The sequence below is a fragment of the Bacillus sp. S71 genome, assembly GCF_016625265.1.
GTDB lineage: Bacteria > Bacillota > Bacilli > Bacillales > Bacillaceae_G > Bacillus_A > Bacillus_A cereus.
The window spans coordinates 1-115,343 of the sequence record NZ_JACVUW010000012.1; the positions used below are offsets into that span (position 1 = coordinate 1).

Below are 115,343 nucleotides of genomic sequence, written 5' to 3' on the forward strand. Positions count from 1 at the left end.
GACACCGCCCTTTCACGGCGGTAACACGGGTTCGAATCCCGTACGGGTCATACAAAAAAGAGTCAGCATTATGCTGGCTCTTTTTTATTTTGTTGATCCTTTTTATCATTTTACTTTCCAGAAATAAATAAAGGAATTTTGGAAAAGCTATGGTATGTATAAAAAGGAGGAAATAAATAATGACACGAGTTAGAGACTTAATGAGTACCCATATTGTACATTGTACACCGCTAGACAATGTATATGAGGCAGCTGTAAAAATGAAGGAAGAATCGGTTGGGTTAATTCCTGTTGTTGAAAATGAGCAGGTTGTTGGGCTTGTTACTGATCGAGATTTAGTTGTGCGAGGGATTGCTGAAAAACATCCTGGATCTAATAAAATTACAAATGTAATGACAACAAATATTATCTCAGTTTCTCCAAATGATTCTATTGAAAAAGCTACAGAGCTAATGGCACAGTATCAAATTAGACGGTTACCAGTAGTTGATAGTGGTCAGCTTATTGGCATGTTAGCACTAGGAGATTTAGCTATAAGGGAATCGGCAGATGATCAAGCTGGATTTGCCTTGAGCGAAATCTCAGAGCGTACAGAGTAAATTGAAACTTTAATTAACCGAGATTTTAATGGTCACTCATAAAGAGCTAAATTATATATAAAGTTCAGATGCATTATTCTAGTATATATGGATTAAACTAATATGTTAGCGTGATGTATCTGAGACATTATATAATAAGGATATGGTTAATAATTTCCACAGTTTATTTAAATTTGTTATTCTTCATTTTTAATAAGAGAAAAGATGATATACTGATAGATATAAGTATTATGAGAGATTTTGAATATAACAATATTAATTTTTAGTGGTACGATAATAAATTAATATTTCCTACATAGATGAAAAGGGAAGGGGAATTATATGAAGGCTGTACAGGGCGATCCAAATTGGAATTTGGTTACAGATACATATATAGAACCAAATAATTTTGCTGAATTATTTTCTTTGCTTGTACCTTGTCACCCAAAAGGCGAGGGGAAAGAACGAACTATATTAGTATGGAAAGAGAAAGAATTTTATAAAGAAGAAAATTTAGCGGCATTTATCGTATATGGCATGAATAAAGTAAAGAATTTACCGCAGTTTCATAAAGATGAAATTCCAACTTTAGTGCGTATTCTTCGCTTATGCCAAGAGATTGGTTGGTATGAAGAGGCAAATGCTTTTATGATAGCACAAGGATTAGCTGAGTTTGTTCATACTTCATTGGAATATGAAACATGGGATCTTTTGACGCAATCAGTTGCTTTAAACTATTTAATTATTAAATATCGTATAGGTGAATTGACAGATAGGGATATTGAAATTTGGGATAGAGTTAAATTTAATGAGAAATGTATAACCGATTGTAAACATTTATTATCTCATAAAGAAGTATTGGAATTTACATTCTTTTATATGTGCAAGAGAGCGAAATCATTATCAAAAGAGCAATTAAATAGTGATATGATGAGTTTAGCAATGTATTGTAATACTTTCGTATATGATTTATATACACATGATTTATTACGGAAATATCGTAAGTGTACAGATTTCCTATCATATTATGGACCTAGTCAGGCAGTTTTAGCATGTCAAAGAGCTGTATTATCTCAAATTTCCGATCGCTTAGACCCATTAAAGACAACACATGTAGATGATTATTTATATGTAATGAAAGAAATGATGGAGCATATGACGATAGGAGTAATGGATCGATACGGTCATTTTATTGGAAAGCTACTATCTTATGTGCCATTTTTCGAGATGATACAAGTTCCACAGCATGCATATTATTGTGAAGAATTACTGTATATTTGTAAGGGCATTGAATATAAAGAAGAAACACTACGCAATTATATATTTATACAATTACATGATTGTTTACCATCATTCTTTAGGCTATTTCTTAAAAATAAGCGTTACGCAACGATTCATGATATTCTTTTCTATTGGTGCGATGACGAACAACGAATGAGCTTAGAGAAAAAATATAATCTGAGCTTTATTTATGAAAAATATGCTTGTGGATAAACAATATTTTCGATATGAAAAATTAATATAAATTAAAAAGGATCTCCAGTTTATGTGAGATCCTTTTTTGTTAGTAAAACAAGGAGAAAGTGATTAAAACAAGAAACAACATTCCATATAGGAGAAGTTGTGCAGTATAACTTCCTTGTATACCAAAAAAAGTATTGGCTTTCTTATACAAATGCAATATGTATTTTATTGGAGCATCTTTGAAAGATTGGTACACAGTGTCTCCTCTTTCTAAGCTTCTTGTTCTTGTTTTTGTTTTTGGTTATAAGGGACATTAATATATCTAGCTACAAATAATAAAACAGCCATAAAGAATACTGGAAATACAGTAGATAAATAAAAGCCATTACTAATTATATTTGTTATGAGAGCACTCAAAAGAAATATAGCGTTATAAATATGGGCAATTTTTTGTTTTAGTTGCACTTGAAATGATTCCATCATAATTTCTAATGCAACAAAAGCAATAATAATAGATAAAAATACAATGTTTGTATTGTAAATGATTAAACAACAGATTAAACCTAAAAAGGCTGCGTATTCAATTATAAGAGGTATATTGCGTGGCATACAATTTACCTAACTAAATATGGCAGTGGATTTACTGCATTTGTTTTTTCAAAATTCCATTCTCCATTATGTAATTCAAAATGAAGATGTTGCCCGTATGAATGACCTGTGTTGCCCATATGACCTACTAATTGTCCAGCTTGTACTTGATCACCAGTTTGTACAGTGCGATCCTTCATATGAGCATAAACAGTTGTATATAATTTCCCATTGATTTGATGCGCAATGAACACAACATTGCCATAGCTAGCTGAATAATAAGATTTCACAACTTTACCTGCAGCAGCAGCTTGGATAGAGACGTTCCCTGGAGCAGCAATATCTATACCATAATGCATTTGTTCCCAGCGTATATCAAAGGTTGAGCTAATTCTTCCTTGAGCAGGGAATTTGAAAGCAGCTGGAATAGATGAAGGCTGATCTGTTTTAGTCTGTGGTTGATTTTGTACTACATAGTGTTTTGCTACATATCCATATCCTGTGCCAAAACGAATTTTATACCAAGTTCCTACAGTTTCTACTACTTGTACTTGTGTACCGTTTTGTAATGAACCGAGTAGAGCGCTACTTGTACTAGTGTTGCTACGTACATTCAGATTAGGTGTTGCGACAGTATATTTTGTATTATTTTGAACGGTGATTCCTTTTACTAAGGGTTGTGAACCATTAGAGATGAATGCTTTTTGTACGTAACCCGTTTGGCCATTATGTGATATTTTATACCATTCGCCTTGATCTTCTTGAACGGTAATAAACTTGCCATTTGGTAATACATCTAAAATGGAAGATTCTAGATTAGGTTCAGAGCGAACGTTTAATGCATTAGCATTGACGATGTATTGATCATTAGATTGAAGTTTGTTTTTTAGTAAAATAGCATCTTTTTGTACATAACCTACTTTATTATGAACAGATACTTTATACCAACCATTAGTTGTTTCAAGGATGTTCACTTTTGTATTAAAGCGAATTGTATCAATTGATGTGCTCTTTACGTTATCTTCTGTATGTAATGCTACTTGATCGACTTTGACATACCCAGTTTTAACATTAGATAATTGTTCAGCGTTTGCTTTTTGTACATTTGTTTCACCCATAGAAGGAAGTAAAGAAGCAATCGCTACAGTAGTTGCTGTTAAAGCAGTAGCTTTCATATTCATGGAATAGAGACCTCCTCTAGTTGTATAGTTGTAATTTTATTATAGTATAAAGATATAATATAGTGGGTGTATTCACATAAATGTAATATGAAATCAATATAAAAATAAATTTTTTGAGGATAATGATTCCTTTTTAAACAATTAATTGGAGTTTTATTTTCTAAAATAGAATGTATATATTGTATAACTTTAATTTTTTGTTGATAATTAAGAAAATTAAAATAGTTGATGATGTCTTATTAGGGTGTTATACTGACAGTGATAATTTTATAGTTTGCTAGGAGAGCTGGTGTTGCCAGCTGAGAGTAGGCCGTAAGCCTTTGATCCTTTTTATTACCTGATCTAGATTATGCTAGCGTAGGGAAGCAATTCGGACACTAACAATGAGTCCCCGTTTCTTTGCGTATAGAAACGGGGCTTTTTTATTTGAAAATTTCATATTGAAACCACTAGGGGTGCTTGATTTGCTGAGAGAGGAATAATCCTTAACCCTTATAACACCTGATCTAGGTAATACTAGCGAAGGGAAGTGGAACATCGAATAAATGTATAATTTTATTTGCTGTAACCACTTCTTATATATAGAAGTGGTTTTTTATTTAGATACATATATTGAAAGGGGATAGAGAAATGAAATTTTGCGATAGATTATTAGAAACTGTGCAACCGGTTTGGGAGATGAGTCATAATCATCCGTTTGTAGTGGGTATGGGAGATGGCACGTTAGAAAAAGATAAATTTCAGTATTATATTATTCAAGATTATTTATATCTGCTAGATTATGCAAAATTATATGCGATTGGTGTTGTAAAAGCAACGAATCCACAAGTAATGGGAAAGTTCGCTGAACAAATTGATGGAATATTAAATGGCGAAATGACAATCCATAAACAATATGCAAAAAGACTTGGAATTTCTATAGAGGAGATAGAGTCTGCAAAACCATCTGCTAAAAATTTAGCTTATACAAATTACATGATGTCTGTATCTCAAAATGGCACACTTGCAGAATTAATAGCAGCGCTTCTTCCATGTATGTGGAGCTACTGGGAAATTGGAAAGCGTTTAAATGATATTCCTGGAGCAAGAGATCATGAGTTTTTTGGTGAGTGGATTCAAGGATATAGTTCGGAAGAATACGGTAATCTTTGTATTTGGTTAATAGATTTATTAAATGAAATGGCAGTTGGAAAGTCTGAGAAAGAACTAGATAGATTAGAGGAGATTTTCTTATATTCCAGTCGATTTGAATATTTATTCTGGGATATGTCCTATCGTAAGGAGATGTGGGGATTTGAGGAGCAAGAACATACTACAGTTTCATAATGTTTCTTTTCATTACGATGAGAAACCAATCATCCATGAATTAAATGCTTCTATACATGAGAAAGAGTTTGTCAGTATTATCGGACCGAGTGGATGTGGGAAAAGTACTTTATTTCGCCTTATTACAGGCCTAGAGAAGGTAAGTACTGGAAAGATAGAACTGACAGAAACAAAGCACCATCCTGTAGGATATATGCCGCAAAAAGATATGCTTTTGCCGTGGAGAACAATTATTGAGAATGCTGCTCTGCCGCTAGAGTGCCAAGGTGTACAGAAGAAAGAAGCACAAGTAAAGGCAAAGGAACTGTTATATAAATTTGGTTTACAAGGATATGAGACAAAACATCCGAAAGATTTATCTGGTGGTATGAGGCAACGCGTATCTTTTATCCGAACTTTGTTAACGGGCGGGGAGATATTGTTATTAGATGAACCGTTTAGCGCGTTAGATGCTTTAACGAAGGCCTCTTTGCAAGAATGGCTGTTTGAACAATGGCAAGAGTGGGAAAAAACAATTTTATTCATTACTCATGATGTTGAAGAAGCGTTATTTCTTTCGAACCGAGTTTTAGTAGTGGAACAGCAGCCGATAACGACTTTGACTGAGCGGATTGTACCACTTGATCATAACAGAACACGAAAAGATTTATATAAACCGGAAGTATTAGCGCTGAAAGATGAGCTTCTTAGTATGTTACAAAGGCAGGTACTTGTGTGATGAACCGATTGAAAGAATTAGTTCCTGCTATTACACTTTCTAGTATTTTACTAGCTGTGTGGGAAATAGGAGCAAGAATTGTAGATGAGATGTACATTTTACCGTCACCGTCTGCGATTGTAATGAAGATATGGAAACTAAAAGACATATTATTTACGGTTCATTTACCTGCAACGTTATACGTCGTTTTAATAGGTGTTGTTATTTCTATCGTATTAGGTGTAGGGCTAGCGATGTTAATGAATGCGAGTACATGGATGGAAAGAGCATTTTATCCATTATTAGTTGCTTCACAAACGATTCCGATTACTGCGCTTGCTCCGCTATTTGTTTTATGGTTTGGATACACAATTTGGAGTAAGGTTGTTGTCACAGTTTTAATTACGTTTTTCCCGATTGCGGTCAATACGTATGATGGACTGCGTAGTACAAAAAAAGAATGGGAGGAGCTCTTAGTTACATATGGAGCAACGAAAAGAGATATTTTTCTTAAATTAAAGTTGCCGTCTGCTCTTCCTTATTTTTTCTCAGCTTTAAAAATTGCAGTTCCGCTTAGTGTTATCGGAGCAGCAATTGGAGAATGGCTCGGTGCACAAGCTGGACTTGGATATTTCAGTAAGAGAATGATGACGCAGTTAGATGGAGCTGGCGTATTTGCACCCATTGTATTGTTATCATTATTAGCTATTTTCTTCGTCGTACTTATTTCCATATTAGAAAAGAAATTCATTAGTTGGAGGAAGCATTCATGAAATTTTTAAAGCGCATCTTTGTGTTTACATTATTAATTGCAATGATTACAGGATGTTCAAGTAATTCAGCATCAGAAAAAAGTAAAAAAGAGAAAGAAATAACAGTCATGTTAGATTGGTATCCAAATGCGGTACATAGCTTTATTTATGCAGCAATTGAAAAAGGATACTTTAAAGAAGAAGGTGTAAAGGTAAATATTAAATTCCCTTCTAATCCGACTGATCCATTAACATTGGCAGCAGCAGGGAAGGTGACAGTTGGCTTGTATTATCAGCCAGATGTTGTTATGGCAAGAGCAAATGAGCAAATTCCAGTGAAATCAATTGGGGCTGTCGTACGTTCACCATTAAATCATGTCGTATCGCTGAAATCAGCGGGTATTCAATCACCGAAAGATTTAGAAGGAAAAACAGTAGGATATTCTGGAACACCTTTAAGTGAGATGTATTTAAAAACGATGGTAAAAGAAGCTGGTGGTAATCCTGATACAGTGAAAGTAGTTGATGTTGGATTTGATTTAGTACCAGCCTTAATTACGAAAAAAGTGGATGCGGTAACAGGGGCATACATTAATCATGAAGTACCGGTTATGCGTCATGAAGGCCATGAACCAGCTTACTTTAATCCAGCTGATTACGGAGTACCGAACTATCATGAACTTGTGTTTGTAACAGGTGATAAAACGTTGAAAAAAGATAAAGAAGCGTTGCAAGCTTTCTTACGTGGTACGAAAAAAGGCTATGATTTCATGAAGAAAAACCCAGATGAAGCATTGAATATTTTATTAAATCATCAAGAAAAAGAAAACTTCCCACTTGTGCCAGAAGTTGAAAAGGAAAGTATGAAAATTTTATTAGAGAAGATGGAAACAAAAGATGAGCCATTTTTATCAGATTCAAAAGAATCTTGGGAGAAACAAAATAAATGGCTGAAGGACAAAGGAATGACGAAAGAAACCGTTCCAGCCGATGAACTATTCGAAAATATTTTAAAGTAGGCGAATGAATATGAAAAATGAGCTCCACGTAATCTCAAATGGCCATATGCCATTCGAAGAGTTAGTGAATGTAGCGGTGCAAATTGAGAGTGAGATTGATTATTTGCATATTCGTGAGCGTGAGAAGAGTACGAAGGAGTTATATGAAGGTGTGGAAAGTCTTTTAATGGAAGGCTTTCCGGCTTCTAAAATTGTCATAAATGATCGAATTGATATTGCCATTTTATTAAATATTCCTCGTGTTCAACTAGGGTATCGAAGCACAGATGTAAAGTCAGTGAAAGAAAAGTTTTCGTATTTGCATGTCGGTTATTCTGTGCATTCGCTAGATGAAGCGATAGTAGCATTTAAAAATGGAGCGGATTCACTCGTTTATGGTCATGTATTTCCGACAGATTGTAAAAAAGGTGTGCCAGCGAGAGGGCTTGAAGAAATTTCTGACATTGCAAGGTGTTTATCTATACCGATTACAGCAATTGGAGGAATTACTCCAGAAAACGCAGTGGATGTCCTTACTAACGGTGTAAGCGGTATAGCAGTTATGTCCGGAATTGTAAGTAGTAGTGACCCGTATAGCAAAGCGAAATCTTATAAGGAATCAATAAGAAAGTGGGCGGAAAAACATGTGTGAGAAGTATGATGTAGCGATTATTGGTGGTGGTGTAATTGGTAGTTCAGTTGCACATTTTCTAGCAGAAAGAGGACATAAAGTAGCGATTGTAGAGAAGCAAAGAATTGCATCGGAAGCTTCAAAAGCAGCTGCTGGTCTACTTGGTGTTCAGGCAGAATGGGATGCGTATGATCCGCTATTTGAACTTGCTAGAGAAAGCCGAGCTATATTTCCACAACTTGCAGCAGTTTTACGTGAAAAGACGGGTATTGATATTGGATATGAAGAAAAAGGAATTTATCGTATTGCTCAAAATGAAGATGAGAAGGAAAGAATTCTTCACATTATGGATTGGCAGCAAAAAACAGGTGAAGATTCCTATTTTCTAACGGGAGACCATGTGCGGGAAAAAGAGCCGTATCTATCCGAATCTATTATAGGAGCAGTATATTATCCGAAAGACGGTCATGTTATTGCACCAGAGCTTACGAAAGCATTCGCACATTCTGCGGCAATGTCAGGTGCTGATATATATGAACAGACAGAAGTGTTTGATATTCGTATTGAAAATAATAAAGTGACTGGAGTTATTACAAGTGAAGGTATTGTCACATGTGAGAAAGTCGTTATTGCAGGAGGTTCATGGAGCACGAAGTTACTCAGTTATTTTCACCGCGATTGGGGTACATATCCAGTTAAAGGAGAAGTGGTTGCGGTAAAAAGTAGAAAACAACTTTTAAAAGCACCTATTTTTCAAGAAAGATTTTACATTGCTCCAAAGCGCGGTGGACGTTACGTAATTGGGGCAACAATGAAGCCCCATACGTTCAATAAAACTGTGCAGCCAGAAAGTATAACTTCTATATTGGAGCGTGCTTATACAATATTGCCAGCTTTAAAAGAAGCAGAATGGGAAAGCACGTGGGCAGGATTAAGACCACAATCGAATCATGAAGCTCCTTATATGGGAGAGCATGAAGAAATAAAAGGTTTATATGCTTGCACGGGCCATTATCGGAACGGTATTTTATTAAGTCCTATTTCTGGCCAATATATGGCTGATTTAATAGAAGGAAAGCAAGAGAATCATTTGCTAGATTCATTGCTTTCTAGAAGAGTTTAGAAAGGGGATGGAAGTTTGAGATTAAAAATTAATGGTAACCAAATTGAAGTGCCAGCGAGTGTAAAAACAGTAGCTGAGCTACTTACACATTTAGAGCTAGATAACAGAATTGTTGTAGTAGAGCGTAATAAAGATATTTTACAAAAAGATGATCATACAGATACATCTGTTTTTGATGGAGATCAAATTGAGATTGTAACTTTCGTAGGAGGCGGTTGATTATGTTGAACATTGGACCATTTTCATTTCATTCTAGACTTTTATTAGGTACAGGTAAATTCCCTGATTTTGACGTACAGCAAAAGGCAATTGACGTTTCTGAAGCTGAAATTTTAACGTTTGCAGTACGTCGTATGGATATCTTTGATGCAAAGCAACCTAATTTATTAGAGAAACTTGATGTGAAAAAATATACGTTATTACCAAATACAGCAGGGGCAAAAAATGCTGAAGAGGCTGTTCGCATTGCAAAATTAGCAAAAGCGTCTGGGCTTTGTGACATGATAAAGGTAGAAGTTATTGGTGATGATAGAACGTTATTACCGGATCCGGTAGAAACGTTAAAGGCATCTGAAATGTTACTGGAAGAAGGATTTATCGTACTTCCGTACACATCTGATGATGTTGTATTAGCACGTAAATTACAAGAGCTTGGCGTGCATGCGATTATGCCAGGAGCATCTCCAATCGGATCAGGACTTGGTATTGTAAATCCATTAAATTTGGGCTTCATTATTGAACAAGCGACAGTACCAGTTATCGTTGATGCTGGTATTGGTAGCCCAGCTGATGCGGCATTTGCAATGGAATTAGGAGCAGATGGCGTGTTATTAAATACAGCTGTATCAGGAGCAAAAGATCCTATTAAAATGGCACAGGCAATGAAACTAAGTATTGAAGCAGGACGTTTAGGATTTGAAGCAGGTCGTATTGCACGTAAGCGCTGTGCAACTGCAAGTAGTCCTTTAGAAGGAATGAGCGTAGTTGAATAATCGATATTCTCGCCAAGAACTATTTTCTCCAATTGGAGCAGAAGGGCAGCAAAAGATAAGAGAAAAGCATGTACTTATTATCGGTGCAGGTGCATTAGGTAGTGCAAATGCAGAGATGTTTGTAAGAGCAGGTGTTGGCAAGATAACAATTGTTGACCGTGATTATGTAGATTGGAGTAATTTACAAAGACAACAATTGTATGCAGAGAGCGACGTAAAGAATAATCTTCCGAAAGCTATAGCGGCTAAAAAACGTTTAGAAGAGATTAATAGCGATGTAACAATAGAAGCTCTCGTTCAAGACGTAACAGCTGAAGAGCTAGAAGAACTTGTTACAAACGTTGATGTAATGATTGATGCGACTGATAATTTTGAAACACGCTTTATTGTGAATGATATAGCACAAAAATATTCTATTCCATGGATTTACGGTGCATGTGTAGGTAGTTACGGTCTTTCTTATACAATCATTCCTAGTAAAACACCATGTTTATCATGTTTATTGCAGTCGATTCCGCTTGGCGGGGCAACATGTGATACAGCGGGTATTATATCACCTGCTGTATCTCTTGTCGTTTCTCATCAAGTAACAGAAGCTCTTAAACTGTTAGTAGAAGATTACGAATCACTTCGAGATGGGCTTGTATCGTTTGATATGTGGAAGAATGAGTATTCATGTATGAATGTGCAAAAGCTTCGCCAGCATAATTGTTCTTCATGCGGAGAGAATGCATTATATCCGTATTTAAATAAAGAGAACACATCAAAAACAGCAGTTTTATGCGGGCGAAATACAGTTCAAATTAGACCACCTCATAAAGAGGAAATGAATTTTGAACAATATAAAGAGTTGCTGGAAGGTCGCGTGAATGATTTAAATGTAAATCCATATTTACTATCATTTTCTGTTGAAGACAAGAGGTTAGTCGCCTTTAAAGATGGCCGTGTGCTCGTACATGGAACGAAAGATATAAGCGAAGCAAAAACGATTTATCATCGCTATTTTGGATAGAAAAGGATGAGTGGGATGAAAGTGAATAAAGTTTTAACAATTGCAGGGTCTGATAGCGGCGGCGGTGCTGGAATTCAGGCAGATTTAAAAACATTCCAAGAGCTTGGAGTATACGGAATGACGGCTATTACGGCAATTACTGCTCAAAACACGCTTGGCGTTCAAGGGGTATATCCTGTTCCGTTAGAAGGTATTACAGAACAGCTGAATTCAATTGGTACGGATTTAACACCAGATGCAGTGAAACTAGGAATGTTATTTAGTAGTGAAATAATTCAAATTGTTGCAGAACAAATTAAAAAATTTGGCTGGAATAATATTGTGCTAGATCCCGTTATGATCGCAAAAGGCGGTGCATCATTATTACAGCAAGAAGCAGTTCATGCATTAAAAGAATATTTATTACCAGTAGCAACCGTTATAACACCGAATGTTCCAGAAGCAGAAGTGTTAACTGGGATGGAGATTCATAATGTTGAAGATAGTAAGGAAGCTGCAAAAGTATTGCACGAATTAGGTGCTAAATATGTGCTTATGAAGGGCGGACATGCAGAATATCAAGGTAATGAAGTAATTGATTTCCTCTTTGATGGAGAAGAATTTATTGAGTTTAGAAGCGAGCGAATTCCTTCAAAGCAAACGCACGGAAGTGGGTGCACATTTGCTTCAGCGGTTACAGCAGGACTTGCGAAAGGATACTCAATTGAAGATGCTGTTCAAGAAGCAAAACGATTTATTAGTATAGCAATTGAAGAGCCATTGAATATTGGTAGTGGTCATGGACCGACGAATCATTTTGCGTATAAAGTGAATAGAACGCGTGTATAGATAAGTGAAAAGCCAGTTTTATAACTGGCTTTTTTTCTGTTTACTTTTTCAAAATACAGGAGTAATATATCAGCCAGAATATATTTTTTTGTAAACGCTGAGTCCAATTATATGGAGCGGAGGAACCAATTTGTGCAGTGTCACTAGGGGTGAATCTTTCAAATTTGAAAGTAGGGCTACTCTCAAAGCCCGAATCCGACAGCTAACTTCGTAAGCGTCTTGAGAGAGGACGGTGCCATGATGGATACATCACTTCATCGATCTGATTAGTATAGGGGAATATCAATCTATGTTTGATTTCTTTTATACTAAGGAGGATGAGGTACATGGAACTAACACTTATTTGTGTTGGAGAAGAAAGTAAGGTAAATAGTTTAAGAGATCTAGTTGCATTTCAACATGAGTTAGTTATTTTTACAGCAAATGAAGAGGTAGCGGCTGAAGTTAGGAATTGTGGGTTTGATTGGACTTATAGTTGTAGTAAGGAGCAGGATTTTACTAGTATTTGTGAGTGTATTAAGAAGGTCATTTTACTAGGGGATGAGCTTCCAATCGTTAGTTTCTTCACAGAACACATTCGTTTTTCTTTTCAAGCACCTATTACTGTTGTTACAAGGAATAAACGATATCCAGCGAGGCTCTATGAAACAATTGGAGCTAAGTTTGTCGTGTTTACAAATTGTGATAATATTTCTTTTTTATTTTTTGAATAGGGCGGGGGAAGAAATGATGAAGGTACTATTACTTGGAGATATAGCAAATCGTTGGGCAGTATCGGTAGAGCGAGTTCAAGAATTGGTCCAGATTGATCCCCTTTTTCCAGGGCCATATATTATATTACCATCAAAAGATGCTTTGTATTTAGAGATGGATATTACCGAGTATGAGCAGCTACATGCAGAATTGACACAAGTTTATATTCGTGGGAGAAATTTACGTGCATTTTTACGAGGAGAATAAAGGTTGAATAAAAAAGAGCGAATGCTGAGTGCAACAAGCTATGCACTTCATGTCATTCGCTCTTTTTATTTCATATTTAAAAGGCCATTTTTAAGAAAAGAAAAGAGAAATAAAGAAAATAGATGAAATAACAGTAATAATCTTCAATGTAAGCGTTTAAATGAATGTAAATATTATTATTTTCAGTAATTTACCCCTTTACAAGTGAAATATAGAGGAGTATATTTACTCTCATAAATCATTCATAAAATTTCCAAAAAAACCTAAAATCGCTGAGTTCCAGAAATGGAGCGGGGGAACCAATTTTGTGCATCGTCACTTGGGGTGAATCTTTCAGTTTTGAAAGTAGGGCTACTCTTTAGGCCCGAATCCGACAGCTAACCTCGTAAGCGTTTAGAGAGGAGGTTTACTTTTTGTTGTTCATTTTTTGAACACTGAGTAGAGCTCAGTGTTCTTTTTTAATATTTAAATGGTAAATTTTAACAAAAGAAGAGAGGGATAGTTATGTTAGATGTTGTAATGGTCGGGATTTTTATTTTATTAGTTGCATCGATGGCAAGTCTTGCAAGTTGGTCAGATAAAGTTGTGAAAGAAGGAAAGCAATCATGATGATTGTCTTATCGGTTATTGTCGCTGCAATTACAGTGTATTTAGTGTATGCATTATTAAATCCAGAGAAGTTTTAATTAGGGGGAATTATTCATTATGATTTGGGTTGCAGTCATTATTACAATGCTCTTGTTTATTTTAGTAGCAAAGCCAACGGGGATTTATTTAGAAAAAGCTTTTCAAGGTAGCAAAACGTTAGATAAAGTATTCGGGCCTTTTGAAAAACTTATTTTTAAAATTACGGGTGTAAAAGCATACAATCAAACGTGGAAACAGTACGCATTATCATTAGTTTTATTAAATGGATTTATGATCGTTGTCGTATACTTCATTTTCAGATTACAAGGTGTGCTGCCACTAAATCCAGCGCATATTGAAGGGATGGAGCCTACGCTCGCTTTTAATACAGCAATTAGTTTTATGGCTGATACAAACTTACAGCATTATAGCGGTGAAAATGGTTTATCTTATTTATCACAATTAATCGGAATTACATTTTTAATGTTTGCGGCACCAGCAACGACATTAGCGCTCGTTATGGCTTTTATAAGAGGACTTGCTGGAAAAGAACTTGGTAACTTTTTCGTTGATTTTACGAGAGCGTTAACGAGAGTGTTTCTTCCTATCGCATTTATTGCGGCACTAGTTTTTGTCGCACTTGGCGTACCACAAACGTTAGATGGGGCGGTTACAGCACAAACGATTGAAGGTGCAAAGCAAAGTATTTTACGCGGACCTGTTGCATCATTCGTTTCCATTAAGGAACTTGGAAATAACGGCGGTGGATTTTTCGGAGCAAACTCTACGCATCCTTTCGAAAATCCAGGACAAATGAGTAATATTTTGCAAATGATGCTTATGATGTTATTACCAACAGCACTTCCATTTACGTACGGACGAATGGTCGGAAATAAAAAACAAGGCCGCATTCTTTTCGTGTCACTATTTATGGTATTTTTACTAGGGTTTATAACGATTACGACATCTGAACTAAACGGGAACCCGGCATTAAATGGAATGGGTATCGAACATGTACAAGGAAGTACAGAAGGGAAAGAAGTACGATTTGGAACAGTATTTTCTTCACTATACGCAACAGTAACGACAGCTGCTGAAACAGGCGCTGTTAATACGATGCATGATACGTTAACACCAATTGGTGGTCTAGTTCCCCTCGTAAATATGATGTTAAATACAGTGTATGGCGGAGTTGGAGCAGGCTTTGTAAACATTATTATGTATGCAATTATCGCGGTGTTTATATCTGGGTTAATGGTTGGACGGACACCAGAGTTTTTAGGTAAAAAGATTGAAGGTAAGGAAATGAAATTAATCGCAGTCACGATTTTATTTCATCCATTGCTCATTTTAGGATTTTCGGCATTAGCTCTTTCAACAAATTTAGGAACGGATGCTATTTCTCATTCCGGTTTCCACGGTTTAACACAAGTTGTATATGAATATACATCGTCAGCTGCGAATAACGGATCTGGATTTGAAGGATTAGGAGATAATACACCGTTTTGGAATATTACGACTGGTTTAGTTATGTTTTTAGGACGCTACTTCAGTTTAATTACGATGCTAGCTGTGGCAGCTTCGTTGAAAGAAAAAACGGTAGTGCCAGAAACAGTTGGAACGTTCCGTACAGATAATAGTTTATTTGGTGGCATCTTCATCGGAACAATTGTAATTGTCGGTGCATTAACATTCTTCCCGATGTTAGTACTCGGACCAATTGCAGAATTTCTTACATTGAAGTAATGGAGGGTAAATGATGAGACCGGTAGTAGTAAAAGAAAAACAAGTAAATGAGACACAAATACATGCTGTAGAAGATGAGGTTAGACAAGCGAAAACGATGGATCGTGATATCGTAACACATGCGATGAAACAATCCGTTGCGAAATTGAATCCGAAAGTCATGATAAAGAATCCGATTATGTTCGTTGTGGAAATTGGGTTTATCATTACGTTCATTTTATCTTTTCTTCCAAGCAGTTCTAGTAGTATACCAGGATGGTTTAATATAACAGTTTCTCTTATTCTATTATTTACAGTTTTATTTGCGAATTTTGCAGAAGCATTAGCAGAAGGCCGTGGTAAAGCACAAGCCGATTCTTTAAAGCAGTCGAAGAAAGATGTGTTTGCAAATGTTGTAAAAGAAAATGGAGACATTGTCCAAGTTTCAGCAACTGATCTTAGAAAAGGTGACGTTGTTATCGTAAAACAAGGAGAAATGATTCCGAATGATGGCGAAGTAATCAAAGGATTAGCATCTGTAGATGAATCTGCAATTACAGGGGAATCAGCTCCTGTTATAAAAGAAGCAGGCGGTGATTTTTGTTCCGTAACAGGTGGAACGATGGTCGTAAGTGATGAAATTACAATTGTCATTACGAGTAATCCTGGTGAATCATTTATCGACAAAATGATTTCTTTAGTAGAAGGAGCTGCTCGTCAAAAAACGCCGAATGAGATTGCTTTAAATACAGTATTAACGAGCTTAACTCTTATTTTCTTGATCGTCGTTGTGACGTTGCCGATTTTTACAAATTATTTAGGTTTTCAAATTGATACAGCTGTACTCGTAGCATTGTTAGTATGTTTAATTCCAACGACAATTGGTGGTTTGCTATCAGCGATTGGTATTGCTGGGATGGACCGGGTGACAAAATTTAACGTGCTAGCGATGTCAGGGAAAGCAGTAGAAGCTGCGGGCGATATTAATACAATTATTTTAGATAAAACAGGTACAATTACTTTTGGAAACCGGATGGCTCATACATTATTGCCTGTAGGAAATGAAACGATTGAGCAAGTTGGAAAGTGGGCCGCTATTAGTTCTGTTTTAGATGAAACGCCAGAAGGTCGATCTGTTATTGAGTATGTGCAGGGAAAATCTATATCATATAATAGAGAACTTGCAGAACAAGGGGAGTTTGTTCCGTTTAAAGCAGAAACGAGAATGAGTGGTGTTGATTTACAAGACGGAACGAAAGTGAGAAAAGGTGCTGTCGGTGCCGTTATTGAATGGGTTGGGGCACAAGGTGGAACAATTCCGAAAGATGTAAATCAAAAAGCAGACTTAATTTCAAAAGAGGGCGGAACACCACTTGTAGTTGCAGTAGATAATCGTATTTACGGTTTAATTTATTTAAAGGATACAGTAAAACCAGGTATGCGTGAGCGTTTTGAACAGTTGCGCCAAATGGGGATTAAAACGGTTATGTGTACAGGTGATAATCCGTTAACAGCAGCAACGATTGCAAAAGAAGCAGGGGTAGATGAATTCGTTGCCGAGTGTAAACCAGAAGATAAAATTGCGGTTATTAAAGCAGAGCAAGATAAAGGGAAACTTGTAGCGATGACAGGTGATGGTACAAATGATGCTCCGGCATTAGCACAGGCTGACGTTGGATTAGCGATGAATAGTGGTACGACAGCTGCGAAAGAAGCAGCAAATATGATTGATTTAGACTCGAATCCAACGAAAATTATTGAGGTTGTAGGAATTGGTAAGCAATTGTTAATGACACGTGGTGCATTGACGACATTTAGTATTGCGAATGATATAGCGAAATATTTTGCAATTATTCCAGCAATGTTTACACTTGCGATTCCGCAAATGGAAGCACTAAACATAATGAAGTTAACATCACCACTGTCAGCGATTTTATCAGCATTAATATTTAACGCTGTTATTATTCCACTACTCATTCCGTTAGCGATGAAAGGTATCGCATATAAACCGATGAGTTCTAATGCATTACTTAGCCGAAACCTACTTATTTATGGGCTTGGCGGAGTTATCGTTCCGTTCATTGGAATTAAAGTAATTGATATAATTGTCGGCTTGTTCATATAAGGAAGAGGGGAAAAAGATGGAAAAGAAACAAAGTATACTATCACCAATTATCCGTATTACTTTTACATTTCTAGTGTTGTGTGGACTTGTATATCCACTTATTGTTACTGGTATTGCACAAGCCGTGATGAAGGATAATGCGGATGGAAGTCTAATATATAATGATAAAAATGAAGTGATTGGTTCTAAATTAATCGGGCAAAACTTCACGGATCCACGTTATTTTCAAGGGCGTGTTTCTAGTATTGAATATAAGGCTGAAGCATCTGGTTCAAATAACTATGCACCATCTAATCCAGATTTAGAGAAACGAGTAGAGAAAAGTATTGAAGAGTGGAAGAAACAAAATCCGAGCGTTCCAGTAACAGAAGTACCGATAGATTTAGTGACAAATTCAGGTTCAGGGCTTGATCCTGATATTAGTCCAAAGGCGGCCTCGGTGCAGGTGGATCGCATTTCAAAATTAACGAATATTTCGAAAGAAAAACTTAATCAATTGATTAAAGATCAAACAGAAGGTGCTGCACTTGGTTTATTTGGAGAAGATCGAGTGAATGTCTTAAAGCTAAATTTAGCATTACAAAAATTAATGAAATAGTAACAGTGCTACCTCAATCTAACGGATTGAGGTAGCGTTGTTTCGAATGAAAGGTGGTGTTTATTTTGTATGCAGATGATTATGAACCGAAGTTTCAAAGGCGAACGCCAGAGGAATATTTAGAATATATTCGTCAGCAAAATCGCGGAAAGTTAAAGCTATATGTAGGAGCAGCTCCAGGCGTAGGAAAAAGTTATAAAATGCTCTTTGATGCAAGGGAAATGAAAAAAGATGGAATTGATATTGTAATTGGTTTAATTGAAACGCATGGAAGAAAAGAGACGGAAGAAGCAATTGCTGATTTAGAAAAAGTTCCTTTGAAAGAAATACAGTATAAAGGAAAGGTATTTTATGAGCTTGATGTGGAAGGAATAAAAAAACGCGCGCCGCAAGTAGTCGTAGTGGATGAACTTGCGCATAGTAATGTTCCTGGTTCTAAGCATAAAAAACGTTATATGGATGTGCAGGAATTGTTAGAGGCTGGTATATCGGTATTATCAGCTTTTAATATTCAACATTTAGAAAGTGTTCATGATATTGTAGCTCAAATTACGAATGTAAAAGTAAGAGAACGAATTCCAGATTTTATTTTACAAAAAGCAAATGAAATTCAGCTCGTTGATGCAACGCCCGAGGTATTAAGGAAGAGACTAATAGACGGAAAGATATATAAAGAAGAAAAAATTCAGCAAAGTTTACAAAATTTCTTTACGCTTAATAATTTAGGGGCACTTAGGGAATTATCACTTCGCGAGGTTGCCGATGATATGGACGAGAAAATTAGCCAAACAGTAATAGAACCAATTGGCGTAAAAGAAAAAATTCTTGTTTGTGTACAATACAGTTCAACAGCGGAGAAATTAATAAGACGGGGATGGCGCATGGCTGATCGGTTAAACGCTGAATTGTACGTATTAAACGTTGAGAGGGAAAATATAGATTCTATTTCAGCTGGAAAAAAGCAGACGATTGAAGAGTGGAAGTTGCTAACGAATCAATTTGATGCAAGTTTTGTATTAGAAGAAGCAAAGGGAAGAAAGCCAGCAGATGTTATTATTGAAGTGGCAAAAAGATTACAGGTGACGCAAATTTTACTTGGACAATCGGCTAGAACAAGGTGGGAAGAAATACGAAAAGGCTCTATTGTAAATGAAATTATGAGACAAACAAAGTATATTGATATTCATATTGTTGCGGATCAAAGAGGATAAATAGAGCCGACCTTTTTGGGGGCTCTATTTTGCTTTTTGTACAGAATGAAAACTTAGCATTTTCATTGCATATAAGATTACAAGTAAAAACATAATTGCGCCTAGGAAGAAAATCCAAAAGTAATTTTGGTTAAATAAAAGAAATCCACCTATAAGTGGCCCTGTGCCCATACCAAGATAGCGGATGAAGTTGTACATACCGATAGCTGTTGCACGTTCTTGCACGAATTCTTCTGTTAATAAAGTAGTGTGAGTTGGCATAGAAAGTCCCATACTAAAACCGTACAAAGATGTAACGATAATGATGAATGGGATATTGATGTTATATATGAAAGAGAATAAAAAGACACATATAATATTGAAGTAACTCGTAATAAATAAAGTTTGCTTTGTTGTGAGGCGTTTTTGCAAAAACTTGCAGCAAAAACTTCCTAGCATGATAGAAAGAGACATTGGTACAAACATAAGACCAATTTCACTTGCAGCTAGATGAAATGAATTTGCTAAAATGCTCGGTAAAAAAACGAGAAAGCAAAAGTAAATACAAAATTGAATGAAGCCAATAAGAGTAATAGAAAATCCAGTTTTATTTTTTAAGATAAGAGAGTAGTTCTTTTGTGCTTTAGACTGCTTAATTACATTTGGCTTTGTTTCTGGAAGTAGTGAAATGTTTATAATTAATAAGATAATGCCAAGTGTAGATAAAAAGAGAAATACAGATAAGTGACCATTTATACTGCCAAGAAATCCACCTATGAGAGGAGCCATTGTAGGTGCGAGGGCAAGTAACATTTGGTATAGGCTCATCGCTTCTCCGCGTTCTTTTCCTTCAAATAAATCGCCGATAATCGTTGCTGAAACTACAGGTATAGCCGCTATTCCTATAGCTTGAACAGCTCTAAAAAAGAGAAATAAATAAATGTTTGCCGAAAAAGCACATCCGATTGAACCAATTGTACTAATGACTAAACTAGGGATAAGGACAGATTTTCTCCCTTTTGTATCAATTAAAGGTCCATATACGAGCTGCATAATTGCAAGAATGAATGTGAAAAGTGAAACTGTTACATTTACAAGATAAAGAGAAGTGTGAAAAGAATTTTGAATCATCGGTAAGATAGGTGTGTAAATATTTTGAGCGAAGGAACCGAGTAAGGCACTAATACAGACAACATATAAAATGAAAGTTAGTTTAGATTTTTTCATCTTGTTAACCTCCTTGTATTTTAGTTTCCTTAGAAACTAAATTTATTTTAACATGATTTTCTCACTTGTAAAGATGAAAAAATAATTTTAAAATGGTATATAGTTAAATTGTTTCTTCGGAAACTTAGGAGGCGAACGGATTGAAGCATACAACGAAGCAAATGGAAATACTGTCGGACATTCGTACACTTTTGCATAAAAAAGAAGAACATTTAAAACGACAAAACGAGAAGTTTCTTTATGAGACAGGTGTAAGTAGTATGTCTTTATCTGAGTTACATGTAATCGAATGTATCGGAAAAAATGGTTTGATGAATGTAACGGCAATTACGACAGAAATGGGCATGACGAAGGGAGCAATCTCTAAAATTTGTACGAAGTTGTTTCAAAAGCAATTCGTTGAGAAGATGCAAATGTTAGATAATCAAAAAGAAATCTTCTTTCGCTTAAAGGAAAGCGGCAATGAAATATATAAAGCTCATGAAAAATTGCATAAGCAAGCTGAAGAAAAGTGGTTGTTACTTTTAGATGGATATACGAAAGAAGAGCAAGACTTTATTCAAAGGTTTATAAAGGATGTCTCCGATCATTTGGAAATATAATCGGAAGAAAAAACTCCTTTTTCTCAAGTCTTTTAAATATAATTTCTGAAAGAACTCATATATAATAGAAAAAGATACTTAACATGGTGAATAATTAAAGAGTCAATATATATAGAGGAGAGAGTAACATGCTTGAAAATACGGGGTTAGTATTAGAAGGCGGCGGTATGCGTGGTGTATATACGGGTGGGATATTAGAATACTTTATGGAACAAGATTTATATTTTCCATATGTAATCGGTGTATCAGCTGGTGCTTGTCATGCAGCGTCGTATCTTTCCAGACAAAGAAATAGAAATAAAACGGTCAATATTGATTATGCATCACATCCGAAATATTTGTCGTATAAAAACTTATGGAGAAAACGTCAGCTATTTGATATGGATTTCATTTTTCATGAAATTCCAGAAAAGCATGTTCCGTTTGATTTTGAAACATACTTTAATAGCCCAGAACGTTTCCTTGTAGGAACGACGGATTGTGAAACAGGACAATCTGTTTATTTTGAGAAAGAAGGAACGAATGATGATGCACTAAATTTATTACAAGCGTCTAGTTCATTGCCTTTCATTGCACCAGTAGTAAATTATCGTGGTAAGCAGTTATTAGATGGCGGGATTTCTGATCCAATTCCAGTTCGTAAGGCACAGGAAGATGGATTTAAAAAATCAGTCGTTATTTTAACGAGAAATCATGGTTACGCGAAGAAAAAATCAAAATTCGGATGGATTGCAGGAAAAGCTTATAAAAAATATCCGAATCTTGTTAACACGATGTTGAATCGTTATGAAGTGTATAATAAAACACTTCACTATATTGAAAAAGAAGAGCAAGCTGGTAATTTATTTGTTATTCGCCCAGAAGTGCCGCTTCAAGTAGATCGTATGGAAAAAGATACAGCAAAACTACAAAATTTATACGAGCAAGGCTATGAAGATGCAAAGAGACAGTTTGCAGATTTGCAGGCGTTTTTGCAAAAATAAATATTAGGCTGTGGAGAAGAATTTCTCTGCAGCCTTTTTATATTGCTACTTATACGTTACTTTTTAAAAATGTATGAATGTTTAAGTGTTTAAAGAGTTTGTAAAACATTGGGGTGTCTTATTGAGGAGAATTTACTTGAGAGGTATTATGACGATGTAGCGCTACAAAACTATTTAATTTACGAGGTGATTGTTAATGAAGGGAAAGGTTTTTTCGATTGCGACTTTAATATTATTAGCAACATCAATCTCAACAAGTGCATTCTATCCAACTCTAAGCGGTCACAAAAGCGGTAACCTACTATCTTACAGAGCTCAAACTACTACGAATCAAAATGCATCTCGTTGTTCAGTAGCAATTTCTTTTATTAAATCAAATGGAAATAATTCATATATTGAAAGCGCTTCAGACAAATTAGGGTCCCATGAATCTGGAAGAGCATTAAACGCAACTGTGAGTAATGGTGCATATAACGCCTTTGGGGCAAAAGGACTATACTCGGAGCATTATGCAAATGAGAATAATGACTATCAAGAAGATACACACAAAGGTACTTTTGATAGTAACGGTAACTTACGATTACAGTGGTAAAAAGCATTAAACAGTTGTCTTTATAAATACTTGGATAAGGAGAAGGGGATGTTCATCATCTCCTTCTTATTTAAAAGGAGCACAGACATGTACCTAGCTTTTAAAAATATAAAAAGCAATAAACTGTTTTCAGTCATTCTTCTTATGTCATTTTTTATTTCTTTTCTTTCTATATCAATAGCCGCACTTTTAACAGAGTCTAAACGAAACTTTATATCTGCTTTTCAAATCGGTTTTCCAGAGAAGAATCAAATTTTAACTGTTCCGATAGCGAATGCAACTGAATTGGAAGAGATAATTCCTTTCATACAAGATATTTTTGTTAAAAGTGATATTTATGTAGAGCATTTAAAAGCATTAAATAGTTCAGGGGCAACAAAGATTATAGCTGTGAACTTAAAAGATGATTATTATTGGAAGCCATATATTTCTGAAGGACAATATTTTCATCGTGAAAATGTAAACAATATGGTTGTTGGCGATCAAACGAATGTAGAGGAGTTATATGAATTTGATGATACATATAAAAAAATAGGAACTATATCAAGAAAAGACAGTGACGTCGGTGTAGCAGGTATATACGTTCCACTTCAAAACTTACCTACTATATCTAAAAAAGGTATTATCGCGAGTAAACAATTACAATTAACAGTTGTTAATCCTACATCATCTATTCATAACGAAATAAAAAAGTTTATGGATAGGAGTAAAGAAGTGCTTTCGGGAGATGTTCAAATACTGAATGAACGAGATCTTCAGGAACTACATGTGACACATATAGATCCAGCAAATAAGTATTATTATAAATTCATTCTTGTTGCAATTGTTTCTGGCATTTCTGCGGTTTTATTTTGGATTTATAAAAAAGAAAGAGAGATTTCATTAAAAAAAGCAGTAGGTGCTTCTAATATATCTATTTACTGCGAACTATATATTCAAATTTTGTTTATTTCTCTAGTGGCGATGCTGTTGGTTTTTCTGGTGTTAGAAATGTTTTCTGGAACAATTCATACGTATTTTCAGACATACTTATTAAAACCGTTAACACCATATGTATTGGTATGTAATATTGTTTTTATAATTTTTCTTACAATGTTTGTTACTGTAATTCCAATCAAGCACATTATAAATATATATCCCGGAAAACATTTAAGAACGTAGGAGGTCTTCATGTTTTTTATATTTGATTCTATACGGTCTGTGAAAAAACGGTTGTTACCAAGTTTGATTATAGTAATTTCTTTAATTATTGCATTTTCTTCAGCAATAGAATTTGTTAGTAATCTTTCGGGATATCGAAAAATGATGACGGTAGCAAATAATTTATCGACTCATAAAAATTTCTATGAACTTTATGCGACGCAAGATATAACATTGTTTAGCGAAGAAAAAGCAAAAAGTGATTATCAACATTTCATGCAAGGGTTATCTAATACGATACCAATAACAAATAAAACAAATTATTTGTTCCGTAACTATTCACTTAGTTTAAAAAAAGAAAATGGAACGATAAAGACTCTTATTGTTGATAAAGATATTAATAAGTACTTTCATATACGAATTTCACAAGGAAGATATTTTGAGGAATCGGAATTTCATAAATCAGTATTTGATATTAGACCTGTTATATTAGGGGCTAATTATATAGAAAAGGTATCTATTGGTGATGTTATACTATCTGGAAAAATGAAGCTAAAAGTAATTGGCTTTTTAGAAAAAAATTCACCATTTACATATCCTCGAAGTGGTGAAATATCGGATAATCGTATTACATTATTAGATGACATGGCGATTTTACCAATTGGAACAGAAGAAATAGAGTTCTATAGTGTAGAACTTTTATACAATGGGTTAATTATAGAAACAAATGAGAAGATAAATATAAATGAATTTCAAAAGAAAGTATTAAAGGTAACAGAAGGTAAGGGTTATTCGTATTATGTTACAAATCCGAATAAATTGTTAGAAAATGAAAAACAAGGTATTGATAATATGTCATACCCCTTATTATTAAGCGGTACAGTCTTATTTTTTTCATTTCTATCTATTGTATTAACATCAATGGCAGCACTTTATATGGAGCGTAAAAATATTTCTATTAAATCAGCGTTAGGTGCAAGTACTTTTCAAATATGTCTTCCATTTATTATTGAGTATATGTTGTTATTCATTTTATCGATATGTATAGGAATTACGTATTTCCAATGGGAGAATAGCGGAGTAATTGAAATTCAGAAAGGGCTAGAAAATAGTATAGTATCTTTCTTTGGAACGTTAAAAGTCTCTATAGAATCATTGGTTGTTATAGGTGCTTTATCACTTGTAATGATCCTCGTTATATATGCAATCATTTATTTCAATGTACTAAAAATAAAAAATACATATATGAAAGAGGTGTTATAGATGATTCAGCTCGCAAATGTGGCTAAGGGCTTTGGAAAGAATAATTTTAGTGCTTTAAAAGATATTAATCTTACAATAGAAAAAGGCGAAATGATAGCCATTATGGGCCCCTCTGGTTCGGGGAAGTCTACTCTCCTTAACATTATTGGCTTAATCGATAGCCCCTCTGCTGGAAAGTATTTTTTAGATGGAATGGATACGAGTACATTAAAGCAAAACTATCATAAGTATAGAAACACGGAAGTTGGATTTGTGTTTCAAAACTTTTCGCTACTCGATGATTATACGATTATTGAAAATGTAATGCTTCCACTTGTATATAGAAGAATTTCTCATAAGAAACGTATGCAAATATCAAAAGAAATGCTGAAAATGGTAGAGCTTGAGAGGCATATTAACAAATATCCTTACGAGTTATCAGGAGGAGAACAGCAAAGAACAGCAATAGCAAGGGCTTTAGCACAAGATACAAAAATTATACTTGCTGATGAACCGACTGGTGCTCTTGATCAAGAAAATGGGGAAAAAATTATGAGTATTTTACAAGAGATTAATAAAGAAGGAAAAACAGTGCTAGTTGTTACACATGATCAAAAGGTAGCTGCATATTGTCAGAGGACGATACGGTTACTTGATGGTTGTATGGTATAATATGGATAATATTATGTGAAGAGGTGATACATATGGAAAATGTATATAAAGGACTGAGGCATACCGGATTTACTGCAATGCTTATTTTTGGAGGGGTATTTCTACTTCGCTGGCTCATACATGATGAGATGCTACTGGATCAGCTTATTGGATTTAGTGTAGGAATGGTAATGGTTGTTTCGTCAGTTTCCATTCAAAAGTATAGTAAAGAATTACAGATGAATGAGAAATATTAATAATTTTTAATTGCTGTTATCTTTTTCATAGTTTAGGAATAGTGGAGGCTTTCGTGTGATTGTTGCAAAGGGAAAAGAGAGCATCGAATTCGATGCTCTACTTTTTATTTACGCTTCTTTTTAATAAATGAAAAGGCTAAAGCTGTAATTAAAATGCTGCCTTTAATGATATCTTGTGCATAATAAGGGACGTTCATCATTGTGAGTCCATTTAATATAATTCCAATTAATACCGAGCCGAGGAATGTTCCGACTATATTTGGTTTCTTGGCACCGAACATTGCGTAACCGATATAGGCAGCTGCGACTGCATCCATTAATAATGGAGCACCAGCTGAAACTTGTCCTGTTCCAACGCGGCTGCATAGAATAATGCCGCCAATAGAAGCTAGTAAACCACTAATCATATAAGCATATACACGGTAACGATCAGTAGGAATACCGGCTAATCTAGCAGCTTCTCGATTCCCACCAGTCATATAAAAGAAACGACCGTACGTTGTTTTTTCTAAAAATAGATGTGCAATTAAAACGACAGTAAGCATGATAATGACAGGGACTGGAATTCCTAAGACGGAACCTTGACCGATAAATAAAAAAGATGGAATAAAATGTCCTGTTGCACCGGACATTCCTTCATAAATTGAAGATCCTTTTGAAAATGTTAAGTGTAGTCCATTGACGATATACATGATACTTAATGTAGCTAGTAAATCGGGTAGTTTAATTCGGATAACGAGTAGTGCATTTAATAATCCAACTAATAACCCGCAAAGAATAGGAACAAGGAGTGTGACTAATAGTTCTTGTCGATATAAAACGAGACAAGAAGCAGCTGCAATTGTTGCTAAACTAGCGGTGGAGCCGACTGATAAATCAAACCCATCTACAATCAATGTAAAGGTAACGCCGATTGCAAGTAACGTTACGATGGAAATAGAACGTAAAATATCACTAATATTGTTATATGTTAAAAAAGAATCATTGACGATAGAGAAAAAAATTGTAACACCTATAATAATAGCAATTGTACTAAATTGATAAAAAAGATGAGTAGGTAAATATAGTTTCTTAGTTTTCGTTTTATGAACGAGATTCAATGGAATAGCTCCCTTCAGATAAATGTAAAAGCTGTTCAGGAGATAGTTCGCTTGGTAAGTATTCACCTACAAATTCTCCGTTTGCCAGTATAAGAATGCGATCAGCGATATGCAACGCTTCATCTTGTTCTCCTGTGAAATAAATTACGGAACTTCCGTTTTCTGTAATGTTGCGAATGAATTGAAAAATGTCTTGTTTCGCAGCGATGTCTACACCTTTAGTTGGCTCGTCTAAAAGAAATAGATTAGGTTTGAATCCACTCCACTTTGCAATTGAGACTTTTTGTTGGTTTCCACCGCTAAGTGAATGAATAAGTGCCTTTGGGTCATTTGGTGAAATACCGAAAGAAGAAATTGCTGTAGTAGCATCATTTAATTCGGTTTGTTTTCGTTTCCAACCTGATTGATGTAAATTTGTGTGACTTATAATATCTTCCGAAAGAAATACGCCTTGTTTTCTTCTTTCTTCTGGTACAAGTGCGATTTTCGCTTTAATCGCATCTCGTGGTGTTTTAATCGTTAGTTTTTGACCGTCTATTTCTGCGTGATAAGTATGAAGAGCACCAAATAACGTTTCAGCAAGTGTTGTTTTTCCACTTCCAATTAATCCGTATATCACAACAGTTTCTCCTTTTCGTATTGTAAGAGAAAGGGGAGAATGACCTTCGTGTAATAGAAGCTCTTGTACTTTAAATAGTTCCTCGCTCCCGGTTTTTGGTGCGGTATTAATAGGAAGTGTAAGTTGTTTTCCAGTCATCGCTTCCACAATTTGTTGATCTGTAATCGTTGTAATGGTTTCAGAAAGGGCAACTTGACCGTTATGTAATACAGTTACATCATCCGCGAAATTTCGAATCTCTGATAAACGATGAGAAACTAAAAGGATGCCAATTCCTTTTGATGTTAAATCTTTTAATAGTTTCCCAAAGGTTTCAACTTCTTTTGGTCCAAGAGAAGAAGTAGGTTCATCTAATAAAAGGTAATTTGTATTGTTAGATAAAGCTCTTGCGATAAGAAGTAATTGTTTTTCATGTAATGAACAGTTTGAAACATCTTCCGAAACATTTAAATTTACCTGTACAGTTTGCAAATGTTGTTTAGCAAGTGCGACTAATTTGGACTTTGAAAATAGTACTTTATTTTGCATTGCTAAATGATCGATTAGTACATTTTCTAATACAGATAATCCGGGAATAAGTCCGTGATCTACTTCTTGTGTTACGAAAGAAATGCCATGCTTTTTTGCATCGCGCGGTGAAGTAAAGGAAACAGACTGAGTATCAATTTTTATATCGCCAACAACTGGTTGAATTTCACCAGTTGCTATTTTTAGTAAAGTACTTTTTCCTGCACCGTTCATGCCTAGTAAAGCGTGTACTTTTCCTTTTTGAATATGAATAGAAACATCTTCTAGAACAGGTGTAGCGACATGATAAGAATGTGTAATGTTTTGAAGAGAGAACGTCATCATTTTTTCTCCTTCTCTAATTTTTTCATCCAAGGGGAATATGCATCTTTTGAGTCTCCCCAACCGTTTATATATTTTGATAACTGATCCATTGTTATATTTTCTTTTGGTAAACTATTTTTCTTTACTAAATAAGGTTCTAGTGAATAAATATCTGGCGTTTGTTCACCAGCAATTTTTTTGTATAAAAATCGTACTTGAACCTTACCTACTTCAGCTGGATCAGTTGCAGCTGTAGCAGTCCAAGGTGAGTTTTCTTTTTGCATGAGTTGTAAATCCTCATTACTTAAGTCAATGCCATATACTTTTATATCTGTACGACCAGCTTGTTCAAGTGCTTTAACAGTCCCTTTAGCAAACTCATCCCACGAAGCGAAAATAGCTTGTAAATCGCCTTTTTTCGGATATTTCTTTAGTAAAGCTTCTACTTGTGTTTGTGTATCGAGTGGCGTGTTATTACTAGCAGTACCGAATCTTGCGACTTCTTTTATATTTGGATACCGTTTATAAAAAGCATCAATGATAACATTGCGACGTTCCATTGGAGCAAATCCGCCGACCCATACAACTGCGATATTTCCTTGTCCATTCAAATCTTCCGCTAACGTTTTTAATGATTTCCATGCAAGACTATAGTCATCTTGATCAATAATTGTCACACCTGGCAAGCGTAGATCGTTATCGAACGCAACTACGGGAATGTTCGCTTGTAACGCTTTTTCTACTCCAGGTTTTAGTGCTTCAGAACGGCCATGATCAATTAAAATACCATCCACTTTTGAATTAATAGCAGTATCTAAATTTGCAGCCATTTTTGCTAAATCGTTATCAGAATTGTAGACTTGTACACTGCCGCCAAATAGCTCAACTTGTTTTTTGACACCCTCAATATATTGAGAGGAAAAAGTTCCGATGGACATTTGCATAATTAATGCGATTTTTAATGGCTTCTTCATTTGGCTTGGAATTTCTGTTTGTAATTGATTTTCTACCGTTGTAGTCGCCTTTCTCACAGTTTGTTGCTTTTGTGAAGAGATAGTATCTTGTTCATTTGTACAAGCTGCTAATGTAAATAAGAGAAAAATAAGTACGATGGAACATAATTTTTTCATAAAAAAATCCCTCCTAAACTAAAAAGAGAGAGGAGGGAGTGAAAATAAAAAACGCCTTTTCATATAGAAAAGACGCCTTATCATATTACTCTTATCTTTCAACACAATGTGTTGTAAGAATTAGCACCGTGCCCATAAATGGGTCGGTTGCCGGGCTTCGTAGGGCTCATCCCTCCACCTGCTCTTGATAAGACATCTGATATTTAACTATTTTGAATTATTCCACAAACGAATGGTATTGTCAAACAGTATTTATAAAAAAATCCCTCAGGAAGAGGGATTTTAATGTGGTAAGAATATCAATTGATAAGCAAACAAAATTCCAAATACATATACAAGTGGGTGAACAGCACGGAATTTACCTTTTGCTACTTTCATAAGTGGGTATGAAATAAATCCAAGTGCGATACCTGTTGCGATACTTGATGTAAGTGGCATGCTTAAGATTACTAAGAATGCTGGGAATGCTTCATCAAATGCGTCCCAATCGATGTGGCGAACTGAACCCATCATAAGACTACCAACGATAATTAATGATGGTGCAGTAATAGCTGATACACCAGAAACAGCACTTACTAATGGGCCGAAGAATGCTGCTAGTGCGAATAGAACCGCTACTGTAACAGTTGTTAAACCAGTACGACCACCAGCTGCAACACCAGCAGATGATTCAATGTAAGCTGTTGATGGTGTCGTTCCGAACATAGAACCAATAGTTGCTGAGAATGAGTCAGATAGAAGAGCTCGTCCTGCTTTTGGAAGCTTTCCGTCTTTCATAAATCCACCTTGTTGTGCAACGCCAAGTAATGTACCTGTTGTATCGAATAGTGTAACAAGGAAGAATGAGAATACAACGCCGTATAATCCGTAGTTAATTACGTCAGATACAGCAGTAATTGGATTTGAAACGATAATTCCTTCTGGTAAACCAGGCATTGATGTAACACCGTTTGAGAATGATAATTGTCCCGTGAAGAAAGCGATAATACCAGTTAATAGCATCCCGATAAATAGTGCGCCATTTACATTTAAAGACATAAGGACAATTGTAATTCCAAGTCCAGCTAATGCTAGTAGTACTGGAGCAGAGTGAAGATCACCAAGTCCAACTAAGTTTGCATCATTTTTTGTAACGATACCTGTTAAACGTAAACCGATAAAGGCGATGAAAAGACCGATACCAGCAGTAATTGCATGTTTTAAGTTTTCAGGAATTGCTTCCATTAATTTTGTACGGAAAGATGTGAATGATAACAAAATTAAAATCATACCTGCTACGAATACAGCAGAGAATGCAATTGCGAAAGTCATGCCTTCATGAGCTTTTACAACAGAGTAAGAGAAGTAAGCATTTAATCCCATACCTGGCGCGATTGCGATTGGTAAGTTTGTAAAGATTGCCATAAATAATGTTCCGACAACAGCAGCGATAATTGTTGCTGTAAATGCTTGTTCAAATGGAACACCTGCATCCCCAAGGATGACTGGGTTTACGACAATGATATATGCCATTGTTAAGAAGGTAATAATACCTGCCATAATTTCAGTTTTAATAGAAGTTTTATGTTTTGAAAGGTTAAACATATAAACATCCTTTCTGTTTACGAATAATTTTCACAACAGTTATATATAATATTCGTTTTTTAACTATTTTGCAATAGTTTTGTATAAAAAGTTTACAACAATTCATATTTTGTGTCTTAAATTCGAATATTAATCGTAACTTGATGTGTGAATTTCAGTTTTTATTATGCACATTATAAGGAAAAGGAGTTGAAAGAAGCTATGCCACAGCAAAAAAACTTTGTAACAATGCCAGCGCAACATCAAAATAAACAGCCTGGTATTGAATCATTAATGAATCCACTTCCGCAGTTTGAAGATTCAAATTATAAAGGTAGCGAAAAGTTAAAAGGAAAGAATGTATTAATTACAGGGGGAGATAGTGGGATTGGACGAGCTGTTTCCATCGCTTTTGCGAAAGAGGGAGCAAATATTGCGATTGCTTATTTAGATGAGGAAGAAGATGCTAATGAGACGAAGCAATATGTTGAGAAAGAAGGTGTAAAGTGTGTATTGTTGCCGGGTGATTTAAGTGATGAACAGCATTGTAAAGATGTTGTTCAAGAGACCGTCCAGCAGCTAGGTAGTTTACAGGTTTTAGTAAATAATGTCGCGCAGCAATATCCGCAGCAAGGACTAGAGTATATTACAGCAGAACAGCTAGAAAAGACTTTTCGTATTAATATTTTTTCTTATTTTCACGTTGCGAAAGCCGCACTTTCTCATTTAAAGCAAGGGGATGTCATTATAAATACCGCGTCTATCGTTGCATACGAAGGAAATGAAACTTTAATTGATTATTCCGCAACGAAAGGAGCAATTGTAGCGTTTACAAGATCACTTTCTCAATCATTAGTGCAAAAAGGGATTCGTGTAAATGGTGTTGCACCGGGACCGATTTGGACACCGCTTATTCCATCGAGCTTTGATGAGAAGAAAGTCTCTCAGTTTGGAAGCAATGTCCCGATGCAACGGCCTGGTCAACCATATGAGTTAGCGCCGGCATACGTATATTTAGCGTCTGGTGATTCTTCTTATGTTACCGGACAAATGATACATGTAAATGGGGGCGTTATTGTAAATGGATAGTTTTCATTTATAAGAGCAAAGTAAAGCTAATTACAATTATTATGGTGAGCGCTAGGGGGGATATAGGTGAAAAGGGTATGTTTCGTCTTACTATTATTTTTCTTCCTACCGGTTAGTGCTTTTGCTGATACAGATCATTTAATACTAGTTAATCTTACGACAAACCAGTTGTCTTTTTTTGAGAATGGAAATTACACAAAAACATTTCCAGTAACGACTGGAAGAGATCGTACACCTACGCCTGAAGGTAATTTTTGTATTATAACGAAATTTAAAAATAAAGAATACCATCGAAAAAAAATAGCTGGGGGTGCACCGAATAACCCTCTTGGTACGAGATGGCTTGGGCTAGATAAGAATGAATATGCGATTCATGGGACAAACCGGGAATGGACGATTGGAAGTAGGGAATCAAATGGCTGTATTCGCATGCATGACAGGGATATACAATGGTTATATGACCGAGTACAATTACAAACAAAAGTAATCATTTCTCGTTTTCATACGAGCCCTGAATATGAAGCGAATAAGCTTGGTTATCGCGTTGTGAGCTGGAATGGTCGAAAAATAGAAAAAGAACAAATTGGAGTACTTACGTTAGTAGACCGCGCGGATATATATTGGCAAGAACCAAATGGACAGTTAACGAAGGTAAAAACTGTATTGCCAAATGAAAGATATCCGGTGTACTCAAAACGAAAAGATGGAATATATTATATAGGAAACAATTCGTATATTATAGATGAAACAGGAGAGAAAATTCGTTACGAGCAAATTCCTTCTTCGATTTTAAGTAATATATATAAACGGAAATACAATGTTCCGTAATGGCTACCGTATTATAGACGGTAGCTTATTTATACTTGGAGTTTAACTGCAACTATTGTATTTTGCTGAATATAATACAGTACAGATAGGGGGCGGTTATATTATGAAAAGTGAATTTGCGTTTAAAGTTTTCTTAGTAACGACCTGTTTATTTATCGTGTATTTATATGCGTTTCTCGTCTTTTCTTTTTATGTTCCATATGTTGATTTAATATTGTTCTTCGGATTTATTTGGGCGTTTGTGAAAGCGAGGGAAGGAGAGAAGAGTATATATCGGCGCATTACCCTATGCGGGACGGCCGTTCTCGTTATTTTGTACTTTTTTATTATGCATGATTTTTGGAGAGGGATGTAAAAAAGCATACGATTAATCGTATGCTTTTTATGTTTAATATTTAGGCTTAAATGTATGACAACAAGTCTCTACACTCGTTGCTACAGAACTTTCTAGCGTCTCGTTTGTTAAAACAGCAGCTGTATATGAATCATTTTCAGTTTGACCAGTTTCATCTGCATCAGGCTGAACGATGATCGCACTTGCTTGACAAAAGTTACCTTGTCCCCAAAAAGAACAGTTGGAAACAGAACATCTTACTTCTGGCATAAAACCCCCTCCTTATACATTAGTGTGGGATTTTACGCCCATTTCATGTGTAGAAGGAGTTTCCTTTTCTCGTTACTTTTTCGTTTGCTCAAGCCATTCTTTTAATTTGTCTTTCGGCTGTTCACCACTAATACGGCTCACTTCTTTGCCATCTTTAAAATGAATGATTGTTGGTGTACCTTGAATTTTATATTCATCCCAAGGAGCATCTAATTTTTCAATATCCATAACTTTCATATCAACGTTCAAGTCTTTAGCCATTGGCACTACGACAGGAGATAATTTTTGGCAATGAACGCAAGATGTTTGATAAAAGTATACTGTTTCTTCTTTTTTCTCTTTTAAATTCTTTTGAAGATCTGAAAGAGAGATTTTATTTGTGTAGTAGTCAGGACCATCTGTTTGACTACCAGTAGCATTATCAATTTTTTGGCTAGTTGAAGCTTTTTTTTCTTCCATTTGTGTTACAGCGAAAATTGCCGCAAACAAGGCGATAATAATACCACCAAATATAAGCATTTTTTTCATTCTTTCATCTCCTTATTTGTTTTTGATGACAATAAAGCTACAAACAGCGATTGTAATAAAGCCGATAAGTGCTAAAAACGGGATTGTCACAAAGCCGAACCAGTTTATGTATTCTCCCGTACATGGTACACGTCCACAAGCTGCCCCAGCAGCTGAAAATGCTGCGACTTTTTGAATTGCATAGTGATATAAAGAAATACAAGCACCAATAGTTGCGATTGGTAAAGAATAATTTGCGATGCGATAGTCTTTCTTTGCCACAGCGATACCGAGCCATAAAACGAATGGATACATAAAAATACGTTGATACCAACAAAGAACACAAGGCTCAAATTTCATGATTTCGGAAAAGTACAGACTTCCTAGTGTAGCGATAAAAGAAGCTCCCCATGCGGTAAGTAAAGCATATTCTTGCTTTTTTTCTCGTCCCATATTTTATACCTCTCTTATAATAGTTACATACTAAATTATAGTATGAAGTGGTATGGAAAAGAAAGAAAAAATATGTTTATCAATAAAAGTTTTATAAGGAGAAACTTTTATTGATATAAATATTTTAAAAAAGCGCCATTCTCCGGAAGAGAATAGCGCTATAGTTTACATTTGAATTTGTTCTACTTCTTCTACATGCGACTTTTGGGATGCGTGGTCAATATATTGAAATAGGAGCTGCAATTGTTTATCAACTTCTGGGAGTTCTTTACTGTATTGATAAGCGTGTAAAAAATGCTCAATACGCTTAGAAAATAATTGATCGTTCGTTTGAACCATGAGAACGAGTAATTTATCCCAATTACAGCAATACGTGTAATAGAGAGCTTTATCATAGTCGTTATATGTTTGCACTGTGTACCCTCCTTACCGAGAGTTATATATAGTGTGTGATAAGTAAGGAGAAATACACTTGAAAGAATTTGTTAAGAAAAAAAGTGAATGAAAAGAAAAAACGAGGAGTTTCCTCGTTTTTTAAGCTTTTGGCATTGGCGTAGGTGTTGGTTTACCATAGCCTTCTTTGTATTTATTATCGATATAGTTACGAATTTCAAGCGTTGATTTTCCTTTTTGTTTCATGGAAGCAGATTCAACTGCGATTTCTAGGCAATTGACGCAAGTCGTTGCATGGGAGTCCCAAACAACTTCACCATTCTTTTTAATTTCACGAATAAAGCAGTTTTTATTATTTTTATGTCCTACACTTTCACCGCAACCACAATAGCATGGAATCCAATCTAATAGCTCTGCATTTTGTCCAGCGACGGTGTAGATATCTTTCATTTGTGGATCAAGCTTATCTAGGAAGGTCGGAAGTGTGTCGACTCCTTTTGTTTTCTCTTGAATGTCAGCTTGCTGAGTGTGCGATGCGTGGTCATGTTCTTCTTTTTTTGATTCAGAAGATTTTTGGTCATTTGTACCAGTACTTCCGCATCCAGCAAGAATTAAGCTTAGTACTGCAAGTAAAGAAAATACATACTTTTTCATTCGCTTGTCCCCTTTACAAATGTATTAATCAAATTGTATCAGAGATTACGGTGTATCGGTTGAAGATTTTTTCGACTGATTTTTGAAGCGCCATCTTAGCGAATGGAATAGAAATAAAAGTGGGATATAAGCGTATACAATATATAAACCCGCTTGAGATAGTACGGTATTTAATGTGTTGATACTTTCACGGTTTGTGAAAAATAAGGATGAAATAAAAATAGCTGCGACAAAAAATGGAAGTGTGATTTTAAACGGTATGTGAAAAGATCTTTTACTAATGCAACAAGAAGACCAAATGGTTAAACAAAGATTAGGTAAAATAATAAGATACCATATGAAAATAATGATGTACTCAAACCTTTGGATGAAAGGAACCTTTATAATTTTTAGCATCGTTAATGTTGGCCAAATTGTATGATGTAGTTGCCCTTGGCTATAGTACATGAGGGAAACGATGGCCAGTATTACGTATAGAATCGTTGTAAAGGCAATACCACCATGCGCCCATTTATTTAATGATTTTCCTTTTTTAATAAATGGATAAAAAACAAGAATTGCTTCAAATCCAAGAAATTCTAATGCAGATGCTTTCGCTGCAGTTAGAATATCTAAAGGTGAATGAGTGAGAATTGGGAAAATGTTACGGACATGTGCATATTTCATTGGGAAAACTAAGAAAAATAGGACGAAAATCGGTATGATAACGCCCCAAAAACATATTCCTGTTACAGAACGAAAACCGCCTCTAATTATGTAATAAGCTACAAGTAAAAATAGTAAAGTCAATTTCCACGGTTTAATTGTAGGAAAGACCCAAACTTGAATAACTTCAATATATGTACGAAGAACAGTAAGGCAAAATAATAAAAGGTATGCGGCAAAGCATACTGAAAAAAATGTTCCAATCCACTTTCCGAAGCATGTCGTATGGATATTCATTAAATCATTATCCTTTTCTAACATTTTCAGCATGCAAAATAACACGATATGAGTTGCAATACCAGCGATAATAAGAGAAATCCAAGCATCATAACCGGCAAATTGCGCAATAATCCTTTGGTATCCTAGTACACCGACTCCAATTTGAAGAGAGTGTAATAGAAGGAATGTGAAATAGGGGGAAACTGTATGTGTTTTATCTTGTCCAGTCATGATAGCACCTCACTATTCTCCAATACCAGATTGTACGACATTAATCTTTACGTTGACAGCAACGTCTACGTTAGGATACATGTCCTGAATTTGTTTCATGCTCCATTTTCTTGAGTGACTACGAATTTCTTCACGTATCCCAATTGGATCGATTTTTTTTTCTTGGAATGTTTGTATTAATTCGTTTAAATCCTTCTCAAGTTTTTTTTCTACATGTCTTTTTACGTAAGTTACATTTTCGCTCTTTGATAAATCAAGCCAACTGGGAGCATTTTTTATTAGTCCATTTAAATTCAGGTGAATGTAAACTTTCGGAATGTCACCGGCGTCGGAAAGGGAACAAACACTATTTCCAGATAAGTTTTGGGTCGCGATTAAGCCTTTATGTTTACCTTGACGTATCGGAACTTCGTAACGCCCATTTTTAGTTGGATTAATGAGTAATTTAAATAAAAAAGACCTTTTCTTATCTGTATACATAACCACTTTATCCTTTTTTAAAAATGCGAGCCCTTTAATGGAAGCAGATTTGTCTTCTGATAATTGAATGTAAGGCAGAAATGGATCGTATCCAGATGAATAGAAGTTATATAAAAAAATATTTAAAGCTGTCCGAGGGATTGTCTCGTTTTTTATGTTTTGTTCCAGTAATTCAGATAGATATAGCGATCCGTTTGTTTTGACATGTTTAAGTAATTCTTCTGCCGAACCATCCACAAGTGCTAGTTGCACATCTCGGCCAATGTTAGGATCACGTTGTAAGTTGTTAATAACATCTCCAATTCCACGTTCACCAAATGCCTTTCCAAATAGAACCACACGCATTTGACCTACAGCGATTGTATGTGGCGATTTGGCGTTTAGAAGGGAAGATATTGTTTCAATTGTACCTGCATGAGTTGATTGAGTTTCTGGTTTAGATTGTACTCCTTTTGTGTAATCTGGATATAAAATTGTCCCGCGAAATTTTTTATCTTTCATTATATCGAATCCACCTACGTGAATTATTCGCTGTGTATCGACTATATTTGCTTCTGTACAACCAGATTGGAAAATTAAAATGATAATGAAAAAGCATAATAAAATATTTTTCATTTTTCCTCACCATCGCGTTTTTCTTTCGCCTTGTTTGGATCATAGCGCCATTTCTTTTTCGGTCTTAGAAAAGAAGCTCGTCCTGCAGTTTGACTAAATGGAAGGCGAAGAAGTCCTTCAGCTGTACCTAATCCGCGAAATGGGTATAAAGGTAATAAATAAGGTGATCCAAGTGATTTTAAGCGAATTAAATGAGCCAATATGAATACAAATCCGACGATAAGACCTACACCACCAAATGCTCCAGCTAAAATGATGAGAGGGAATCGTAATATCCGGATAGTAGAAGACATTTTTACTGTTGGTGTTGTAAAAGAAGCTAGTGCTGATAAAGCAACTGCAATTAATAAAATGTTACTCGTTAAAGCAGCTTGAACAGATGCTTGGCCAATTACAATCCCGCCAACGATGCCGATTGTTTGTCCAACTTTTGTAGGTAATCGTGCTCCAGCTTCACGGAGCAATTCGATTGTGATTTCTAAAAAAAGTGCTTCTAAAATGGGCGGAAAGGGTACATTAGCTCTTGAAAAAATAATCGGACCTAGTAAATCCACAGGAATCATTTGATAGTGATACGTTAATACAGCTGTATAAATAGCTGATGAAAATAGCGAGAATGCTGCTCCGAAAAAGCGAACTAATCTAAGAAATGAGCCAGCTATCCATGGTAAATAATAATCTTCTGGAGAGACGAAGAAATCGAGTAATGTTGCTGGTCCAGCTAATGCATATGGTGAACCGTCGGTTAAAATGACAACCCCCCCATTAAGTAATGCATAAACGGAGCGATCTAAACGCTCTGTAGGGAGTAAAACAGGGAAGGGAGAGTTACTATTATCACTAATAAACTGTTCAATCATAGTTGCATCGAAAGGGTAATCAAAATCAATATCTTGTAGCCGTTGCATTGCGGTGTTAATATGCTGTTCATTTGTAATTCCTTCGATGTAAGCAACTACGATTTTGGTTTTTGACATAGAACCAACGCTAACTTCTTTGAAGATTAATTGCTCGGTTACGATATTTCGGCGTAATAAATGTATATTTATATCAACATTTTCAACAAAACCAACTTTAGGGCCAATAACACTATATTCATTTTCCGTGTCATTTACTAAACGAGTTCCTAAAACGGTACTTTCAGCGCGTAGAAGTGCATAAGCTTCTTGCTCTGAACCTTTTTTTAGCTGTAATAATACGTATCCACCTAATAATTTTTCACGAATATCATCAATGGAAGGAGAGATGATGATGTCTTCAATAGATACAATATTTAAGATATCATCAATATGTTGGATCTCGTCCAATTTATCTTTTATAGGTGCTAAAATGAATCGTTTAATAATAAGTGATTCTACTGTCGATTTATAATAAAACAAACATAATGTCCCATCTTCTATAACGTTAGAAGAAGAAAAGTCGCTGGATTCTTTCATAGCATGAATAAACTCTGGGACAGAACAGACGGTTTGTTTTTTCTTTTTTGATGTTAAACGAAACATTTTTGCACCCCCTAATATATCATTTACTTGTGTTAGTTTTTGGGAAAGACGGGAATTTATACTTAAAAATTAAAAGTTTATAAAGAAAAGGAAGAGTAGTGAATACCTCTTCCTTTTTGGCGTGTTAATTTGTTTTCGTCTCTTTAATAGACTTCACTAATTTCATCATTTCCGCTCGTATATCTTCTCTTTTTACATTTAATTTTTCGGCAATTTGTTTAATGTCCATTCCGTCTTTTTTCATTTTTAATACATCATCAAGAGGGGTATTGCTTTTTTGAGAGATGATTGTTAACACAGTAAGATGACGCAATTTGATGTTATATTCTTTCATTTTTTGCTTTAACTGATCCGGTGTGGATTTTTGCATAGTTGCCAACTGTTGTAGTAGTGCTTGTTTTGTTTCTTTATTCATATGATGTTTTTTCAGCTTACTTGGATCTACACCGAAATGCTCGGCTGTTTTCTCCCAAGATTTATTTTGCTTATAGTAAGCTAAAACGTCTTTTATTTCTTTATTACTAATTCTTGCAATATGAGCAGCTTTCCAAATTTCATGTTTGTTATAACCGAGCTTTTTTAGCGACTGCATTTCTTCTTCTAAAATTGGTTTATGGTGATGCATTGTTACTTCTTTCGGTGTGGCAGCAGAAGCGGGGAAGATAATTGCTCCGCATAATAATGCTGCCATAGTCATACTTACCGCGATTTTTTTGTACATGTAAACTCCTCCTAGATGGATAGTGTGGAAAACTGTACACATATCATTTCCATAAAATGTGAAATACTTGTGAACAAGTTAAGTTTTTTTATTCACAGCATGGAATGATGTTTTTAGAAGTTTTCCAACATAAAACATTGATTAATAGTAAAAAACTAAGGTATAATCGAAATTGAAAATCAATATCAATACTGAAGATAAACTTATACATATAGATAAAAATAAGGGAGAGATAAATATGACTACATATACTTCCATCGCTAATGTGATTAAAGAAAGGCGCTCTGTTCGTACATTTACAGACAAAGCAGTAGAAAAAGATTTATTAATTGAACTATTAAACGATGCAACATGGGCACCAAATCATAAGCACCGTGAACCATGGAATTGTAAACTATACATCGGAGAAGGCCGCAAGAAATTAGTAGATGCAGTATTAAACTCTTTCACAGAAGAAGAAAGAGCGAAACGCGGTAAAATTTTATCAGATCGTTTCTTAAGCACGCCTGCACAAATCGTTGTATATATAAATGAAGATCCGCGTCAAATTCAACGTGATGAAGATTACGCTGCAACATGTGCATTTATGCAAAACTTCCAACTTCTTGCTTGGGAACGCGGATTAGGTTGCGTTTGGAAATCAGGCGGATTAAACTACAATCCATTATTTATAGAAGGAATCGGTTTAACAAGAGGACAACGTATCGTTGGAATTCTTCATATCGGCTATTTCGATAAAGCGCCAGAAGGAAAAGCTCGTACTCCGATTACGGAGAAGATGGAGATTATTGAAGGTTAATAGATGAGACATTCTCGTTTTTGCGGGGGTGTCTTTTTATTATGCAATCAATCCTCATGAAAGCTTGTTTTTCATCATACACTTTCTTAAGGGAAAGTGTAAGGAGGGAAAATAATGAGAGCGAGTGACGATAAAGCACTGCAATATGCGATTGCGGAAATTACGGAAATTGCGACTGGATTTGGGCTTGATTTTTATCCGATGCGTTATGAAATATGTCCAGCGGAAATTATTTATACATTTGGTGCATATGGGATGCCGACAAGGTTTTCACATTGGAGTTTTGGAAAACAATTTTTCAGAATGAAATTACAATACGATTTGGGACTTAGTAAAATATACGAACTCGTTATTAACTCTGATCCATGTTACGCCTTTTTATTAGATACGAACTCTTTAATTCAAAACAAATTAATTGTCGCGCACGTTTTAGCACACTGTGATTTCTTCAAAAATAATATTCGTTTTTCAAATACGAAGCGAGATATGGTAGAGAGTATGGCGGCAACAGCGGACCGTGTGAAAGCGTATGAGCATAAGTACGGAAAAGCAGAGGTAGAAACATTTTTAGATGCCGTACTTGCCATTCAAGAGCATATTGATCCGTCGCTTATGCGTCCGAAGCTCGCATGGAGTATTGATGATTTAGAAGAGGACGAAGTAGAAAAGAAAAAGGTTTCGCAATACGATGATTTATGGAATTTAGATAATCGCAATAAAAAGCAGGAACGTTCTAATGTGCGTAAAAAGAAGAAAATCCCACCACAACCAGAGAAAGATTTACTTCTCTTTATTGAAGAATATAGCCGTGAGTTAGAAGATTGGCAGCGTGATATATTAACGATGATGCGCGAAGAAATGTTATATTTTTGGCCGCAGCTTGAAACGAAAATCATGAACGAAGGCTGGGCGTCCTACTGGCATCAACGCATACTTCGTGAAATGGACTTAACATCTGATGAAGCAATTGAATTTGCGAAATTAAATGCAGGTGTTGTACAGCCATCAAAAACAAGTATTAATCCATACTACCTCGGTATTAAAATGTTTGAAGATATTGAAGAACGGTACAACAATCCGACTGAAGAAATGAAGCGACGAGGCGTAAAACCAGGATCTGGCCGTGATAAAATGTTTGAAGTACGCGAAATTGAATGGGACGTATCGTTCCTAAGAAACTACTTAAATAAAGATCTTGTTATGCGAGAAGATATGTACTTATTCCAGCGCCAAGGAAAAGAATATAAAGTAATAGATAAAGAATGGGAAAATGTGCGTGATCAACTCGTAAATATGCGGACAAATGGTGGGTTCCCGTACTTAGTAGTAGAAGATGGAGACTACTTAAAGAACGGAGAATTATACATTAAACATAGTTATGAAGGAATCGAGCTCGATTTAAAATACTTAGAAAAGGTATTACCATATCTTCATCAACTATGGGGAAGAACGGTGCATATGGAGTCCATTGTGGAGAGTAAGGGCGTTGTGTTTTCTTATGATGGGAAGATGGTGCATCGGAAGTATGTGTGAGGGGAAGAACGGACATAGGATACTGTGTCCGTTCTTTTTTATTTAAAATAGGAAAAATATGCTATTCTTGAAAAAAGGGAGTTACATAGAGAAATGGAGAGGTTCAAATGAGCAAAGTAGGGGTATGTAAGGTGGATATTACGCCGCCTATAGGTATTGATTTTGTCGGATATCATAGAGAGACAGGCATAAATAATGTTGAAGAACGTATTTATGGAACGGTTTTTGTATTTGAAAAAGATGAAATGAAAACTGTGTTTATAAGTATTGATAATATTGGAATGTTAGTAGAAGATACGAATATGATTCGTGAGCGAGTAGCAAGTAGGCTTCATGTGCCATTTGAGCGAATAACTGTTGTTTATACACATACACACTCTGGGCCGGAAACAGTCGGTGATCATCCTTTAGTAAAGTCGTATAAAACGATTTTAGTAAATAATGTAGTGCATGGTGCTGTTACTGCTAATAAAAACTTGAAGCGATGTGAAGTTGGCTGGAGTGTTACGACAAGTGATATTGGGGTCAATCGAAGAGAGAGAACATCTGATGGAAAAGCGAAGATGGGAACAAATATAGATGGTGTTGTAGATAAACGAATTGGTATGTTAGCAATAAGAGATGCTGAAACGAAGGAGTTATCTGGGGTTTTAGTATTTTGTACTGCGCATCCGAATGTTTTAAAAGGTGATAGTGATGAATTATCAGCGGATTATCCTGGAATGACGAGAGAGATTCTAGAGCGGATAGTGAACTGCCCTGTTATTATCGTTCAAGGTGCCGCTGGAAATGTGAATGCGAAATATCGCGGTTCAAGGGAAGCGTTAAAACAAATGGCTTACATACTTAGTGGACATGTATTAACGATGTTACCAACAGTTACATATAGTCCAATTGTAAAACTAAGGACAGTTTCAAGTACGATGCAAATGAAGTTGAAGGATATTCCTGAATTTGATGAGATACGAAGCATGGCTCGATTAGCCGAGAAGCAGTGGGGTGTGAATACGGACGAATGGCTTACTATCGTATTAGAGAAATATAGGCAAGGTATTCGGCGGTTAAGTATTGATTTAGAAGTGCAACTGTTTCAAGTTAATGATGGGATTTTCTCTGGCATACCGATGGAACCATTTTCAGAAACGACCCTAGAAATGAAAGAAATCCTTCAAAATGAATTAGTTTTCTTTGGTGGATATATGAACGGATATCTTGGTTATTTACCCACAAAAGACGAATATGCATATGGCGGATATGAAGTAGAATTAAGTCCTATTGTGTATGGAACAGTTACAAATTTGTTGATGCCACCGGGAGAGAATACTGCGGATCTGATTGTGAAGAAGGTTACGGGTTTATGTAATAAAGTGAACCTTTAATGAGACAAATTTTTGAACGCAGAGTAAAGAATATGACTAATTGTGTGATTTTGTTAAGTCAACGTAATTAATAATGATTATCATTATTAATTACGTTGACTTTTAAAAAAAGAAAAACTAGAATTTATAAAGGGATCTTCAATTGTTCGCTATCATTTGTATAGGAGGTAAGTTATGGTGTATAGCTTTATTTCTATAAGATGTAGGTTGGCTCTTTATAGTTTTGGTGTTCTTTTTATCTTTTTTTGTATAGTATTTTTGGTGAATCAAAAGGTGTATGCAGAAGATGTACCGTGGACATCAGTTTCAAATGAGGGAGAACGTGTACTTTTTCAAGAACAATCTTTGTATAGTAATGATCGAAGGGGAGAAGATCTTGTTTCGCCTTCATTTGAAGGGCGTAAACATGGTAGGGAAGATTGGGGAGCCTTCTTAGAAAATACGAAGTTAAATTATTCACTTAACATTCTTACCTATTCTGTTATAGGAATAGATGATCGAATACGGGTTAATGATACAACTTCATATCCGTATAGTGCCGTAGTCCATATAGCAACTCAGTATAATAGTGGAGAAATTTATGGATGTACAGGAGCACTAATTAGTAAAGATACAGTGCTGACAGCTGGACATTGTATTTACAATAAAGAAATTGGTGGATGGGCAACAAATGTTATTGTAACTCCAGGACGTAATGGAGGACAAGCACCGTATTTACCTTATAAAGGAACAAAACTTTACTCGGTAAGTGGATGGACTGATAACGAAAATTCAAATTATGATTATGGAACGATTAAATTAAATGGGTCTCCAGGAGATTATACAGGTTGGTTTGGATATAGAACTACCTATGTAGAATCACCAAAAGGTTTACTTGCGGTGATTCCTGGATATCCAGCTGATAAAATAGGAAATGAACGTTACACAATGTGGAGAGATTATGGTCCAATTGAAGATGTTAATCCTAGCAGACTAACATACAAGATTGATACTTATGAAGGGCAAAGTGGATCACCTGTATATCATTATTTTGATACAGGTATCAAAATAATAGCCATTCATACAAGAGGGAATAAAAATATGAATTTTGGAAATCGGATAACAGACAATGTATTTAATAATATTAAAAGATGGTCTGAATAAATATAGTAAATCCATTTGGATTCATTTTCTTAGACTTTGGTATTTAAGAAATTTAAGCGAAATATATTTAACTTCAAGTGAAACTATTGAGTTTGGAAATTTAAATGTAGGTGTAGTTCAGTTATCTAAAACAAGTATGCCCTCATACTACACCATCTTTAGGTATTGATGTAATAGTAAAGAAAGTTATAGAACAGAGCTATATGAAAAAGAACTTGGAAATATCTAAGTTCTTTTTTGTTTCAAATTTGTGAAAGAAAGACATATTGATTGAAATTAAATTTTTTATAATTTATCATATACCCGTACAGGTATAGGTTTTATATGTGTGATATATGAGGGAATTAAATAATAAATAGTATGGAGGTTTGACATATGTCCAGAAAAATAGTTGTAGTAGGCGGAGTTGCCGGCGGGGCATCAGTAGCTGCAAGGCTTCGTCGTTTAAGTGAAGAAGATGAAATTATTATGGTTGAGCGCGGTGAATATATTTCATTTGCAAATTGTGGATTGCCATATTATATTGGCGGTGTTATTACAGAAAGACAAAAGTTATTAGTACAAACTGTTGAAAGAATGTCGAAGCGTTTTAATTTAGATATACGTGTATTGAGTGAAGTAGTAAAGATTAATAAAGAAGAGAAAACAATTACGATAAAGAATGTAACGACAAATGAAACATATAACGAGGGATATGATGTGTTAATTCTTTCACCAGGGGCGAAACCAATTGTTCCATCTATCCCGGGTATTGAAGAAGCGAAGTCGTTGTTTACGTTACGGAATTTACCTGATACAGATCGTATTAAAGCGTATATTGATGAGAAGAAACCACGTCACGCGACGGTTATTGGTGGCGGATTTATTGGAGTGGAAATGGTTGAGAATTTAAGAGAACGCGGGATTGAGGTTACTCTTGTAGAGATGGCAAATCAAGTAATGCCACCAATCGATTATGAAATGGCAGCATATGTGCATGAGCATATGAACAAGCACAATGTTGAGCTTGTTTTTGAAGATGGTGTAGATGCATTAGAAAAGGGCGGGACTGTTGTACGTTTAAAAAGTGGTTCAATTATAGAGACAGATATGATTATTTTAGCAATTGGTGTACAACCAGAGAGTAGTTTAGCGAAAGATGCAGGATTAGCATTAGGAGTTAGAGGAACGATAAAGGTAAATGAGAAATTTCAAACATCTGACCCATATGTATATGCAATTGGTGATGCGATTGAAGTGAAAGATTTTGTTACAGAAACAGAAACGATGATTCCTTTAGCGTGGCCAGCTAATCGTCAAGGTCGCATGTTAGCAGATATTATTCATGGTCATACGGAGTCTTTATATAAAGGTACGATGGGAACTTCTGTGGCTAAAGTTTTTGATTTAACAGTTGCTTCGACTGGAGTAAATGAGAAAATATTAAAACGATTAAATATACCCTATGAGGTAGTACATGTACAGGCAAATTCTCATGCGGGATACTATCCGAATGCTACGCCAGTGCTAATAAAATTAATCTTTAATAAAGAAAGCGGAAAAATTTACGGAGCACAGGCTTTAGGGCGTGATGGAGTAGATAAGCGTATCGATGTTATTGCAACGGCAATGAAGGCAAATTTAACTGTAATCGATTTACCAGATTTAGAATTATCATATGCCCCGCCGTATTCTTCTGCAAAAGATCCAGTAAACATGGTGGGGTATGCTGCAAGTAATATAGTAGATGGTTTTGTGGACACAGTGCAATGGCATGAAATAGATCACATTGTTGAAAATGGTGGGTACCTTATTGATGTTCGAGAACCTAATGAACTAAAACAGGGAATGATTAAAGGCTCTATTAATATTCCGTTAGATGAATTACGTGATCGATTGGATGAAGTACCAATGGACAAAGAAATATATATCACTTGCCAACTTGGTATGAGAGGGTATGTTGCAGCGCGTATGTTAATGGAAAAGGGATATAAGGTGAAGAATGTAGATGGTGGTTTTAAGTTGTATGGGACAGTATTGCCAGAACGTGTTGTATATTGATATTTTTCATCTTCTACTTCAAGATTTAGTGAAAGATGAAAACCTATAGATTAAGGTTTTAATTTTTGTTTCGCGAACATATAAGACAAAAATTAAAAATAGGGGTTTACAAAATACCCTATAGGGTATAATATATTGTCATAGGTTAGAAATGGTGACATAATGGTAATGAGGTGATTATAGAATGGAATATAATCAAGATATGAAAAATAGATTGAAACGTATTGAAGGTCAAGTTCGTGGTGTGCTTCGTATGATGGAAGAAGGAAAAGATTGCCGAGAGGTTATTACACAGTTAACGGCATCTCGTTCTGCCCTTGATCGTACAATTGGACTCGTTGTTGGAACGAATTTAGAGCAATGTTTGCGTGAACAGTTTGAAAGTGGTAATGGTTCAAATGAAGAGTTAATTAAAGAAGCTGTTCAATTACTTGTAAAAAGCCGATAATCTGTCAAACATAAGTGTTGACAGATTTTCAAAAACGTTTTAATATACCCCTACAGGTATATGTATATGAATTGTGGAGGAATCGATTATGAGTATAAAAGTGGATATGAGTTTAGATTGTAAAGGTTTGGCTTGTCCGATGCCTATTGTGAAAACGAAGAAGGCGATAGAAGGGTTAGCACCAGGGCAGGTGATTGAAGTTAAGGCAACAGATAAAGGATCTACGGTAGATATAAAAAGTTGGGCGGGTAAAGTAGGACATCAATATATCGGGACGAAACACGAGGGTGATGTATTGGTGCATTATGTTAGGAAAGCAAACGAGCATGAAGTGAATGAAGTTGTGAAATATCCACATACAATTACGAATGGAGAATTACAGTCTATATTGTCTCATGGGGAAGAGAGCATTGTATTAGATGTTCGCGAAGCAGCGGAATTTGCTTTTGGCCATATTCCATTCGCCATTTCGGTGCCATTAGGTGAATTAGACAGCGCAGTGTTAGATGAGACGAAGCAAATTTATGTTATTTGTCGAACTGGTAACCGCAGTGATATAGCTTGCCAAATGTTGAATGAGAAAGGTTATTTAAATGTGAAAAATGTCATTCCAGGTATGGTAGAGTGGCAAGGGAATATAGAGAAGTAAATTTTTTTGAACGAAAATATACCTATGGGGGTAATTAAATGAATGTTAAACCGTTACAAGCAAAAGATGTGGCAGAGAAAGTGTTATTCGGAGAGTTATTTATTTTAGATGTTCGCAATGAGACGGATTATGAAGATTGGAAAATTGAAGGGAAACAAGTTTCTTCTATTAATAAACCTTATTTTGACTTATTAGATGGTGTAGATCATATTGTAAGTGAATTACCTAAAGATAAAGATGTTTTAGTAGTATGTGCAAAAGAAGGGTCTTCTATATTTGTGGCAGAGCAATTAACAGAGGTTGGATTACAAAATATTTATTATTTAGCTGGTGGCATGAAAGCTTGGAGTGAATATGTGAAGCCGTTAAAAGTAGGGGATGTACAGGGGGGAGGAAGTATATATCAATTTAATCGTCTTGGAAAAGGCTGTTTATCTTATATGGTTGTTTCTAATGGTGAAGCAGCAGTTATTGATGCAGTAAGAACGGTTGAAGCATATGAGGAGTTTGCGAAAGAGCATGGCGTTACGATTACGAATGTAATGGATACACATTTACATGCAGACCATATTTCCGGAGGACGTAAGTTAGCGGAAAAGGTAGGTGGTACGTATTGGTTACCACCAAAAGATGCAGAGGAAGTTGTTTTCTCATACGAACCGCTTGTTGAAGGATCTGTTATTACGGTGGGGGGTACTAAAATTGTAATTGACGCATTATACTCACCAGGGCATACGATTGGAAGTACGTCATTCATTGTAGATGATTCTTATTTATTATCAGGCGATATTTTATTTGTAGATTCAATTGGGCGTCCTGATCTTGCTGGTAAGGCTGAAGATTGGGTGAGTGATTTAAGAAATACGTTATATACACTTTATAAGGAACTGTCTCAAGATTTAATTGTTTTACCAGCTCATTATTCAAAAATAAGTGAAATGGATGAAAGAGGCGTTGTGAGTGCGAGCTTACAAGATCTATTTAAAGAGAATGTAGGATTAAATATTGCTGATGAAGTGGAGTTTCGTAAAACTGTGACAGAGAATTTACCACCTCAGCCAAATGCATATGAAGAAATTCGTCAAACGAATATGGGGAAAATTCATCCGAGTGTGGAAGAAGAGCGTGAAATGGAGATTGGCCCAAATCGTTGTGCAGTGCATGAGTCATTATAAAAATAACAAATTGGAGGAATTAATGATGAATATAAAACAAGTATTAGATGCGAAGGATTTAGCATGTCCGATGCCGATTGTAAGAACGAAAAGAGCGATGGATACTTTACAATCGGGCGAAGTGTTAGAAGTACATGTAACGGATAAAGGGTCAATTAAGGATATTCCAGCGTGGGCAAACAAAACTGGTCATGAAATCGTAAAGCATGTAGAAGAAGCTGATGTGCTGAAATTTTGGATTAAGAAGGCGTAGGAAAAAATGTTGTTATAAATGCAGAGAGGGTGGTTATATGAACACAATAGTAAGTACGCTTTTCATTGTACTTGCTGCATGGTTTGTTATTTCACGATTTTTACCAGTGAAAGGTGTGCAAAATATCAGTGGAAAAGAATTAAAGAATATAGTGGAAAAAAAGGGGAAACAACTTATCGATGTTCGTACAGTAGGTGAATATAGAGGAAATCATATGAAAGGATTTCAGAATATCCCGTTAAATGAGTTAGCTAGTAGAGCAGGTCAGTTAGATAAAAATATGGAAGTAATCGTTATTTGCCAAAGTGGAATGAGAAGTAAGCAAGCTGCAAAGATGTTGAAAAAACTAGGGTTTCAGCAAGTAATAAACGTTTCAGGTGGTATGAATGCTTTGTGAGGAGGGACTTTAAAATGAAAGAAATGACAGCAAAAGAATTAGAAGAAAAATTGTTACGTAAAGAAGTAGTAAATATCGTAGATGTCCGTGAAGTAGAAGAAGTAGCAGAAGGAAGAATTCCAGAAGCATGTAATATTCCGCTAAGGCTATTAGAGTTTCGAATGCATGAGTTGGATAAAAAGAAAGAGTATATTATCGTTTGTCGCTCTGGCGGAAGAAGTGGAAGAGCAGTTCAGTTTCTAGAGAGCTACGGTTTTCAAGCAATCAATATGGTAGGTGGTATGTTAGCGTGGGAAGGTAAAGTCATATAGTGAAGTAAGTGATTTGGGCCTTTTTATAAACAAGTAAATACCCCTATAGGTAATTGGAGGGAGAACAATATGGAACAACAGAAGAAAACGACAATCGTGTTATTTAGCGGAGATTACGATAAAGCGATGGCTGCTTATATTATTGCAAATGGCGCAGCGGCGTATGATCAAGAGGTAACTATTTTTCATACTTTCTGGGGATTAAATGCTTTAAGGAAAGATGAACATGTGAATGTAAAGAAAACATTTATAGAAAAATTATTTGGAAAAATGATGCCACGCGGTGCTGATAAGATGGGATTATCCAAAATGAATTTTGCTGGCATGGGGCCGAAGATGATTAAAGGCATTATGAAAAAACATAATGCAATGCCTTTGCCAGATTTAATTGATTTGGCGAAAGAACAAGGAATTAAACTTGTAGCTTGTCAAATGACAGTAGATTTATTAGGGTTAAAAGAGGAAGAGATTATGGAAGGGGTAGAGTTTGCAGGTGTAGGGGCATATTTAGCAGATGCTTCGGATGGGAATGTAAACTTATTCATTTAAATCACCTTCTTTTTAGAAGGCGGGGGATGTAAGATGAGCTTAGTCGTATTACTTTTTATAATTGGGTTTATAGGATCATTTATATCAGGAATGGTTGGGATTGGTGGCGCGATTATTAATTATCCGATGATCTTATACATTCCAGTATTGCTAGGATTTACTGGCTATACGTCACATGAAGTGAGCGGTATTACAGCGGTACAAGTATTCTTTGCAACTTTTGCAGGCGCGTGGGCATACCGGAAAAGTAATGACATGAATAAAACGTTAGTTATGTATATGGGAGCTAGTATATTAATAGGAAGCTTCATAGGGAGTTTCGGTGCTAACATATTAGAGGAACATACAGTCAATGTTGTTTATGCAGCATTAGCTACAATTGCAGCTATTATGATGTTTGTACCGAAACAAAATAATAGTGGAGATGTGAAGTATAATAAATGGTTAGCAAGCTTGTTAGCGTTCGTTGTAGGGGGAGCTTCAGGCATTATAGGAGCTGGAGGTTCGTTCCTTTTAGTTCCCATTATGCTAGTTATTTTAAAATTACCACTGCGCATGACGATCGCGACATCTATCGCTATTACGTTTATTTCCTCAATAGGGATTACTACAGGAAAAGTGATTACTGGGCAAGTAGTTATCATTCCAGCTCTAATTATTGCGGTTGCCAGTATATTTGCTGCGCCACTTGGAGCACGAGTCGGGAAGAGGCTAAATCAAAAAGTACTGCAATATGTATTGTCCACTTTAATTGTAGGCACTGCTGTTAAAATGTGGATCGATATGATATCAAAATAAAAGGATGGTGCTGCTTACAGCCCATCCTTTTATTTATTGCCCGTAAACCTAACGGATTATAGTTTTACTTTATGCCCAAATAACTTTCATTAAGTTTTTATATTCGTCATTTGCTAATTTATATAGCATTCTCGTATGTTCAAAGACAAGTGCTGGATTAAAGTTTGGTTCTGAGAATGCAAGAGATGCTGAAATATCAATTGCATTTTGCTTGTTTAATGTGAATTTTGCAAAGCGATAAGATGTGTTTAATTCATTAATAACATGTAAAATATCATTTGTTGATGTTGCATCAGGCACGTGAGCAACATTGAAGCAGTATATATCTACCGTAGGATGTTCGTTTTGGAAAGCAGCGATAAGTTGAATTTTTGCGCCAGCTTCTGTCTCTAATCCTACTGAAAAATGAACAGATCCATCATTTTCATCTATATTTTCTTCCATGTATATATCGTTGGATTTTAAGTAGTCTTTAAAATCTGAGATGTTATGTTTTACTGCAGCTTTCATATGTATGAGCCCCCTGATAATTGGAATAGATTGCTACTATTTATTATAATTTAAAAATATTAAAAAAGATAGTTAGAAAGTTCTGATTTTTGATTCTGAAGAAATAAAAAGAAGCAGTACTCTACCTCCATAGAGTACTGCTTCTTTATTATTCATTGTCGTTAGACGATGTTTCTGTATCTTCACTGCTATTTTTGTTCTTATTTTTCACTTCATTGTTACTTGATTCGCGTTCACTTGAATTTTCAGACTTAGATTCTTTTGTCTTTTTCGAATCAGAGTCTGAGTCAGACTTTGTATATGCAGGTAGCCCAAGATGAGTACGAAGTTCATTTGTAACATTAGCTAATTCTTTTTTATCTGGATTGTAGTAGTAAGTTCGACCACCACCAGCAGATTTGCTACATGTATCGTCACCTTTTGCCATATAGCAATCATCACCTTGGATTTGTAATTTCTCAATTTCCGAATCCGATCCATATTTATAGAATGAAAGCATATCATCAAATGTTAAGTTTGTAACGAATTGTCCGTTAATATCATCAATGATGTTGCCAACTTTTGTTACGGAACCAACACTTGTTAGTTTCTTTAAAATAGCCTCGATAACGAGTTGTTGACGTTGTCCACGCATTGCATCGCTATCGATGTGTCTTGTTCTAGCAAGAGCAAGAGCTTCTTCGCCATTTAACTTTTGAACACCTTTTTCTAGATGAATTGCCTCAGCATTATCATTGCTATCTTGCTCAGTAAATTCAACTGGTACATCAACTTCAACACCGCCCAAGTCATCGACGATTTTTATAAATGATTTAAAGTTAAATTTCACAAAATAATCGACAGGAACATTCATTAATTTTTCAACTGCATCAATGCTTGCTTGTGGTCCACCATTTTTTCCGTTTTTAGCAGAACCGAATGCATGAGCGTGTGTAATTTTATCTTTTTTCTTTTCTATTGGGATATAAGTATATGTGTCACGTGGGATACTTAATAGTTTAACAGTTTTGCTATCTTTATTAAATGTTGCAAGTAAAAGCGCATCTGTTCTTATAGCTTCACCATATTCTTTTCCTCGGACATCGCTTTCATCAACACCCATTATTAAAACAGAGACGTTATTTGTAATAGGTTTTACAGCTTTATCTCGTAAATCAGATTTATCACCGCGTGCTAAATCGTGTGCGGCATTTCGAACAGCAGAAGATGCTTTATTTACTAAAAACCAAGTATAACCGCCGCCTATTAATAAAACGAATAGTATAGCGCTTATAATAATTTTTATTTTTTTCTTATTTTTTTTCGGTTTACTGCGTGTATTTTCTTGCAAAGATGGGTTTTGCTCCATTTCTTGTACTCCTTCATTTGGATTGAAATACGACACTCATATCCACTTATTATAATGAAATTTAGCGAAAAAAAACATTACAAATCATTTACATTTCGTAAAAATTCAATTTATTTATAAAAAGTCAGATTTTCTATATATTATTTTGTAGATGTAGAATAAGTATAAGGGCTATTAGTAGAAATGAAAATATATATTATGAGAAAGCGATAGGGAAGTAAGATTTGTTGAAATATATCCAAGAAGAAATGAGTAAGCTTACCTATTTCTTCTATATAATAAAGAAGAATTTGACGGATAAAGGAGAGAGCATAATGAATCATACATCATTCCGAGCAATCGTTGTGAACGAAACGGAAAATCATCAGTTTGTAAGAAAAGTTGTTGAGAGAGAAGTAAGTAGTTTACCTGAGGGAGACGTATTCATACAAGTTCATTATTCTTCATTAAATTATAAAGATGCCCTTTCAGCTACTGGTAATAAAGGGGTTACGAGAACATATCCTCATACGCCAGGAATTGATGCTGCAGGAGAAGTTGTGAGTAGTGAAGATAACTCTTTTAAGGTAGGAGATCAAGTTATTGTAACGGGATATGACTTAGGGATGAATACTTCTGGTGGTTTCGGAGAATATATTCGCGTGCCATCATCTTGGGTCGTGCCTTTACCAGAAGGATTGTCATTAAAGGAAAGTATGATGTATGGGACAGCAGGTTTTACTGCGGCTTTGTCGGTATATAAGCTTATTGGAGCAGGAATCAAGCCTAGTATGGGAGATGTTTTAGTAACGGGTGCTACAGGCGGCGTAGGGAGTGTAGCTGTTAGTATATTAAGTAAGTTAGGGTTTAACGTAGTAGGAGCGACAGGGAAAATGGAAGAGGAACAGATGCTACTACGTCTAGGAGCGAAAAAAGTGATTCATCGCGCGGAATTGAATGATGAATCAGGAAGACCGATGTTAAAAGGGATATACGCCGGAGTTATCGATACTGTAGGTGGACATATGTTAGAAACAGCTTTAAAAACAGTAAAGTATGGTGGTTGTGTAACGACATGCGGTAATGTGGCAGGCCAGGAACTACAAACCACGGTATATCCGTTTATTTTACGAGGTATAAGCCTTTTAGGGGTAGATTCCGTGCAATGTCCAGTGGATGTGAGAAGAGATGTGTGGACGCTTTTAGCGAATGAATGGGGAAATAAAGAGTTACTATCTTATACAGAAGAATGTACATTAGAAGAATTAGAGAAGAAGTTTACACTTATATTGCAAGGAAAGTTAAAAGGAAGAACATTTGTTAAAATATAATAAGAAAGAGACGCTTAAGTTAGCGTCTCTTTCTTATTATAATGATTGTTTTAAATTGATTTTTCCTTGTTCGCCTAAAACACCGTCAGCGATATTTACAGCGTGATCGCCAATGCGCTCTAAGTTACTTACCATATCGACGAAGATGATACTTGCATCACCTGAACAGCTGCGTTCGTTTAGACGTAATACGTGACGTTTACGAAGAACACGTTCCATTTGGTCGATTTTGCGTTCTTTTGCAATAACAGTTTGAGCTAGTTCAGTATCGAAGTTTGTTAAAGCTTCAACTGAGTCATGCAGTGTTGAAATCGTTAATTCTAGCATTTCGTTTAACTCAGCTAATGCTTCGTCTGATAGTGAAACACGGTTTGAAATTTGGAAATCTACAAGTTCTACAAGGTTTTCTACATGATCACCGACACGTTCAATATCTCCAACAACACCTGCTAAAACAGAATGTTTTTCAGAATCCGTAGGTGAAAGTGGCTTTTCTGATAGTAAAACTAAATACTCGGTAATTTTTTTATCTAAATTGTTAATAGCTCCTTCTAATTGAGTAGCCATGTCAGCGTGTTTTTTATCTTGTGTGTTTAAAAATTGGTTTGCTTCTTTTAATCCGTGTAATGAGAACTCAGCCATACGGATAATCTCTTTTTGAGCTTCTGTTAAAGCAATGGCTGGAGATTGTTCAATAAAGATTGGATTTAAATGTTGTGGTTTGAAGTCGATAGCTGCATCCTCACCACGAATGATTTTTGTTACAATCCATGCTAACACTGCAATGAACGGGAATTGAATGATAGTATTTGTTACGTTAAATGTTCCGTGTGCAAATGCAATAGTCATTTCTGGATTCAAGTTTAATGATGTTTGGAAGTATTGAATTAAACTTGTAAATGGTACTAATAAAATTGTAAAGATGATTGTACCAACGATATTAAAGATAACGTGAACTAATGCTGCGCGTCTTGCTGCAATTGAAGTACCGATTGCTGCTAATACAGCTGTAATTGTTGTACCGATGTTATCACCGAACAATACAGGAAGGGCAGCTTGTAAATCGATTGCACCTTGACCGAATAGTTCTTGTAAAATACCGATTGTTGCACTTGAACTTTGTACAATTAAAGTAAAGACTGTGCCGACAACAATTCCTAAAATTGGATTATCACTCATGCTAACTGTTAATTCTTGGAATGATTCTAAAGAGCGAAGAGGTTTCATACCTGTGCTCATTAATTCTAAACCGAAGAATAACATACCAAAACCGAATATAACTTGACCTAAAGAATGTACTTTTTTATTTTTAAAGAAGAATAGTAAGATTGCTCCAACTGCCATAATTGGAAGAGCATATTCTCCGATTTTAATTCCGATAATAAATGCAGTAACTGTCGTACCGATGTTTGCACCCATAATAACACCGATTGCTTGTCTTAATGTCATAAATCCGGCACTTACAAGTCCGACTGTTAAAGCGGTTGTTCCTGAACTGGATTGGATTAATACAGTAACTAACATACCTGCTAATACACCCATAAGTGGGTTTGTTGTAAAACGATCTAGAATATCGCGAAGACGATCTCCAGCTGCTTGTTGCAGTCCATCGCCCATGTATTTAATCCCGAATAAGAAAATACCTAATCCACCAATGAACTGGAAGATCATATCTTGAACATTATATTCCACGCATTCCACTCCTTAAATTTCATGTACGATGTAATTATTAACTGAACCTTGAGTCACTGTAAACGGTTTGCTAGTAAAATTTACACTAAATTTACAAAGGGAATAAAAGTTTACAAACACTTAAAGAAACAGCTGTATTTTATTGGTTTTCATCTTGTATAAATCTTAATTTTGTAAAGAAATCACACTTTTTAGAATAATGTTGTTCAGTTGAATATCAAGGAAAGCGTCTGCGAGTTCATCGTATATTTTTTGATGAAATTTTAAAAAATATGTAGGAAAATGCATGTAGTTTTATAACAGCAAAACGAGGGAAAACAATTTTTTAATAAGATAAAAAAGCTACTGATTTATCCAGCAGCTTTTTCCGTGTTTTTATCGCTATGCTTTTGTTTTCTTATGCTTGTAATATAAATGAAGAGAAAAGCAATAAGTAATAGAGAGGAGTAACGATATACAGTTGCATAGTTTGTAAAATGAGCAATAAATCCAAATATAATCGCTCCAGCGCCGATTCCAAGGTCAAATGCGGAGAAGAATGTAGCCGTTGCTACGCCGCGTCGATGCGGTGCTACGCGGTCAATCATCCATGCTTGTAGTGCAGGTTGGATCGCTCCAAAACCACTTCCGTAACATGCTGCAGCAATAATTAAGCTCGGAATTGTCGTCGTATACGACAATAAAATAATACCTGTAAACGTTATAATAACTCCCGGAATGATGACGAATGTATGGCCTTTTGCATCATATAGCTTTCCAGAGAATGGACGAGTTACAGCGATTGCTAGTGCGTTACATAAAAAGAAGAGGCTAATATCAGCTATGCCGACTTCTGTAGCAAATAGTGTGATAAAACTTCCGATTCCTCCGTACATTAATGTAATACATAATATTAATAATGAAGGAAGTAAAGCTTTACGCTCAATAAATCCATCGAGAAAAGTACTAGATGATTGTTGTGGAGGCTGTTTCGTTTTTTGGATTTGAAGTAGTTTCGTTAATATTAATGAAACAATTGTGCACGATAATGCACATAAAAAAAGAATTGTGAAGTTATATGTTTGCATAAGCCATAGTCCGATAAGTGGACCGAGGGCCATTGCAATTGTTCCAGAAAGACCAAAATATCCCATGCCTTCTCCGCGGCGAGCTGAGGGAATTAAATCAGAAACGACAGTCCCATATGTAGTCGTTGTAATACCGAAACCAGCTCCGTGTAAAATACGAACAGCAAGCAAGAGAAAGATTGTTGAGGCGAAAAGGTAACTGCCCATAGCGAGTAAACAAATAGCAGTACCGATCATTAAGATGATTTTTTTATTAAATTTTTGCAAGGCGTTCCCAGTTAGCGGTCTAACAAAAAGTGCCGCAACGGTAAACATGCCGACAACCAATCCGATATTGGAACTTGTGCCACCAATTTCTTTCACATAAACAGGTAAGGTTGGAATTAACATTTGAAACCCTAAAAACATACATAAGTTTGCAAAAATTAAAGCAACAAACTCTTTTGTCCATAACGGTTCTCGTTTTACGAGTATTGCTTCTCCCATATATTCATCCCCTATATAAAATTTTCTCTTTTCTTTCGAGTATATGTATTGGCCAATGCAACAGTCAAGGAAGGTGTCTTGAAAACGGATAACAATTTTTAAGGTGAAAAACTGACAAATTTGTGTAAAGGCTACACAACTATGAAAAAAAGATGTAAAGTATAGATGTATAGACTTGTAGGTGTTAAGAATGATAGAAATTGTTTTTTCTTTAAAGAAAGCGGATTCAAAGGAGTAGTGAACAAGAAGGGGATATATACTTTTTCACTACATATATTTGAAAAGGTTTACAATATGATGAAGAAAGAGGCGTGTACATATGAGACGATTAGGTATTTCTATTTATCCAGAACATTCAACAGTAGAGAAAGATAAGGAGTATTTAACATTAGCAAGTAAATATGGGTTTACACGTGTGTTCACATGTTTATTATCTGTGGATGGAGAAAAAGAGAAAATTATTGAAGAATTTAAAGAAACGATCTCACATGCGAATGCATTAGGGTTCCAAGTATTAGTGGATATTAGTCCATCTGTTTTTGAACAATTAGGTATTTCGTATAATGATTTATCATTCTTCCATGAATTGGGTGCGTACGGTATTCGTTTAGATGTTGGTTTTTCAGGATTAGAAGAATCAATTATGACTTATAATCCGTATGGTTTGAAAATTGAGATTAATATGAGCAATGGTACGAAGTATGTAGATAACATTATGAGTCATAGACCAAATCGTGAAAATTTAATTGGTTGTCATAATTTTTATCCGCATCGTTATTCAGGGTTATCATACGATCATTTCATTAAATGCTCGAAACAATTTAAAGATTACGGTATGAGAACGGCTGCTTTTATTTCATCATTTGATGCAACATACGGACCTTGGCCAGTAACAGAAGGGTTATGTACATTAGAGCAGCATCGTGAATTACCGATGACAACACAGGCGAAACATTTATTCGCGACGGAATTAATTGATGATGTTATTATTGCAAACGCATATGCGTCAGAAGAAGAATTACAAGCACTAGGTGCATTAAATAAAGAGAAACAAACATTTGATATAGAAATATATGATACAACGACAGAACTAGAAAGAATTATCGTATTAAACGAACCACATTTTTATCGCGGAGATGTATCTGAATATATGATTCGTTCTACACAAAGTCGTGTGAAATATAAAAAAGAAGAGTTTAAACCTCATAATACGCGTGAAATTAAGCGTGGGGATTTATTAATTGATAATGAACAATATGGTCAGTATAAAGGCGAATTACAAATTGCATTAAAAGATATGGTGAATACAGGAAAAACAAATGTAGTTGGTCGAATTGTAGAAGAAGAGATTTTCTTACTAGACTATTTACAAGCATGGGATAAATTCGGATTTACATTAAAGAAATAGAGAGAATATAAAGGGGAAAAACTACTGATTTCAGCAGCTTTTCCCCCTTTATATATAAAGAGCGAGAGGAAGAGCTATGACAAAGGTGCATCAGCGATTAATTTCTATTTTAGAGGAATTTTTAGAAGAGAAATCGATGTTAAATCGAGCTTTTTTAGCGGGCCGTTTACATGTATCGACGAAGACGATTCAAAAGGATATAAAATTATTAAATGATATATTGGAAGAAAACGGAGCGAAAATCGAATCGCAAAGAGGGACTGGATACGAATTAGAAATTATACAAAAGAAGAAATTTGAAGACTTTTGTGTGAGTCTATTTCAAAAACAGACGGAAAAGATCCCAACTTCTTATGAAGAAAGAATAGCGTACATTCTGCAGCGTGTTTTAATGACAGAGGGATATGTGAAGCTTTCAGAATTAGCGGAAGAGATGTATGTGAGCAAATCAACGGTCAATTTAATTATGAAAGATGTTACAGATATATGTGGTCGCTATAAATTACAAATTGAGAAGAGACCGTATTATGGTATACGTATTGTTGGAGAGGAATTTAATATTCGTTCTTGTTTATCACAATATGGTTTACCGCGTTATGACCATACTCCGTTTCATGAGCAATTTGAGCAGACGGAGACATATTTATCGCTACCGCATATATCACTCATTCGTTCAATTATATTAAAGTATATTGAAGGCGGAACAATATATTTATCTGATATAGAAATTGATAATTTAGTCATTCATATTGCAATCGCATTAAAGCGTTGTCAAAGTCAACATTATATGAAAGGACTGCATGCGGAGCAATCAGAACTTATAATAAAGAAAGAATATACAATTGCGAAGCAGATTTTAGGAGATTTAGAGAAAGCGTTAAAATTTTCATTTCCAGAAGAAGAAGTATTATATGTGACGATGCATTTATTAAGTACTGCTGTTACAACGAGAAATCGCTATGAAAATATAGAAGAGCTATTAGGGAAAGATATATATGCATTTATGCAACATATTCTTTTTAAAGTAGCGGAAGAACGGAATCTTATTTTTTATTATGATGAAGAATTATTATTTGGATTTGGTATTCATTTAAAAACGTTATTAAATCGTTTGAAGTATAAGTTAAATACGAGAAATCCTCTTTTGGCAGAAGTGAAAAAGAATTATCCGTATGCTTTTGAAATTGCGGTTCTCGTTGGAGATATCATTGGTGAATATACGGGTGAATCGATCCCTGAAAGTGAAATTGGTTATATTGCAATTCACTTCGGTGGAGCTATGAGCCGTTTGCAGGAGCAAAATCAAAAGAAAAGATGCTTATTAGTTTGTGCGACTGGTCAAGGAAGTGCCCAACTATTAAAATATAAAATTTTATCACAGTTCCGAGATAAATTAGAGATTGTAGGTATTACAGGCTATTATCAATTGAAAGTAGAAGATCTTTATAAAGAAAAAATAGATTGTATTATTAGTACGATTCATATACCGAGTGGCTTGCCTGTTCCAGTTATAAAAGTGAATTCAATATTTGATGATAAAGAGATTAAATCGATTGGTCAGCGGTTGTTTACGCATGTAAATAATAGTGTGCGGCAATATATTAAGGAAGATTTAATCTTTTTAAATCATAGTGCTTCTACGAAAGAGGATGTTATTCAGTTTTTATGTGAGAAAGCTGCTGAGAAACGCTATGTACCAGAAAACTTTTATGCTTCTGTTATGGAAAGAGAAAATACGTCTCCGACAGCGGTTGGGAATTCAGTTGCAATCCCGCATCCGATGCAGTTATTAAGTGAGGAAACTTTTTTGATGTTTTGCACACTTGAAAAGGCTGTTGATTGGGGAGATAAAAAAGTACAAGTAATTATTTTATTTAGTGTAAAGCGCAATAATAATGAAGATTTGCAAAGGCTTTATGATTTTTTATATGATATTATGTCTAGTCAAACTACGATAGAGAAACTTACTCAGACCGAGGTAATTGAAGATTTTCAAGAGATTTTATTATCATTTTGAAAAAGTATATAAAAACTTCCGTTACATAACGGAAGTTTTTTATGTTTAATTGTATGCGTTTTCATAATAAGATGGAAATATAGAAAACATATAGCTTGGGGGAATTTAAAATGGCTGATATGCAAACTCCATTTGCGTTAATTTTACATGGTGGCAATGCGAGAAGTGCGGCGCTTGAAGCAATTGCTTTTGCAAGACAAGGAGATTTCGGGAATGCCGGTGAAAAGATGAAACTTGCTAGTGAGGAAATTTCAGCAGCGCATCGTATTCAAACGGATTTAATTCAAGAAGAGGCAAGAGGAAATCATGCAGAAATTAGTTTACTGTTGGTGCACGCACAAGATCATTTAATGAATGCAATTACAGTGAAAGAACTGGCTGAAGAATTTATTGCTCTTCATAAACGAGTAGAAGAGAAAGTGACCGTATAAGATGTACATTTTATTATGTTGTGCAGCAGGTATGTCAACGAGTATGGTCGTAAGAAAAATGCAAGAAGAGGCAAAGAAACAGGGGAAGAATTATAAAATTAAGGCAGTTGATTCAGAACTAGTGAAGCTTGAAATTAAGGAAGCCGATGTCGTTTTAATTGGCCCACAGGTGAAATATTTATTCCCAGCTGTAGAGTTTCTTGCAAATTCATACAATATACCAGTTGCGATTATAGACCAACGAGATTATGGCATGTGTGATGGTTTGAAAGTGCTTAGGCAAGCAGAACAATTAGTTTTAGCATAATTATATCTTTTTAAATATAAACATTATAATGTTATAAAGTTTATTTCATTCTTTTATAGTAGAGAGAAAGAGGAGGGCTATTGATGAATGGGTTTATGAGTTTCATGGAACAAAAGATTATGCCAACAACGCAAAAGATTGCAGGACAACGACATTTATTGGCAATTCGAAATGGGGTTATTTCTACATTACCGTTAACGATCGTCGGTTCATTTTTCGTTATCTTTTTAAATTTACCAATTGATGCATATATGGAATGGATTGCACCGTTTCGCCATATTTTAGATATTCCTTTCCGATTTACAGTAGGACTAATGGCATTATACGCAGCGTTCGGTGTAGGGGCTTCGCTCGCGAACTTTTATCAGCTCAATCAATTAAGTGCAGGGCTACTATCTGTACTCGCCTTTTTACTAGCATCAGTTGAACCAATTCAAATTACGAAAGCTGTACCAGGTGTTATTGATGCAGGTCGATATATTTCAGTAGGAACATTAAGTGCAACGTCTTTATTCGGCGCAATTGTTACAGCATTAATTGCAGTAGAAATTTATCATTTTATGATTAAGCATAATATTTCAATAAAATTACCAGACAGTGTACCACCAGCAGTTTCAAATTCGTTTGCAGCATTAATTCCAACATTAGTAGTTATTCTTTTATTCTGGGGCATTCGCTACGGTTTGAAATTTGATGTGAATACAACGATCACATATTTAATCGCACCATTAAAATCAGTATTAGTAGGAAATAATTTATTCGGTGGTTTATTAACAGTATTCTTAATCGTGTTTTTCTGGTCATTCGGTATACATGGACCAGCGATTTTAGGACCAATTATTCGTCCGATGTGGGATTCAGCAATTCTTGAAAATATGGAAGTGTTCACGGCTACAGGAAATGCACATCAGTTACCAAACTTATTTACAGAGCAATTCATTCAATGGTTCGTATGGATTGGCGGATCAGGCTCAACGTTAGCTTTAGTAATTATGTTTATGTTCTCTAAATCTAAGTTCCTAAAAGAGTTAGGTAGATTATCATTCGTACCAGGTTTATTCAATATTAACGAGCCAATTATTTTCGGGGCTCCGATTGTAATGAACCCAATCTTAATTATTCCGTTCGTTATTACACCGCTAGTGACAACGACAGTATCATATTTCGCAGTTGTTTCAGGTATGATTCCACTCATGATGGCGAAACTGCCATTTACGATGTTAGCACCAATTGCAGCGATTATTAGCACGGACTGGACAATTATGGCTGGTGTACTTGTACTTGTTAACTTTGCGATCTCATTCGTTATTTACTATCCATTCTTCAAAATGTATGAGAAACAACAATTAGCAGGAGAGGAGAAAACAGAATGCTCGGAGCAATTATCATCTTAATTACATTCGTGGTCGGACAGTGTATTGCCCATTATTCGAAATGGGTACAAAGTAAATCTTTATTAGTGTTACTACTAGTATCAGTTTTATTTATCGGTTGTTCAATGGGTGCATATGTAATGTTAGGATTGCAATCACCGTACGTAATTATTGTACCGACAATTTTATGTGCAACATGTTTATCTGCAAAATATAGATTTACGAGCATGGCATTAATACAACGTGTGAAGGAGATGCAAAAGCATGGAGCGTAAATTAGGAATTTCACTTTATCCAGAACATTCAACGAAAGAAAAAGATATGGCATATATTTCGGCAGCGGCACGACACGGTTTTTCAAGAATATTTACTTGTTTGTTATCTGTGAATCGTCCGAAAGAAGAAATTGTATCTGAATTTAAAGAGATTATTAATCACGCAAAAGATAATAATATGGAAGTTATTTTAGATGTAGCTCCGGCTGTGTTTGATCAGCTTGATATTAGTTATAGCGATCTATCATTTTTTGCAGAGTTAGGTGCAGACGGTATTCGTTTAGATGTAGGTTTTGACGGATTAACGGAAGCGAAAATGACGAATAATCCGTACGGTTTAAAAATTGAGTTAAATGTAAGTAACGATATTGCGTACTTAGAAAATATTCTTTCGCATCAAGCGAATAAATCAGCTTTAATTGGTTGCCATAATTTTTATCCGCAAAAATTCACTGGTCTTCCGTACGATTATTTCATTCGCTGTAGTGAACGCTTTAAAAAGCATGGTATTCGCAGTGCAGCCTTTATTACATCACATGCCGCAAACATCGGTCCATGGGATATTAACGATGGATTATGTACGTTAGAAGAGCATCGTAATTTACCAATTGAAGTGCAAGCGAAGCATTTATGGGCGACAGGGCTAATTGATGATGTCATTATCGGAAATGCTTATGCGAGTGAGGAAGAGTTAGAGAAACTAGGAAACTTAAATCGATACATGTTACAGCTGAAAGTACAATTTGTAGACGAAGCGACTGAAGTAGAGAAGAGAGCTACGCTGCAAGAATTACACGTAAGACGCGGCGACATAACAGAGTATATGGTACGTTCTACAGAAGTACGTAAAAAGTACAAAGATTATGACTTCCCAGTGCGTGAAAGTGTGCTACAGGAAAGAGGGCAAGTTGTAATTGGTAATAACTCATTCGGAAAGTATAAAGGTGAACTGCAAATCATTCTAAAAGAAATGCCGATAGATGAACGGAAAAATATTGTCGGTACAATTGCGGAAGAGGAGTTATTCTTACTAGATTACGTAGGGGCTTGGACGCAGTTTACTTGTGTGGAATAGAGAAGAGAAGGAGAGGATGCTGTGGCATCCTCTTTTTTCTATTGATATAGTAGTCTATCGTATATAGAATGCAAAGAGATAGATTTCATTTGGACGGGAGAGAAGGAGATGGAAGAGTATATAGATGATTTATTAAGGCGGATGGATGATGAAGAAGCAGGTATTCGGCAATGTGCGTATGAAGAAGCGATGCAGTTAAATGATTTATCCCTTTTTTCTTGTTTGCAAGAGAAAGTAACGGAAGCACGAAAAGTATATATAAAAACAAACCTTTATTTTTTAATTACACAACTTGCAATAAATACTAGAGAGATGTATATAGCAGATTATTTGATAAATCGGTTAGAAAGTGAAGAAAGCAGTATAGTGTTGGATAGTATGCTTATAGATTTAAGTAAATTATCTGAAGCGAGCAATGCACATAAAATTATTCCTTACATATATCATAAAAATAGTGGAGTTCGTTATTCCGCTGTCATCGCTTTAAAGTTGTGTAAATCGTTGGGAGCAGAAGAGGCTTTATTGAAGTTACTTACAGTGGAGGAGAATCGAGATGATATTGTAAATATATGTGCCACTTTACATGAGATTGGAACAAAGCGATCGATTCTATCTTTAACGAAACTTTTACACTGCGATAGTGCTTATATTCGTTCAGCAGCTATTGAGACTTTAGCAGAAATCGGAAGAACAGACTTACAAATAGTTTATATTGAAGCTTTGCATGATAGAAATGTGATGGTGAAATATGAAGCTGTTCGAGCTATTTATATGTATGGCGACGAAATGGCAATGAGACCAATTTGCGAACGTGTGAATAAAATTGTCGCTAGAAGACGTAAAAATGAAGTAGAGCCTACGGATGAATCAGAGATTATCATTGCTCTTCGTTTCCTACATAAGTTTGTTAATCAGGAAGAAGTTTTAAAGACATTTGATAAAGTGTACAAAAAACGTGGAAACTTGTTTATGTCGGAGAGGAAGTGGCTTCGAGATAATATTACTTACTTTCAAGAGAAAGAAAGAATGTAAGAATCATAAAAAAGAGCCAGCCTCAACGATGAGACTGACTCTTTTTTACTAACTAGTTTAATACTTTAACTGTAACTGTTTTACGTCCCCAGCTACTTGATGTGCCTTTATCTGGCATTAAAACGTCGATTTTATTTCCTTTAATAGCTCCACCAGTATCACCAGCGATTGCTACTCCGTAACCTTCAACCCATACTTTTGAACCTAATGGAATGACACTTGGATCAACTGCAATTAGTTTCATGTTTGGATTAGCTGTTAAGTTGTGGCCTAAAGCTGATTTTACTTGGTCGCCTGCTTTATAACCATTTTCAAGTGGATCTGCTGTATAAGCTGTTGCTACAACTTGGAACTCACGAGAAGAAGATTGTGTGTTTTTCTCAGTTTCTTTTGCAACAGGTTGCTTTTCTTTTTGCTCAGCTACTTTTTGTTGAGCTAATTTAGCATTCTCTTGTTCTTGCTCAGCTACTTTACGAGCATTCTCTGTTGCTTGATTTGCTTCACTAGTTTTAGGAGCTTCTTTAGTTTTAATTACTTCTTGAACTTTAACTGTTTCACTAGCTTTAGCTGTATCTTGAACTGTAGTTGTTTTTTCAGCTTTAACTACTGGTTGAATTTTAACTGGTGCTTTACCTGTTAAGTAAGGAACATGAACATAAGCTGTTTTTCCGTTATATTCAAATTGAATCCAATCATTTTGTACTTGGTGTGTTGTTTCGATTACATCATCTTTTTTCAACTTACCAAGAATCTCTGAATCTGTATTTGCACTAGCACGTACGTTTAATACGTTTGCTGTTACGTAGTAAGTGTCTTTTGTATAGTCAGCGCTTATGAAAGCTTCTTTACCGCTATTCAATTGAACTTTTGACCAACCATTTTCTGTATGTAAAACATTTACTTTATATCCATCTAATAATTTTCCTACAACTTTTGATTCAGTAGTTGGGTTTTCTCGTACGTTTAGTACGTCAGTCGTTACGATCGTTTCTGCTTTAGCAGATGTTGTGAAAATCCCAAGACCAAAAACCGCTGCTGTTGCTATACCCATAAATTTTTTCATAATAGCCTCCATTGCATTTGTTTTCGTTGACCTCATTATAGCAACCATTATTTTCTTATTTGCGAAAAACATAAAATTACAAAGCTTTCGTAACGGGGCATTAATATTCTGTAACAATTCCATAAATATCCTGATAGCGCTTCCTTGTTGTTTTTTGGCGTATTAGGGCATGTAAAACACAAAATGAGTAGTATTTCAATTACCGTAACATTAATAATGTTACGGTAATATTTCTTGTGGATATCTATAGTGTTACAAAAATAGCATATTTTACTGTCTGAATGAAAAGATAGTTATGGAATGATAACCTTTTTAGATGTAAAAAGATATAAATGAGGTGAAATTTAATGAAATATCGATATAATTGTTACAAAATCAGTCGAAGCATGGAAAAAATTACGCCTTGATTTTCGTCTGTTACATAGTATTTTTGCAATAATAGGATTAGATAATAGCCTTAGTACCTATAAATAATGAAGAGTACTAGAATGATATTTGTAACGTGAAACATATATAATAGAAGAAACTCAATTTAGTAGATAAATAAAAAACGCAGGAGTGTAAACTCCTACGTTTTTGTTTATTCATATCGTAAACATTCAATTGGATCCAGTTTGGCAGCTTTGTTAGCTGGCAGTAAACCGAATATAATACCGATTAACATTGAGATACCTACTGCAAGAAGTCCAAGTTCTTTTGAGACAACGAGTGGCCATCCAGCAAAGATTGAGACGATCCAAGCGAAGAAAATACCGAGCATGAATCCGATGAAACCACCAAGTCCTGTTAATATACAAGATTCGATTAAGAATTGTGTTAATACTTTACCACGTGTTGCACCAAGTGCTTTACGAATACCAATCTCACGTGTACGTTCTGTTACAGATACGAGCATGATGTTCATTACACCGATACCACCAACAAGTAAGGAGATAGCAGCAATACCACCGAATACCATTTTCATCATACCGATTGATTCGTCTAGTTGTTTCGTAAATTCACCTAAATCTTGTGCTTCGAATTTGTGCTCAAATTTAGGAGCTTTCATTTCGTTTAAGACAGAAACAGCTTGTTTTTCTACACTTTTACGTTCTGTCGGAGAGGTCATTGTTAATCTTACAGAGTCATACTCAGTTACTCCTGAAATTACAGGTGCGTTTTCAAGTGACGTATAACCTTCAGGCATAGGCATTCCGAAGTCGTTTTTCGTTTCGTATACACCGACTATTTTATAAGGCTTTCCTTTTATATCTGTGTATTGGTTTGATTCCCAACCACTAAATAATTTGTTGAAAGCTTCTTCATTTAATATAACAGCAGGGATTGCTTGGTTTAGTTCACTGTCATTTAATTCACGACCGTGAACTAATTTTATTTTCGAATCTTTCATAAAGGCGCCTGTTCCACCTTTTAAATCAAGATTTACATCTTTTGAACCAGCAGATGCTTTTACTTTCATACTTACGTCTGGATATACATCTTTAACGCCTGGTACAGTTTGCAGACGGTTTAGCATATCAGGTGTGATTTTGGCACTATCTGTTCCGTAATCAGGGTTGTTGTAGTAAATCGTTACTTCATTATCTTTTCCTTGGCCTAATTCTTTTTTAAACTTTGCGTTTGTACCATCACCCATTGAAATGATAGTAATAATGGCACTAATACCGATAATAATACCTAACATTGTTAAGATAGAACGCATCTTATGAGCAAAGATAGAGGAAAGGGCCATGCGTATATTTTCACTCGTATTCAAAATTAACCTCTCCAATCTTGGACGATATTTCCGTCACGAATTACAATTTGACGTGCTGCAGCTTCCCCGATTTCACGATCATGGGTAATCATAATAATTGTTGAGCCTTGTTTATTTAATTCGTAAAAGAGGTCCATAATTTGTGTGCTTGTTTTCGTATCAAGTGCTCCCGTCGGTTCATCGGCTAAAATGAATTTCGGGTTATTTACGATTGCACGTGCAACAGCGACACGCTGCTTTTGCCCACCGGACAATTCGTTCGGTAAGTGAGTAGCGCGATCAGCTAAGCCTACTTTTGTTAAAGCAGCTAACGAGCGCTCACGTCTTTCTTTTTTATCGACTCCAGCGTAAATAAGAGGTAGCTCTACATTTTGAAGTGCTGTAAGTCTAGGTAATAACATGAAGTTTTGGAATACGAATCCGATTTCTTTATTACGTACGTGTGCAAGTTCTGTTTCAGACATGTTTGAAATGTTTTGACCAGCTAGTTCGTACGTACCTGTCGTCGGTTTATCTAAGCAACCGATAATGTTCATTAATGTTGATTTACCAGAACCAGAAGGTCCCATAATCGAAGTGAATTCTCCTTGGTTCAGTGTTACATCAATTCCATGTAATATTTGAACGGACTCTGCACCATTTTGGAAGGATTTCGTGATGCCTTTTAAGTTAATCACTGGGCGACAACCTCCATACCATCTTTTAAGTCTTTTTCAGGCTTAGAGATAATTTCCTCTCCTTTTTTCACTCCAGAAACTTTTGCTTCGCTATCAGTCTCGAATTCAACAGTAACTGCTTGTTCTTTCGCTTTACCGTCTTTTACAACGAAGACAACATTTTTGTCACCTTTTTTCACGATACTGCTTTTCGGAACAATTGTACCAGTTGCTTCGCCAGATTTACTTGTTACGTAAACGTGGAAGCCGTTTTGTAGTTCGTCACTATTATCTAATGTGACAGTGAATTGGTAATTAGAAACAGTTTTATTTTCATCCATGCTCTTTAAAGGTGTAGAACCGATTTCTGTTACTTTTCCTGTCCAAGTCTTACCAGCGACAGTTTTTGATGAAACAGTTACTTCTTGCCCAACTTTCATACTAGCAAGCTCATATTCAGAAAGTTGACCTTTTACTTTAAATTGACCAGCGTGACGAAGAGTAATTCCGCTCATACCTGTTTTTTCGTCAGCAGTTTTTACGATATCATCAATTACGCCATCAGCAGGACTTGTTACAGAAAGAGTGTTTACTTTCTCTTTTGCTGCTTTAATCATTTCATCAGCTTTTTCAACTTCAAACTTTTTCATTTCAATTTGTGATTCTAATTGCCCAACTTCAGCTTCTGATGCTTTTAATGCTTCAGCAGGAAGGCCTGCATTTTTGTCTTTTTGTAATTTTTGTTTCGCTGCATCAATTTGTTTTTGGAACAACGTTACTTCTTTTTGTGCGATTTTCTTTTGCATTTCTGCTTCTGTTACACCTTGTTTAGCAGTAGGATCATTGTATTTAAACAGAAGTTGACCTTTTTTCACTTCATCGCCTTTTTTAACAGCTAATTCATATGTTCCTTTTGTTGGATCGAATGAAATAGTTTCAATTCCGTTTGGAATAATTTCGCCACCAAATTTTTGTGCGTTTTGGATTTGTTTTTCCGTAACTTTATAACCGCTATATGCCATTGCTACTTCTGAACTGCCTCCAGCAAATGCAAAGTATGATCCAGCTGCAATTCCGATTGCTACTACACTAGTAATTAACACTTTATTTTTCTTCTTCATCTATTTATCACCTTTTCGTTCGTTTTAGTATCTACATTAAGTATAGAAGAGGTGAAGAATCTGACAAATCGTTTTAGCTTACAATAACCTTACAGTTTTGTAAGGTATGAATATGTAAATGTAAGGTAGAGCTTGTCCTAGTGTAAGCAAATGAATTGACTCGTCGTTTCTTTCTTACAATAATATTGTATGGAGGAAAGGAGGAAGGAAGATGGAAGCTTATTTTAGCGCACACCCATTAAAACCATTTATTCCATACTCAAGGCAACATGCCCTTATATTATTTATTATGTTGGTGGGGATATTTTTTCTGTATCAATACCAAGATGTATTACGTCAAAGTGAGTGGAATATAACGGTTCGATATGCAATTGCATTTTTATTTATAGGTAGTGAAATTGGGCTTCATATGTGGGAATGGAAAGCGGGGATTTTTGAGCTAGCTACTTCATTACCGTTTGAATTATGTACGATTAGTTTATTATTAGCGTCGATTATGATCGTAACGAAAAGTTACCGCATATATGAGATTGTATTTTTCACGGGAATTATTGGTGCATCACAAGCTATTTTAACGCCAAACTTGCAGTATGCTTTTCCGCATTTTCGTTTCATTGAATATTTTATCGCGCATATATTGCTCATTTGGGCACCACTCTTTATGACTTGGGTGGAAGGATATCGTCCGACAGTACAATCTATTAAACGCACAATGATATTTTTAAACATATTGATTCCAATTGTTTCGTTTGTAAATTACAAAACAGGTGGTAATTATATGTTTTTAGCTCATAAGCCAGAAACAGCTTCATTACTTGATATGTTAGGGCCGCATCCTTACTATATTATTTCATTAGAAATAGCTGCGCTTATTGGATGTTTGGTTTTGTATATGCCGTTTGCGAAAAGAGAAAGGCATGCGCATAAGGAATCACTAGGATCATAGCCTAGTGATTTTTCGCTCTTAAAATATTTACAATTCAGAAAATTAAGAATAAAATTAAGGGGTAAATTATAGAGAGAGAAGGGCGAAAATGGTCAAAAAGGTATTTTTGAATGGAATGGAAGTGACGTTTCAATTTCTTATTTCGATTTTGGGTATTATTTGTTTAGGGACATTGCCGAAACTATTTTATGGATTTGAGCTGCATGCATCACAGTACATAAAGAGTTTACAAGAAGTGTTTGTGAATTTAATGGACATCTCCAATTTTAAATATGTGGGAGATAAATTTTTATTTCCACAGTTGTTTGTCCATTATAAAGAAACAATTATTATATTTTTAGCTGCTTTTTTCATTTCATTATTTGTAGCATTTTGTATTGTTTATGTAATTATGAGTAGTTCACCGCGTATACAACATCGAATTAAATCATTTCTTATCTTCCTAGAATCCATTCCAGATATCCTTCTTATTTTAGTATCACAAATTTTAGTTGTATGGTTTTTTAAACAAACAGGTTTTTTACCTTTTCAAATTGCTTCAATTGGAGGCGAGTCGATTAGGGGGTTGCCAATATTGTGTTTGAGCATCCCGACTACGATTATGTTTGTAAAAATGGTCGTGCTTCGTTTTGAAAATGAACTAGAAAAAGATTATGTACTATTTGCTAAGGCGAAAGGGCTGGGGCGCTTTCATATTTTAAATCGTCATATTTTACGAAATGTGTTGCTTAGTACATTATTCTTTGCGAAAACGAATATCTTTTTTATGTTATCTAATTTATATATTATAGAATGGATTTTTAATACGGGTGGTATTTTTATGTTTTTGAAATCGTATTTCGGTATTAGAGTTGAGGTTTTTATCGTTAGTGTGCTTCTTATATATATTCCGATTTTTATTTTATTTAAATTGTTTCATTATCTCATTCCGGCTGCGATGAAGGAGAGATTATAATATGTGGACGTATATAAAACGTGATAAAAGATTTTGGATAAGCATTGGGTTTCTTCTCCTATTAGTTCTTTTGAGCATCGGAAATACGTTATGGAATGATGGACATATTAGACAAGTTACATTGCAATATGATGCGGATGAAAATCCACAAGTGCCACCGTTTCCACCTTCATTACAATTTTTACTCGGGACAGACCGGAAAGGGTATGACCTGTTACATTTAGTCATTGAGGGCGCGAAGTGGACGATTGGTATATCTATTTTAATTGCGGCACTTAGAATGGTAATAGGTGTGTTTTTCGGTGTCGTACTCGGAACGTATATAAAAAGAGGATTTTCAAATATTGAGGCTTTCTTTGATAGTTTTACAGTTATTCCGACAGTTATGATTGCGTATTTTTTTCTTCAATCTGCAAATACATTTGGAAGCGGAGAGGAGACAACAACCTTTTTTGAAAGGGCTTCGTTTCAAGTGGTATTACTTGTACTGCTTGTAATGCCAGTTATTGCACTGTATGTTGCGAAGGAAGTTCGTAAATTGCGAACGGAAGAATTTGTTGATGCCGCACGCATATTAGGTGGATCGAGAAGACATATTGTTATAAAACATCTTTTTCCGCACCTCTATATGACGTTTATACTCGTATTTCTTCAGCAGTTTACGCAGACTCTTACTATTTTACTGCACTTAGGATTACTTGAAGTGTTCTTTGGTGGGACTGTAATGTTTGGTGGACAAATAAAAGAGGTGGAATCTTATACGCATGAATGGTCAGGTTTAATTGGAGTATACTTTAGGTCATTAACAGTGAATCCGTGGATCCCTCTCGTTCCGATTACATTTTTTGGACTTACTATTTTTTCAGGAAATATGATTGTAAAAAGTATCGAAGAGGCGATGATGAAAGTAAGGTTAGGGGGAGAGATAAAGAAGGACGTTGTAGAAGAGGAAGAATCTGCTGTGCATTCAAAAGAAGAGTTGTTTACGTTTAAACATACGATGTGAAGAGCCTAGGAAACTAGGTTCTTTTATTTTGTTATATTACAATATCGTAAGAGAGCTGTAATGAAAATCGATAGGGGAGAAATACAATTTCGTATACACTTCATGTATAGAGAAATGCGAGAGCGGGTGAAGGTATACGATGGATTTTTTAGAAGTATCAAAACGTAGTATAAAACGAAATATGAAAGATTATTTTCTATACTTTATTTCATTAGTAGGTAGCATTATTATTTATTTTACATTCGTATCGATTAAACGAAATGAAAGTGTAGTAGCTCTTTTAAAAGAGTCGGATAAGGTGGAAACGACGTTTACATTTGCACAAATTTTGTTAATTATCTTTTTAACGATATTTATTTTTTATTGTAATAGCTTCTTTTTGCGAAAGAAGAAAAAAGAAATTGCACTATATAGTTTACTAGGTATCCGTAAAGAAGAAATCGCGAAGTTACTTTTTTATGAAACATTATTAGTTGGTGGTGCGGCAAGTGTATTAGGTATTCTTGCTGGTTTATTTATAGCGAATATGTGCGCAGGGCTTCTCGTGAAGTTAATGGGAAGTGCGTTTACTTTTACATTTACGATTTCATTTGTATCTATAGTAGAAGTTCTTATAACGATAGGCGCAATTTTCTTTATTGCATCATGGAAAAGTAAAAAGTTAATTTATGAGCATCGTTTAGTTGAATTACTATATGGTGAAAATCAAAAAGAAGAGGCACCTACGTATTCAAGTAAGAAGGCAAAACGAGCGATTGTTTTATTAATTACAGGTTATATTATTGCGCTACTTACACAAGTTTTTGGATTTGGAGCAATTTTTATTACAGGTCTACTTATTTTTGGCTGTATTGTAAAAGGTACGTTTTTACTATTTGAGCAATATACAGTGAAATCGCTCCATACAATCAAGGGAGATAAAACGAAATATTGGAATGGAACGAACATTTTATCGATTTCTTCATTGTTCTTCAGAATAAAAGGAAACGTAAAGATGCTTGCGTTATTATCTTTATTAAGTGCGGTAACATTATGCACCATTGGGGTGAGTTCCAGTATGTATTATGGGGCGCAGAAGACAGCGACCTTAATGAATCCAGTTAGTTATGAGTATGTAACAACTGGAAAGGAACTAGATAAGAAGGTTAGAGAAGAAATTCAAAAACATGAATTAGCAATTAAAAATGAAACGTCTGTAACTATGCTGTCTATGCAAGGGAAGATAGATGGAGAACAAATATTAACAGGGTATTTAATAGGTAATGGTAATGTGCAAATGATAAAAGTGACAGATTATAATAAATCAGCTTCTATATTGGGCAATAAACAAGTTATTCTCGGTTCTGAAAAGGAAGTTGTTTTATTAGATCCGTATAAATCATATAACATCGAAAAGAATTCGCTTGAAGGAAACAATGTGTTCTTTGAAGGGATGAAGGACGATATTACAATCGTTGATCATCGAGAGGAAACAATTATGAGTGCGAAACTTGCACCAGTGGGGCTTGTTGTTCGAGATTCGTTATTTAATAAGTTGCAGCAAGGAAAGGATGTTTCAACAGTTAGTGGATTTATTGTTGAAGGAAACGGTAATAGAGCGCTAACGAAAGAGCTAGGGACAATCATTCCTAAAGAAGTGAAATTCCAATCATTTGAAGAGGCGAGCCAATCTGAATTGCAAGATGGTGCAGTGTTATTATTTGCTAGTATATTTTTAGGGATTGTCTTTATTCTTGCAACAGGCTGTATTTTATACTTTAAACAAATAACAGAAGCGATGGCAGAGCGACCGGCGTACGGAATGTTAAAGAAAATCGGACTAACGAAAAAGGAAGCAAGGGAATCTGTAAGAAAGCAAGTAGGTGCAATATTCTTAGTACCACTATTTCTTGCGATTGTTCATACGTTCTTTGCATTTTTAAGTTTGATGGGTTTTACAGGAATGTTTGAATATAGTCTTCCCTTACTAGGTAGTATAGGAGTGTATATCATAATCTACTTTGGTTATTATATGTTAACTGTTCGTTCTTACACAAATACTGTATTTAATAATAGAAGATAAAAAGAAGCAAGCATGGATTTCATGCTTGCTTCTTTTCTTTATTTTGTAGAAACTTCGCCTGCAGCTTCTGTTTGCGGAATAAAGTATCCAATTATACCACCGATTATTGCTGGAATGATCCAGCCAATTCCTAAGTTATAAAAAGGAATAGTGTGTACAATATTAGCGATAAAACCTGGTATCATTTCCACATTATCAAGTGCATGAATACAGCTAATAATAAATGCTGCGATCATTGCTCCAATGTAGACAGAAGGTTTACGTTTCGTATATTTATCGATAAATGATACGAAAACTAAAATGATCGTAATTGGGTACAAAATAATTAATACAGGTAGTGTGATTTTAATTAATAAGCTTAATCCTAAGTTTGAAATAACGAAACTAAAGATACAAACGTATAGCACAAGCTTTTTGTATGAAACATTTGTTAGCACTGTTGTGAAGTAATTTGCAAATGCACTTACAACACCAATTGCCGTTGTTAAACAAGCGAAGATAATGGCGATACTTAATAAAATATTACCGCTTGTCCCAAAGAATTGATACATAACAGTAGCTAATAGTTGACCACCGTTTTCGAATTGCCCTAAGTTCCCGTTTGAAGCTCCGATATAACCGAGTAAGAAGTAAACAATTGTTAAGAATAGAGCAGCAATGCTTCCGCAAATGATTGTATATTTTGCGATAGATTTCTTGTCTTGTATACCGTTTTGACGAATTGCATTTACAACAATTGTTGATAGTACGAGAGCGCCAATTGCATCTAACGTTAAAAATCCTTCAAGAAATCCTTTGAAAAACGGGATGTCTTTATAGTCACCGATAGGCTCTGCAAACGTTCCTGGTGAAAGAATCGCTTTTGTTGCCATAATTGCAATAATTACAAGTAAAATTGGCGTTAATATTTTACCGATATGATCTACTAGCTTGGATGGATTTAATGATAAGAAGTAAACGACTGTAAAGAAAATCGCACTAAAAACTAACATAGAATACCATTGATCCGGGAAAAGTGGTGCAATCCCGATTTCATAAGATACAGATCCAGTTCGTGGAATAACAAATAGTGGGCCGATTGAAAGATAAATAATGATAGCGAATACTGCTGCGAATTTTGGATGAACACGGCTCGCTAAAGTGTTAAAACTACCACCAGCAAGGGCAACAGCAACGATAGCAAGTAAAGATAAACCGACGTCTGTAATAATAAATCCTGTAATAGAAACCCACATATTTTCTCCGGAAGAAAGACCGAGAAGGGGCGGGAAAATCATATTACCAGCACCGAAGAAAACTGCGAATAGTAATAAACTAATCGAAAGTATTTGCGCTGGTTTTAAAGTTGTACGCATATAAAGAAAATCCTCCTAATGAGTGTTTTTGTCGAAAATTCAAATAATTTGTCGAGTAACTGTTATTATTTTAAAGGTCTGATGACTAGAAAGCAATAGGGAATTTTGAAAATATTAAAAAATAATGCATTAAATCGAATAAATATACTATTTATATGTTTAATAGGAAGGATTTAACTTTTAACATAAAAAAACACATATCGCTAGGATACGTGTATTAAAAATATATTTTTCTATCGCGTTCTTCTTTTAAAATTTCAACCGCTTCTCGGAAACGTTGTGAATGGACAATTTCTCGTTCGCGTAAAAAGCGTAAACTGTCATTTATATCGGGATCGTCAGATTGGTTAATAAGCCATTGATATGTGGCACGCGCTTTTTCTTCAGCAGCAATATCTTCGTATAGGTCGGCAATTGGATCACCTTTAGCTTGTATATAGGTTGCAGTAAATGGAACGCCAGCTGCGTTATGGTAATGAAGTGCGCTGTCATGGTCAACGTAATGAGGATCGAGACCAGCTGCCTTCATCTGTTCAGGAGTCGCATCTTTTGTCAGCTTATAAACCATCGTAGCAATCATTTCAAGATGTGCAAATTCTTCTGTACCAATATCGGTAAGGAGGCCAATGACTTTATCTGGAATTGTATAGCGCTGATTTAAGTAACGTAGTGCAGCGGCTAATTCTCCATCTGCACCACCGTATTGCTCAATTAATAATTTTGCAAGTGCTGGATTACAAGTTCCTACTTTAACAGGGTATTGTAATTTTTTTTCATAAATCCACATAGTTTCTCTCCTTTATATTTGCCATGGCCAAGGACCTTTACTCCATTCCCAAGGGGCATTAGAATAGCTATTTCCATACTGTTGAAGCGGTCCATATTTTTCTTCCATTTGTTGTTTTAATACTCTTCGTTTATAGGAAAAGTCATTAAATTGATTAATAGCTGCTGTATCGTCTGGGTGGGTGTCTAAGTAAAGTGTTAGTTCCACTAATACAAAGTCTAATTCTTGGAGATTCTCTAAAAGTCGATAATATTCTTCTGGTAGTGGTTGATTCACGTCAGTAGTCACCGCCCTTTTTTATAAGGATTTTCGTAATAATCATAAAAAACAGGCCATAAAGTTCCTTTTTGTAGTGCTTCTTTCGGTGAGAACTGTGGTAAATTTGGCGGTTGAAAACCTAAATATAAATTAGGAGGGGTAGAGTAATATTTTTTTCCAATAGGAGGACAAGGATCTTGAGGACTATGATATGGCACATATGATTTCATATATTTATCCATTAATAAACCTCCTCATATCTTCATCACTACGTATTGTATTCAGACATAATAGGCATTTATGACACATATAAAAAGGTAATAGGTACAGGGGGAATGAATGTGGAGCAATGTATTATATTAGAAGTGAAAAATTTAAAGGAGACTTTGTATTTTTACGAAGGGATTTTAGGAATAAGACCTAGTTTAGAAAGACCTCAATTGGATGTAACAGGGGTTTGGTATGATTCTGATTCAAAGAGAATTAGTTTTGTTATGAATCGCATGTTAGGGGGACGAGAGAAGAGTTTTACGAATTCATGCGCTGGTTTAACATTTTCAATTTCTAACATAGAGAATTTAAAGAAGAGGTTAGTGTTTTATAAAATTGCATATACAGAAAACAAAAGTGAGAAGAGTATTGTAGTACAAGACCCAGATGGATATAAACTTCAAGTGATAGAGAAGGATGAATAAACGGAGGCGATTTAGTGGAGAGGAATTATGAAGAAAGTGCGTTGTTTGAGCATCAATTTTGGCTAAGGGTGCTTACTGATCATTCGCAATTTTTACTTGATGCATTAGCTCCGAAGGAAAAAGAAGATATAAAGAAGGCCACATATTTTCTTGAAACATTTACGAATCTTTTAAATAAAGTTCATAATGTGAATCTCATTGCATTTTCAAAAGAGGCAGAACGAGCCGCAAAGGAAATACGAACGTTTAAATTAAGTATTATACAGAAACAACTTGAGGGAAAAATCACTATTCATTTTACGCCAACTTTCATCAATCATATGGTAAACGAAGTAGAAGAATATATAACGGTGTTAGAATTTTTAAAGAAAGGAGAAGTTCCGCCTGTTTTTCATGAATTACATTATCATCTCGTTTGGTTAACGGATGCGGCTGGTCATGCAGGCTCTATTTCTGGTGGATTAGATCTTGTTGAAAAAAGATTGAAAGAGAAAAGTGAAGAATTTACGAAGCACTTTGAACAATTTTACTTAAAGGCAGTTGAGATGACAGGTTATTTACGGACAGAGCTTCATCATTTTCCTGCATTAAAGAAGTTTACAAAAGATGTTTCACTTGAGTTAAAATTATTTTCGCATTTTCTCCATGAGGTTGAAGAGATGGAGTTATCGAATGAAATATTAAGTGCATTATCTGCTAGAATGGCGGATCATATGGCAAGAGAAGAATGTTATTACTTATTAAAATTAGCACAATCTTCTGGACTTGAGATGCCAAAATGTAATCCGCTTTAAAGAAAAAAGAGGTCAATTTTATTTGGCCTCTTTTTCTGTTTTATTGTCTCTTTTTATTTTTGCTTGTTCAATACTTGCCTGTAATGTCTCCATAATATTGATGATGTTTGGAGCAGGAGAGATGGTTTCGGTTTTTTCCTGTTGTTCAATTTTATTTTCGATTAATTCGGTAAGAGCTTCTTTATATTCATCTGTATATAACTCTTGTTCGAAAGGATTTGTAAGATGGTGGATTAAATTGATTGCTGCTGTGAGTTCTTGTTTTTGAATCGGATAATTTTCATTACTTGGTAAGTTAGGTGTATTTGTTATATCGCGAATTTCATTAGGGTAGTGAATAGTTTGTAATATAAGCCCATCTTCAAAGTTACGGATAATAGCTAAATGTTGTTTTTTTCTAATGGAAATATGGATAAGACCAAGTTTATTCGTACGTTCAAGAGCTTCTTTTAATAATAAATACGATTTTTCATGTCCTGAGGTAGGGCCTATAAAATAAGAACGATCGTAGAGAACAGAATCAATTTCGTTATTTTGGACAAAAGATATAATACGAATAGATCTTGGTTCGTGAGCTTTTTGCAACTCAGCTAATTCTTTTTCATCCATAATAATGTACTTATGAGGTGCGTATTCATAGGCTTTTACAATATCTTTATCATCAATTTCTTCATCCGTACAATCAGGAGCAAATTTTTTATATTTAATAGGTGTTAAGCATTCTTTATGAAGACTTAAAAATTTTATATCGTTTTCTTCTACGGCACTGTATAGTTGGATTCCTATATTTAATAGTCCAAGTGAAAGTGCGCCTTTCCATACGGTATGCAAATGAAGCCTCTCCTTTCATTCAAAAATGATTATGTATATTATGAGATAGTAAGAAATTTCCTATACGTTTTTTGTTTTTACGGAATGTTAAGCAGGAGGATGTGGGATATAAAATATATTGACAAGCCCTCCAAAATATTTTAATGTGATTGTATAAAATTGTGTATATAAAGGGGAGTAACTTATTACAGTAAAGTCGTCATTACAGGGAGAAACCCTCGGCTTTATTGGCAACGTTTCGTTGTTAGTGAGACCTTTACCAGCAATGGTAAAGGCCCCTTATTGTCTTTTTTGGACCCTTACCATGTTTGGTAGGGGCCTTTTTGTATACAAAGAGAGGAGATATAAAAATGAAAAAACTTATTAGTAGATTAAGAGTTGTATTTCATGTTCGCCGATTTGTTCCATTCCTATTTGACTTTTTCACTTCAAAAGAGGTTTCAATAAAGAAGAAAATTTTATCTATTGCGTTTTTAGTTGGTTATGTTGCGATGCCGCTCGATTTAATTCCAGACTTCTTACCGTTTATTGGTATTTTAGATGATATTGGAATTGTGTTATTTATTTTGAACCGAATTGTAAAAATGGCGCCAGTTCAGTTACAAGAAAAGCATAACGTAAACGTAGGATAGGAGTTAAAAATATGGAGCAAATTATTTTAGATATAATCGAGTTTTTAAAGCAGTTTTCTTATTTTGGAGTTGTGTTAGCATTAACGTTTGAATTTATTCCGGCAGAAGTAGTTTTGCCCATGGTTGGGTATTGGGTATACGAGGGTGATATGAATTTTTGGCTTGCTGTACTAGCCGGAACGCTTGGCGGAACGACAGGACCGTTAACGTTATACGCACTCGGCTATTACGGTGGCCGTCCTCTATTAATAAAATACGGGAAATACTTCTTCATTAAAGAAGAACAAATTCAAAAAGCAGATGATTTCTTCGAGAAATATGGACCGGTTGTAGCATTTGTTGGACGCTTTGTACCGGGAGTTAGAACGCTTATTTCTGTTCCATGTGGTATGGCGAAAATGAACATATGGAAATTTAGTATATATACATTTGTAGCAATGTTCCCGTTAACGACTTTGTATGTTTATTTTGGAATGAAATTAGGTCCGCATTGGGAAAAAGCAGCAGATGTTGTTGGGCAATATATGCTACCAATATTAGGAGGCGTTATTCTTATCGTTGCTAGTATCTTTGTCTATAAATATATGAAGAAAAGAAATAAAACGGAATCTATTTAGTCATTTGAATATTTTTTGAAAATAGATGAATAGTACAGGCAAAAGACTCTGAGGGACATACACATATAGGGAATATAAAAGAGAGAGGGGAAACAACTATGTCTTGTGAGTGCTCAGGGTCAGCATTAACTTGTTGTCCAGATAAAAATTATGTGCAAGATAAAGTGTGTAGTCCGTGGTCTGCTACTGTAGTTGCAACAGCAATTGATAATGTTCTCTATACAAATAATATTAACCAAAACGTAATTGGTACTGGTTTTGTTAAATATGATGTTGGACCAGGCCCAATTACTGTAGAGGTACTTGATTCTGCTGGGGGTACAATTGATACACAAACATTAAACCCAGGAACGAGTATTGCTTTTACGTATCGCCGCTTTGATAGTATACAAGTTGTGTTACCTGCAACACCTGCTGGAACGTATCAGGGAGAATTTTGTATTACAACACGTTATCCACTTTCATAGCAGAATAGGAGAGGATCGAAATGGGAATGAGAAGTTCCAGTTTGTCTTGTTGTTCTAATAAAACACTTGTGCAAGACCAAGTATGTACAGACTGGTCTATTACAGGTGCTGGTACTCAAATTGTATATACAAATAATATCACGCAAGAAGTATATGGTTCAGGCTACGTGAAGTATGATGTAGGTGCCAACCCGATTACAGTTGATTTTTTAGTAGGTGCAACAGTAGTTGATACAATTACTGTACAACCACAAAGTAGTGGTACTTTCACTGTCCGATATTTTACTACTGTCCGAATTACTACGACAGGAACGACTGTTAATCAAGGCGAGTTTTGTATTACAGTACGTTATCCAATTTCATAAAAAAGCATACCGTAAATGGTATGCTTTTTTTTAGAAAGTAATGAAATTGGTATTCTATAAGCAACATGTAAATTCGCAACAGTACTTGCCTTCTAAATATAGTGAAGGATTACTTGTTATATTAATAATACTGACCGACTGTAAGTCTTTTCCTGTGTACGATATTGTATTGCCAGGAAACACAGTGAAAATATTGGTTACTGTTCCAACGATTTGAATTGTAATTGCTTCGGTGCTGCTAGTACTATTGTAAACCGAGACAGTACCTGATATAAGTAGTATCCCATCACTTTGCCATAGTATCATTGATTGTGATGCATCTTTGGCAGAGGGGATGGTGTTATTAGTTATGAGGAAATTCCCTGCAAATTCATTTGTTACTCGCTCGCAATTTGGATTTGGAGGAGGGGGCGGTGGACAAGGGTCTGGACAAATAATAGATAAAGGAGCGAAACAGCCGATATTTTTTTTATTCTTCAATACAACCCCTCCTTTTAAGTTGTCTTTTATTACTATTAAATGTAAAAGCATGGCCGATGTGTTAAAAAAAGAAGGAAATATTAAAAATTAAGATTGTCTAATAGGCTTAAACCTTAACTTATCATTAGTGTTATAGAAAAGATTATATGTGAATAGTCATAGGAAAAGAATGATCAGACTCTTTTAGACAAAAGGTGGTTGTATGCAATAGTACGAGTAATGTTGGACTTAATTTCTAATTAACTGTATATTTACAAAAATCTAATAAAGTTCATTTGTTATTTAAACGACATTAACATGTATTAGATAAAATAGCCCTTGTAATGAATCAATTATTATGAGGAGGATTCACGTGGACAGAAATGCTTTAAGAAAAGTAAAAGGCCTTATTGGATTATTAATGGTTTTTGTATTAGCGTTCGTATCATTTCCGTGGAGTACATCAATCAAGGCGGAAGAGAAAAAGCAAGAAAAGGCATCAAGTGAGAAGAAGATAGTTTTTCCAGTTGTAAGTGATGTGCATATTAAAAATAGTGGAACAGATGATACGTTTCGCTGGAAAAGAGCGATCGAACAGTTTAATACATTAGCACCGAAGCAAGATGCATTTGTTATTGTAGGTGATTTCACGGATACAGGATCGGTGCAGCAATATGATCGTTTCATGCAAGTGTACAATGAAAATGCAAATAAAGATGCTGTGCGAATGAATTCTCTTGGTAACCATGATTATTGGAACGGTTTATCTGTAGAAGGTGCGCAGAAGCGTTTCTTAGAAAAAACAGGTATGGAATCAATTTATTATCATAAAGTGGTAAAAGGTTATCACTTCCTTGTTATGTCTCCAGAGAATGGAACAACTCATGGATATTATTCAGACAAGCAAATTAATTGGTTAAAAGAAGAAATGGCGAAAGCGCAAAAAGATGATCCAGAAAAACCGATTTTTGTATTTTTACATCAACACATTAAAGAGACAGTATACGGTAGTCATGAATGGGGAACACAAGATAGCGCAAAAATTAATGCGGTATTAAAAGAATACCCACAAGTTATTACGTTTTCAGGTCATTCACATTATCCATTAGATGATCCGAGATCGATACATCAAAAAGACTTTACATCAGTTGGTACATCTTCAGTAAGTTATATGGAAGTTGAAGGTGGTAAAGTACAAGGGAATATCCCGCCAGGGGCTAGTACGTTAAGCCAAGGTTTATTAGTAGAAGTAGATGATGAAGAAGTAACGATTAATCGCCGTGATTTCCATACAAATTCTTGGACAGGCGAGCCTTGGAAAATTAAATTACCAGCAAAGAAAGAAACATTTACACATGTGGAAGATCGTGATAAAGAAAAGCCTTACTTTGCTAAGGATGCAAAGCTTGCTGTATCAAATGTAACAGAAAATGCGGCAACAGTAACATTCCCGCAAGCATTGGACAACCTCCTTGTTCACTCTTACCGTGTACAAGCTAGAGATAAGCAAACGGGTGAAATAAAAAATAAATTGTTAGCATTCTCAGAGTTTTATCGTGATCCAGTGCCGAAAGACCTTACGTTTACGCTTGCAGGGTTAGATGGCGGGAAAACATATACACTTGAAGTAGTTGCGATTGATTCATTTGGCAATGAAACCGCGCAGCCGTTAACTGCGGAAATTACTACGAAAAAAGATAATATTGACCCGAATGTGAAAGTACCAAAAGCTGATGTTTTCGATGTAAACTTTGCAGATGGTACATTTAAAGACAATTCACCATTTGGTACAAAAGGTGATGTGAAGGGCAATGTGACTATTGAATATGATAAAGCATTGAAAAAGAATGTTATGAAGTTAAACGGACAATCTAATACATTTGGATACCTTCCATTTTCAGCAGCACAAAAAGAAAAAGTAGCAAATACATTTACGCTAGAAACGGTATTTTCAATGAATCAAATCCGTGGCCAAGGTATTTTGCAAAATACAGAGAGCGGCGGAATTGGATTTGAGTCTACAGGAAGTGGATATGTTGAATTATGGGCTCACATTGGCGGCAGCTATAAACGTGTTGGAGTTCAATTAGAAGCGAACAAAACGTATCACTTAACAGGAACGTATAACGGAAGTGAAGTGGCAATTTACGTAGATGGTAAAAAAGTAAATAGCCAGCCAGCTACTGGGAAAGTGTATCATCCAAACGTACCATTTGCATTTGGAGCGGATCCTGATAGTAACGGAAATGGTGGTATTCCGTTAAATGGACAAATCGCGCTTGCGAAATTATATAGTAAAGCGTTAAGTTCTTCAGAAGTATTAGCAGCGTACAATGAGTTTTCTAACCGTACGAAGTTAGAGCAAGTAACTGCTTTATTTGAAGAGCTTGGAAAAGTAAAAGAAGTGTTAGCTGGAACGTATGGATTTGGAGATAAGCCAGGTCAATATTCAAAGGAAGCATTTCAAGAATTAGAGAAAAGCTATAATAATGCAAAACAAGTGTTTGAAAATGTAGGGAGTACGGGAGAGCAAATCGTTCAAACATATAACGAATTAAAAACAGCTAATGTAACATTTGTACAATCTAAAGTAGTAGAACAACCGAAAACACCGAAAGAAAAATTACAAATCAATATTGAATCTGCAAAAGCAGTAGTGAAAAAAGCGCAAGATGCAAATGTAACGGACGGTTCAGTGAAATCACTGAGTCAAAAAATCACAGTGGCCGAAGCTGTAGTGAAAGATGTAAAAGTAAAAGATGCACAGGTAGAAACGATGAATCGTACATTAGAGCATGCGATTTCACTCGTTGAAAAAAGTATGAACAAATAAGAGAGAGGAAAAGAAGCTTATCATGATAGGCTTCTTTTTTGTTATACTAAAATTAGTATAGAATGAAGGAGCGAATAATTTGGAACAGAAAAAGCTAAAAAGAATTCTTGAATATGTATGGATCGCGGTTGTGCTCCTTGTAGGATATTATTTCTTAAAAGAAAAAAGTATATGGGTTCTATTTTTAATGACGTTTTTATTAGCGGGTTTAGGCACGTTATTTATTAATTTCTTCTTTGATAGTTTAAATGCATGGAAGAAGAAAAAGAAGGGAACGAAGTAAAGGAGGGAATATATGCAAAAGTGGAAGTTCATATATCAGGTGATTATTTTCCTATTACTTGTAGGTATTGGAATTGTTAAATACGCAACGCCAATAGGAAATTGGGCATGGTTTACAGCTTGCATCGGCATATTTTTCATTTTACAATCGTTAACGAAAAAATATAATAGTACAGAAAAATAGCTCGCCGCTAAAACGGCGAGCTATTTTGTTATGCTTTTTTCTTTTCATCATTCGTTTTTTCGGTAGCTAAGTGACTATGCTTTCTAGAGTAGAAGAAATAGAAGCATAAGCCGACTATAAGCCAAACTGCAAAGCTAATCCATGTTGTTTTAGACAAATTGATCATTAAATATAAGCAGCAAAGAATCGCGACAACTGGTAATACAGGTACGAAAGGTGTACGGAATCCACGTTTTAAATCAGGGTGTGTTTTTCGTAAAATAAGTACAGCGCAGCAAACGAATGTAAAGGCTGTTAACGTACCGATGTTTACTAAATTCGCTAGCAAATGTAAATCTAAAAGCCCTGCTAATAAAGCGGCAACAACGCCAGTAATCCACGTATTTAATAAAGGGATTTTTACTCTTTTATTTACACGTGCTAACGCTTTTGGAAGTAGACCGTCACGGCTCATCGCATACGAAACACGAACTTGTCCATACATAACGACTAAAAGGACGGTTGTCATTCCAGTCATTGCTCCAACAGCGAGTAGTCCTGCAATTGTGTCCTCACCAACGAAATGCAATGCAAATGCAACTGGATCAGAAACGTCTAATTGCGTATAAGGAACCATACCTGTTAAAACGAAAGATACGATCATATATAAAACAGTACAAATAAGAAGAGAACCGATAATACCAATTGGTAAGTCACGCTGTGGTTTTTTCGTTTCTTCTGCAGCGGTTGCGATTGCATCAAAACCTAAAAAGGCGAAGAATACAGTGGCAGCTCCGGTAATAATACCGTCGTATCCGAATGGGATGAACGGTGTCCAATTTTCAGGTTTTACATATTTTGCACCTGCTACGATAAAGGCAATGATAACAGCTAGTTTAATAAGAACCATAATATTATTAATGCGTGCACTTTCACGTATACCAAAACTTAAAAGGCCAGTAATAAGAAGTAAAATGCAGACAGCTGGTAAATCGATGAGACCACCTTTTCCTACGCCGGGGGCCGAGGCGATTATGGCGGGCAGATGTATATTGAATCCTTGTAGTAATGATTGCAAATAACCAGACCAACCGACAGCTACTGCCGCGACTGCAAGTAAATATTCGAGCATTAAACACCATCCGACGATGAAGGCGACGACTTCTCCGACTGTCATATATGCGTAAGTATACACACTTCCTGAGACAGGAATAGAAGAAGCAAATTCAGCATAACAAAAGGCTACACAAGCACAAGTAAATGCAGCAATAAGAAATGATAGCATAATACCAGGACCAGAATGTTTTGCTGCAACAATACCTGTTAATACAAAGATCCCTGTCCCAATTACGGCGCCGATCCCTAAAAACGTTAAATCGAGTGCAGTTAATGTTCTATCTAGCTGCTTTGGTGATTCAGTACTAAGCGCTTTTTTTCGTAATAATGACTTCACTTTGGACTCTCCCCCCGTTTTTTCATTTCCATAACTGCGACTATAGTATGAGCCCATTAAAAAAGAGTAAGTAAGTGGAGGTGCAGTTATGGTATGTAGTTTTTTAAAATTGCTGGATTAATCTTAATATAATTCAGAATATTTTGTCAAATAAAAATATGACAAATAAAATGCGGATCAATAGGGGAAACTACTTGCAGAAATGGACGGGGGTTAACGACCCACTGATTAAAGTTAAAGTAGGAGCAGATGCTATGTTATTTTATTTTGAACTTGTCGTCATTTTACTTTGTACGAAATTAGCTGGTGACATTAGTGTGAGACTTGGTCAGCCTTCTGTACTTGGTAAGTTAATTGTCGGTATTATTATCGGTCCAGCTGTACTCGGTATTATTAATAGTTCTGAACTAATTGATGAACTGAGTGAGATTGGTGTTTTGTTACTTATGTTTATGGCGGGACTTGAAACAGATTTAGAAGAGTTAAATCGGAATTTGAAATCGTCATTTGCAGTAGCGGCTGGTGGAATTATTTTTCCTTTCATCGGTGGTTATGTAACAGGATTGCTGTTTGGATTAATGCAGTCCCATGCCATTTTTTTAGGATTATTACTTTGCGCAACATCGGTTAGTATTACGGTGCAGACGCTACGTGATCTAGGAAAAATGAATACGAGAGAAAGTACAACAATTTTAGGTGCTGCCGTATTTGATGATGTCATTGTCGTTATTTTATTGGCATTTGTAATGAGTTTTTTAGGAACACAAGATGTAAATATAACACTTGTCATTGCAAAGAAAATTATTTTCTTTGTAAGTATTGTTTTTATTGCTTGGAAAGTCGTTCCTTGGATTATGAAGATGCTTGTCCCGCTTCGTGTAACAGAAGCGTTAATTAGCGCGGCTCTTATTATTTGCTTTTCTTTTTCTTATTACAGTGAAATGATGGGAATTGCAGGCATTATTGGAGCATTTGCAGCAGGAATTGCTATTTCTCAAACAGAGTATAAGCATGAAGTGGAACATAAAATTGAACCGATTGCTTATGCAATATTTGTTCCTGTATTCTTCGTAAGTATCGGAATGGAAATTACATTTCAAGGTATTGGAAGCCAGCTTTGGTTCATTATTATTATGACCCTCATTGCAATTTTCACAAAGTTAATTGGATCAGGTTTAGGAGCGAGATTGACAGGTTTTAATCTCCAATCTTCTATTAGTATTGGCGCGGGGATGGTATCACGTGGTGAAGTAGCACTTATCATCGCAGCAAATGGACTTACGGCGAATTTATTAGCGAAAGAAAATTTCACAGCGATTGTTATTGTTGTTATATTGACGACGATTATTACACCGCCACTTTTGAAGAAATATTTTGTATAGAGAGGAAGGGCTTATCTGATGTAGGTAAGCTCTTTTTTTATTCCCAAAAGCAATGATCATATAGTATGAAGGATTTGTAATTATGGTAAAATCTATGTATGTGATATGACAAGGAGAGGGAAGTGTGAAGATTACGAAGGAGAAGGTTATCGGTGTAATCGTACTTATTGCAGTATGTATACCATTTACTGCATGGAAAGAATCAAAAGTGAAAGATTTTCCGGTTTCTATTTTTTCGGAAGAAGCAGATGGTGAGTACGGTCAGAAGCTGAAATATACTGCTTTTTTACCTGATGTTGCGATTTGGATGAACGGTTGGAAAGAGAAGTGGACAGAAGGAGAAAGAACTGTTTATCAAAAAGGGAATCGCATTGTAAATGTGTTTCATCCTCCTGGCGATGATGGTTTTTACCTTCTTGAAGCAAGAGAAAATAAGTGAACGCAGCCGTAAGAAGTGGAGGTTAAATAGTGAAAGCTTCAACATTACTATTTAAAATTGAAAGTAATATGGATCAATTTTCACCAGCTGAGAAGAAGGTTGCCATGTACATAATGGAGAATGCAGAGATTGTACCGAATTTAACGACGAAAGAAGTGTCAACGAATGCAGGCGCAAGTGAGGCGAGTGTCGTTCGTTTTTGTAAGTCGATTGGGATTGGGAGCTTTAAAGCATTTAAGATAGCACTCGTTCGTGAATTAACGATTGCTGATTATAATATTAACGATTTTTCAGTGATGAATACGGAAGATGGACCGTACGATTTATTTAATAAAGTTACTTATGTGAATAAAGCTGCAATTGAGGCGAGCGTTACTGCGATAGATAAGAAGGAACTTGAGAAAGCTGCAGATCGTATTGTCAATGCGGGCAAAATTATATTTTACGGTGTAGGTGGATCAGCTACGCCAGCGATGGATGGGGCGTATAAATTTACACGGCTCGGATTTACAGCGATGATGCTATCTGATTTTCATATGATGTTGCCGCTCGTGACGAATTTAAAAGAAGGCGATATATTTGTTGCGATTTCAACATCTGGTCGAACGAGAGATGTGCTTGAAATGGCGCAGTATGCAAAGAGACAAGGTGCAACTGTTATTGGAATTACGAAACTAGATCAATCATCACCCCTATATAAAGAAGCGGACATTCGCCTTTGTATGCCAGATGTAGAACAAGATCATCGTATTGCAAGTATTGCGTCGAGAATGACGCAACTGAATATGATTGATGCTTTATATGTGATTACTTTCAACCGAATTGGCAATAAAGTATTGGATCAATTTATGGAGACGCGAGAAGAAGCGTTGCGGTTACGGAAGTTAAAGTAGAAGAAAAGATGAGGAGACTCATCTTTTTTATTATCTTTGACACAAATATGTCATGTTGTGAAATTTTATTTCATAAAATAAGAAAGAGTTATTGATTTTTAGTTTCTTAAAGTTATAATAAAAGTGTGAAATATAATTTCAAAGAGGGTGGAAATATGTTAGAAAATTTATCGACAGAACATCGTAATGAGAAAACAATGAATCTGGATGAAATGAGCATAAAAGAAGTGTTGCAAAGTATGAATGAAGAAGATCGAACTGTTGCGTTAGCAATTGAAAAAGAGATAGAACAAATTGAAAAGGTTGTACAGACTGTTATTAAATCTTTTGAAGAAGAGGGACGCTTAATTTACATTGGTGCTGGTACAAGTGGTCGTTTAGGTATTCTAGATGCAGTGGAATGTCCGCCGACATTTGGCACGGATGATAAAATGGTGCAAGGATTTATAGCAGGTGGATTGAAAGCGTTTACTAAAGCGGTGGAAGGTGCCGAAGATCGCGAAGAGTTAGCAGAAGAAGATTTAAAAAGTATTGGATTAAATGAGAAAGATACAGTGATTGGAATTGCTGCAAGTGGCAGAACTCCTTACGTAATTGGCGGCTTGAAATACGCACAGAGCGTAGGAGCGAGTACAGCGAGTATTTCTTGTAATAAAAATGCTGAAATAAGTAAATATGCAAAGTTAAATGTGGAAGTAGAGACAGGTGCAGAAATATTAACAGGATCAACGCGTTTAAAAGCTGGTACAGCACAAAAATTAGTGTTGAATATGATTTCAACAGCTTCGATGATTGGTGTAGGAAAAGTATATAAAAACTTAATGGTAGATGTTCAATCCACAAATGAAAAGTTAGTAGAACGGTCAAAACGAATTATTGTGGAAGCAACAGGCGCTAGTTATGAAGTAGCGACAGAGTATTATGAAAAGGCAGAACGTAACGTAAAAGCTGCCATTGTTATGGTGTTGTTGCAGTGCGAATATGGGGAAGCACTGGAGAAACTAAAATGCGCAAAAGGGTTTGTGAAGAAAGCACTATAAAATAATAGGGAGGGGGATTCTATTATGAAGAAAGAAGAGAGAATGGCCAAGGAAATTTCGGAGCAACTTGGAGGAATAAAAAATATTCGTAGTATTGCTCATTGTATGACGAGACTACGTTTAACGCTTCATGATGAAAGTAAAGTAAATATGGACCTTTTGAAAAAAGTTGAAGGCGTTATGGGTGTTATAGAAGATGAGACGCTTCAAGTTGTTGTTGGTCCAGGAACAGTAAATAAAGTAGCAGCTGAAATGGAAGGTTTGACAGGACTACGAATTGGTGAGGTAGCAGATCATCACCTTGAAGATATTGGGCAAGAGATGAAATCAGAGATTAAGAAGAAAAATAATACACCGGTGAAAAACTTTTTACGAAAAATAGGAAGTATTTTCATCCCATTAATTCCGGGGCTTGTTGCGTCAGGAATTATAAACGGGGTTGCTAACTTTGCGAAAAATGCTGGTGCTGATCCAAATGCAACGTGGTTACAAATGTTACTACTCATTGGCGGCGGTATCTTTACATTCTTAGGAATTTTAGTTGGTTGGAATACAGCGAAAGAGTTCGGCGGGACACCGGTTCTTGGGGCAATTGCTGGTATTTTAATTTTCAACCCAGCGATGGCAAACGTAAAATTATTTGGTGAAGCATTAGTGCCCGGACGGGGCGGATTATTTGCAGTTATTTTTGCAGCATGGCTTATGGTTGTAGTGGAAAGACAAGTTCGAAAAGCAGTGCCGAATGCAGTTGATATTATCGTGACACCACTCATTACTGTATTAGTTGTAAGTATCGTAACGATGTTAGCCATTCAGCCATTAGCAGGTTTCTTATCAGATGGTATTACGAGCGGAATTAATGCTATTTTAAATATTGGCGGAGCATTTGCTGGCGCAGTACTTGCGGGAACATTTTTACCTCTCGTTATGGTCGGATTGCATCACGGTTTAACACCAATTCATATGGAATTCATTAATCAAACACACGTAACACCTTTATTACCAGTACTCGCAATGGCTGGTGCTGGCCAAGTGGGCGCAGCAATTGCGATTTATGTGAAAACAAAAAACAAACGACTTCGAAATGTAATTAAAGGTGGATTGCCAGTTGGCTTTTTAGGAATTGGTGAGCCGTTATTATACGGGGTTACATTACCACTTGGGAAACCGTTTATTACTGCTTGTTTAGGAGCGGCTGTCGGTGGTGCATTCCAAGCAGTTATGCAAACGGCTTCACTTGGAATTGGCGTATCAGGGCTATCTTTAATTCCGTTAATTGCTGACAATAAATATTTACTATATTTCTTAGGTTTAGTAATTGCATATGCTTTCGGATTTATCTTTACGTACTTCTTCGGATTTAAAGAAGAAATGGCAGAAAACATATAGAGAAAGGGATTCCTTTCTCTTTTTCTATTAATAGAGAGGGAGATTTATATGATCGGAGTTTCCATTTATCTTTCAAAAGAACGAGTAGAGAAACAAGAAGAGTGGCTAAAAGTAGCAAAGGAAAATGGGTTTACATCTATTTTTACATCACTGCACATTCCAGAAGATGATCCAAATACGTATAAAGAGTTAATTCAAATATTAGGGAAACAAGCTCTTGCACATGAAATGGAGTTAATGGTTGATGTTTCTCCAAAATCGTTACATCATTTAGGGCTAACATATGAAAATGTGGAAGAACTATTGGACTGGGGCATTACCGGTTTAAGAATGGATTACGGCATTGCGCCAAAAGAAATTGCAAGCGTATCTCATAAGATGAAAGTAGCTGTAAATGCGAGTACGATTACAAAGCCATTTTGGAAAGAATTACTTGCAGAACATATAAGAGTAGAGAATGTAGAAGCGTGGCATAATTTTTATCCACGTCCAGAGACGGGACTAGCAAAGTCCTTCTTACAAAAACAAAATCAATATTTACAGGAGTGCGGAATAAAAACGATGGCATTTATTCCAGGAGATGCGGAAAAACGTGGTCCGTTATATGAAGGGTTACCAACGTTAGAAAAACATCGCAATATGCGCCCGCTTGAAGCGTACTTAGAACTTGTTCAAGATTGTGGTGTTGATAAAGTATTGATTGGAGATATAAGCGCAAGTTTGGAAAGTATGCAAGAAGTAGCTAGTGCGAGTAAAGGGATTATTCCATTGCGTTACAAATCATTTATAACTGATAAAGAAGTATTAAAAGTGGTGGAGCAAGTGCATACAAATAGACTAGATCCGGCTCGTGATGTTATTCGATCTGTAGAATCAAGGGAAGGAAATAGAGTGGTTTTACAGCCGATGCATACAATTGTAAGAAAGAAAGGCAGCATTACAATTGATAATGAATTGTACGGTAGATATGCAGGGGAGATGCAAGTTGCTACACATGATTTACTTGTAGATGAGAAAGTGAATGTTGTTGGAATAGTTGTGGAAGAGGACGTTTCTTTACTGCCTTATATTGGCGCTGGAAAAATGTTTCAACTTTTTCTATGCGATAGAATAAAAGCTTGAATTAGCGCTATTTTGTAGGAAAACATTATCCGTAAAACGGATAATGTTTTTTGTTTTCTTTAAAAAAGTATTTGACGAATGAAATAAAATACCGTATTGTTTTGACTTGTAAATAAAAGTTCACCATAACAAAACGAAAAGGAGAGTTCAAAATGAATCAATATATTGGGAATTTAATTATTCGTATCGTGTTAGGAGTTACGTTCTTTGCACACGGTTTAGCAAAGTTTCAATCAGGTATCGATAATGTAGCAGGATGGTTTACAAGCATCGGTTTACCAGGTGGCCTTGCATACGGCGTAGCAACTGTAGAATTAGTTGGTGGTATATTATTAATTATCGGTTTAGGTGTACGATATGTAGGATTGTTATTTGCTCTTATTTTAGCTGGAGCTATCGTAAAGGTAAATGGAGCAGCAGGTTTATTAGGAGATGGAAAGAATCCAGGATATGAATTAGATCTTGCATTATTATCAATGGGTGCGTATTTATTCGTAGTAAAAGCAGAAGGATATGTAGATCGTTTCTTAAAAGAGAAAGTAATGAAAACGAAGTAAATTTTATTTATAAATTGTTGACTTGAAGAATTATTGTAACTATAATGATTACAACTAATAAATTACGAATGAAACAATTTAAATATTTTTTTACACAAGATGTAACTACATTGGTTACGTCTTGTGTAAAAATAAATAAACGGGAGGAAGTAATATGCCTAAATCAAATTTAGAAATTATTCAAAGCACGTATGAAGGATCAGCTTCTTCGAATGCAAAGCATTTAGCAGAAGCCCTCTCTGAAAAAGTGGAATGGACAGAGGCAGAAGGTTTCCCGTATGGCGGAACATATACAGGCGTAGAAGCTATAATGGAAAATGTATTTAGCCGTTTAGGATCAGAATGGGATGATTATAAAGCAAGTGTAAATACATATCATGAAGTAAACGGAAAAGATGTAATTGTTGCTGAAGGTATGTATTCTGGAGTTTATAAAGAAACAGGAAAATCATTTGAAGCAGAATTTGTTCATGTATGGCAGTTTGAAAATGGAAAAATCGTGAAGTTTAAGCAGTATGTAGATAGTCATATTGTTAGGGAAGCGATGAAGAGCTAATGCTTTTTAAATGGATTGTAGGTATATGTATTACCATTATGGTAATCATCTCTTCTATAGTTGGCGGAAAGAAATTGCTTGCATATGTGGAAAAAGAAAATACAAATATTCAAACCGAGCGAGCGGCAAACGAAAAAGAGAAAAAAGCTGCAGAAGAAGCTCCGCAAATTAGTGAAGGTGAAATTATTTCTACTATGCATAAAATGGTGCACCAAAAGGTAAAATCCTCTGAAAAATGGGGATTTGTAGAGATGACAAAAAAGGAAATTTCTAATGTGAAAAGAGATATTGAAAATAGTACAGGTTTTCAATATAAAATGAAGTTATTTTCTATTATAAATAGATGGGAAAAAGGAGATTTTTCTCAAACTGTTGAGGAGCATAACTTTTTATGGAGCCTTCAAGGTGGAGATACTGGCAAGGCGACGGAACGTTTATCGCCAGAAGAGGAAAAGCAGTATATAAAAGAAAAGAAATGAAGAGAAAATAAAAACATCGCCAACCCAGATGACGATGTTTTTTTATTAAGAATGTTTTCGCATTAAAGGTCTAACAGGCTGAACGGCAACAGTTTTAAAATGAGAAAATAAATAACATCCTGTTACAACGACAATTGTCCCTAAAATTTGTATCCACGTTAATTCTTCCCCGAGAAATATGAAGGCTAAAATGGCTGTGAAAATTGGATTGAAGTTTAGAAAAATACCTGATGTAGTTGCGCCTAATTTTTGTACGCCAATATTCCAAAATACCATACAAAGAACTGTCGAAATAAGCCCAGTATATAAAAGTGATGTGATGAAAGAAGTATTTATATTTGAAACAGTGAAGCTACCTATGTTAAACGGTAGTAATAAAATAACGCCGAAAATACCAGAGTACAACGTTGCCATAAGTGGTGTAGTTGTTTTTGTTGCCCATCTACTACAAACAGAATAGATTCCCCAAATACAAACTGCTGCAATCATCCATAAATCACCGCTATTAAAATGTAGTGAAAATAAAAGCGAGAAATCACCTTTTAATAGGACGAGGATAACCCCGAAGAATGAAAGAATCATGGATAGGATTTGAAGTGTATTTACTTTTTCTTTTAGAAATAATACTGAAAATAATGCGATTGAAATTGCATTCAAAGTAGAGATAAGACCTACATTCGTAGCGGAGGTTTTTTCTAATGCTAAAAATTGAAAGATGTTAAAAAGAGCGACCCCTGAAATTCCCATCAATATTAAAGGAAGTATTGCGGTACGTGGTGGAAGGATTTTCTTTTCTTTAAACCATACCATTGGTAATAAACAAACAATCGCAATCATCCATCTTAAATTTGTCAGTGTCATCGGCGATGCATGATCGACGAGTGATTTTCCAACGACAAAATTTCCTCCCCATAATAAGCTCGTTAGTAATAGTAAAAAGACGTAAAAATAAGGCATGCTAAAATCCCCTTTTTTGTAATCAATACGAATTGTAAATAATTTTAGCATTTTTCTTTATTGTGTAATATATTCTTTTGTATAATGATTAAAACTCGATAAAATATTTAGTTATGAATGATATTTACGGAATGATATTCAGTTTTGTGTAAGGTATAAGGTGTTTTTTCGAATAATCATCGGTAAGAAAAAAGGGGGAATTGTAATGGAGTCGTCTGTTATTAAAGTGTTGGATGATTTGGATGTACAAATTTTAGATATATTGCAGAAGGAGTCACAAGTAAGTAATGCAGAGCTGGCACGTCGCGTTAATTTATCACCGGCTGCGATGCATGCAAGAATAAAAAGATTGGATGGGGAAGGTTTCATCGATAAGCAAGTTGCGATTTTAAATCAAGAAAAGCTTGGATTTGATTTATTATGTTTTATTTTTATGAGTACAAATATTCATCAATTTGACAAGCTGGAAGTGTTGGAGAAAGAATTAGAATCGATGCCGGAAGTGTTAGAATGTCACTGTTTAACAGGAGAGTACGATTATTTATTAAAGGTTGCAAATCGTGATCGTAAAGAACTGGAGCAGTTTATTAGAAAGCTGAATAAACTTGGTATTACAAGGATACAGACAAGTTTAGCACTTCGTGAAATTAAATATTCGACGGTATTGCCGATACGAGATGAGGAACCGAGCATCAATTAGATTGCTTGGTTTTTTGTTTGCATAAAGTGATTGACGAAGAGAAAAGAGAGCTGTATTATTATATAAAATTATGAATTAAAATTCATTTTAAGTTATAAATATTAATATCGAGGGCAAGGGGATGTAATATGAAAATCTGTAATGCGGTGACGAGTGATGTGAAAGAAATTTATAGTCTTATTGAGGTTTATGCAAAAGAGGGAGTTGTTTTACCACGTTCTCTTTTGTCTCTTTATCAATATTTGCAATGTTTATATGTTATGAAAGAAGACGAGAGAATTGTTGGAGTTGCTGGATTGCATGTATTGGGGGAAGATCTTGCAGAAATACGATCGTTAGTAGTTTCGCATACATATGCAGGGAAAGGGATAGGGCGTATGCTCGTAAATCATGTAATGGAGGAAGCTACAAAAATAAATGTAAGAAGAGTAATTTCCTTAACATATGAAACAGTATTTTTTCAAAAGTGTGGATTTGATTTTGTAAATAAAGAAACGTTGCCAGAGAAAGTATGGATTGATTGTAGACATTGCCCAAAGGTGGATTATTGTGATGAAGTGGCGATGGTGCGGTATGTTGGATGAAAAATTTATAGAGAAAAATTTCCCACTATTATTTACATATATAGTGGGAATATATATTTCCATAAGAAATGGACAGGTTATTAAGAATTTGAATTCTTTTGTCTCACGGCAAAATTATAAAGTGGATCTTTAAGTTCATAGTTATACGTTAAACCGTCGACAATTCCTACAACTTTATCATTATCATAAAGATCGAGCATAAATTGTGCCATTTGTTTTGCAGTGTGGAATTTTGGTACAACATTATCGTATTGGAATTCATCAATATCAAATGAACGTTTCGCAAATTCTGTTTCAGTTGCAGCAGGAGCTAAAACTTTTGCTTGCAGTTTTGCGCCTTGTTCTTTCAGTTCGTGAGACAGCCCTTCTGTAAATGCACTTACATAGAATTTCGTAGCGCAATACGTAACAGCATCAGCAACAATTGTGTATCCGCCGCCCGATGAAACGTTAATAAGCTGTGTTCCATCAACCATGGAATAATCTCGAACGAAAAGAGAAGAGAGTATTGTTAGTGCTTCTATATTTACATGTAACATCGTTTCGATTTTATTTAAATTTTGTTCAGCAATTGAGGCGAAATTACCAAAACCTGCGTTGTTAATCCACGTTTCAATTTGAAAAGCTTGTAGGCTTTCATAAAGTTTATAAACATCTTTAGTCACAGATAAATCAGTTCTTCGAATGACAACATCCAACTCCGGATGCATTTCGTTAATTTTCAATTTTAATCCGTTTAATTCTTCTTGTCTTCGAGCTACAAGTACTAAATTTTTTCCGCGAGATGCAAATGCTAAAGCTGCTTCATAACCAATTCCGGAACTTGCGCCAGTAATAACAGTGTATTTCATATAAAATCCCCCTAAATTCAAATTCATTTATGGTTAGATTGTATTTGTTAGAGTATACTCTAAGTCAAACGTTTTTTATAAATTTGATACGGTTATAAAATATATGAGGGTAAGCATGTGAAGGGAGTTTTAGTATGTACACAATTAGCGAGGTAGCAAAATTATTAGGCGTGAGCACACATACACTACGTTATTATGAAAAGGAAAATATATTAATTGCAAATCGTGATACAAATGGAAATCGACTTTACGAAGAGTCACATATAAAGTGGTTGCAGTTTGTAATGAAATTAAAACAAACGCAAATGCCAATAGCGAAAATAAGAGAATACGCTAGATTATATACAGAAGGGGAGCATACAACAGAAGCTCGTTTACAGCTCCTAGAAGATCATAGGAAATCTATTCAGATTCAAAGAGAAAACTTAGAGGTTACAGAGAAGATGCTTGAGAATAAAATTAGTGCATACAAAAACTTATTGGAAAATAAATAGATGGTTGTTATGTGATGAAAAATGGATTTGATCTATGAGTATTTCATCATAAGTGTGCGGACAAATAAAAAAGAGCAGCTAGCAAAAGCTAACTGCTCCATTCAAGGGATCTCTCCAAGGGGGAGTGGAGAAAATATTATGTTACTAGCAGTATTGACAGATTATTGAGAAATATACAAATCAGATGAAAGAAATTTTAAATAAACTTTCGCCATTGACAGTTTTTAAAATGTTCATGTACAATATACATGAATGACATTCAGTCATTTTCGTGTAAAAAGATGTAGTTAGTTTAAAAATGGAACAAATACAATGGTAAATGAGGATGATATTGGTTTATATAGTATTGATGAAAGAGTATATTTTTTTAAAATAAAAATGACTGAAAGTCAGTCATAAGAGGTGAGAGGTATGAAAAATAGAGCATGGTTATATGTCATATTAACATGTATCTTTGAAATTTTTTGGGTGTTTGGTTTTAATACGGCTAATACTTGGTGGCATTGGATTATTATTTTAGGAGTTATCGCTGTTGATTTTCACTTCCTTTCTAAAGCGTGTGAACATCTTGCAACAGGGACTGTATATGCTGTTTTCGCCGGAGCTGGTACGGTAGGTACTTTCTTAATGGATGTATTCCTTTTCGGCGGGAGTTTCAGTGTAGGAAAATTATTCTTTATCGTGATGGTTGTAGCTGGCGTTATCGGTTTAAAGCTAGCTGATAATAAAGAAGAAACTGTGGAAGGAGCTGCTTAAAGATGGGTTGGTTTTTCGTATTTTGTGCTGCAATTAGTGAAATAGTCGGTGTGATAGGACTTAAAATGTATAGTAAAGATAAAACATTAGCCAATGGTGCGATTTATATAGGCGGGTTTGCTACATCCTTCGCATTCTTGTATACATCTTTCTTATTTTTACAAGTCAGTGTCGCGTATGCGGTTTGGATCGGTATTGGAACAGCAGGTGCCGTTTTATTAAACATGTTCTTGTTTGGGGAGTCGAAAAGTAAAGCGCGTATTATTAGTGTGTTTCTTATTGTATGTGGAGTGACAGGATTAAAGGCACTTTCTTAAAGATATATTGTATTTCTATCTCCTAATTGTTTATTAGGAGATTTTATTATAAAAAAAATGATTTCCTCTTAGAGTTCACTATCATTGACAGTACAATCAATTATCCTATAAAATGAGTGACAGTCATTCAATATGCGTGTGAAAGGGTTTAGATGATGAATAAAAAAGAGAAAATTGTCTATGCAGCTATTGAAGTGTTTCAGGAAAAGGGCGTCGAAAAAACGAAGATTTCTGATATCGTGAAATTAGCTGGCATTGCGCAAGGAACTTTCTATTTATATTTTCCTTCTAAGCTATCTGTTATGCCTGCAATAGCAGAAGTGATGGTTGAAAAGATGATACTTGCAGTGAAAGAAAAAGTACAAAAAGATGTACCTTTTTCAAATAAAGTGGCACAAGTAATCGATGCGGTGTTTCACTTTATAGAGGAATACCGTGAAATACAAGCTTTAATGTATGCAGGTCTTGCATCTACTGAACATATAAAAGAGTGGGAAGCTGTGTATGAACCTCTTTATATGTGGTTAAGCGAATTTTTAAGTGAGGCGAAAGAAGCCGGTGAAATTCGTGATTCGGTTCACGCAGAACGAACAGCGAAGTTATTTATCGCTCTTGTTGAATCAGCAGCGGAACAAGTTTATTTATATGATCATAAAGATGATGAGCAAGTGGATTTGCAAAAGGCAGAAGTACTAGATTTTTTAACACATGCACTACATATAAAGAAGTAGTAAGATGAACCTGTCTGAGAAGGTAGGTTCATTTTTGAGGGAAACTGAATGATAGTCATTCACCTAATACTTATGTATGTGTGGAAGGATAGAGTGAAATTCTAATGAGTGGAGGCATCTCTACTCATTACTAGCCCGCAAAGAGCAGGATAAAGAAAAAGCTTCTTGGGTATTATTTTTTGAGAGGAACTTACGGGAAGAGGTGTTAAAAAGTGAAGAAACCGATAAAAGAACAAAAGATGGTATTGGTCATTCTTTTGAGTAATATATTTATCGCTTTTTTAGGGATTGGATTAATCATTCCGGTTATGCCGTCCTTTATGAATGATATGCATTTAACAGGGAAGACGATGGGATATCTCGTTGCAGTGTTTGCAATGGCACAGCTCATTACTTCACCTATTACAGGCCGGTGGGTTGATCTTTACGGTAGGAAGAAAATGATAATCATTGGATTATTTATTTTTGGTGTTTCAGAGCTTCTTTTTGGATTGGGAAAAGATGTATGGATGCTTTATGTAGCAAGGGTGTTAGGCGGAATTAGTGCTGCGTTTATTATGCCTGGTGTTACGGCATATGTTGCGGATATTACATCTATTCAGGAACGTCCAAAGGCAATGGGATACTTATCTGCAGCGATTAGTACTGGATTCATTATAGGGCCTGGAATCGGCGGATTTATTGCAGAATACGGTATACGTGTGCCGTTTTTCGTTGCAGCAGCAATTGCCTTTATAGCATGTGTGATTTCGATCTTTATTTTAAAAGAACCGTTAACGAAAGAAGAACTTGCAGAGATTTCTTCTAATACGAAAGAATCAAGCTTTATTGGTGATTTAAAGAAATCATTACATCCAATGTATGCAATCGCATTTATTATCGTATTTGTACTCGCATTCGGATTATCAGCGTATGAAACAGTGTTTAGCTTGTTCTCTGATCATAAATTTGGTTTCTCGCCGAAAGATATTGCAGCGATTATTACAATTAGTTCAATCTTTGGGGTAGTTGTGCAAGTATTTATGTTTGGCAAATTGGTAGACATGTTCGGTGAAAAAGTGTTAATTCAAATATGTTTAATTGTAGGTGCAGTATTAGCATTCGTCTCAACTGTAGTCTTTAATTATTGGATTGTACTTCTCGTTACTTGCTTCATTTTCTTAGCATTTGATTTACTTCGTCCAGCTTTAACGACATTTTTATCAAAAGCAGCCGGAAAAGAGCAAGGATTCGTCGCTGGTATGAACTCAACTTATACGAGTTTAGGAAATATCGCAGGACCAGCGATGGGCGGAATATTATTTGATATGAATATTCATTATCCATATGCATTTTCAGGAGTTGTTTTAATAGTTGGTCTCGGCATTACATTTATGTGGAGAGAGAAACAGTTGGCTGAGAGTTTTGCGAAGTAATAAAACCCCTTACGACGGTAAGGGGTTTTTGTTTTATAAACTTAATCCAAACCGTTTTAATTCAATAAAAATCCCCTCTAATTGCTTTCCTTTATCCGTTAATGTGTACTCTACACGAGGCGGAACTTCTGGATATACTTTTCTCGTTATAATGCCTTGAGATTCTAATTCCTTTAGTCGAAGCGATAATGTTTTTGGACTAATCCCATCCATTGATTTTTGTAAATCACTAAAGCGTAATGTTCCTTCAATATATTTAAATCTATATAGTTTTTTATTAGTTCTGAAAATTCAGTTTAAATTTTATCAAGTTTATTTTTAGTGAATTTTCAAAAAAATATTCCGTTTTTCCCTAATAATTGTATAATATGAAAAGTAAAGTAATGAATATGGAAATAATTAAAAGTAATACCAAAATCCAGTAAATTAATAATGAAAAATATGGTTCTGCTGCAAAGTTACCAAAAACATAAATAATCTGGAGAAGCGTCGGTACTTTATTATGTAACGGTTAATAACTCTTGTAATTCATGATACACGGAAAAGGCGGAGTCTATCTGAAGATTTCACCATTTTCTGTATAGGGTATGAACGGAAGCATCACATTCTTTTAGAATCTCAGAAGCATCACGATAGCTCATAGAAAAAAGGTGCTACTAAAATTATGTGTTTTTCAAAGTGTTTCCTTTTGGAGTATCTCACTCCTCATACTCCTGTTCATTTTTTAAAGTGTAACTTTGTTTAAAAACTTTACAACAGAATCACAATTATGCTGGTATCTTTAAATGGATTATTTTTGTAATTATTCGTATTTTGAAACTTTAAAGATAAAAAATGATTTGTTATATCAAGTAAGAAAAGAAGAAAATTGTAAAAAACTTATACTGGAGGAATATTTAATGTCAATTATAATTCAAACCCTACCATCACCTCTTGTCCGCTTAGGGCTATTAAGTAACGGTATTAGAGTATCTGCGGATGTACAAGAAGCATTTCAAAAGTATATTAAAGAACCATTAAGAACCAGAGCAGGGGCGGGTGGAGGATTAGATATCATCCTTGAAGATGGAACTTGGGTAAATGCGCCTACTCTGGAGGATTTCGCAGAAAATTCCCCTTATTATCTAGATGTCTATAAAGGAGAATTTTTCATTAAGGCAAGAGGAGAAGCTATTCAAAAGGTAACCTTCCCAAAAAGGCCAGAGTATTACGATATGCTAACTTCCGATGGAGTACCAATGTCTAAAGTCGGTGTAATGTTAGGAGATAGACTGGCAATATCCATTACAAATGCATGTTTATTTTGGGGCACCCAGGATGTTTGCAAATATTGTTCAATAGGATTAAATAAGGAGCAAGATCTTACCTTTAAAAAAGTTGATCAAATCGTTGAAACGGTAGTGCAAGCAGTTAGTGAGGGGAGTGCGAATCATGTCGCTATTAATGCTGGAGGATTGCCAGGCAAAGATAGAGGGGCAAAAACATATGCTAAATACGCACGTGCAATTAGAGAGAAAATAGATGTGCATATAGCTGCTCAACTGCTTCCACCTGAAGAGCTAGATTACGTGGATTTATTAAAAGAGGCTGGATACTCTGAAGCTACATATGATGTTGAAGTCTTTGATTGGGAGCGAAATTGGGCTGTAAGTGAAGGAAAAGCGAAAATTGGATTAGATCATTATTTAAAAGTATTAGAAAGAGCTGTGAAAGTGTTTGGAAGGGGAAATGTTACATCAAATCTAATTGTAGGGCTTGAATCACCTGAATCAACAGCGAAGGGGGCAGAAGTATTTGCTAGTATGGGTGTTGTCCCTAAATTAATCATTTTCCGACCACTAAATGGTACACCTCTGGCTAAAGAAAAAGCTCCTTCGGTTTATCACATGATTGAGACTTACAAACTGGCAAATAGTGCTGTAAAGAAAAATGATGGCAAACTGGGGCCTTTATGCACAGCATGTAATATTAATCGTCTAGCTTTTCCATATGATGTAGATTTTGATGAATTATTGAGAGTACATGGTGATCATCTCGCGGAAATTGAAACTAATACAGTTGTTTCAAGATAAATAATGAACAGCCTAAAAATATATTTGGTAAGACATGGTGAATCTATAGCTAACGCTAATAGAATTATGCAGGGTATTGCTAATTATGATTTGAGCACAGTAGGAATTGAGCAAGCAGTAATGTTAAGTGAATCTTTAAAAAACATTAATTTCAAAGCTATATATACCAGTCCATTGGCAAGGGCTCGAAAGACTGCTGAGATTCTATTGAAAAATAAAAGAAGCCCTCTTGTTACATTAGATTGTCTGAAGGAAAGAGATATAGGAATATTTACCGGGTTAAGTCTAGATACAGTTAAAGAGAGATATCCGTATTATTATAAACTTTATGAGGATAGTGGATTTAACAAAATTCCCTTTGCTGAAACAGATTATCAGTTACATATGAGAGCTTCTTGTATTAATAAGTTTATACACAGTCTAAAAGGTGGATCCTACTTATTTGTAAGTCATGGTGTATTTTTATCATGCCTTATAAAAAATCTATTAAACATCCCAATGGAGGAATATCTTCATGTCGATAATACGGGTCTTACAATAGTAGATATTAATCAAAATGTTATAACAAACACAAAGTTAAATATAACTGAACACCTTACCACATTAACTAGGAGGGAAATATATTGAATACTAGCTATTTAACAGTTGACGCGATAGAGTTACGAAAATATGTAGAAAATCTATACCAGAATTATGGTTTTAAACAAGAAGATTGCGAAACAGTGGCAGATGTTCTCTTAGCTGCAGACTTAAGAGGAGTAGATTCTCATGGTGTATCTCGCCTTGCATGGTATGATGAATGGATTGAAAAAGGCCTAATTAACTTGAAGCCTAATATAAAAATTACGACTGAAACACCTACGACCGCAAATGTTGATGGAGATAATGGTATGGGGATGTTGGTATCAAAATTTGCCATGAATCTTGCTATTAAAAAAGCTAAAGAATATGGTACCGGATTAGTTTCTGTTGGCAGAAGCAACCACTACGGTATCGCTGGTTATTACTCCATGATGGCTTCAAAGGAGGATATGGTAGGTATCTCAATGACAAATATGATACCAATTGTCGCACCAACAAATGGTAAACAACGTATGCTAGGGACAAATCCAATATCATTTGCTATTCCAGCTAAAACAGAAGATCCATTTGTTTTAGATATGGCTACTACAGCAGTTTCTGGAGGGAAGCTTGAAATTGCAATGCGTGAAGAGCGCGACATTCCTTACGGCTTGGCCATTGATAAGGAAGGTAGGGCAACAAATAATCCTAAGGATCCTTGGGACAATGGAGCTTTAGTTCCATTAGGCGGAGATAGTTGTGATACTGGTGGGCATAAAGGATATGGATTAGCGACCTTAGTAAATGCTTTATCTGGTGCTTTATCTGGTTCTATCTACGGTATAAACCAAAGTGACTCAAAATTATTTGGAAATCCTCTATCTGTAGTCGCAAATGTTGGTCACTTTTTTGGGGCGTTTAAAGTTGAAGGATTTCGTGAGAAGGAAGAAGTTTTAACTACAATGGATGGTATGTTACGCTCCCTAAAAGAGTCTGAACCAGCACCAGGACATGAAAGAGTTTATGTAGCTGGGGAAAAAGAGTTTGAATCGGAGCGTAAACGAGTGGAAAATGGAATTCCTTTACATATAAAAACCATAAAAGAACTAGCTATGCTGGGTGAGAAATATAATATAAACTATGACTTTTTACCACTGAATAATGTAGAGGTATAAAATATGATTAACACTAAACAAAAGCATACAGAAATACTACAAGAAATCCACCCTATATTTCAAAAGAAAATTGTAGAATTAATTGACAATAGACCTAATAAGGAAATGGAACTAAAAGCTCTGTATGCTTTAGTAAGTTATGAGAAGCAGGAACAATTATGGCTAATAGGAAGAAATGATCAAGGAGAGCCACTTTATGACAGCCTTACGTGCAAACCTTTGACGGTAACCAGTGCTAAGGGGGGACAATCTTGGCATAATTTTGGATTAGCGATTGACCTTGCTTATTTTCGGAATAATGAAATTGTTAATCATGATGAGAACAAGGCAGCTTATGATGATTTGGGGAAAGTTGCTAAAAAATTAGGAATTACATGGGGGGGAACATTTACTCCTTATTATGATGCAACTCATTTTCAATGGACAGCACATTTTACTGAGATTCAAAAATTAGATCTATTAATGAAAAAGGGCGGTTTAAACTTAGTTTGGGAAGAGATTAACAATAATTATAAGTAAGTATACGTATTATCATAGTGTTTCAAGGAGGTGTAGCCAGAAAATGGATGTTTTAAAAATAAAATCCTTATTCAAAGAACATATGCAAGGAAATGGACACTTATTATTACCGGAACTTCCTTTAATTAGTCCAAAAGAAGATAGTTTTTTTACTATCGCTGCTGCTAAAGCTGTGAAAGATAGTTATCAAAATGCAGGCATACCTTGTAATCCAAATGTTTGTATAGTGCAGAGAATGTTTATGGCAAACCAGTTAGAGCAAGCTGGAGTTTATCCTGTAGCTACACCTATGGAAGTACAAATGAGTATTTTCCGTTTTGCTGACCAAACCCCAGAAAAAATGTTTAGTTTAGTACTAGGTTTTTTGAGGAAGATTGGTATAAATATTGAAGACTTATTTTTTATATCTCCTGGAAATTATAATGTCAACGAGGCTTTAGAGAATGTTCAATTTAATGTTGCGAATATTGTAGAGTGGCATAAACCCATGCGTTATAAGATTGGAGAAGATATACCTACTGGGCATTACGGTCGTTTCTGTTTAAGCCATAATAGCGGGTTATTTCCAATCGTCGATATGACTTTTATGAAGGATATACAGAATAATGTTCTAAAATTAGAAGCTTGTTTTTATCTAGATAGAATATATTTTACATTAGCGGAAAAGGATACATGGTTTGAGACCCCTTTATATATGCCAATAGTTGATAAAATCCAAGAACAGTATACTTCAGTATCTGAAGTATTAGTAAATCAAACTGCTATTTTGATGAGAAGCTTAGTAGCACTCCTAGGTGATGGTTTATGTATAACACCAAAGGGGTACGGATATGTTGGAAGAAAAATCTTAAGACAAATCATCGTAAATTGGTATTTGGAAATTCAAAGCATACTAGATTTAACTTTTCTAGTTCAGCCGACAATTGAATCTTTAAAATTTATGGGATACGACTATAGTGACGAGAAAGAAAGAATTGTAGAAATAATCAGAAAAGAAGAAGAGCTATTTGCTGCCAATATTAAAGATTCTATTAAATATATTAAGAGACAAATAAAAAGTAATAAAGTAGAGGATCTATTGACTAAAGAAACTCTTTTAAAGTGGAAAGATAGCAGAGGAATACCGGAAAAGATTGCTATTGGTACAATTAAGCATAATTGTGATAGTAATCTGTTACTACAAGTAGACTTTAATAATGATTTTCCTTTTAACCTAAAGATGAACGGTTATCCGTATTTGAGAAACATCAACAATCCTCGACAATGGCTTGTTGATGCAGAAAAGAAATTATACACTAACAAAAAATGGATTTAGATTCTATCTAAATTAAAGGGCTGAAATTATAATTAAGTATGCTCTTATATTTAGATATTACGTGAGAAATTAAAATATTAAGGTGTAAGATTAACAATAATAATGGAACAGTAAGAAACTTACACCTCTTCCAAAGTTCTTCGAACAGTACCATTTATCAAGATTTCATCGTAAGATATTCGTTTGTTGATATCCACTTCCAAGCGAATATCTTATAGATGAAACCAACATATACATACTGTTTTCAAAGAGGATACTACTCCAAAACAATGCGTCCTTCACTACTAATAGCAGTCCTTGAAAATTGTGTACATTAAGTAGGTGTGTAAGAAGGATTTCCTTGAATATGGCCAAGCATCAAGACAAGTTCCTTTCCTAGCCCCGATTCTATATCGTAATGGGAAGTTAATAGGGATATGCTATTCTACATTGAAATTAAAACTTTTTGAATGATTGAAAACAACAATTATTCCGGATACACTGTAGACCAATGTTTCTACCAAACAATTTCCAAACTTTGAAGTACAAAGATTGGAGGGTTCTTTCTTTAGTTCCATTAGGCTAATTCAACTGGATCTTTATAATTTAGCAGAAGTTATAAAGAAGATTCTTTACTATCTCAAAACGAAGCAAATTTTGTATTTTATAGAAATAATCATAACATAATAAATTCTAGCAAGGGAGTGACTCTAATGCCTATAGTTATTTTAAATAGGTTACCTATTGTTATAGTAGATTTTAAAGAATGGTTAGATGAAAAAGCAGAGGAAGTTTATATTATTTTACCGGAGCACAGAGAGAAAGAATTTAGAGAGAATGGTTACAAAAACATTTTTACTGTCCAAAATTTCAAGAATGATTTTGAATTACTAAGTATACTTTCCAATATTGATAATAACCATAAAATAACTAGTATAATAGCGATTGATGAAATCGATATAGAAAGAGCTGGTTTCTTCAGAGAGTATTTTAAAATCGATGGCCAAAAATATTATAGCGCAAAAATTTTCAGGGATAAAATATGGATGAAGACTTTCTTGAAATCCAAAGGAATACGCGTACCTGACTATAGTAAAGTAGAATCAATAGAGGATGTTAAAGCTTTTGCTGAATTATATGGATATCCAATAATATTGAAACCGCACAACGGTATGGGATCCATTGGATTGAAAAAGATTAATAACTCGACCGATTTAGAAAATATAAATATAAAAAATTTAAATTTAGTTGAATCATTTATTAATACGCAAAATATGTACTCGGTGGAAGGTTTAGTAGTTGATAATGAGATCGTGTTTTCTGCTGTAAATCGCTATAGTAAAAATATGTTAGATTATATCAATGGAAAAGGCGAAAGTATTATTGAAACCGTTCACCCGGATGAAATAATATTTTCTCGTCTTAAAGAATTCAACAACAAGATTATAAACAATATTCCAAATGAGGCAGGAGCTTATGCTTTTCATACTGAAATATTTCATACAATCGATGATGAACTTGTACTCTGCGAAACTGCTAGCAGAGCAGGAGGAGCAAGAATAGTAGAGTTAGTAAGACAGAGTTACGGAATTAATTTAGAAGAGGCAGTTGTTAAAATCCAAACGGGCATTTGGAATAAAGATAACTTGGTCATCGCAGATAAACCAAACATCTTCACGGCTACTTATTTATTATCTAAAAAAGCTGGTAAAATCAAGAGTATTCCCCAATCAATTCCGTTTGATTGGGTTACTGAATATCAACCACGTGCAAAAGTAGGGGATGAAATCCCAGAATTAAGTGTTGGTTCTGACTTAGCATCCTTTATAATTAGTGGCAAAACAAAAACGGATTTATGGATAAATATAAGAAAATTAGCAATGTACATCCAAAAGGAAGTAACATATGAAAAAATTAATTAAAATAGAGATGTTAGATTTATTAAAAAGTAATAAAAATTTTTTAATGCTATGGGTATCAACTATTCTTACTTCTGTATACGAACGTGCCTTTTATGTTGTTGTTCCAATTTATATTTACGATTTAACTAATAATGCTAGATTAGTAGGATTTGGATCATTAGTTGAGACAATTGCTCTTCTTTTATTTGGTTTAATAAGTGGGTTCATAGTAGATTCTTTCAAAACTAAAAAAATTCTACTTGCTACTAATTTTGCACTATTAATATTATTTATATCGGCAATCTTATTTAAAGCTACAATTTTAAAATTTGAGCTTTTCTTGATTTTCATGCTATTCTTCGTAGCACTGGGCAGAACTAATAATATTGCTAGAAATTCAGCTATTTACAATATTTTTGAAGGCAATGAAAAATTAGGTATTGCTAATGCTTCAATGGGAATGATATTTTCTTTAGCATTAATATTAGGTCCGATAATTGGAAGTAACATTTATGTGGCTTCAGGAATCGATGGAATCCTATATATAGGTATTGCTATTATGGGTATTGTAGTTCTTACTTTTAAAAACTTAAGTATAGCAAATGATACTAAAACTAAAACAGGTTTGAAAAAGAAAAGTTTGAACGAGATTTACTTTCTTATAAAAAATAATAGGGCTATATATGGCTCTACTATTTTTCAAGTTCTATTTATAACTTCATGTGCAGTTTTTTCAGCATACATTTATGTATTTATAAAAGACTTTTTCAAAGCAAGTGAAGTTGTTTTCTCCTTGTCGATAACATTCCAAGGAATAGGCAATTTTGTAGGTGGTTTTTTATTTTCTTATGTAGATAAATGGAAAGCTAGTAATCGTGTTATTTTTATACTGACATTGATGATTTGTACGTTTGAACTTCTCTATATAATTATACCTAATACAATGCTTATGCTTGTATGTAATTTTATTGTTGGATTATTAGTTCAAATAGTTATGGTTATTTCACGAACATTCTTTATGAAGCATTGTGATTCTAATAATATTGGCCGAATGACTGGATTAAATTATACAATTGTAAATACTGTTTCCGTATTGATGATTTCTTTAAGCGGATATTTACTTTCTTTTTATTCAATTCAAACCATATTATTTGCAAATCTATTAATACTTGCAATGAGTGGATTAGTAGGATTCATATACTTTAAAGATGAGAAGGAGGTAATAGAATGAGTATTCTTGTTATGACAAGATATGATTCTAATAGAGCGAATATAGAAGAATGGGTTAAGGATTATAAAGAACCCGTAGTGTTAATTACGAATAAAGATGTTAGTGATAGTCATAGCAATTTAACAGAAAAAGTGGTATTTGATCAGTATATTGATGACTATTCCGTTGAAGTTAGAGTTAGAGAGTTACATGAAAAGTATAAGTTTAAAAGGCTTATTGTTTTTGAAGAATTTGATATTGAAAGAGCTGGTATTATTAGACAAACATTAAAAATACCAGGGCAATTTATTAATAGTGCCAATGCATTTAGAGATAAAGTAATAATGAAAAGTTTTGTACAAGAAGCCGGAATAAAAGTTCCTAATTTTAAATCTATTAGTAATAGTTTTGATTTGCTTGAATTCACTAATGAATTTGGATTCCCTATTTTTTTAAAACCTAAAAAAGGAATGGCCTCTATAGGTACTTCAAAAATAGGTAATGAAGTTGAGCTTGTTAATTGGCTTAAAAAAAATAAACCAGTTGATTTTATGGTGGAGACCTATATTGAAGGTGATGTTTATCACACTGATGGTTTGGTGAAGAATGGGAAAATTATATTTTTCTCTGCCTTTTCTTATGTAAATACCATTTTTTCCTCACATTCACTTGATGGATTAGGTGATAAACTTATTACCGAAGACAATATGTTATTGGAGAGGTTTAAAAATTATACTGAACATGTATTGTGTGCATTACCTTGTCCAGATGTTTTTACTTTTCACTTAGAATTCTTCTTAACAAAAGATGATGAAATTCTTTTTTGTGAAATAGCAAGTAGAACTTCGGGATTTTTAGTTCCTAATATTATTAAAAAAGCATATAATGTCTCCTTAGATCAAGAACTTTTAGTAAATCAACTAAACGATGATAATAAAGAAATACAGGAAACAAAGCCAACAAAGTACTATTTAGCATTCTATCGTCCTCTTAAAAAAGGTAAACTTGTGAAAAAGATTAATTCTCTGCCTTTTCCTTGTATAGAGGAGTATGAAATTAAGGGGGAAGAAGATAAAATTTATAACCCTACTGCATATTTTGAAACATATGTTAGATTTATTATTTCTGCAAAGAGTGAAAAAGAGCTTGATCAGCAATTGCAACTGGTAAATGAATATATTGATGAAAATACTATCTGGGAAGAAAGTGAAATAATTTAACTCGGCTAATCAATTTTGTGTTAAATTCTTTTCTTGGTTAGATTAAGAGCTAATCTGACCTTTTTAGGTGTTATGCTAGGTTCATTTCTTGCATCTTGGGGCATGAGTGCTCTGTATTTTATCGTTGGTATGAGCAGTATTTTATTATTTATGAAAGCGATAGGGAAAGAAAAGTATCAGAATGAAGGAAATGTTTCTCAGATTGGATAAAACTATATGAAAAGCGAATCAGTTATACTGGGACTCGCTTTTTATATAGTTTTTAGAACGGATCAACCTCAGCTAAATTTGGAGTGGTATTCGGCTGTAGCAAAAGATTTTTTAACGTTCCTACTTCAGAAAGAGCTACTAATATGTAGCCACTAATTAGTACAATAAGCCCAATAACGCGTAACGTTTGTAAGCTTATTTCATTATTATTCGTTTCTGTTGGATTTGGGGGCGTTGAAGGTGGATTGTTATTCATGATTAAGGCTCCCGTCTTTTTTTATTTATATATGTGTAAAATCATTATTTAACTTATGGATAGGAATCGTATAGTCATTTTCACTATATGAGAAATGCCTATAAAAAGTGATTAAAAATTTGGGGCAAGAAAAAAGGGTGTCTCAAAAGATTATTGAAAATGAGATTCTTTTTGCTTTTTTATACAAATCAAAAGGTTAACCAAAGTAGCTAAACAGCTATTTTGGCTAACCTCTAATAACTATCCTAATATACGCAATGATTCTTCAATAAACGCTAGGATATCCTCTGGCTGTCTACTTGTTACTAGCTGATTTTGGCATACGACAACCTCTTTGTCATGAAAATTTCCGCCGGCATTTTTCAAATCGACCGCAATGGATTTATATCCAGTCACATCGCGTCCTTCAAGTGTTTGTGCAGTGATGAGTAATTGGGGTCCGTGACAAATAGCAAAAACAGGTTTTTTCGCATCCATAAATGCTTTGCTAAAGCGAACGAAACGTTCATCTGCACGAAGTATATCTGGGGAAAATCCGCCTGGTATGAAGAGGGCATCAAAGTTCTCTGGAGAAACATCATCGATACCTTTATCAATTACAACTTCACTTTTTCCTTGCTTACCGTGTACCGTTTTACCTTTTTCTGCTTCAATAGTTGTTAATTCATATCCCTTTTGTTTAAAAGCTTCTGCTGGCTCTGTGTATTCTGTGTCCTCGAAATAATCCGTTATTAAAATAGCAATTTTTTTACTCATTGCAGTCAGCTCCTTACATTATAGTATCGGTTCCAGAATCATCTTTGAGCAATGCATCGTAGTGTTTGTTTCCTTTTAAATTTCTAATCCCCCCAGTTCGTTTCCCTTGTTAATTTAATACATACCCTTTTTATTAGGACGTAAACATGTATTATCGTTTTTGTATGTAAAAATCATAAAATATCGGTTGTTTCAGTGATTCTTGTTTGAGGAAGCAAAATAAAAAAGCCAAGGAGATAATTTATTTGCTCCTTGGCTTTTAAGATATTTCTTTTCGTTAAAACGAAGAAACGCGTTGCTTCGTTTTTGGTACAATAATAAATTTGATCCAGAGTAACCCGACAATCATAATGATAAGGCTATGTAAAAATTGACCTGTAGCAATGAGTATAACACTCGAAAATACAATGAGTTGAATGCTTAGCAATATAAAGATTAAGCTAAGAAATTGCTTCATCCTTTCTTCAGTATGGATTGGATATAATGCTACAATAATATTTCCCGAAAAATATTTCCACAGTGAACGGAGCTGCATAGAAATCATATATAGAACGATGTAAGCGATAGCGCCTTTTACGTATATATTTGGTATGAAATATAAGGCGAAAGCACCGATCAATCCTAAGCGAATATATATACCGAAATAATCATTCCCGCGTAAAAATGCTAATGTATGTAAATAGAAGAAAGTTGCTCTTTTTTTATGTAATAAAGGTTCAATCCAATTTGTAAGCCATTTTCTTTTATTTACTTGTTTGTTCAGTTGTGGAACATCAGTGAAGATGCTAGCGAATTGATAAAAACGAACGTTCATTTTTTCTTCTTGCTCGATTATGTAATCCCACGGTATTCGTTTTGTAGGCTGTTTTTTCGTATATAGAAGTAGGAAAGTAAGTAGTAAGAGTAATCCGCCCAATATGAGAACATTTGCGGAATAAAACAGCATGTAAATGATTAAGGCGTTACAAGTAATACGGATGATTAGCCATATATTTTTTTCGTGACTATCACGCCACATCCAATGTATGTACATGTTCCAAGCTTTCGTAATCATTAACACGATAAAGATTGTACACAAAAAAGGTACAGTTAATTGCAATGATTGCAGTGCAAGTGGTACGAGAATAAGGAACGTAAATAATAATGGAAAAAGCTGAGTGATGTAATTGTATAGAAGAGATTTTTTGAAATAGGATGTTAGTTTCTCTTCTAATGCAAGCAAATAGACAGCATCAGGTTTTTGAATAAATGTACGGATAGGGCATCTCGTTATAATGAATGTAAGTACAATCGTTATAATTATTAAAGATATTCCTTTAGAAGGAGATGCTTTTAGAAACTGAGCATAATAATATGCACCAACGCATGAAATAAAGATAAAGCTATATAGTAAACCGTTAATCATACGTGCAAAGTATGTAATGATATTTTGAATATGTTGTTGGAAGCGACTGCTCCATAGCGATTCGATTGACATGTTTTTCACCTCTTTGTTCTATTATATATGTTTTACAAAAGAAAAAACGAGCAAATTGCGTTATGCAACTTGCCCGTTTTTCTTTTCGTTATTTTTTTTCTGATCACGATTCATTAATGGATAGAAAGCAAATCCAATTACGAATAAACCAATTCCGAGAAGGAACGTTTTTATATCGGATGCGCCGGTTTTAATAACCCATAGTGCGTAGCAAAGTGCGATAACTGCGACTATGCCATCTGTAATTCTTGCCCGCATTTCATTTTTATATGTTTCACCAGTTGCGACTAGTTTTAACTGGAAGATTGGTGAAACGAGATATGGAATGAGGTAGGC

General features: G+C 35.0%; 129 protein-coding genes, 1 pseudogene and 5 riboswitches (1 of these 135 running past the window's edge). Of the genes and pseudogenes, 92 read left to right on the forward strand and 38 right to left on the reverse strand.

Translation table 11 applies throughout. The features are described from left to right. Positions 1-179 precede the first annotated feature (179 nt). Positions 180-599, forward strand: a complete 420-nt coding sequence (locus tag IBT51_RS21500; protein WP_000199012.1) for a CBS domain-containing protein — start codon at positions 180-182, stop codon at positions 597-599. A 321-nt stretch (positions 600-920) separates the two neighbouring features. Then, positions 921-2,072 (forward strand): DUF3965 domain-containing protein, encoded by a 1,152-nt coding sequence (locus IBT51_RS21505; RefSeq protein WP_000648915.1) that lies wholly within the window; start codon positions 921-923, stop codon positions 2,070-2,072. A 240-nt stretch (positions 2,073-2,312) separates the two neighbouring features. Here the strand turns inward: IBT51_RS21505 and IBT51_RS21510 are convergent, their stop codons facing one another. Both IBT51_RS21510 and IBT51_RS21515 read right to left on the reverse strand, forming a co-directional pair. Then, on the reverse strand, positions 2,313-2,651 hold the full coding sequence (locus tag IBT51_RS21510) for a hypothetical protein (RefSeq protein WP_001137818.1): 339 nt from the start codon (positions 2,649-2,651) through the stop codon (positions 2,313-2,315). A gap of 5 nt (positions 2,652-2,656) precedes the next feature. Continuing rightward, complete coding sequence (locus IBT51_RS21515; RefSeq protein WP_001056046.1) at positions 2,657-3,811, reverse strand: SH3 domain-containing protein; 1,155 nt, start codon at positions 3,809-3,811, stop codon at positions 2,657-2,659. Positions 3,812-4,080: 269 nt separating this feature from the next. Beyond that, positions 4,081-4,192: riboswitch (TPP riboswitch) on the forward strand. Between the two features lie 60 nt (positions 4,193-4,252). Beyond that, a riboswitch (TPP riboswitch) is annotated at positions 4,253-4,356 on the forward strand. 85 nt (positions 4,357-4,441) lie between these two features. Between IBT51_RS21515 and tenA the strand changes: the two genes are divergently transcribed. The 19 genes from tenA to kdpDN all read left to right on the forward strand — a co-directional run bounded on the left by tenA (position 4,442) and on the right by kdpDN (position 19,416). Further along, positions 4,442-5,137 carry a thiaminase II gene (tenA, locus tag IBT51_RS21520; RefSeq protein WP_000666826.1) on the forward strand — a complete coding sequence of 232 codons (696 nt, stop codon included), beginning with the start codon at positions 4,442-4,444 and terminating at the stop codon, positions 5,135-5,137. Further along, a complete protein-coding gene (locus IBT51_RS21525) occupies positions 5,106-5,855 on the forward strand; it encodes an ABC transporter ATP-binding protein (protein ID WP_001256790.1) in 750 nt (249 codons plus the stop codon). Before tenA ends, IBT51_RS21525 begins: the two co-directional genes overlap by 32 nt. Beyond that, entirely contained in the window at positions 5,855-6,607 is a 753-nt protein-coding gene (locus IBT51_RS21530) for an ABC transporter permease (protein ID WP_001080857.1), read from the forward strand. Before IBT51_RS21525 ends, IBT51_RS21530 begins: the two co-directional genes overlap by 1 nt. Beyond that, positions 6,604-7,605, forward strand: coding sequence for an ABC transporter substrate-binding protein (locus tag IBT51_RS21535; RefSeq protein WP_000670422.1), 1,002 nt, complete (start codon positions 6,604-6,606; stop codon positions 7,603-7,605). Before IBT51_RS21530 ends, IBT51_RS21535 begins: the two co-directional genes overlap by 4 nt. Before the next feature lie 10 nt (positions 7,606-7,615). Beyond that, positions 7,616-8,236: a thiazole tautomerase TenI gene (gene tenI / locus IBT51_RS21540; RefSeq protein ID WP_088022301.1), complete on the forward strand. Its 621-nt coding sequence runs from the start codon at positions 7,616-7,618 to the stop codon at positions 8,234-8,236. Then, a complete protein-coding gene (gene thiO / locus IBT51_RS21545) occupies positions 8,229-9,338 on the forward strand; it encodes a glycine oxidase ThiO (RefSeq protein ID WP_088022299.1) in 1,110 nt (369 codons plus the stop codon). The genes tenI and thiO overlap by 8 nt, the downstream gene beginning before the upstream one ends. A 15-nt stretch (positions 9,339-9,353) precedes the next feature. After that, positions 9,354-9,557 (forward strand): sulfur carrier protein ThiS, encoded by a 204-nt coding sequence (gene thiS / locus IBT51_RS21550; protein ID WP_088022297.1) that lies wholly within the window; start codon positions 9,354-9,356, stop codon positions 9,555-9,557. A gap of 2 nt (positions 9,558-9,559) precedes the next feature. After that, entirely contained in the window at positions 9,560-10,330 is a 771-nt protein-coding gene (gene thiG / locus IBT51_RS21555) for a thiazole synthase (RefSeq protein WP_000931980.1), read from the forward strand. Beyond that, positions 10,323-11,342: a thiazole biosynthesis adenylyltransferase ThiF gene (thiF, locus tag IBT51_RS21560; RefSeq protein WP_098251182.1), complete on the forward strand. Its 1,020-nt coding sequence runs from the start codon at positions 10,323-10,325 to the stop codon at positions 11,340-11,342. The genes thiG and thiF overlap by 8 nt, the downstream gene beginning before the upstream one ends. Before the next feature lie 15 nt (positions 11,343-11,357). Further along, positions 11,358-12,170, forward strand: a complete 813-nt coding sequence (gene thiD, locus IBT51_RS21565; protein ID WP_200458770.1) for a bifunctional hydroxymethylpyrimidine kinase/phosphomethylpyrimidine kinase — start codon at positions 11,358-11,360, stop codon at positions 12,168-12,170. Positions 12,171-12,255: 85 nt separating this feature from the next. Next, positions 12,256-12,403: riboswitch (cyclic di-AMP (ydaO/yuaA leader) on the forward strand. A 93-nt stretch (positions 12,404-12,496) separates the two neighbouring features. After that, the gene (locus IBT51_RS21570; protein WP_000424087.1) at positions 12,497-12,883 is read left to right on the forward strand and encodes a hypothetical protein; all 387 of its coding nucleotides are present in this window, start codon (positions 12,497-12,499) and stop codon (positions 12,881-12,883) included. A 13-nt stretch (positions 12,884-12,896) separates the two neighbouring features. After that, the gene (locus IBT51_RS21575) at positions 12,897-13,130 is read left to right on the forward strand and encodes a hypothetical protein (RefSeq protein WP_002025339.1); all 234 of its coding nucleotides are present in this window, start codon (positions 12,897-12,899) and stop codon (positions 13,128-13,130) included. A 3-nt stretch (positions 13,131-13,133) separates the two neighbouring features. Continuing rightward, positions 13,134-13,256 carry a hypothetical protein gene (locus tag IBT51_RS27255; RefSeq protein WP_254915307.1) on the forward strand — a complete coding sequence of 41 codons (123 nt, stop codon included), beginning with the start codon at positions 13,134-13,136 and terminating at the stop codon, positions 13,254-13,256. Between the two features lie 134 nt (positions 13,257-13,390). Further along, positions 13,391-13,536: riboswitch (cyclic di-AMP (ydaO/yuaA leader) on the forward strand. Positions 13,537-13,634: 98 nt separating this feature from the next. Beyond that, on the forward strand, positions 13,635-13,739 hold the full coding sequence (locus tag IBT51_RS21580; RefSeq protein ID WP_000887894.1) for a SipW-dependent-type signal peptide-containing protein: 105 nt from the start codon (positions 13,635-13,637) through the stop codon (positions 13,737-13,739). Beyond that, positions 13,739-13,816, forward strand: coding sequence for a K(+)-transporting ATPase subunit F (gene kdpF, locus IBT51_RS21585; RefSeq protein ID WP_223153441.1), 78 nt, complete (start codon positions 13,739-13,741; stop codon positions 13,814-13,816). Before IBT51_RS21580 ends, kdpF begins: the two co-directional genes overlap by 1 nt. A 19-nt stretch (positions 13,817-13,835) precedes the next feature. Beyond that, positions 13,836-15,503 carry a potassium-transporting ATPase subunit KdpA gene (gene kdpA / locus IBT51_RS21590; protein WP_000638330.1) on the forward strand — a complete coding sequence of 556 codons (1,668 nt, stop codon included), beginning with the start codon at positions 13,836-13,838 and terminating at the stop codon, positions 15,501-15,503. Between the two features lie 13 nt (positions 15,504-15,516). Then, positions 15,517-17,607, forward strand: coding sequence for a potassium-transporting ATPase subunit KdpB (kdpB, locus tag IBT51_RS21595; RefSeq protein WP_200458771.1), 2,091 nt, complete (start codon positions 15,517-15,519; stop codon positions 17,605-17,607). Positions 17,608-17,623: 16 nt separating this feature from the next. Beyond that, positions 17,624-18,205, forward strand: coding sequence for a K(+)-transporting ATPase subunit C (gene kdpC, locus IBT51_RS21600; protein WP_075719630.1), 582 nt, complete (start codon positions 17,624-17,626; stop codon positions 18,203-18,205). A gap of 56 nt (positions 18,206-18,261) precedes the next feature. Beyond that, positions 18,262-19,416: a KdpD-like non-kinase potassium sensor gene (kdpDN, locus tag IBT51_RS21605; RefSeq protein WP_003269552.1), complete on the forward strand. Its 1,155-nt coding sequence runs from the start codon at positions 18,262-18,264 to the stop codon at positions 19,414-19,416. Between the two features lie 24 nt (positions 19,417-19,440). Here the strand turns inward: kdpDN and IBT51_RS21610 are convergent, their stop codons facing one another. Then, entirely contained in the window at positions 19,441-20,622 is a 1,182-nt protein-coding gene (locus IBT51_RS21610) for an MFS transporter (RefSeq protein ID WP_200458772.1), read from the reverse strand. A gap of 140 nt (positions 20,623-20,762) precedes the next feature. On the opposite strand from IBT51_RS21610, the gene IBT51_RS21615 reads away from it, so the two are divergent. From IBT51_RS21615 to IBT51_RS21645, 7 genes are all read left to right on the forward strand, one after another. Continuing rightward, the gene (locus IBT51_RS21615) at positions 20,763-21,224 is read left to right on the forward strand and encodes a MarR family transcriptional regulator (RefSeq protein ID WP_200458773.1); all 462 of its coding nucleotides are present in this window, start codon (positions 20,763-20,765) and stop codon (positions 21,222-21,224) included. 128 nt (positions 21,225-21,352) lie between these two features. Beyond that, the gene (locus IBT51_RS21620; RefSeq protein WP_200458774.1) at positions 21,353-22,207 is read left to right on the forward strand and encodes a patatin-like phospholipase family protein; all 855 of its coding nucleotides are present in this window, start codon (positions 21,353-21,355) and stop codon (positions 22,205-22,207) included. A gap of 196 nt (positions 22,208-22,403) precedes the next feature. Next, positions 22,404-22,799 (forward strand): hypothetical protein, encoded by a 396-nt coding sequence (locus IBT51_RS21625; RefSeq protein WP_141548272.1) that lies wholly within the window; start codon positions 22,404-22,406, stop codon positions 22,797-22,799. Between the two features lie 87 nt (positions 22,800-22,886). Continuing rightward, complete coding sequence (locus tag IBT51_RS21630) at positions 22,887-23,960, forward strand: ABC transporter permease (RefSeq protein ID WP_200458775.1); 1,074 nt, start codon at positions 22,887-22,889, stop codon at positions 23,958-23,960. Positions 23,961-23,969: 9 nt separating this feature from the next. Further along, on the forward strand, positions 23,970-25,202 hold the full coding sequence (locus tag IBT51_RS21635; protein WP_200458776.1) for an ABC transporter permease: 1,233 nt from the start codon (positions 23,970-23,972) through the stop codon (positions 25,200-25,202). After that, on the forward strand, positions 25,203-25,853 hold the full coding sequence (locus tag IBT51_RS21640) for an ABC transporter ATP-binding protein (RefSeq protein ID WP_200458777.1): 651 nt from the start codon (positions 25,203-25,205) through the stop codon (positions 25,851-25,853). A gap of 32 nt (positions 25,854-25,885) precedes the next feature. Further along, positions 25,886-26,089 carry a hypothetical protein gene (locus IBT51_RS21645; RefSeq protein WP_000432815.1) on the forward strand — a complete coding sequence of 68 codons (204 nt, stop codon included), beginning with the start codon at positions 25,886-25,888 and terminating at the stop codon, positions 26,087-26,089. A gap of 104 nt (positions 26,090-26,193) precedes the next feature. Here IBT51_RS21645 and IBT51_RS21650 read toward each other — a convergent pair whose 3' ends face one another. From IBT51_RS21650 to IBT51_RS21665, 4 genes are all read right to left on the reverse strand, one after another. Then, positions 26,194-27,189, reverse strand: a complete 996-nt coding sequence (locus IBT51_RS21650) for an ABC transporter permease (RefSeq protein ID WP_001054980.1) — start codon at positions 27,187-27,189, stop codon at positions 26,194-26,196. Beyond that, positions 27,173-28,660 (reverse strand): sugar ABC transporter ATP-binding protein, encoded by a 1,488-nt coding sequence (locus IBT51_RS21655; RefSeq protein ID WP_200458779.1) that lies wholly within the window; start codon positions 28,658-28,660, stop codon positions 27,173-27,175. The genes IBT51_RS21650 and IBT51_RS21655 overlap by 17 nt, the downstream gene beginning before the upstream one ends. Next, positions 28,657-29,769, reverse strand: a complete 1,113-nt coding sequence (locus IBT51_RS21660) for a sugar ABC transporter substrate-binding protein (RefSeq protein WP_000732065.1) — start codon at positions 29,767-29,769, stop codon at positions 28,657-28,659. Before IBT51_RS21660 ends, IBT51_RS21655 begins: the two co-directional genes overlap by 4 nt. A gap of 88 nt (positions 29,770-29,857) precedes the next feature. Then, positions 29,858-29,963, reverse strand: a riboswitch (SAM riboswitch). Between the two features lie 88 nt (positions 29,964-30,051). Further along, a complete protein-coding gene (locus IBT51_RS21665; protein WP_000482713.1) occupies positions 30,052-31,353 on the reverse strand; it encodes an NCS2 family permease in 1,302 nt (433 codons plus the stop codon). Positions 31,354-31,554: 201 nt separating this feature from the next. Between IBT51_RS21665 and IBT51_RS21670 the strand changes: the two genes are divergently transcribed. The 3 genes from IBT51_RS21670 to IBT51_RS21680 all read left to right on the forward strand — a co-directional run bounded on the left by IBT51_RS21670 (position 31,555) and on the right by IBT51_RS21680 (position 33,604). Beyond that, entirely contained in the window at positions 31,555-32,421 is an 867-nt protein-coding gene (locus IBT51_RS21670; protein WP_053565202.1) for an SDR family oxidoreductase, read from the forward strand. 66 nt (positions 32,422-32,487) lie between these two features. Then, on the forward strand, positions 32,488-33,249 hold the full coding sequence (locus IBT51_RS21675; RefSeq protein ID WP_088022326.1) for a L,D-transpeptidase: 762 nt from the start codon (positions 32,488-32,490) through the stop codon (positions 33,247-33,249). Positions 33,250-33,352: 103 nt separating this feature from the next. Next, positions 33,353-33,604, forward strand: coding sequence for a hypothetical protein (locus tag IBT51_RS21680; protein ID WP_000834195.1), 252 nt, complete (start codon positions 33,353-33,355; stop codon positions 33,602-33,604). 33 nt (positions 33,605-33,637) lie between these two features. Here the strand turns inward: IBT51_RS21680 and IBT51_RS21685 are convergent, their stop codons facing one another. From IBT51_RS21685 to IBT51_RS21725, 9 genes are all read right to left on the reverse strand, one after another. Continuing rightward, on the reverse strand, positions 33,638-33,853 hold the full coding sequence (locus IBT51_RS21685; RefSeq protein ID WP_001115481.1) for a DUF1540 domain-containing protein: 216 nt from the start codon (positions 33,851-33,853) through the stop codon (positions 33,638-33,640). Between the two features lie 72 nt (positions 33,854-33,925). Continuing rightward, on the reverse strand, positions 33,926-34,381 hold the full coding sequence (locus IBT51_RS21690; protein WP_016082775.1) for a thioredoxin family protein: 456 nt from the start codon (positions 34,379-34,381) through the stop codon (positions 33,926-33,928). Between the two features lie 12 nt (positions 34,382-34,393). Continuing rightward, complete coding sequence (locus IBT51_RS21695) at positions 34,394-34,813, reverse strand: disulfide formation protein C (RefSeq protein WP_000532261.1); 420 nt, start codon at positions 34,811-34,813, stop codon at positions 34,394-34,396. Positions 34,814-34,978: 165 nt separating this feature from the next. After that, entirely contained in the window at positions 34,979-35,227 is a 249-nt protein-coding gene (locus IBT51_RS21700; protein ID WP_001195459.1) for a YhdB family protein, read from the reverse strand. A gap of 120 nt (positions 35,228-35,347) precedes the next feature. Then, on the reverse strand, positions 35,348-35,860 hold the full coding sequence (locus tag IBT51_RS21705; RefSeq protein ID WP_000761026.1) for a PCYCGC domain-containing protein: 513 nt from the start codon (positions 35,858-35,860) through the stop codon (positions 35,348-35,350). Positions 35,861-35,905: 45 nt separating this feature from the next. Beyond that, positions 35,906-37,015 carry a GerAB/ArcD/ProY family transporter gene (locus IBT51_RS21710; protein ID WP_088022322.1) on the reverse strand — a complete coding sequence of 370 codons (1,110 nt, stop codon included), beginning with the start codon at positions 37,013-37,015 and terminating at the stop codon, positions 35,906-35,908. A 12-nt stretch (positions 37,016-37,027) separates the two neighbouring features. Next, positions 37,028-38,110 (reverse strand): spore germination protein GerYC, encoded by a 1,083-nt coding sequence (gene gerYC / locus IBT51_RS21715; protein ID WP_088022320.1) that lies wholly within the window; start codon positions 38,108-38,110, stop codon positions 37,028-37,030. Next, a complete protein-coding gene (gene gerYA, locus IBT51_RS21720; RefSeq protein ID WP_029441671.1) occupies positions 38,107-39,612 on the reverse strand; it encodes a spore germination protein GerYA in 1,506 nt (501 codons plus the stop codon). The genes gerYC and gerYA overlap by 4 nt, the downstream gene beginning before the upstream one ends. 124 nt (positions 39,613-39,736) lie before the next feature. Then, on the reverse strand, positions 39,737-40,333 hold the full coding sequence (locus IBT51_RS21725; protein ID WP_200458780.1) for a hypothetical protein: 597 nt from the start codon (positions 40,331-40,333) through the stop codon (positions 39,737-39,739). A 238-nt stretch (positions 40,334-40,571) separates the two neighbouring features. On the opposite strand from IBT51_RS21725, the gene IBT51_RS21730 reads away from it, so the two are divergent. From IBT51_RS21730 to IBT51_RS21790, 13 genes are all read left to right on the forward strand, one after another. After that, the gene (locus tag IBT51_RS21730; protein WP_000214819.1) at positions 40,572-41,132 is read left to right on the forward strand and encodes a nitroreductase family protein; all 561 of its coding nucleotides are present in this window, start codon (positions 40,572-40,574) and stop codon (positions 41,130-41,132) included. Between the two features lie 114 nt (positions 41,133-41,246). Next, positions 41,247-42,665: a stage V sporulation protein SpoVR gene (gene spoVR, locus IBT51_RS21735; RefSeq protein ID WP_048564410.1), complete on the forward strand. Its 1,419-nt coding sequence runs from the start codon at positions 41,247-41,249 to the stop codon at positions 42,663-42,665. 107 nt (positions 42,666-42,772) lie between these two features. Further along, complete coding sequence (locus IBT51_RS21740) at positions 42,773-44,044, forward strand: neutral/alkaline non-lysosomal ceramidase N-terminal domain-containing protein (protein WP_200458781.1); 1,272 nt, start codon at positions 42,773-42,775, stop codon at positions 44,042-44,044. Between the two features lie 174 nt (positions 44,045-44,218). Then, positions 44,219-45,187, forward strand: a complete 969-nt coding sequence (locus IBT51_RS21745; protein ID WP_200458782.1) for a trypsin-like serine peptidase — start codon at positions 44,219-44,221, stop codon at positions 45,185-45,187. 375 nt (positions 45,188-45,562) lie between these two features. Continuing rightward, a complete protein-coding gene (gene cdr / locus IBT51_RS21750; RefSeq protein ID WP_200458783.1) occupies positions 45,563-47,227 on the forward strand; it encodes a CoA-disulfide reductase in 1,665 nt (554 codons plus the stop codon). Positions 47,228-47,411: 184 nt separating this feature from the next. After that, on the forward strand, positions 47,412-47,675 hold the full coding sequence (locus IBT51_RS21755) for a metal-sensitive transcriptional regulator (protein ID WP_000456206.1): 264 nt from the start codon (positions 47,412-47,414) through the stop codon (positions 47,673-47,675). 88 nt (positions 47,676-47,763) lie between these two features. Continuing rightward, positions 47,764-48,324 carry a sulfurtransferase TusA family protein gene (locus IBT51_RS21760; RefSeq protein ID WP_200458784.1) on the forward strand — a complete coding sequence of 187 codons (561 nt, stop codon included), beginning with the start codon at positions 47,764-47,766 and terminating at the stop codon, positions 48,322-48,324. 38 nt (positions 48,325-48,362) lie between these two features. After that, positions 48,363-49,499 carry an MBL fold metallo-hydrolase gene (locus tag IBT51_RS21765; protein WP_078401228.1) on the forward strand — a complete coding sequence of 379 codons (1,137 nt, stop codon included), beginning with the start codon at positions 48,363-48,365 and terminating at the stop codon, positions 49,497-49,499. A 22-nt stretch (positions 49,500-49,521) separates the two neighbouring features. Next, positions 49,522-49,752 (forward strand): sulfurtransferase TusA family protein, encoded by a 231-nt coding sequence (locus IBT51_RS21770; protein WP_029441679.1) that lies wholly within the window; start codon positions 49,522-49,524, stop codon positions 49,750-49,752. A gap of 37 nt (positions 49,753-49,789) precedes the next feature. Continuing rightward, positions 49,790-50,149 carry a rhodanese-like domain-containing protein gene (locus tag IBT51_RS21775; protein WP_064532576.1) on the forward strand — a complete coding sequence of 120 codons (360 nt, stop codon included), beginning with the start codon at positions 49,790-49,792 and terminating at the stop codon, positions 50,147-50,149. A 14-nt stretch (positions 50,150-50,163) separates the two neighbouring features. Beyond that, positions 50,164-50,460: a rhodanese-like domain-containing protein gene (locus tag IBT51_RS21780; RefSeq protein ID WP_161114504.1), complete on the forward strand. Its 297-nt coding sequence runs from the start codon at positions 50,164-50,166 to the stop codon at positions 50,458-50,460. Between the two features lie 69 nt (positions 50,461-50,529). Continuing rightward, positions 50,530-51,009, forward strand: coding sequence for a DsrE/DsrF/DrsH-like family protein (locus tag IBT51_RS21785; protein ID WP_044783307.1), 480 nt, complete (start codon positions 50,530-50,532; stop codon positions 51,007-51,009). A gap of 33 nt (positions 51,010-51,042) precedes the next feature. Continuing rightward, the gene (locus IBT51_RS21790) at positions 51,043-51,807 is read left to right on the forward strand and encodes a sulfite exporter TauE/SafE family protein (RefSeq protein WP_000060742.1); all 765 of its coding nucleotides are present in this window, start codon (positions 51,043-51,045) and stop codon (positions 51,805-51,807) included. A gap of 69 nt (positions 51,808-51,876) precedes the next feature. Here IBT51_RS21790 and IBT51_RS21795 read toward each other — a convergent pair whose 3' ends face one another. Next, positions 51,877-52,317, reverse strand: coding sequence for a hypothetical protein (locus tag IBT51_RS21795; protein WP_000642361.1), 441 nt, complete (start codon positions 52,315-52,317; stop codon positions 51,877-51,879). Between the two features lie 148 nt (positions 52,318-52,465). Next, positions 52,466-53,665, reverse strand: a complete 1,200-nt coding sequence (locus IBT51_RS21800; protein WP_000437406.1) for an LCP family protein — start codon at positions 53,663-53,665, stop codon at positions 52,466-52,468. A 314-nt stretch (positions 53,666-53,979) separates the two neighbouring features. Between IBT51_RS21800 and IBT51_RS21805 the strand changes: the two genes are divergently transcribed. After that, positions 53,980-54,975 (forward strand): YhdH/YhfP family quinone oxidoreductase, encoded by a 996-nt coding sequence (locus IBT51_RS21805; RefSeq protein ID WP_200458785.1) that lies wholly within the window; start codon positions 53,980-53,982, stop codon positions 54,973-54,975. 36 nt (positions 54,976-55,011) lie between these two features. Here the strand turns inward: IBT51_RS21805 and IBT51_RS21810 are convergent, their stop codons facing one another. Further along, positions 55,012-56,667: a Na/Pi cotransporter family protein gene (locus IBT51_RS21810; protein ID WP_088022305.1), complete on the reverse strand. Its 1,656-nt coding sequence runs from the start codon at positions 56,665-56,667 to the stop codon at positions 55,012-55,014. A gap of 350 nt (positions 56,668-57,017) precedes the next feature. Then, positions 57,018-58,220, reverse strand: a complete 1,203-nt coding sequence (locus IBT51_RS21815; protein ID WP_000503255.1) for an MFS transporter — start codon at positions 58,218-58,220, stop codon at positions 57,018-57,020. Between the two features lie 319 nt (positions 58,221-58,539). Between IBT51_RS21815 and IBT51_RS21820 the strand changes: the two genes are divergently transcribed. The 8 genes from IBT51_RS21820 to IBT51_RS21855 all read left to right on the forward strand — a co-directional run bounded on the left by IBT51_RS21820 (position 58,540) and on the right by IBT51_RS21855 (position 66,138). Beyond that, positions 58,540-59,628 (forward strand): DUF871 domain-containing protein, encoded by a 1,089-nt coding sequence (locus IBT51_RS21820; protein WP_001253349.1) that lies wholly within the window; start codon positions 58,540-58,542, stop codon positions 59,626-59,628. A 76-nt stretch (positions 59,629-59,704) separates the two neighbouring features. Beyond that, entirely contained in the window at positions 59,705-61,645 is a 1,941-nt protein-coding gene (locus IBT51_RS21825) for a BglG family transcription antiterminator (protein WP_088022304.1), read from the forward strand. A gap of 110 nt (positions 61,646-61,755) precedes the next feature. Beyond that, positions 61,756-62,076, forward strand: coding sequence for a PTS lactose/cellobiose transporter subunit IIA (locus tag IBT51_RS21830; RefSeq protein ID WP_000774631.1), 321 nt, complete (start codon positions 61,756-61,758; stop codon positions 62,074-62,076). Between the two features lies 1 nt (position 62,077). After that, positions 62,078-62,383, forward strand: a complete 306-nt coding sequence (locus IBT51_RS21835; RefSeq protein WP_000275645.1) for a PTS sugar transporter subunit IIB — start codon at positions 62,078-62,080, stop codon at positions 62,381-62,383. 83 nt (positions 62,384-62,466) lie between these two features. Beyond that, positions 62,467-63,777: a PTS sugar transporter subunit IIC gene (locus IBT51_RS21840; RefSeq protein WP_001013057.1), complete on the forward strand. Its 1,311-nt coding sequence runs from the start codon at positions 62,467-62,469 to the stop codon at positions 63,775-63,777. Further along, positions 63,753-64,031 (forward strand): hypothetical protein, encoded by a 279-nt coding sequence (locus IBT51_RS21845; RefSeq protein WP_000900048.1) that lies wholly within the window; start codon positions 63,753-63,755, stop codon positions 64,029-64,031. The genes IBT51_RS21840 and IBT51_RS21845 overlap by 25 nt, the downstream gene beginning before the upstream one ends. After that, a complete protein-coding gene (locus IBT51_RS21850) occupies positions 64,021-65,106 on the forward strand; it encodes a DUF871 domain-containing protein (protein WP_053565185.1) in 1,086 nt (361 codons plus the stop codon). Before IBT51_RS21845 ends, IBT51_RS21850 begins: the two co-directional genes overlap by 11 nt. A 108-nt stretch (positions 65,107-65,214) precedes the next feature. Then, positions 65,215-66,138, forward strand: coding sequence for a HEAT repeat domain-containing protein (locus IBT51_RS21855; RefSeq protein ID WP_200458786.1), 924 nt, complete (start codon positions 65,215-65,217; stop codon positions 66,136-66,138). A gap of 52 nt (positions 66,139-66,190) precedes the next feature. On the opposite strand, the gene IBT51_RS21860 is transcribed toward IBT51_RS21855, so the two are convergent. The 4 genes from IBT51_RS21860 to IBT51_RS21875 form a co-directional block, all read right to left on the reverse strand. Beyond that, positions 66,191-67,324 (reverse strand): 3D domain-containing protein, encoded by a 1,134-nt coding sequence (locus IBT51_RS21860; protein WP_140155567.1) that lies wholly within the window; start codon positions 67,322-67,324, stop codon positions 66,191-66,193. A gap of 457 nt (positions 67,325-67,781) precedes the next feature. Continuing rightward, positions 67,782-68,933 (reverse strand): ABC transporter permease, encoded by a 1,152-nt coding sequence (locus tag IBT51_RS21865; RefSeq protein ID WP_416474752.1) that lies wholly within the window; start codon positions 68,931-68,933, stop codon positions 67,782-67,784. Between the two features lie 26 nt (positions 68,934-68,959). Then, positions 68,960-69,634, reverse strand: a complete 675-nt coding sequence (locus IBT51_RS21870) for an ABC transporter ATP-binding protein (RefSeq protein ID WP_000609100.1) — start codon at positions 69,632-69,634, stop codon at positions 68,960-68,962. Next, positions 69,631-70,734 carry an efflux RND transporter periplasmic adaptor subunit gene (locus tag IBT51_RS21875; protein WP_088022357.1) on the reverse strand — a complete coding sequence of 368 codons (1,104 nt, stop codon included), beginning with the start codon at positions 70,732-70,734 and terminating at the stop codon, positions 69,631-69,633. The genes IBT51_RS21870 and IBT51_RS21875 overlap by 4 nt, the downstream gene beginning before the upstream one ends. Positions 70,735-70,945: 211 nt before the next feature. Between IBT51_RS21875 and IBT51_RS21880 the strand changes: the two genes are divergently transcribed. The 4 genes from IBT51_RS21880 (at position 70,946) to IBT51_RS21895 (ending at position 75,703) form a co-directional block, all read left to right on the forward strand. Continuing rightward, a complete protein-coding gene (locus tag IBT51_RS21880; RefSeq protein WP_000388700.1) occupies positions 70,946-71,680 on the forward strand; it encodes a YwaF family protein in 735 nt (244 codons plus the stop codon). Positions 71,681-71,768: 88 nt separating this feature from the next. Beyond that, the gene (locus tag IBT51_RS21885; RefSeq protein ID WP_000239662.1) at positions 71,769-72,635 is read left to right on the forward strand and encodes an ABC transporter permease subunit; all 867 of its coding nucleotides are present in this window, start codon (positions 71,769-71,771) and stop codon (positions 72,633-72,635) included. 1 nt (position 72,636) lies between these two features. Next, a complete protein-coding gene (locus IBT51_RS21890) occupies positions 72,637-73,641 on the forward strand; it encodes an ABC transporter permease (protein ID WP_088022359.1) in 1,005 nt (334 codons plus the stop codon). Between the two features lie 139 nt (positions 73,642-73,780). Further along, complete coding sequence (locus IBT51_RS21895; protein ID WP_088022361.1) at positions 73,781-75,703, forward strand: ABC transporter permease; 1,923 nt, start codon at positions 73,781-73,783, stop codon at positions 75,701-75,703. A gap of 38 nt (positions 75,704-75,741) precedes the next feature. On the opposite strand, the gene brnQ2 is transcribed toward IBT51_RS21895, so the two are convergent. The 4 genes from brnQ2 to IBT51_RS21915 form a co-directional block, all read right to left on the reverse strand. Next, positions 75,742-77,058 (reverse strand): branched-chain amino acid transport system II carrier protein BrnQ2, encoded by a 1,317-nt coding sequence (brnQ2, locus tag IBT51_RS21900; protein WP_088022363.1) that lies wholly within the window; start codon positions 77,056-77,058, stop codon positions 75,742-75,744. 217 nt (positions 77,059-77,275) lie between these two features. After that, a complete protein-coding gene (gene cotJC, locus IBT51_RS21905; RefSeq protein ID WP_000265278.1) occupies positions 77,276-77,845 on the reverse strand; it encodes a spore coat protein CotJC in 570 nt (189 codons plus the stop codon). A 12-nt stretch (positions 77,846-77,857) separates the two neighbouring features. After that, positions 77,858-78,121, reverse strand: coding sequence for a spore coat protein CotJB (gene cotJB / locus IBT51_RS21910; RefSeq protein ID WP_001075543.1), 264 nt, complete (start codon positions 78,119-78,121; stop codon positions 77,858-77,860). A gap of 8 nt (positions 78,122-78,129) precedes the next feature. Continuing rightward, positions 78,130-78,345, reverse strand: a complete 216-nt coding sequence (locus IBT51_RS21915) for a spore coat associated protein CotJA (RefSeq protein ID WP_000362188.1) — start codon at positions 78,343-78,345, stop codon at positions 78,130-78,132. 33 nt (positions 78,346-78,378) lie between these two features. On the opposite strand from IBT51_RS21915, the gene IBT51_RS21920 reads away from it, so the two are divergent. After that, entirely contained in the window at positions 78,379-78,798 is a 420-nt protein-coding gene (locus IBT51_RS21920) for a VOC family protein (protein ID WP_140155568.1), read from the forward strand. A gap of 14 nt (positions 78,799-78,812) precedes the next feature. After that, positions 78,813-79,592, forward strand: a complete 780-nt coding sequence (locus IBT51_RS21925; RefSeq protein WP_000440991.1) for a DUF2935 domain-containing protein — start codon at positions 78,813-78,815, stop codon at positions 79,590-79,592. An 18-nt stretch (positions 79,593-79,610) separates the two neighbouring features. Here the strand turns inward: IBT51_RS21925 and ku are convergent, their stop codons facing one another. After that, positions 79,611-80,423 carry a non-homologous end joining protein Ku gene (ku, locus tag IBT51_RS21930; protein ID WP_200458750.1) on the reverse strand — a complete coding sequence of 271 codons (813 nt, stop codon included), beginning with the start codon at positions 80,421-80,423 and terminating at the stop codon, positions 79,611-79,613. Positions 80,424-80,773: 350 nt separating this feature from the next. Here ku and IBT51_RS21935 point away from each other — a divergent pair, with 350 nt between their 5' ends. The 4 genes from IBT51_RS21935 to IBT51_RS21950 all read left to right on the forward strand — a co-directional run bounded on the left by IBT51_RS21935 (position 80,774) and on the right by IBT51_RS21950 (position 82,504). Beyond that, complete coding sequence (locus IBT51_RS21935; RefSeq protein WP_000733844.1) at positions 80,774-81,055, forward strand: YkvA family protein; 282 nt, start codon at positions 80,774-80,776, stop codon at positions 81,053-81,055. A gap of 11 nt (positions 81,056-81,066) precedes the next feature. After that, on the forward strand, positions 81,067-81,672 hold the full coding sequence (locus tag IBT51_RS21940; protein ID WP_000435017.1) for a DedA family protein: 606 nt from the start codon (positions 81,067-81,069) through the stop codon (positions 81,670-81,672). A gap of 98 nt (positions 81,673-81,770) precedes the next feature. Continuing rightward, entirely contained in the window at positions 81,771-82,139 is a 369-nt protein-coding gene (locus tag IBT51_RS21945; RefSeq protein WP_001277537.1) for a DUF3992 domain-containing protein, read from the forward strand. Positions 82,140-82,159: 20 nt separating this feature from the next. Beyond that, complete coding sequence (locus IBT51_RS21950; protein WP_000525819.1) at positions 82,160-82,504, forward strand: DUF3992 domain-containing protein; 345 nt, start codon at positions 82,160-82,162, stop codon at positions 82,502-82,504. A 54-nt stretch (positions 82,505-82,558) separates the two neighbouring features. On the opposite strand, the gene IBT51_RS21955 is transcribed toward IBT51_RS21950, so the two are convergent. Further along, a complete protein-coding gene (locus IBT51_RS21955; RefSeq protein ID WP_224981213.1) occupies positions 82,559-82,942 on the reverse strand; it encodes an S-Ena type endospore appendage in 384 nt (127 codons plus the stop codon). On the opposite strand from IBT51_RS21955, the gene IBT51_RS27345 reads away from it, so the two are divergent. The 4 genes from IBT51_RS27345 to IBT51_RS21970 all read left to right on the forward strand — a co-directional run bounded on the left by IBT51_RS27345 (position 82,827) and on the right by IBT51_RS21970 (position 86,262). Then, positions 82,827-83,075 (forward strand): hypothetical protein, encoded by a 249-nt coding sequence (locus IBT51_RS27345; protein WP_249275568.1) that lies wholly within the window; start codon positions 82,827-82,829, stop codon positions 83,073-83,075. The two genes, IBT51_RS21955 and IBT51_RS27345, sit on opposite strands and share 116 nt — an antisense overlap. Before the next feature lie 261 nt (positions 83,076-83,336). Continuing rightward, on the forward strand, positions 83,337-85,796 hold the full coding sequence (locus IBT51_RS21960; protein ID WP_200458751.1) for a LamG-like jellyroll fold domain-containing protein: 2,460 nt from the start codon (positions 83,337-83,339) through the stop codon (positions 85,794-85,796). A gap of 79 nt (positions 85,797-85,875) precedes the next feature. Further along, positions 85,876-86,079, forward strand: a complete 204-nt coding sequence (locus IBT51_RS21965; protein WP_000435796.1) for a hypothetical protein — start codon at positions 85,876-85,878, stop codon at positions 86,077-86,079. Between the two features lie 12 nt (positions 86,080-86,091). Beyond that, on the forward strand, positions 86,092-86,262 hold the full coding sequence (locus IBT51_RS21970) for a hypothetical protein (protein WP_053565173.1): 171 nt from the start codon (positions 86,092-86,094) through the stop codon (positions 86,260-86,262). Positions 86,263-86,290: 28 nt separating this feature from the next. On the opposite strand, the gene bcaP is transcribed toward IBT51_RS21970, so the two are convergent. Beyond that, positions 86,291-87,751 (reverse strand): branched-chain amino acid transporter BcaP, encoded by a 1,461-nt coding sequence (gene bcaP, locus IBT51_RS21975; RefSeq protein ID WP_153592908.1) that lies wholly within the window; start codon positions 87,749-87,751, stop codon positions 86,291-86,293. A gap of 101 nt (positions 87,752-87,852) precedes the next feature. On the opposite strand from bcaP, the gene IBT51_RS21980 reads away from it, so the two are divergent. The 9 genes from IBT51_RS21980 (at position 87,853) to IBT51_RS22020 (ending at position 95,551) form a co-directional block, all read left to right on the forward strand. After that, positions 87,853-89,076 (forward strand): cation:proton antiporter, encoded by a 1,224-nt coding sequence (locus IBT51_RS21980; RefSeq protein ID WP_050427771.1) that lies wholly within the window; start codon positions 87,853-87,855, stop codon positions 89,074-89,076. A gap of 124 nt (positions 89,077-89,200) precedes the next feature. Then, the gene (locus tag IBT51_RS21985; RefSeq protein WP_000704960.1) at positions 89,201-89,515 is read left to right on the forward strand and encodes a hypothetical protein; all 315 of its coding nucleotides are present in this window, start codon (positions 89,201-89,203) and stop codon (positions 89,513-89,515) included. 29 nt (positions 89,516-89,544) lie between these two features. Next, positions 89,545-90,408 carry a MurR/RpiR family transcriptional regulator gene (locus IBT51_RS21990; protein WP_000648168.1) on the forward strand — a complete coding sequence of 288 codons (864 nt, stop codon included), beginning with the start codon at positions 89,545-89,547 and terminating at the stop codon, positions 90,406-90,408. Between the two features lie 155 nt (positions 90,409-90,563). Continuing rightward, a complete protein-coding gene (gene murQ / locus IBT51_RS21995) occupies positions 90,564-91,448 on the forward strand; it encodes an N-acetylmuramic acid 6-phosphate etherase (protein ID WP_088022369.1) in 885 nt (294 codons plus the stop codon). 24 nt (positions 91,449-91,472) lie between these two features. Beyond that, positions 91,473-92,837, forward strand: coding sequence for a PTS transporter subunit EIIC (locus tag IBT51_RS22000; protein ID WP_000711293.1), 1,365 nt, complete (start codon positions 91,473-91,475; stop codon positions 92,835-92,837). A gap of 48 nt (positions 92,838-92,885) precedes the next feature. After that, complete coding sequence (locus IBT51_RS22005) at positions 92,886-93,959, forward strand: DUF871 domain-containing protein (RefSeq protein WP_200458752.1); 1,074 nt, start codon at positions 92,886-92,888, stop codon at positions 93,957-93,959. Between the two features lie 152 nt (positions 93,960-94,111). Beyond that, a complete protein-coding gene (locus IBT51_RS22010) occupies positions 94,112-94,516 on the forward strand; it encodes a DoxX family protein (RefSeq protein ID WP_001077751.1) in 405 nt (134 codons plus the stop codon). Positions 94,517-94,670: 154 nt separating this feature from the next. After that, positions 94,671-95,072, forward strand: coding sequence for a nuclear transport factor 2 family protein (locus IBT51_RS22015; protein ID WP_053565170.1), 402 nt, complete (start codon positions 94,671-94,673; stop codon positions 95,070-95,072). Beyond that, positions 95,072-95,551, forward strand: a complete 480-nt coding sequence (locus IBT51_RS22020) for a PRK06770 family protein (protein WP_069355055.1) — start codon at positions 95,072-95,074, stop codon at positions 95,549-95,551. The genes IBT51_RS22015 and IBT51_RS22020 overlap by 1 nt, the downstream gene beginning before the upstream one ends. A gap of 45 nt (positions 95,552-95,596) precedes the next feature. Here the strand turns inward: IBT51_RS22020 and IBT51_RS22025 are convergent, their stop codons facing one another. Further along, positions 95,597-96,508: a DMT family transporter gene (locus IBT51_RS22025; protein ID WP_088022374.1), complete on the reverse strand. Its 912-nt coding sequence runs from the start codon at positions 96,506-96,508 to the stop codon at positions 95,597-95,599. A 205-nt stretch (positions 96,509-96,713) separates the two neighbouring features. Here IBT51_RS22025 and IBT51_RS22030 point away from each other — a divergent pair, with 205 nt between their 5' ends. Together IBT51_RS22030 and IBT51_RS22035 are read left to right on the forward strand one after the other, a co-directional pair. Further along, positions 96,714-97,208: an Lrp/AsnC family transcriptional regulator gene (locus IBT51_RS22030; RefSeq protein ID WP_000446096.1), complete on the forward strand. Its 495-nt coding sequence runs from the start codon at positions 96,714-96,716 to the stop codon at positions 97,206-97,208. A gap of 128 nt (positions 97,209-97,336) precedes the next feature. After that, positions 97,337-97,792 carry an N-acetyltransferase gene (locus IBT51_RS22035; protein WP_000686667.1) on the forward strand — a complete coding sequence of 152 codons (456 nt, stop codon included), beginning with the start codon at positions 97,337-97,339 and terminating at the stop codon, positions 97,790-97,792. Positions 97,793-97,872: 80 nt separating this feature from the next. Here the strand turns inward: IBT51_RS22035 and IBT51_RS22040 are convergent, their stop codons facing one another. Continuing rightward, positions 97,873-98,643: an SDR family NAD(P)-dependent oxidoreductase gene (locus tag IBT51_RS22040; protein ID WP_200458753.1), complete on the reverse strand. Its 771-nt coding sequence runs from the start codon at positions 98,641-98,643 to the stop codon at positions 97,873-97,875. Between the two features lie 134 nt (positions 98,644-98,777). Between IBT51_RS22040 and IBT51_RS22045 the strand changes: the two genes are divergently transcribed. The 5 genes from IBT51_RS22045 to IBT51_RS22065 all read left to right on the forward strand — a co-directional run bounded on the left by IBT51_RS22045 (position 98,778) and on the right by IBT51_RS22065 (position 102,356). Then, positions 98,778-99,137: a MerR family transcriptional regulator gene (locus IBT51_RS22045; protein WP_000288068.1), complete on the forward strand. Its 360-nt coding sequence runs from the start codon at positions 98,778-98,780 to the stop codon at positions 99,135-99,137. A gap of 411 nt (positions 99,138-99,548) precedes the next feature. Then, on the forward strand, positions 99,549-99,893 hold the full coding sequence (locus IBT51_RS22050; RefSeq protein WP_000796022.1) for a DMT family transporter: 345 nt from the start codon (positions 99,549-99,551) through the stop codon (positions 99,891-99,893). 2 nt (positions 99,894-99,895) lie between these two features. Continuing rightward, positions 99,896-100,210, forward strand: coding sequence for a DMT family transporter (locus IBT51_RS22055; protein ID WP_000539671.1), 315 nt, complete (start codon positions 99,896-99,898; stop codon positions 100,208-100,210). 152 nt (positions 100,211-100,362) lie between these two features. After that, complete coding sequence (locus IBT51_RS22060; protein WP_002025356.1) at positions 100,363-100,941, forward strand: TetR/AcrR family transcriptional regulator; 579 nt, start codon at positions 100,363-100,365, stop codon at positions 100,939-100,941. 212 nt (positions 100,942-101,153) lie between these two features. Further along, positions 101,154-102,356, forward strand: coding sequence for an MFS transporter (locus IBT51_RS22065; RefSeq protein WP_000742953.1), 1,203 nt, complete (start codon positions 101,154-101,156; stop codon positions 102,354-102,356). Positions 102,357-102,389: 33 nt separating this feature from the next. Here the strand turns inward: IBT51_RS22065 and IBT51_RS22070 are convergent. Beyond that, positions 102,390-102,608 (reverse strand): annotated as a pseudogene (locus tag IBT51_RS22070) (winged helix-turn-helix transcriptional regulator); the annotation flags it as partial. 647 nt (positions 102,609-103,255) lie between these two features. Here IBT51_RS22070 and IBT51_RS22075 point away from each other — a divergent pair. From IBT51_RS22075 to IBT51_RS22115, 9 genes are all read left to right on the forward strand, one after another. Beyond that, the gene (locus IBT51_RS22075; RefSeq protein WP_200458754.1) at positions 103,256-104,428 is read left to right on the forward strand and encodes a radical SAM protein; all 1,173 of its coding nucleotides are present in this window, start codon (positions 103,256-103,258) and stop codon (positions 104,426-104,428) included. Between the two features lie 3 nt (positions 104,429-104,431). Further along, positions 104,432-105,055: a histidine phosphatase family protein gene (locus tag IBT51_RS22080; protein WP_200458755.1), complete on the forward strand. Its 624-nt coding sequence runs from the start codon at positions 104,432-104,434 to the stop codon at positions 105,053-105,055. Continuing rightward, on the forward strand, positions 105,052-106,164 hold the full coding sequence (locus IBT51_RS22085) for an Ldh family oxidoreductase (protein WP_200458756.1): 1,113 nt from the start codon (positions 105,052-105,054) through the stop codon (positions 106,162-106,164). Before IBT51_RS22080 ends, IBT51_RS22085 begins: the two co-directional genes overlap by 4 nt. A 3-nt stretch (positions 106,165-106,167) precedes the next feature. Continuing rightward, positions 106,168-106,683: a M15 family metallopeptidase gene (locus IBT51_RS22090; protein WP_200458757.1), complete on the forward strand. Its 516-nt coding sequence runs from the start codon at positions 106,168-106,170 to the stop codon at positions 106,681-106,683. Between the two features lie 43 nt (positions 106,684-106,726). Then, complete coding sequence (locus tag IBT51_RS22095; protein ID WP_200458758.1) at positions 106,727-107,998, forward strand: alanine--tRNA ligase-related protein; 1,272 nt, start codon at positions 106,727-106,729, stop codon at positions 107,996-107,998. 692 nt (positions 107,999-108,690) lie between these two features. Continuing rightward, positions 108,691-109,899 (forward strand): ATP-grasp domain-containing protein, encoded by a 1,209-nt coding sequence (locus IBT51_RS22100; protein WP_200458759.1) that lies wholly within the window; start codon positions 108,691-108,693, stop codon positions 109,897-109,899. Continuing rightward, entirely contained in the window at positions 109,883-111,109 is a 1,227-nt protein-coding gene (locus IBT51_RS22105; RefSeq protein WP_200458760.1) for an MFS transporter, read from the forward strand. Before IBT51_RS22100 ends, IBT51_RS22105 begins: the two co-directional genes overlap by 17 nt. After that, positions 111,106-112,308, forward strand: a complete 1,203-nt coding sequence (locus IBT51_RS22110; RefSeq protein ID WP_200458761.1) for an ATP-grasp domain-containing protein — start codon at positions 111,106-111,108, stop codon at positions 112,306-112,308. Before IBT51_RS22105 ends, IBT51_RS22110 begins: the two co-directional genes overlap by 4 nt. Positions 112,309-112,380: 72 nt before the next feature. Then, complete coding sequence (locus IBT51_RS22115) at positions 112,381-112,518, forward strand: multidrug transporter (RefSeq protein WP_200458762.1); 138 nt, start codon at positions 112,381-112,383, stop codon at positions 112,516-112,518. 52 nt (positions 112,519-112,570) lie between these two features. On the opposite strand, the gene IBT51_RS22120 is transcribed toward IBT51_RS22115, so the two are convergent. The 4 genes from IBT51_RS22120 to IBT51_RS22135 all read right to left on the reverse strand — a co-directional run. After that, the gene (locus tag IBT51_RS22120) at positions 112,571-112,774 is read right to left on the reverse strand and encodes a hypothetical protein (RefSeq protein ID WP_200458763.1); all 204 of its coding nucleotides are present in this window, start codon (positions 112,772-112,774) and stop codon (positions 112,571-112,573) included. Positions 112,775-113,014: 240 nt separating this feature from the next. Further along, complete coding sequence (locus IBT51_RS22125) at positions 113,015-113,530, reverse strand: type 1 glutamine amidotransferase domain-containing protein (RefSeq protein ID WP_200458764.1); 516 nt, start codon at positions 113,528-113,530, stop codon at positions 113,015-113,017. Positions 113,531-113,807: 277 nt separating this feature from the next. Next, on the reverse strand, positions 113,808-115,007 hold the full coding sequence (locus IBT51_RS22130; RefSeq protein ID WP_098137986.1) for an ABC transporter permease: 1,200 nt from the start codon (positions 115,005-115,007) through the stop codon (positions 113,808-113,810). Positions 115,008-115,067: 60 nt separating this feature from the next. Continuing rightward, positions 115,068-115,343 carry the 3' portion of an amino acid permease gene (locus IBT51_RS22135; protein ID WP_023521252.1) on the reverse strand. 1,149 nt of this gene lie beyond the right edge of the window, so only the last 276 of its 1,425 coding nucleotides appear in the window; its start codon lies beyond the right edge, outside the window; the stop codon is at positions 115,068-115,070.

Coding starts and splice junctions, on each gene's coding strand:
- thiG (WP_000931980.1), top strand. CDS start 9,560: ATGTTGAACATTGGACCATTTTCATTTCATTCTAGACTTTTATTAGGT.
- IBT51_RS21695 (WP_000532261.1), bottom strand. CDS start 34,813: ATGGGACGAGAAAAAAAGCAAGAATATGCTTTACTTACCGCATGGGGA.
- IBT51_RS21915 (WP_000362188.1), bottom strand. CDS start 78,345: ATGGATAAATATATGAAATCATATGTGCCATATCATAGTCCTCAAGAT.
- kdpC (WP_075719630.1), top strand. CDS start 17,624: ATGGAAAAGAAACAAAGTATACTATCACCAATTATCCGTATTACTTTT.
- IBT51_RS22005 (WP_200458752.1), top strand. CDS start 92,886: ATGATCGGAGTTTCCATTTATCTTTCAAAAGAACGAGTAGAGAAACAA.
- IBT51_RS21875 (WP_088022357.1), bottom strand. CDS start 70,734: ATGAAGAAGAAAAATAAAGTGTTAATTACTAGTGTAGTAGCAATCGGA.
- cotJC (WP_000265278.1), bottom strand. CDS start 77,845: ATGTGGATTTATGAAAAAAAATTACAATACCCTGTTAAAGTAGGAACT.
- IBT51_RS21685 (WP_001115481.1), bottom strand. CDS start 33,853: ATGCCAGAAGTAAGATGTTCTGTTTCCAACTGTTCTTTTTGGGGACAA.
- kdpB (WP_200458771.1), top strand. CDS start 15,517: ATGAGACCGGTAGTAGTAAAAGAAAAACAAGTAAATGAGACACAAATA.
- IBT51_RS21680 (WP_000834195.1), top strand. CDS start 33,353: ATGAAAAGTGAATTTGCGTTTAAAGTTTTCTTAGTAACGACCTGTTTA.
- spoVR (WP_048564410.1), top strand. CDS start 41,247: ATGAGAGCGAGTGACGATAAAGCACTGCAATATGCGATTGCGGAAATT.
- IBT51_RS21845 (WP_000900048.1), top strand. CDS start 63,753: ATGCTCGGAGCAATTATCATCTTAATTACATTCGTGGTCGGACAGTGT.
- IBT51_RS21815 (WP_000503255.1), bottom strand. CDS start 58,220: ATGGGAGAAGCAATACTCGTAAAACGAGAACCGTTATGGACAAAAGAG.
- IBT51_RS21660 (WP_000732065.1), bottom strand. CDS start 29,769: ATGAAAAAATTATGTTCCATCGTACTTATTTTTCTCTTATTTACATTA.
- gerYA (WP_029441671.1), bottom strand. CDS start 39,612: ATGTTTCGTTTAACATCAAAAAAGAAAAAACAAACCGTCTGTTCTGTC.
- IBT51_RS21890 (WP_088022359.1), top strand. CDS start 72,637: ATGTGGACGTATATAAAACGTGATAAAAGATTTTGGATAAGCATTGGG.
- murQ (WP_088022369.1), top strand. CDS start 90,564: ATGTTAGAAAATTTATCGACAGAACATCGTAATGAGAAAACAATGAAT.
- IBT51_RS21770 (WP_029441679.1), top strand. CDS start 49,522: ATGATGAATATAAAACAAGTATTAGATGCGAAGGATTTAGCATGTCCG.
- IBT51_RS22050 (WP_000796022.1), top strand. CDS start 99,549: ATGAAAAATAGAGCATGGTTATATGTCATATTAACATGTATCTTTGAA.
- IBT51_RS21895 (WP_088022361.1), top strand. CDS start 73,781: ATGGATTTTTTAGAAGTATCAAAACGTAGTATAAAACGAAATATGAAA.
- IBT51_RS21940 (WP_000435017.1), top strand. CDS start 81,067: ATGGAGCAAATTATTTTAGATATAATCGAGTTTTTAAAGCAGTTTTCT.
- IBT51_RS21740 (WP_200458781.1), top strand. CDS start 42,773: ATGAGCAAAGTAGGGGTATGTAAGGTGGATATTACGCCGCCTATAGGT.
- IBT51_RS21805 (WP_200458785.1), top strand. CDS start 53,980: ATGAATCATACATCATTCCGAGCAATCGTTGTGAACGAAACGGAAAAT.
- IBT51_RS21945 (WP_001277537.1), top strand. CDS start 81,771: ATGTCTTGTGAGTGCTCAGGGTCAGCATTAACTTGTTGTCCAGATAAA.
- IBT51_RS22015 (WP_053565170.1), top strand. CDS start 94,671: ATGCCTAAATCAAATTTAGAAATTATTCAAAGCACGTATGAAGGATCA.
- IBT51_RS21515 (WP_001056046.1), bottom strand. CDS start 3,811: ATGAATATGAAAGCTACTGCTTTAACAGCAACTACTGTAGCGATTGCT.
- IBT51_RS21840 (WP_001013057.1), top strand. CDS start 62,467: ATGAATGGGTTTATGAGTTTCATGGAACAAAAGATTATGCCAACAACG.
- IBT51_RS21765 (WP_078401228.1), top strand. CDS start 48,363: ATGAATGTTAAACCGTTACAAGCAAAAGATGTGGCAGAGAAAGTGTTA.
- IBT51_RS22000 (WP_000711293.1), top strand. CDS start 91,473: ATGAAGAAAGAAGAGAGAATGGCCAAGGAAATTTCGGAGCAACTTGGA.
- IBT51_RS21665 (WP_000482713.1), bottom strand. CDS start 31,353: ATGTTTAACCTTTCAAAACATAAAACTTCTATTAAAACTGAAATTATG.
- IBT51_RS21855 (WP_200458786.1), top strand. CDS start 65,215: ATGGAAGAGTATATAGATGATTTATTAAGGCGGATGGATGATGAAGAA.
- IBT51_RS21800 (WP_000437406.1), bottom strand. CDS start 53,665: ATGGAGCAAAACCCATCTTTGCAAGAAAATACACGCAGTAAACCGAAA.
- IBT51_RS21755 (WP_000456206.1), top strand. CDS start 47,412: ATGGAATATAATCAAGATATGAAAAATAGATTGAAACGTATTGAAGGT.
- kdpF (WP_223153441.1), top strand. CDS start 13,739: ATGATTGTCTTATCGGTTATTGTCGCTGCAATTACAGTGTATTTAGTG.
- IBT51_RS21880 (WP_000388700.1), top strand. CDS start 70,946: ATGGAAGCTTATTTTAGCGCACACCCATTAAAACCATTTATTCCATAC.
- IBT51_RS21790 (WP_000060742.1), top strand. CDS start 51,043: ATGAGCTTAGTCGTATTACTTTTTATAATTGGGTTTATAGGATCATTT.
- IBT51_RS21710 (WP_088022322.1), bottom strand. CDS start 37,015: ATGACTGGACAAGATAAAACACATACAGTTTCCCCCTATTTCACATTC.
- IBT51_RS22010 (WP_001077751.1), top strand. CDS start 94,112: ATGAATCAATATATTGGGAATTTAATTATTCGTATCGTGTTAGGAGTT.
- IBT51_RS21935 (WP_000733844.1), top strand. CDS start 80,774: ATGAAAAAACTTATTAGTAGATTAAGAGTTGTATTTCATGTTCGCCGA.
- IBT51_RS21760 (WP_200458784.1), top strand. CDS start 47,764: ATGAGTATAAAAGTGGATATGAGTTTAGATTGTAAAGGTTTGGCTTGT.
- IBT51_RS22060 (WP_002025356.1), top strand. CDS start 100,363: ATGATGAATAAAAAAGAGAAAATTGTCTATGCAGCTATTGAAGTGTTT.
- IBT51_RS21825 (WP_088022304.1), top strand. CDS start 59,705: ATGACAAAGGTGCATCAGCGATTAATTTCTATTTTAGAGGAATTTTTA.
- IBT51_RS21820 (WP_001253349.1), top strand. CDS start 58,540: ATGAGACGATTAGGTATTTCTATTTATCCAGAACATTCAACAGTAGAG.
- IBT51_RS21630 (WP_200458775.1), top strand. CDS start 22,887: ATGTACCTAGCTTTTAAAAATATAAAAAGCAATAAACTGTTTTCAGTC.
- IBT51_RS22020 (WP_069355055.1), top strand. CDS start 95,072: ATGCTTTTTAAATGGATTGTAGGTATATGTATTACCATTATGGTAATC.
- IBT51_RS22045 (WP_000288068.1), top strand. CDS start 98,778: ATGTACACAATTAGCGAGGTAGCAAAATTATTAGGCGTGAGCACACAT.
- IBT51_RS21950 (WP_000525819.1), top strand. CDS start 82,160: ATGGGAATGAGAAGTTCCAGTTTGTCTTGTTGTTCTAATAAAACACTT.
- IBT51_RS22040 (WP_200458753.1), bottom strand. CDS start 98,643: ATGAAATACACTGTTATTACTGGCGCAAGTTCCGGAATTGGTTATGAA.
- IBT51_RS22120 (WP_200458763.1), bottom strand. CDS start 112,774: ATGAATAACAATCCACCTTCAACGCCCCCAAATCCAACAGAAACGAAT.
- IBT51_RS21530 (WP_001080857.1), top strand. CDS start 5,855: ATGAACCGATTGAAAGAATTAGTTCCTGCTATTACACTTTCTAGTATT.
- IBT51_RS21655 (WP_200458779.1), bottom strand. CDS start 28,660: ATGATGACGTTCTCTCTTCAAAACATTACACATTCTTATCATGTCGCT.
- IBT51_RS21510 (WP_001137818.1), bottom strand. CDS start 2,651: ATGCCACGCAATATACCTCTTATAATTGAATACGCAGCCTTTTTAGGT.
- IBT51_RS21780 (WP_161114504.1), top strand. CDS start 50,164: ATGAAAGAAATGACAGCAAAAGAATTAGAAGAAAAATTGTTACGTAAA.
- IBT51_RS22080 (WP_200458755.1), top strand. CDS start 104,432: ATGAACAGCCTAAAAATATATTTGGTAAGACATGGTGAATCTATAGCT.
- tenA (WP_000666826.1), top strand. CDS start 4,442: ATGAAATTTTGCGATAGATTATTAGAAACTGTGCAACCGGTTTGGGAG.
- IBT51_RS21535 (WP_000670422.1), top strand. CDS start 6,604: ATGAAATTTTTAAAGCGCATCTTTGTGTTTACATTATTAATTGCAATG.
- IBT51_RS21500 (WP_000199012.1), top strand. CDS start 180: ATGACACGAGTTAGAGACTTAATGAGTACCCATATTGTACATTGTACA.
- IBT51_RS21625 (WP_141548272.1), top strand. CDS start 22,404: ATGAAGGGAAAGGTTTTTTCGATTGCGACTTTAATATTATTAGCAACA.
- IBT51_RS22115 (WP_200458762.1), top strand. CDS start 112,381: ATGCTAGGTTCATTTCTTGCATCTTGGGGCATGAGTGCTCTGTATTTT.
- IBT51_RS22125 (WP_200458764.1), bottom strand. CDS start 113,530: ATGAGTAAAAAAATTGCTATTTTAATAACGGATTATTTCGAGGACACA.
- IBT51_RS21505 (WP_000648915.1), top strand. CDS start 921: ATGAAGGCTGTACAGGGCGATCCAAATTGGAATTTGGTTACAGATACA.
- IBT51_RS21645 (WP_000432815.1), top strand. CDS start 25,886: ATGGAAAATGTATATAAAGGACTGAGGCATACCGGATTTACTGCAATG.
- IBT51_RS21860 (WP_140155567.1), bottom strand. CDS start 67,324: ATGGAATTGTTACAGAATATTAATGCCCCGTTACGAAAGCTTTGTAAT.
- IBT51_RS21705 (WP_000761026.1), bottom strand. CDS start 35,860: ATGAAAAAGTATGTATTTTCTTTACTTGCAGTACTAAGCTTAATTCTT.
- IBT51_RS21690 (WP_016082775.1), bottom strand. CDS start 34,381: ATGAAAAAAATGCTTATATTTGGTGGTATTATTATCGCCTTGTTTGCG.
- IBT51_RS22055 (WP_000539671.1), top strand. CDS start 99,896: ATGGGTTGGTTTTTCGTATTTTGTGCTGCAATTAGTGAAATAGTCGGT.
- IBT51_RS22035 (WP_000686667.1), top strand. CDS start 97,337: ATGAAAATCTGTAATGCGGTGACGAGTGATGTGAAAGAAATTTATAGT.
- IBT51_RS21575 (WP_002025339.1), top strand. CDS start 12,897: ATGATGAAGGTACTATTACTTGGAGATATAGCAAATCGTTGGGCAGTA.
- cdr (WP_200458783.1), top strand. CDS start 45,563: ATGTCCAGAAAAATAGTTGTAGTAGGCGGAGTTGCCGGCGGGGCATCA.
- IBT51_RS21670 (WP_053565202.1), top strand. CDS start 31,555: ATGCCACAGCAAAAAAACTTTGTAACAATGCCAGCGCAACATCAAAAT.
- IBT51_RS22030 (WP_000446096.1), top strand. CDS start 96,714: ATGGAGTCGTCTGTTATTAAAGTGTTGGATGATTTGGATGTACAAATT.
- thiO (WP_088022299.1), top strand. CDS start 8,229: ATGTGTGAGAAGTATGATGTAGCGATTATTGGTGGTGGTGTAATTGGT.
- IBT51_RS22105 (WP_200458760.1), top strand. CDS start 109,883: ATGAAAAAATTAATTAAAATAGAGATGTTAGATTTATTAAAAAGTAAT.
- IBT51_RS22100 (WP_200458759.1), top strand. CDS start 108,691: ATGCCTATAGTTATTTTAAATAGGTTACCTATTGTTATAGTAGATTTT.
- IBT51_RS21610 (WP_200458772.1), bottom strand. CDS start 20,622: ATGAAAAAATCTAAACTAACTTTCATTTTATATGTTGTCTGTATTAGT.
- tenI (WP_088022301.1), top strand. CDS start 7,616: ATGAAAAATGAGCTCCACGTAATCTCAAATGGCCATATGCCATTCGAA.
- brnQ2 (WP_088022363.1), bottom strand. CDS start 77,058: ATGCGTACAACTTTAAAACCAGCGCAAATACTTTCGATTAGTTTATTA.
- IBT51_RS22090 (WP_200458757.1), top strand. CDS start 106,168: ATGATTAACACTAAACAAAAGCATACAGAAATACTACAAGAAATCCAC.
- IBT51_RS22025 (WP_088022374.1), bottom strand. CDS start 96,508: ATGCCTTATTTTTACGTCTTTTTACTATTACTAACGAGCTTATTATGG.
- IBT51_RS21980 (WP_050427771.1), top strand. CDS start 87,853: ATGACAAATAAAATGCGGATCAATAGGGGAAACTACTTGCAGAAATGG.
- IBT51_RS22130 (WP_098137986.1), bottom strand. CDS start 115,007: ATGTCAATCGAATCGCTATGGAGCAGTCGCTTCCAACAACATATTCAA.
- IBT51_RS22095 (WP_200458758.1), top strand. CDS start 106,727: ATGGATGTTTTAAAAATAAAATCCTTATTCAAAGAACATATGCAAGGA.
- kdpA (WP_000638330.1), top strand. CDS start 13,836: ATGATTTGGGTTGCAGTCATTATTACAATGCTCTTGTTTATTTTAGTA.
- IBT51_RS21795 (WP_000642361.1), bottom strand. CDS start 52,317: ATGAAAGCTGCAGTAAAACATAACATCTCAGATTTTAAAGACTACTTA.
- IBT51_RS21635 (WP_200458776.1), top strand. CDS start 23,970: ATGTTTTTTATATTTGATTCTATACGGTCTGTGAAAAAACGGTTGTTA.
- IBT51_RS21775 (WP_064532576.1), top strand. CDS start 49,790: ATGAACACAATAGTAAGTACGCTTTTCATTGTACTTGCTGCATGGTTT.
- bcaP (WP_153592908.1), bottom strand. CDS start 87,751: ATGGGCTCATACTATAGTCGCAGTTATGGAAATGAAAAAACGGGGGGA.
- IBT51_RS21785 (WP_044783307.1), top strand. CDS start 50,530: ATGGAACAACAGAAGAAAACGACAATCGTGTTATTTAGCGGAGATTAC.
- IBT51_RS21620 (WP_200458774.1), top strand. CDS start 21,353: ATGCTTGAAAATACGGGGTTAGTATTAGAAGGCGGCGGTATGCGTGGT.
- IBT51_RS21850 (WP_053565185.1), top strand. CDS start 64,021: ATGGAGCGTAAATTAGGAATTTCACTTTATCCAGAACATTCAACGAAA.
- IBT51_RS21570 (WP_000424087.1), top strand. CDS start 12,497: ATGGAACTAACACTTATTTGTGTTGGAGAAGAAAGTAAGGTAAATAGT.
- IBT51_RS22110 (WP_200458761.1), top strand. CDS start 111,106: ATGAGTATTCTTGTTATGACAAGATATGATTCTAATAGAGCGAATATA.
- thiD (WP_200458770.1), top strand. CDS start 11,358: ATGAAAGTGAATAAAGTTTTAACAATTGCAGGGTCTGATAGCGGCGGC.
- IBT51_RS21835 (WP_000275645.1), top strand. CDS start 62,078: ATGTACATTTTATTATGTTGTGCAGCAGGTATGTCAACGAGTATGGTC.
- IBT51_RS21865 (WP_416474752.1), bottom strand. CDS start 68,933: ATGGCCCTTTCCTCTATCTTTGCTCATAAGATGCGTTCTATCTTAACA.
- IBT51_RS21970 (WP_053565173.1), top strand. CDS start 86,092: ATGCAAAAGTGGAAGTTCATATATCAGGTGATTATTTTCCTATTACTT.
- IBT51_RS21730 (WP_000214819.1), top strand. CDS start 40,572: ATGACTACATATACTTCCATCGCTAATGTGATTAAAGAAAGGCGCTCT.
- IBT51_RS21640 (WP_200458777.1), top strand. CDS start 25,203: ATGATTCAGCTCGCAAATGTGGCTAAGGGCTTTGGAAAGAATAATTTT.
- IBT51_RS21830 (WP_000774631.1), top strand. CDS start 61,756: ATGGCTGATATGCAAACTCCATTTGCGTTAATTTTACATGGTGGCAAT.
- IBT51_RS21580 (WP_000887894.1), top strand. CDS start 13,635: ATGTTAGATGTTGTAATGGTCGGGATTTTTATTTTATTAGTTGCATCG.
- gerYC (WP_088022320.1), bottom strand. CDS start 38,110: ATGAAAAATATTTTATTATGCTTTTTCATTATCATTTTAATTTTCCAA.
- IBT51_RS22075 (WP_200458754.1), top strand. CDS start 103,256: ATGTCAATTATAATTCAAACCCTACCATCACCTCTTGTCCGCTTAGGG.
- IBT51_RS21885 (WP_000239662.1), top strand. CDS start 71,769: ATGGTCAAAAAGGTATTTTTGAATGGAATGGAAGTGACGTTTCAATTT.
- IBT51_RS21745 (WP_200458782.1), top strand. CDS start 44,219: ATGGTGTATAGCTTTATTTCTATAAGATGTAGGTTGGCTCTTTATAGT.
- IBT51_RS21725 (WP_200458780.1), bottom strand. CDS start 40,333: ATGTACAAAAAAATCGCGGTAAGTATGACTATGGCAGCATTATTATGC.